General features: G+C 73.9%; 102 protein-coding genes (2 of these 102 running past the window's edge). 24 read left to right on the top strand and 78 right to left on the bottom strand.

The window, feature by feature from the left end:
- The 5 genes in view from JOE63_RS20820 to JOE63_RS03205 are tightly spaced (at most 4 nt apart) and all read right to left on the bottom strand, a layout consistent with a single transcriptional unit that may run on beyond the window.
- Positions 1-268, bottom strand: the beginning of a protein-coding gene (locus tag JOE63_RS20820) for an ATP-binding protein (protein ID WP_239576603.1). 2,369 nt of this gene lie to the left of the window's left edge; 268 of the gene's 2,637 nt are visible here — the first part of the coding sequence; it begins with the start codon at positions 266-268; the stop codon falls past the left edge of the window.
- 4 nt (positions 269-272) lie between these two features.
- On the bottom strand, positions 273-1,937 hold the full coding sequence (locus JOE63_RS03220; protein WP_204539072.1) for a carboxyl transferase domain-containing protein: 1,665 nt from the start codon (positions 1,935-1,937) through the stop codon (positions 273-275).
- Positions 1,934-3,691, bottom strand: coding sequence for a dihydrolipoamide acetyltransferase family protein (locus JOE63_RS03215; protein ID WP_374058987.1), 1,758 nt, complete (start codon positions 3,689-3,691; stop codon positions 1,934-1,936). The genes JOE63_RS03220 and JOE63_RS03215 overlap by 4 nt, the downstream gene beginning before the upstream one ends.
- Complete coding sequence (locus JOE63_RS03210; protein ID WP_204539070.1) at positions 3,688-4,764, bottom strand: alpha-ketoacid dehydrogenase subunit beta; 1,077 nt, start codon at positions 4,762-4,764, stop codon at positions 3,688-3,690. Before JOE63_RS03210 ends, JOE63_RS03215 begins: the two co-directional genes overlap by 4 nt.
- A complete protein-coding gene (locus JOE63_RS03205; protein ID WP_204543414.1) occupies positions 4,761-6,086 on the bottom strand; it encodes a thiamine pyrophosphate-dependent dehydrogenase E1 component subunit alpha in 1,326 nt (441 codons plus the stop codon). The genes JOE63_RS03210 and JOE63_RS03205 overlap by 4 nt, the downstream gene beginning before the upstream one ends.
- Positions 6,087-6,339: 253 nt before the next feature.
- Between JOE63_RS03205 and JOE63_RS03200 the strand changes: the two genes are divergently transcribed.
- A complete protein-coding gene (locus JOE63_RS03200; protein WP_087470707.1) occupies positions 6,340-6,816 on the top strand; it encodes an Lrp/AsnC family transcriptional regulator in 477 nt (158 codons plus the stop codon).
- Between the two features lie 39 nt (positions 6,817-6,855).
- Here JOE63_RS03200 and JOE63_RS03195 read toward each other — a convergent pair whose 3' ends face one another.
- The 13 genes from JOE63_RS03195 to rpmF all read right to left on the bottom strand — a co-directional run bounded on the left by JOE63_RS03195 (position 6,856) and on the right by rpmF (position 28,382).
- Positions 6,856-7,899, bottom strand: a complete 1,044-nt coding sequence (locus JOE63_RS03195) for a glycosyltransferase family 2 protein (protein ID WP_087470706.1) — start codon at positions 7,897-7,899, stop codon at positions 6,856-6,858.
- Entirely contained in the window at positions 7,896-8,534 is a 639-nt protein-coding gene (locus JOE63_RS03190) for a hypothetical protein (protein WP_087470705.1), read from the bottom strand. Before JOE63_RS03190 ends, JOE63_RS03195 begins: the two co-directional genes overlap by 4 nt.
- A gap of 20 nt (positions 8,535-8,554) precedes the next feature.
- Complete coding sequence (locus JOE63_RS03185) at positions 8,555-11,089, bottom strand: glycoside hydrolase family 3 C-terminal domain-containing protein (protein ID WP_204539067.1); 2,535 nt, start codon at positions 11,087-11,089, stop codon at positions 8,555-8,557.
- A gap of 243 nt (positions 11,090-11,332) precedes the next feature.
- Positions 11,333-14,326, bottom strand: coding sequence for a glycoside hydrolase family 3 protein (locus JOE63_RS03180; RefSeq protein ID WP_307839915.1), 2,994 nt, complete (start codon positions 14,324-14,326; stop codon positions 11,333-11,335).
- A 214-nt stretch (positions 14,327-14,540) separates the two neighbouring features.
- Entirely contained in the window at positions 14,541-14,954 is a 414-nt protein-coding gene (locus JOE63_RS03175) for a hypothetical protein (protein WP_204539066.1), read from the bottom strand.
- Between the two features lie 125 nt (positions 14,955-15,079).
- The gene (locus tag JOE63_RS03170; RefSeq protein ID WP_204539063.1) at positions 15,080-17,476 is read right to left on the bottom strand and encodes a glycoside hydrolase family 3 protein; all 2,397 of its coding nucleotides are present in this window, start codon (positions 17,474-17,476) and stop codon (positions 15,080-15,082) included.
- Between the two features lie 267 nt (positions 17,477-17,743).
- Positions 17,744-19,129, bottom strand: a complete 1,386-nt coding sequence (locus JOE63_RS03165) for an ATP-binding protein (protein WP_087470700.1) — start codon at positions 19,127-19,129, stop codon at positions 17,744-17,746.
- Positions 19,126-19,839, bottom strand: coding sequence for a LytR/AlgR family response regulator transcription factor (locus tag JOE63_RS03160; RefSeq protein WP_087470699.1), 714 nt, complete (start codon positions 19,837-19,839; stop codon positions 19,126-19,128). Before JOE63_RS03160 ends, JOE63_RS03165 begins: the two co-directional genes overlap by 4 nt.
- A gap of 176 nt (positions 19,840-20,015) precedes the next feature.
- A complete protein-coding gene (locus tag JOE63_RS03155; protein WP_204539060.1) occupies positions 20,016-24,245 on the bottom strand; it encodes an SCO7613 C-terminal domain-containing membrane protein in 4,230 nt (1,409 codons plus the stop codon).
- A gap of 107 nt (positions 24,246-24,352) precedes the next feature.
- Positions 24,353-25,219 (bottom strand): ketopantoate reductase family protein, encoded by an 867-nt coding sequence (locus JOE63_RS03150; RefSeq protein WP_204539057.1) that lies wholly within the window; start codon positions 25,217-25,219, stop codon positions 24,353-24,355.
- 107 nt (positions 25,220-25,326) lie between these two features.
- Positions 25,327-26,616: a YibE/F family protein gene (locus tag JOE63_RS03145; protein WP_307839914.1), complete on the bottom strand. Its 1,290-nt coding sequence runs from the start codon at positions 26,614-26,616 to the stop codon at positions 25,327-25,329.
- 55 nt (positions 26,617-26,671) lie between these two features.
- Positions 26,672-27,982, bottom strand: a complete 1,311-nt coding sequence (gene aspS / locus JOE63_RS03140; protein ID WP_204539054.1) for an aspartate--tRNA(Asn) ligase — start codon at positions 27,980-27,982, stop codon at positions 26,672-26,674.
- Positions 27,983-28,211: 229 nt separating this feature from the next.
- Positions 28,212-28,382 carry a 50S ribosomal protein L32 gene (gene rpmF / locus JOE63_RS03135; protein WP_087470695.1) on the bottom strand — a complete coding sequence of 57 codons (171 nt, stop codon included), beginning with the start codon at positions 28,380-28,382 and terminating at the stop codon, positions 28,212-28,214.
- Positions 28,383-28,560: 178 nt separating this feature from the next.
- Here rpmF and JOE63_RS03130 point away from each other — a divergent pair, with 178 nt between their 5' ends.
- Positions 28,561-28,932, top strand: coding sequence for a hypothetical protein (locus JOE63_RS03130; protein ID WP_087470694.1), 372 nt, complete (start codon positions 28,561-28,563; stop codon positions 28,930-28,932).
- Positions 28,933-29,125: 193 nt separating this feature from the next.
- On the opposite strand, the gene JOE63_RS03125 is transcribed toward JOE63_RS03130, so the two are convergent.
- From JOE63_RS03125 to rpmB, 7 genes are all read right to left on the bottom strand, one after another.
- Entirely contained in the window at positions 29,126-29,407 is a 282-nt protein-coding gene (locus tag JOE63_RS03125) for an HU family DNA-binding protein (protein WP_087470693.1), read from the bottom strand.
- A gap of 155 nt (positions 29,408-29,562) precedes the next feature.
- Entirely contained in the window at positions 29,563-31,014 is a 1,452-nt protein-coding gene (gene aztD, locus JOE63_RS03120) for a zinc metallochaperone AztD (protein WP_239576599.1), read from the bottom strand.
- Between the two features lie 62 nt (positions 31,015-31,076).
- A complete protein-coding gene (gene ykgO / locus JOE63_RS03115) occupies positions 31,077-31,199 on the bottom strand; it encodes a type B 50S ribosomal protein L36 (protein ID WP_047231790.1) in 123 nt (40 codons plus the stop codon).
- Positions 31,196-31,495: a type B 50S ribosomal protein L31 gene (locus JOE63_RS03110; RefSeq protein ID WP_021483270.1), complete on the bottom strand. Its 300-nt coding sequence runs from the start codon at positions 31,493-31,495 to the stop codon at positions 31,196-31,198. Before JOE63_RS03110 ends, ykgO begins: the two co-directional genes overlap by 4 nt.
- A gap of 61 nt (positions 31,496-31,556) precedes the next feature.
- A complete protein-coding gene (gene rpsN, locus JOE63_RS03105; RefSeq protein WP_087470692.1) occupies positions 31,557-31,862 on the bottom strand; it encodes a 30S ribosomal protein S14 in 306 nt (101 codons plus the stop codon).
- Entirely contained in the window at positions 31,862-32,029 is a 168-nt protein-coding gene (rpmG, locus tag JOE63_RS03100) for a 50S ribosomal protein L33 (RefSeq protein WP_021483268.1), read from the bottom strand. Before rpmG ends, rpsN begins: the two co-directional genes overlap by 1 nt.
- A complete protein-coding gene (gene rpmB, locus JOE63_RS03095) occupies positions 32,029-32,265 on the bottom strand; it encodes a 50S ribosomal protein L28 (RefSeq protein WP_021483267.1) in 237 nt (78 codons plus the stop codon). The genes rpmG and rpmB overlap by 1 nt, the downstream gene beginning before the upstream one ends.
- Positions 32,266-32,440: 175 nt before the next feature.
- Here rpmB and JOE63_RS03090 point away from each other — a divergent pair, with 175 nt between their 5' ends.
- The gene (locus JOE63_RS03090) at positions 32,441-33,703 is read left to right on the top strand and encodes a CobW family GTP-binding protein (RefSeq protein ID WP_087470691.1); all 1,263 of its coding nucleotides are present in this window, start codon (positions 32,441-32,443) and stop codon (positions 33,701-33,703) included.
- A gap of 67 nt (positions 33,704-33,770) precedes the next feature.
- Here JOE63_RS03090 and JOE63_RS03085 read toward each other — a convergent pair whose 3' ends face one another.
- Both JOE63_RS03085 and JOE63_RS03080 read right to left on the bottom strand, forming a co-directional pair.
- Positions 33,771-34,517, bottom strand: a complete 747-nt coding sequence (locus JOE63_RS03085; protein ID WP_087470690.1) for an SDR family oxidoreductase — start codon at positions 34,515-34,517, stop codon at positions 33,771-33,773.
- A gap of 56 nt (positions 34,518-34,573) precedes the next feature.
- A complete protein-coding gene (locus tag JOE63_RS03080) occupies positions 34,574-35,167 on the bottom strand; it encodes a TetR/AcrR family transcriptional regulator (RefSeq protein ID WP_087470689.1) in 594 nt (197 codons plus the stop codon).
- 79 nt (positions 35,168-35,246) lie between these two features.
- Here JOE63_RS03080 and JOE63_RS03075 point away from each other — a divergent pair, with 79 nt between their 5' ends.
- Positions 35,247-35,687 carry a DUF1772 domain-containing protein gene (locus JOE63_RS03075; RefSeq protein ID WP_087470688.1) on the top strand — a complete coding sequence of 147 codons (441 nt, stop codon included), beginning with the start codon at positions 35,247-35,249 and terminating at the stop codon, positions 35,685-35,687.
- A 308-nt stretch (positions 35,688-35,995) separates the two neighbouring features.
- Here the strand turns inward: JOE63_RS03075 and JOE63_RS03070 are convergent, their stop codons facing one another.
- From JOE63_RS03070 to JOE63_RS03025, 10 genes are all read right to left on the bottom strand, one after another.
- Positions 35,996-36,784 (bottom strand): peptidase M56 family protein, encoded by a 789-nt coding sequence (locus JOE63_RS03070; protein WP_204539051.1) that lies wholly within the window; start codon positions 36,782-36,784, stop codon positions 35,996-35,998.
- The gene (locus JOE63_RS03065) at positions 36,781-37,422 is read right to left on the bottom strand and encodes an RNA polymerase sigma factor (protein WP_204539048.1); all 642 of its coding nucleotides are present in this window, start codon (positions 37,420-37,422) and stop codon (positions 36,781-36,783) included. The genes JOE63_RS03070 and JOE63_RS03065 overlap by 4 nt, the downstream gene beginning before the upstream one ends.
- 232 nt (positions 37,423-37,654) lie before the next feature.
- Positions 37,655-38,275 carry a DUF1775 domain-containing protein gene (locus tag JOE63_RS03060; RefSeq protein WP_087470685.1) on the bottom strand — a complete coding sequence of 207 codons (621 nt, stop codon included), beginning with the start codon at positions 38,273-38,275 and terminating at the stop codon, positions 37,655-37,657.
- Positions 38,272-39,981, bottom strand: a complete 1,710-nt coding sequence (locus JOE63_RS03055) for a copper resistance CopC/CopD family protein (protein WP_204539044.1) — start codon at positions 39,979-39,981, stop codon at positions 38,272-38,274. Before JOE63_RS03055 ends, JOE63_RS03060 begins: the two co-directional genes overlap by 4 nt.
- A 2-nt stretch (positions 39,982-39,983) precedes the next feature.
- A complete protein-coding gene (locus tag JOE63_RS03050) occupies positions 39,984-40,700 on the bottom strand; it encodes a YcnI family copper-binding membrane protein (protein WP_204539040.1) in 717 nt (238 codons plus the stop codon).
- 169 nt (positions 40,701-40,869) lie between these two features.
- Positions 40,870-41,406, bottom strand: coding sequence for a hypothetical protein (locus JOE63_RS03045; protein ID WP_157759545.1), 537 nt, complete (start codon positions 41,404-41,406; stop codon positions 40,870-40,872).
- Between the two features lie 88 nt (positions 41,407-41,494).
- Positions 41,495-42,190, bottom strand: a complete 696-nt coding sequence (locus tag JOE63_RS03040; protein ID WP_204539037.1) for a copper resistance CopC family protein — start codon at positions 42,188-42,190, stop codon at positions 41,495-41,497.
- An 89-nt stretch (positions 42,191-42,279) separates the two neighbouring features.
- Complete coding sequence (locus tag JOE63_RS03035; protein WP_204539034.1) at positions 42,280-42,975, bottom strand: hypothetical protein; 696 nt, start codon at positions 42,973-42,975, stop codon at positions 42,280-42,282.
- A 10-nt stretch (positions 42,976-42,985) separates the two neighbouring features.
- Entirely contained in the window at positions 42,986-43,681 is a 696-nt protein-coding gene (locus JOE63_RS03030; RefSeq protein WP_204539030.1) for a Pr6Pr family membrane protein, read from the bottom strand.
- A 211-nt stretch (positions 43,682-43,892) separates the two neighbouring features.
- The gene (locus JOE63_RS03025; protein WP_087472681.1) at positions 43,893-44,096 is read right to left on the bottom strand and encodes a cold-shock protein; all 204 of its coding nucleotides are present in this window, start codon (positions 44,094-44,096) and stop codon (positions 43,893-43,895) included.
- A gap of 557 nt (positions 44,097-44,653) precedes the next feature.
- On the opposite strand from JOE63_RS03025, the gene JOE63_RS03020 reads away from it, so the two are divergent.
- From JOE63_RS03020 to JOE63_RS03010, 3 genes are all read left to right on the top strand, one after another.
- Positions 44,654-45,940 (top strand): amidohydrolase, encoded by a 1,287-nt coding sequence (locus JOE63_RS03020; RefSeq protein ID WP_087470679.1) that lies wholly within the window; start codon positions 44,654-44,656, stop codon positions 45,938-45,940.
- A 153-nt stretch (positions 45,941-46,093) separates the two neighbouring features.
- Positions 46,094-47,629, top strand: a complete 1,536-nt coding sequence (gene gadC / locus JOE63_RS03015) for a putative glutamine/gamma-aminobutyrate antiporter GadC (RefSeq protein WP_087470678.1) — start codon at positions 46,094-46,096, stop codon at positions 47,627-47,629.
- Positions 47,630-47,678: 49 nt separating this feature from the next.
- Entirely contained in the window at positions 47,679-48,101 is a 423-nt protein-coding gene (locus JOE63_RS03010; protein WP_157759543.1) for a hypothetical protein, read from the top strand.
- A gap of 25 nt (positions 48,102-48,126) precedes the next feature.
- Here the strand turns inward: JOE63_RS03010 and JOE63_RS20815 are convergent, their stop codons facing one another.
- The 3 genes from JOE63_RS20815 to JOE63_RS02995 all read right to left on the bottom strand — a co-directional run bounded on the left by JOE63_RS20815 (position 48,127) and on the right by JOE63_RS02995 (position 53,256).
- Positions 48,127-49,323: an alpha/beta hydrolase gene (locus tag JOE63_RS20815; protein ID WP_087470676.1), complete on the bottom strand. Its 1,197-nt coding sequence runs from the start codon at positions 49,321-49,323 to the stop codon at positions 48,127-48,129.
- 2 nt (positions 49,324-49,325) lie between these two features.
- Positions 49,326-52,601 carry a bifunctional lysylphosphatidylglycerol synthetase/lysine--tRNA ligase LysX gene (gene lysX / locus JOE63_RS03000; protein ID WP_307839913.1) on the bottom strand — a complete coding sequence of 1,092 codons (3,276 nt, stop codon included), beginning with the start codon at positions 52,599-52,601 and terminating at the stop codon, positions 49,326-49,328.
- Positions 52,602-52,878: 277 nt separating this feature from the next.
- Positions 52,879-53,256: a TraR/DksA family transcriptional regulator gene (locus JOE63_RS02995; protein ID WP_087470674.1), complete on the bottom strand. Its 378-nt coding sequence runs from the start codon at positions 53,254-53,256 to the stop codon at positions 52,879-52,881.
- Between the two features lie 188 nt (positions 53,257-53,444).
- On the opposite strand from JOE63_RS02995, the gene JOE63_RS02990 reads away from it, so the two are divergent.
- From JOE63_RS02990 to JOE63_RS02980, 3 genes are all read left to right on the top strand, one after another.
- The gene (locus tag JOE63_RS02990; RefSeq protein WP_204539022.1) at positions 53,445-54,374 is read left to right on the top strand and encodes a quinone oxidoreductase family protein; all 930 of its coding nucleotides are present in this window, start codon (positions 53,445-53,447) and stop codon (positions 54,372-54,374) included.
- Between the two features lie 135 nt (positions 54,375-54,509).
- Entirely contained in the window at positions 54,510-54,971 is a 462-nt protein-coding gene (locus tag JOE63_RS02985) for a hypothetical protein (protein WP_087470672.1), read from the top strand.
- Positions 54,972-55,067: 96 nt separating this feature from the next.
- Complete coding sequence (locus tag JOE63_RS02980; RefSeq protein ID WP_204539019.1) at positions 55,068-55,550, top strand: SRPBCC family protein; 483 nt, start codon at positions 55,068-55,070, stop codon at positions 55,548-55,550.
- A gap of 55 nt (positions 55,551-55,605) precedes the next feature.
- On the opposite strand, the gene JOE63_RS02975 is transcribed toward JOE63_RS02980, so the two are convergent.
- Complete coding sequence (locus JOE63_RS02975; RefSeq protein ID WP_204539016.1) at positions 55,606-56,202, bottom strand: VanZ family protein; 597 nt, start codon at positions 56,200-56,202, stop codon at positions 55,606-55,608.
- A gap of 20 nt (positions 56,203-56,222) precedes the next feature.
- Positions 56,223-56,588, bottom strand: coding sequence for a hypothetical protein (locus JOE63_RS02970; RefSeq protein ID WP_087470669.1), 366 nt, complete (start codon positions 56,586-56,588; stop codon positions 56,223-56,225).
- A gap of 235 nt (positions 56,589-56,823) precedes the next feature.
- Here JOE63_RS02970 and JOE63_RS02965 point away from each other — a divergent pair, with 235 nt between their 5' ends.
- The 3 genes from JOE63_RS02965 (at position 56,824) to JOE63_RS02955 (ending at position 59,265) form a co-directional block, all read left to right on the top strand.
- Positions 56,824-58,161 (top strand): sensor histidine kinase, encoded by a 1,338-nt coding sequence (locus JOE63_RS02965; RefSeq protein WP_204539012.1) that lies wholly within the window; start codon positions 56,824-56,826, stop codon positions 58,159-58,161.
- Positions 58,158-58,823: a response regulator gene (locus tag JOE63_RS02960; RefSeq protein ID WP_087470667.1), complete on the top strand. Its 666-nt coding sequence runs from the start codon at positions 58,158-58,160 to the stop codon at positions 58,821-58,823. Before JOE63_RS02965 ends, JOE63_RS02960 begins: the two co-directional genes overlap by 4 nt.
- A gap of 133 nt (positions 58,824-58,956) precedes the next feature.
- A complete protein-coding gene (locus JOE63_RS02955) occupies positions 58,957-59,265 on the top strand; it encodes an SHOCT domain-containing protein (RefSeq protein WP_204539008.1) in 309 nt (102 codons plus the stop codon).
- Between the two features lie 83 nt (positions 59,266-59,348).
- Here JOE63_RS02955 and JOE63_RS02950 read toward each other — a convergent pair whose 3' ends face one another.
- The 5 genes from JOE63_RS02950 to JOE63_RS02935 all read right to left on the bottom strand — a co-directional run bounded on the left by JOE63_RS02950 (position 59,349) and on the right by JOE63_RS02935 (position 65,671).
- Positions 59,349-60,839, bottom strand: coding sequence for a dicarboxylate/amino acid:cation symporter (locus tag JOE63_RS02950; protein WP_374058986.1), 1,491 nt, complete (start codon positions 60,837-60,839; stop codon positions 59,349-59,351).
- 235 nt (positions 60,840-61,074) lie between these two features.
- The gene (locus tag JOE63_RS21770; protein ID WP_353707135.1) at positions 61,075-61,227 is read right to left on the bottom strand and encodes a putative leader peptide; all 153 of its coding nucleotides are present in this window, start codon (positions 61,225-61,227) and stop codon (positions 61,075-61,077) included.
- A 133-nt stretch (positions 61,228-61,360) separates the two neighbouring features.
- Entirely contained in the window at positions 61,361-63,352 is a 1,992-nt protein-coding gene (locus JOE63_RS02945; protein WP_307839912.1) for a penicillin-binding transpeptidase domain-containing protein, read from the bottom strand.
- 145 nt (positions 63,353-63,497) lie between these two features.
- A complete protein-coding gene (locus JOE63_RS02940; RefSeq protein ID WP_204539004.1) occupies positions 63,498-64,175 on the bottom strand; it encodes a hypothetical protein in 678 nt (225 codons plus the stop codon).
- Positions 64,172-65,671, bottom strand: coding sequence for a WXG100 family type VII secretion target (locus tag JOE63_RS02935; RefSeq protein ID WP_204539001.1), 1,500 nt, complete (start codon positions 65,669-65,671; stop codon positions 64,172-64,174). Before JOE63_RS02935 ends, JOE63_RS02940 begins: the two co-directional genes overlap by 4 nt.
- A gap of 314 nt (positions 65,672-65,985) precedes the next feature.
- Between JOE63_RS02935 and JOE63_RS02930 the strand changes: the two genes are divergently transcribed.
- From JOE63_RS02930 to JOE63_RS02920, 3 genes are all read left to right on the top strand, one after another.
- Positions 65,986-69,756 (top strand): glycosyl hydrolase family 95 catalytic domain-containing protein, encoded by a 3,771-nt coding sequence (locus JOE63_RS02930; protein ID WP_204538998.1) that lies wholly within the window; start codon positions 65,986-65,988, stop codon positions 69,754-69,756.
- Between the two features lie 243 nt (positions 69,757-69,999).
- On the top strand, positions 70,000-71,391 hold the full coding sequence (locus tag JOE63_RS02925) for an enolase C-terminal domain-like protein (RefSeq protein ID WP_204538995.1): 1,392 nt from the start codon (positions 70,000-70,002) through the stop codon (positions 71,389-71,391).
- Positions 71,392-71,405: 14 nt separating this feature from the next.
- The gene (locus JOE63_RS02920; protein ID WP_204538992.1) at positions 71,406-72,116 is read left to right on the top strand and encodes a FadR/GntR family transcriptional regulator; all 711 of its coding nucleotides are present in this window, start codon (positions 71,406-71,408) and stop codon (positions 72,114-72,116) included.
- A gap of 700 nt (positions 72,117-72,816) precedes the next feature.
- On the opposite strand, the gene JOE63_RS02915 is transcribed toward JOE63_RS02920, so the two are convergent.
- The 21 genes from JOE63_RS02915 to JOE63_RS02815 all read right to left on the bottom strand — a co-directional run bounded on the left by JOE63_RS02915 (position 72,817) and on the right by JOE63_RS02815 (position 98,464).
- Positions 72,817-73,821, bottom strand: coding sequence for an ABC transporter substrate-binding protein (locus tag JOE63_RS02915; protein WP_204538989.1), 1,005 nt, complete (start codon positions 73,819-73,821; stop codon positions 72,817-72,819).
- Between the two features lie 78 nt (positions 73,822-73,899).
- Positions 73,900-74,904, bottom strand: a complete 1,005-nt coding sequence (locus JOE63_RS02910; protein ID WP_087470658.1) for an ABC transporter permease — start codon at positions 74,902-74,904, stop codon at positions 73,900-73,902.
- The gene (locus JOE63_RS02905; protein ID WP_204538986.1) at positions 74,901-76,478 is read right to left on the bottom strand and encodes a sugar ABC transporter ATP-binding protein; all 1,578 of its coding nucleotides are present in this window, start codon (positions 76,476-76,478) and stop codon (positions 74,901-74,903) included. Before JOE63_RS02905 ends, JOE63_RS02910 begins: the two co-directional genes overlap by 4 nt.
- A gap of 165 nt (positions 76,479-76,643) precedes the next feature.
- Positions 76,644-77,096: an RbsD/FucU family protein gene (locus JOE63_RS02900; RefSeq protein ID WP_204538983.1), complete on the bottom strand. Its 453-nt coding sequence runs from the start codon at positions 77,094-77,096 to the stop codon at positions 76,644-76,646.
- 7 nt (positions 77,097-77,103) lie between these two features.
- Positions 77,104-78,006 carry a fumarylacetoacetate hydrolase family protein gene (locus JOE63_RS02895; protein ID WP_204538980.1) on the bottom strand — a complete coding sequence of 301 codons (903 nt, stop codon included), beginning with the start codon at positions 78,004-78,006 and terminating at the stop codon, positions 77,104-77,106.
- A gap of 24 nt (positions 78,007-78,030) precedes the next feature.
- Complete coding sequence (locus tag JOE63_RS02890; RefSeq protein ID WP_204538977.1) at positions 78,031-79,074, bottom strand: aldo/keto reductase; 1,044 nt, start codon at positions 79,072-79,074, stop codon at positions 78,031-78,033.
- Positions 79,071-79,850, bottom strand: a complete 780-nt coding sequence (locus tag JOE63_RS02885) for an SDR family NAD(P)-dependent oxidoreductase (RefSeq protein ID WP_087470654.1) — start codon at positions 79,848-79,850, stop codon at positions 79,071-79,073. Before JOE63_RS02885 ends, JOE63_RS02890 begins: the two co-directional genes overlap by 4 nt.
- Positions 79,847-80,806: an amidohydrolase family protein gene (locus JOE63_RS02880; RefSeq protein WP_204538974.1), complete on the bottom strand. Its 960-nt coding sequence runs from the start codon at positions 80,804-80,806 to the stop codon at positions 79,847-79,849. The genes JOE63_RS02885 and JOE63_RS02880 overlap by 4 nt, the downstream gene beginning before the upstream one ends.
- 139 nt (positions 80,807-80,945) lie before the next feature.
- A complete protein-coding gene (locus JOE63_RS02875) occupies positions 80,946-81,236 on the bottom strand; it encodes a DUF1905 domain-containing protein (RefSeq protein ID WP_204538971.1) in 291 nt (96 codons plus the stop codon).
- A gap of 99 nt (positions 81,237-81,335) precedes the next feature.
- Positions 81,336-82,565 (bottom strand): MalY/PatB family protein, encoded by a 1,230-nt coding sequence (locus tag JOE63_RS02870; protein ID WP_204538967.1) that lies wholly within the window; start codon positions 82,563-82,565, stop codon positions 81,336-81,338.
- Between the two features lie 95 nt (positions 82,566-82,660).
- The gene (locus JOE63_RS02865; protein ID WP_204538963.1) at positions 82,661-83,494 is read right to left on the bottom strand and encodes a hypothetical protein; all 834 of its coding nucleotides are present in this window, start codon (positions 83,492-83,494) and stop codon (positions 82,661-82,663) included.
- A complete protein-coding gene (locus JOE63_RS21605) occupies positions 83,491-85,302 on the bottom strand; it encodes a bifunctional lysylphosphatidylglycerol flippase/synthetase MprF (protein WP_204538960.1) in 1,812 nt (603 codons plus the stop codon). Before JOE63_RS21605 ends, JOE63_RS02865 begins: the two co-directional genes overlap by 4 nt.
- A 114-nt stretch (positions 85,303-85,416) precedes the next feature.
- Positions 85,417-86,151, bottom strand: a complete 735-nt coding sequence (locus tag JOE63_RS02855; protein ID WP_087470648.1) for a DedA family protein — start codon at positions 86,149-86,151, stop codon at positions 85,417-85,419.
- A 108-nt stretch (positions 86,152-86,259) separates the two neighbouring features.
- Complete coding sequence (locus JOE63_RS02850) at positions 86,260-87,411, bottom strand: DeoR/GlpR family DNA-binding transcription regulator (RefSeq protein WP_204538958.1); 1,152 nt, start codon at positions 87,409-87,411, stop codon at positions 86,260-86,262.
- A gap of 100 nt (positions 87,412-87,511) precedes the next feature.
- Positions 87,512-90,415 carry a hypothetical protein gene (locus tag JOE63_RS02845; RefSeq protein WP_157759542.1) on the bottom strand — a complete coding sequence of 968 codons (2,904 nt, stop codon included), beginning with the start codon at positions 90,413-90,415 and terminating at the stop codon, positions 87,512-87,514.
- A 107-nt stretch (positions 90,416-90,522) separates the two neighbouring features.
- Positions 90,523-91,863, bottom strand: coding sequence for an ABC transporter substrate-binding protein (locus tag JOE63_RS02840; RefSeq protein WP_087470645.1), 1,341 nt, complete (start codon positions 91,861-91,863; stop codon positions 90,523-90,525).
- Positions 91,864-91,957: 94 nt separating this feature from the next.
- Entirely contained in the window at positions 91,958-92,908 is a 951-nt protein-coding gene (locus JOE63_RS02835) for a carbohydrate ABC transporter permease (RefSeq protein ID WP_087470644.1), read from the bottom strand.
- A 7-nt stretch (positions 92,909-92,915) separates the two neighbouring features.
- Complete coding sequence (locus JOE63_RS02830) at positions 92,916-93,848, bottom strand: carbohydrate ABC transporter permease (RefSeq protein ID WP_087470643.1); 933 nt, start codon at positions 93,846-93,848, stop codon at positions 92,916-92,918.
- On the bottom strand, positions 93,845-95,968 hold the full coding sequence (locus JOE63_RS02825; protein ID WP_307839909.1) for an alpha-galactosidase: 2,124 nt from the start codon (positions 95,966-95,968) through the stop codon (positions 93,845-93,847). Before JOE63_RS02825 ends, JOE63_RS02830 begins: the two co-directional genes overlap by 4 nt.
- Before the next feature lie 245 nt (positions 95,969-96,213).
- Positions 96,214-97,230 carry a LacI family DNA-binding transcriptional regulator gene (locus tag JOE63_RS02820; protein ID WP_087470642.1) on the bottom strand — a complete coding sequence of 339 codons (1,017 nt, stop codon included), beginning with the start codon at positions 97,228-97,230 and terminating at the stop codon, positions 96,214-96,216.
- Positions 97,231-97,300: 70 nt separating this feature from the next.
- Positions 97,301-98,464: a serine hydrolase domain-containing protein gene (locus JOE63_RS02815; protein ID WP_087470641.1), complete on the bottom strand. Its 1,164-nt coding sequence runs from the start codon at positions 98,462-98,464 to the stop codon at positions 97,301-97,303.
- Between the two features lie 100 nt (positions 98,465-98,564).
- Here JOE63_RS02815 and JOE63_RS02810 point away from each other — a divergent pair, with 100 nt between their 5' ends.
- Entirely contained in the window at positions 98,565-99,581 is a 1,017-nt protein-coding gene (locus tag JOE63_RS02810) for an LLM class flavin-dependent oxidoreductase (protein ID WP_204538955.1), read from the top strand.
- On the opposite strand, the gene JOE63_RS02805 is transcribed toward JOE63_RS02810, so the two are convergent.
- From JOE63_RS02805 to JOE63_RS21335, 4 genes are all read right to left on the bottom strand, one after another.
- Entirely contained in the window at positions 99,575-101,221 is a 1,647-nt protein-coding gene (locus JOE63_RS02805; RefSeq protein ID WP_307839908.1) for a polyamine aminopropyltransferase, read from the bottom strand. The two genes, JOE63_RS02810 and JOE63_RS02805, sit on opposite strands and share 7 nt — an antisense overlap.
- A 2-nt stretch (positions 101,222-101,223) precedes the next feature.
- On the bottom strand, positions 101,224-101,454 hold the full coding sequence (locus JOE63_RS02800; protein ID WP_087470639.1) for a DUF350 domain-containing protein: 231 nt from the start codon (positions 101,452-101,454) through the stop codon (positions 101,224-101,226).
- A gap of 76 nt (positions 101,455-101,530) precedes the next feature.
- Positions 101,531-102,286 carry a DUF4178 domain-containing protein gene (locus JOE63_RS02795; RefSeq protein WP_204538952.1) on the bottom strand — a complete coding sequence of 252 codons (756 nt, stop codon included), beginning with the start codon at positions 102,284-102,286 and terminating at the stop codon, positions 101,531-101,533.
- On the bottom strand, positions 102,283-102,624 hold the full coding sequence (locus JOE63_RS21335; protein WP_087470637.1) for an S-adenosylmethionine decarboxylase family protein: 342 nt from the start codon (positions 102,622-102,624) through the stop codon (positions 102,283-102,285). The genes JOE63_RS02795 and JOE63_RS21335 overlap by 4 nt, the downstream gene beginning before the upstream one ends.
- Before the next feature lie 220 nt (positions 102,625-102,844).
- On the opposite strand from JOE63_RS21335, the gene JOE63_RS02785 reads away from it, so the two are divergent.
- A complete protein-coding gene (locus tag JOE63_RS02785; RefSeq protein ID WP_087470636.1) occupies positions 102,845-103,264 on the top strand; it encodes a VOC family protein in 420 nt (139 codons plus the stop codon).
- A 47-nt stretch (positions 103,265-103,311) separates the two neighbouring features.
- Here JOE63_RS02785 and JOE63_RS02780 read toward each other — a convergent pair whose 3' ends face one another.
- Positions 103,312-103,527, bottom strand: a complete 216-nt coding sequence (locus JOE63_RS02780; protein ID WP_204538949.1) for a hypothetical protein — start codon at positions 103,525-103,527, stop codon at positions 103,312-103,314.
- Between the two features lie 184 nt (positions 103,528-103,711).
- On the bottom strand, positions 103,712-104,017 hold the full coding sequence (locus tag JOE63_RS02775) for a DUF6221 family protein (protein ID WP_053369165.1): 306 nt from the start codon (positions 104,015-104,017) through the stop codon (positions 103,712-103,714).
- Between the two features lie 316 nt (positions 104,018-104,333).
- Between JOE63_RS02775 and JOE63_RS02770 the strand changes: the two genes are divergently transcribed.
- The 4 genes from JOE63_RS02770 (at position 104,334) to JOE63_RS02755 (ending at position 106,570) form a co-directional block, all read left to right on the top strand.
- A complete protein-coding gene (locus JOE63_RS02770) occupies positions 104,334-104,786 on the top strand; it encodes a hypothetical protein (protein WP_204538946.1) in 453 nt (150 codons plus the stop codon).
- Between the two features lie 70 nt (positions 104,787-104,856).
- Positions 104,857-105,867: a fatty acid desaturase family protein gene (locus tag JOE63_RS02765; protein WP_244286341.1), complete on the top strand. Its 1,011-nt coding sequence runs from the start codon at positions 104,857-104,859 to the stop codon at positions 105,865-105,867.
- Between the two features lie 127 nt (positions 105,868-105,994).
- Positions 105,995-106,345: a LapA family protein gene (locus JOE63_RS02760; protein ID WP_087470633.1), complete on the top strand. Its 351-nt coding sequence runs from the start codon at positions 105,995-105,997 to the stop codon at positions 106,343-106,345.
- 18 nt (positions 106,346-106,363) lie between these two features.
- The gene (locus JOE63_RS02755) at positions 106,364-106,570 is read left to right on the top strand and encodes a hypothetical protein (RefSeq protein WP_087470632.1); all 207 of its coding nucleotides are present in this window, start codon (positions 106,364-106,366) and stop codon (positions 106,568-106,570) included.
- Between the two features lie 67 nt (positions 106,571-106,637).
- Here JOE63_RS02755 and JOE63_RS02750 read toward each other — a convergent pair whose 3' ends face one another.
- The 4 genes from JOE63_RS02750 to JOE63_RS02735 form a co-directional block, all read right to left on the bottom strand.
- Entirely contained in the window at positions 106,638-110,252 is a 3,615-nt protein-coding gene (locus JOE63_RS02750; protein WP_204538944.1) for a LamG-like jellyroll fold domain-containing protein, read from the bottom strand.
- A 268-nt stretch (positions 110,253-110,520) separates the two neighbouring features.
- Complete coding sequence (locus tag JOE63_RS02745) at positions 110,521-110,910, bottom strand: UBP-type zinc finger domain-containing protein (protein WP_167551028.1); 390 nt, start codon at positions 110,908-110,910, stop codon at positions 110,521-110,523.
- 7 nt (positions 110,911-110,917) lie between these two features.
- Positions 110,918-111,610: a hypothetical protein gene (locus JOE63_RS02740; protein WP_244286340.1), complete on the bottom strand. Its 693-nt coding sequence runs from the start codon at positions 111,608-111,610 to the stop codon at positions 110,918-110,920.
- A gap of 312 nt (positions 111,611-111,922) precedes the next feature.
- On the bottom strand, positions 111,923-113,512 hold the full coding sequence (locus JOE63_RS02735) for a hypothetical protein (protein WP_204538941.1): 1,590 nt from the start codon (positions 113,510-113,512) through the stop codon (positions 111,923-111,925).
- A 607-nt stretch (positions 113,513-114,119) separates the two neighbouring features.
- On the opposite strand from JOE63_RS02735, the gene JOE63_RS02730 reads away from it, so the two are divergent.
- Positions 114,120-114,263: a hypothetical protein gene (locus JOE63_RS02730; RefSeq protein ID WP_157759540.1), complete on the top strand. Its 144-nt coding sequence runs from the start codon at positions 114,120-114,122 to the stop codon at positions 114,261-114,263.
- A gap of 119 nt (positions 114,264-114,382) precedes the next feature.
- Positions 114,383-115,098, top strand: partial view of a helix-turn-helix transcriptional regulator gene (locus JOE63_RS21330; protein WP_307839906.1) — the 5' portion only. It continues 2,221 nt past the right edge of the window; only the first 716 of its 2,937 coding nucleotides appear in the window; the start codon lies at positions 114,383-114,385; its stop codon lies beyond the right edge, outside the window.

The following is a 115,098-nucleotide window of genomic DNA, read 5'->3' as shown; positions in this document are numbered from 1 at the left end:
TGGCGGGCGCGGGACCGATCCGGACGGCGACGTCGGCCTCGCGCACGTGGCGAGCGTCGGCGTCAGCGTCGGAGAAGACGGCGACCGAGCGCACGCCGAGGCGCCGGAGCGTGCCGATCACGCGGCACGCGATCTCGCCGCGGTTGGCGACGAGGACCGTGCGGAACCCGGGATCGCCGCCAGGTGGGGCAGCCGGCCGGTCCGCCGGGCGCGCGGACGGCCGGTCCGCCGGCCGGGCCGTCGCCTCGTGGGGGGTGTCGGAGGTCATCGGCTCACATCCGGAAGAGGCCGAACCGGTCACCGGTCCAGGTCTCGGCGAGGGGCGTGCGCGCGCACACGCCGAGGGCGAGGCCGAGCACGCGGCGCGTGTCGGCGGGGTCGATCACGCCGTCGTCCCACAGGCGCGCGGTCGCGTAGTAGGGGCTGCCGTGCTCGTCGTAGTCGGCGCGGATGCCGGCGGAGAACGCGGCCTCCTCGTCGGGGTCCCAGGTCTCGCCGCGCGCGGCGAGCTGGTCGCGCTTGACAGTCGACAGCACGGACGCGGCCTGCGGACCGCCCATGACGGAGATGCGGCTCGCAGGCCACGACCACAGGAACCGCGGCGAGTACGCGCGCCCGCACATCGAGTAGTTGCCGGCGCCGAACGACCCGCCGACGATCACGGTGAGCTTGGGGACGCGCGTCGTCGCGACGGCCGTGACCATCTTGGCGCCGTCCTTGGCGATGCCACCCGCCTCGGCGTCGGTGCCGACCATGAACCCGGAGATGTTCTGCAGGAACAGCAGCGGGATGCCGCGCTGGTCGCACAGCTCGATGAAGTGCGCCCCCTTGAGCGCCGACGCTCCGAAGAGCACGCCCTGGTTCGCGAGGATGCCCACCGGGTGGCCGTGGACGCGCGCGAACCCGGTGACGAGCGTGTCGCCGTACTCGCGCTTGAACTCGTCGAACCGGCTGCCGTCGACGAGTCGCGCAATGATCTCGCGCGGGTCGTACGGTGCTTGTACATCGGTCGGGACGGCACTGTACAGACCTTCGCCGGACCGGCTCGTCGTCCCCGGTCCGGACGCCCAGGCGTCATCGTGGCCGACGGCGGGGGGCAGGCTCGCTGCGACGGCCCACGCAGGTGCGGGGTCGGGCGGGAGCGTCGCGACGATGCGGCGCACGGTGTCGAGCGCGTCCTCGTCGTCGTCGGCGAGGTGGTCGACGACGCCGCTCCGCCGCGCGTGCAGCTCGCCGCCCCCGAGCTCCTCGGCCGTGACGACCTCGCCGATGGCCGCCTTCACGAGCGGCGGCCCGCCGAGGAAGATCGTGCCCTGGTCGCGCACGATCACCGTCTCGTCGCTCATGGCCGGCACGTACGCACCGCCCGCCGTGCACGACCCGAGGACCGCGGAGATCTGCGGTATCCCCGCCGCCGAGAGCCGGGCCTGGTGGTAGAAGATCCGGCCGAAGTGGTCGCGGTCCGGGAACACCTCGGCCTGCCGGGGCAGGAACGCCCCGCCCGAGTCGACGAGGTAGACGCACGGCAGCCGGTTCTCGAGCGCGATCTCCTGCGCGCGCAGGTGCTTCTTCACCGTGAGCGGGTGGTACGTCCCGCCCTTCACGGTCGCGTCGTTGCACACGACCATGACCTGCCGCCCGCTCACCACACCGATCCCGGCGACGACCCCAGCGGCCGGCCACGCGCCGTCGTCCACGCCGTACCCGGCGAGCGGCGCGATCTCCAGGAACGGGCTGCCCTCGTCGAGCAGCCGGTCGACGCGGTCGCGCGGCAGCAGCTTGCCGCGCGCGACGTGCCGGTCACGCGCCGACGCCGGCCCCCCGCGCGCGACGGTCGACGTGCGGTCCCGGAGCTCGCCGGCGAGCGCCCGCTGCGCGGCGTCGTTCGCCCGAGCCGTCTCCGACCCGGGGTCGACGGCGCTCGTCAGCACGGTCATCCGGTCACCCCTCCCTGCCGAACCCGGGGCTGTGGGTCACCGACGGCGCTCGATGGCGTAGAACCCCGGGTTCGGCCGAGTGTCACGCCACCGCCAGGGGGCGGACCGCTCGCCAGGAGGGCCAGGGCAGGGTCCTCGAGCAGCGCGCCGAGGTCGGCGAGGAAGCGCGCGCCCTGCTCGCCGTCGACCACGCGGTGGTCGAACGACAGGCTCAGCGTGACGACGTCGCGCAGCGCGACCTCGCCGTCGTGCTCCCACGGCCGACGCCGCACCGCGCCCAGGCCGAGGATCGCCGCCTCGCCGGGCACGAGGATGGGCGTCCCCGCGTCGACGCCGAACACCCCGACGTTGGTGATCGAGATCGTCCCGCCGGTGAGGCGCTCGGGCGTCGTCCGGCCGTCGCGCGCCGTGACCGTGAGGTCGGTGAGCTCGGCGGCGAGGTCGGGCAGGTCGAGGTCCTGCGCGTCGGGCACGTGCGGCACGACCAGCCCCCGGTCCGTCGCGACCGCGATCCCCAGGTGAACGCGGCGGTGCCGCACGATCTCCGCGGAACCGTCCGGGAGGTCGTGCCACGCGCTGTTGAGCGCGGGGTGGCGCGGCAGCGCGAGGCACAGCGCGCGGGCCGCGAGCGCCAGCACGGTGATCCGCGCGCCCCGCGCGAGGCGGTGGGTCCGCAGGCGCTCCAGGAGCTCGACGCTGCGCGTCACGTCGACCGTGAGGAACACCGTCGCGTGCGGCGCCGTGAACGCGCTCGCCACCATCGCCGCCGCGGTGTGCTTGCGCACCCCGCGCACCGGCACGACCTCGGGCTCGAGCCCGGCCCCCGCGTCGGCACCGGCGTCCGCCGAGACGGGAGACGTTGCCCCTCGCCCGGGCTCTCGCGGGGCCATTACTCCCCTCTCGTCCGCGGGCGCCGTCGGAGCGTCGGTCGACGCGGTCGACGCGGTCGAGGCGGTCGAGGCGGTCGAGGCGGCGAGCGTGCCGTGGGCGTCGCGCGGCGGCCGCACGGCGTCGCGGTGGCAGCTCACCGCCGCGAGGACGTCGTCGCGCGTGATGAGCCCGTCCGGACCCGTGCCGTCCACGCGGTCGATGCGCACGCCGAGCTTCTTCGCGAGCGCCCGCACCGGCGGCGTCGACCGCGGCCGCTCCACCGCCCGGCCACGGTCACCGGGCGCGGTCGCGCCGCCGAGCCCGGGGTTGCGGGTCGTCACGGTGCTGTCGTGGCGCGAAACCCCGGGTTCGGCACCGCCGGTGGGCCGGCGAGGTCGGCGCGTCGGGCGACCGACGCGGTCCGGGCGAGCGCCGTACCCGACGAGGTTCGGCTCGGGCCCGTCGTCGGACACCGCCGCGGCGGACGCCGTCGAGACGGGCGGCGCCAGGCCGGGACCGCCCGCGACCCCGGGCTTGCCGGGGATCGGTTCGCCGCCGAGCCCGGGGTTCGACGCGACCGTGGGGTCCGGCTGCCCCCCAACCCCGGGTTCGGCGGCCTGCGGGGTGGCGGGGGTACCGTCGTCGATCTCGAACGTCACCAAGGGGGCGCCGACCGTGACGGTCTGGCCCTCCTCCGCGTGCAGCGACGCGACGACGCCCGCGTACGGGGACGGGAGGTCGACGAGGGCCTTGGCCGTCTCGACCTCGGCGATGACCTGGTTGAGCTCGACGTGGTCGCCCGCGTGGACGTGCCAGCTGACGATGTCGGACTCGGTGAGGCCCTCCCCGAGGTCGGGGAGGCGGAACTCGCGCATCGTCATCATCGGGCCACCGCCTCGACGGTGCGGGTCGCGCCGCGCGACCCGGGAGCCCCGACCGGCGCCGCGGCGTCGGGCACGGACGACGGCACGAACGGCTCGACCCGCCCCAGGACGCGGTCGACGCCGTCGAGGATGCGGTCGAGGTCGGGCAGGTAGTGGCCCTCGAGCTTGGCGGGCGGGTACGGCATGCCGTGGCCGGTGACGCGGACGGGCGCGGCCTCGAGGTACTCGAAGCAGCGGTCGGTCACGGTCGCGGCGATCTCCGCGCCGAGCCCGGCCTGCCGCGGCGCCTCGTGCGTCACGACGACGCGACCCGTCTTGCGGACGGACGCCGCGACGGTGTCGTGGTCGATCGGCGAGAGCGAGCGCAGGTCGACCACCTCGACGGACACGCCGTCGTCGGACGCGGCGACGGCGGCGTCGAGCGCGGTCCCGACGAGGCCGCCCCACGTGACGAGGGTGACGTCGTGGCCCTCCCGCACGACGCGCGCCCGGTCCATGGGCAGCGGGTCGACGGGGTCGAGGTCGACCTCGCCCTTGAGGTGGTACCGCCGCTTGGGCTCGAAGAAGATCACCGGGTCGTCGCACGCGACGGCCTGGCGGAGCACGGTGTACGCGTCCTGCGGGTTCGCGACGGACACCACGCGCAGGCCCGCGACGTGCGCGAACAGCGCCTCGGGCGACTCGGAGTGGTGCTCGGCCGCGCCGATCCCGCCGCCGACGGGGATGCGGATCGTGATCGGCAGGCGCACCTTCCCGCCCGTCCGTGCGTGCATCTTGGCGAGCTGGGACAGGATCTGGTCGAACGCGACGAACACGAAGCCGTCGAACTGGATCTCGCACACCGGCCGGTAGCCGCGGTACGCGAGCCCGACGGCCGTCCCGATGATCCCCGACTCCGCGAGCGGCGTGTCGAGCACGCGGCGCGGCCCGAACTCCGCCTGGAGCCCGTCGGTCACGCGATAGACGCCGCCGAGCCGGCCGACGTCCTCGCCCATGACGACCACACGGTCGTCGTCGGTCATCGCGCGGCGCAGCCCCGCGCCGAGCGCCTTCGCGACGGTGAGGGTGCTCATCGCGCCACCCCCGTCACGGTCGCCCCGGTGCTCGACGCCGCCCGGTCGCCCGCGGCGCCCGGCCCGCCCGCGCCGTCGTCCCCGTCCCCGAACGACGCCAGGTAGTGCGCGTACTCGGCGCGCTCGCGCTCCAGCGCGTGGTGCGGCTCGGCGTAGACGTGGTCGAAGAGGGACAGCGGCGGCGGGTCGGTGAGTGCGACGCACCCGGCGCGCAGCTCGGCGGCCGCCGCGTCGGCGACGCCCTGCACGCGCGCCGCCTGGGCGTCGTCGAGCACACCGACGGAGCGCAGGTACGCCTCGAACCGCGCGATCGGGTCGCGCCCGGTCCACTCCTCGACCTCGGCCGCGTCGCGGTACCGCTTCGGGTCGTCGGCCGTGGTGTGCGGGCCCATCCGGTACGTGACGGCCTCGATCAGCGTCGGGCCGTCGTCGTGGCGGGCGCGGTCGAGCGCCGCGCGCGTCACGGCGAGCACGGCGAGCACGTCGTTGCCGTCCACGCGCACGCCCGGCATGCCGAACCCGCGGGCGCGGTCGGCGAGCGGGACGCGCGACTGGAGCGCGACCGGCTCGGAGATCGCCCACTGGTTGTTCTGGCAGAAGAAGAGGACCGGCGAGCGGTACGTGGACGCGAAGACGAACGCCTCGTTCACGTCGCCCTGGCTCATCGCGCCGTCGCCGAGGTACGCGACTCCCACGGGGAGCCCGGCGGCCGCGTCGACCCGGCCGGCGTCGACGTCGTTCTGGACGCCCATCGCCCAGCCCGTCGCGTGGAGCGTCTGCGCACCGATGATGACCTGCGGCGACGCCATCCCGATCGCGTACGGGTCCCAGCCGGAGACCGCGACGCCGCGCCACACGCGCACCAGGTCGACGAGCTCGGCGCCGCGCACCCGCGCGACCGCGTGCTCGCGGTAGGAGGAGAAGACGAAGTCGTCGTCGCGCAGCGCGCGCGCCGAGCCGACCTGCGCCGCCTCCTGGCCCAGCAGCGGGGGCCACAGCGCGAGCTCGCCCTGGCGCTGGAGGGCCGTCGCCTCGGCGTCGATCCGCCGCGCGACGACCATGTCCTCGTAGAGCCGCAGGAGGGTCGTCCGGGCGGCCTCGCGCGCGTCGTCGTCGGGTGCCGCGGGGTCGAGGTCCGCGAGCCACCGGTCGAGCTCGGGGTCCGGGAGCCGCGTGCCGTCCTCGGTCAGCAGGCGCAGGGTCGGGGTCGTGCCCGACGGCGTGCCCCCGGCGTCCCGGGGAGCGTCACCGGCGCGCGGCTGCCTGCCCGGGGCGCCCGCGCGCCGGGCGGCGGGCGTGTCCGGGCGCACGTCGTGCGCCATGGTCTTCCGGTCTGCTCGTGCGTCGCGCGGGGTTGCCGCCCGGTGACCGTTCTGCGCCTTCGGCGGGGTCGCCGCCGTCGGTCCGGTCCGCACCGCAGGTTCGCTGGGCATCGTCGCCACCTCACCTCGGGGAGCCGGTCCTCTCCGTCGAGGACCGAGGTAGGGCGAACGTAACCCCTGGCGCGCACATGGCTCCACCGACCTCCGACGCGCTGCGCAGTGTGACCGCGGTCACTCGGCTAGGGTGAGCAGCATGCACAGCGCCGACGCTGTCGACCTCGACCTCCTGCTCGCCCTCGCCGACGACCCGCGGGCGACGATCGTCGCGCTCGCCGACCGCCTGCGGATCTCTCGCAACACCGTCGCCGCGCGCCTCGCGCGGCTGGAGGCCGAGGGCGCGTTCCTCGCGCTCGACCGGCGGATCGACCCGCACGTGCTCGGGCACCCGCTCACGGCGTTCGTCGAGGTCCAGGTGCGCCAGAAGGAGCTCGCTCGGATCGTCGACGACGTCGCGCGCATCCCCGAGGTCGTGCAGGCGTTCGGGCGCAGCGGGACGGCCGACCTGCGCGTCACCGTCGCGTGCCGCGACACCGACCACCTGTTCCGCATCGACGCCGCGATCCTCGCGATCGACGGCGTCGAGCGCACGGAGACCTCGCTGTCGATGGGCGAGCTCATCCCCTACCGCCTGCGCCCCCTCATCGAGCAGCAGCGCCGCGGCGAGCGGTGACGCGGATCGCGACGCGGCCGCCCGCCGTCGGGCACGCGGTCAGCTGAAGCCGATGGCGCGCTGCGCGACGCGGTAGGCGAGGACCGTCACGCGCCGGCCCGCCGGGCCGGGGAGGTTGGCGATCTGCCCGAGGCCCGACCAGCGGACCTGGTGGTAGAGCTCGGGGTCCTGGGCGCGCAGGCGCGACCAGAGCCGCTCCTTCTCCACGAGGCACGCGGGCGTCCCGGCGCGGACCAGCAGGATCGACGACACCGCGCAGATGATCTCCACGTAGTGGAGCAGGTAGCGGCGCAGGCGCCGGTCGGTGACCGGGGTCCGGGAGACGTGCTCGAGCATGAGCCAGTTGACGCGGAGCTGCTGGTCGAGCCGCTTGAGCATGACCGCCTCGTGCACGGACTGGTCCTCGCGGCCGATGAAGTACCGGTAGAGGTCGACGTCGAGGTAGTACAGCGTGCGCACGTGCGCGAGCGGCACGAGAGCGTACAGGTTGTCCACGTAGAACGTGTGCTCGGGCAGCCGCAGGCCCGCGTCGCGCAGCACCTGGGTCCGGTACATCAGCGCGTGCATCATCATGTACTGGCGCTTGGCGAACCGCCGGGTCTGCGACCACGTGAGCACGCGGCCGCGCGGCAGCGCCCCGCGGTACCGGACGGCCGTCTTGACGCGCTTGCCGACCTTCTCGTAGACGAAGTTGCTCACCAACAGGTCGACCGGCGCTCCACCGGGGCCGTCGGGGTCCACGAACCGGCGCACGAACCCGCGCAGCGTCGCGAGCACCTGCGCGAGGGCGGCGCGGTCCACCCAGTCGTCGGCGTCCACGACCTTGAGGTACTCCCCCCGGGCGTGGTCGAGGCCGGTGTTGATCGCCGAGCCGTGCCCGCCGTTGGCCTTGCGGAGCACGTGCACCTCGCCCGGGTGCCGCTCGGCGTAGCCCTGCGCGAGCGCCGCCGTGCCGTCGGTCGAGCCGTCGTCGACGACGAGGACCTCCACCTCGGGCCCGAACCCCACGAGCGAGTCGAGGGCGCGCGCCAGGTAGGGCTCGGCGTTGTACGCCGGGACCACGACGGTCAGGAGCGGGGTCACGACGCACGCACCTCTCCGGCGTGCTCCGCCTCCGGCGTGGCCGGCACCTCGGGCACCTGCTTGAAGATGACCTTGAAGATCGGGAAGAACACCCAGAACGAGATCGCCGCGTTGATGATCATCGTCGTGAAGTCCGCGAGGGTCTCGCCCGCGGCGCCCAGGCCCCACGTGTCGATGAACAGCTCGTAGATCGGCGTCTTGTACAGGCCCTGCGCGGCGGCGGCGGCGATGGAGATGACGACGTACGCGATGGTGTACCAGAGCGCGGCCTTCGCGACCGACGAGTTGGACTTGAACGTGATGTTGCGCTGAGCGAAGAAGTTGATCACCTGCGCCACCAGCAAGGTGATCTGCACGGCGAGGAAGTATGCCAGCCCACCGCCGCCGCCCGGGAGCGGGCCGGCGGCGTAGTCGAAGACGTAGTACGTCGACCCGTCCGGGTTCGTCCCGATCGGCCAGACCTGGAAGGCCACGTCCACCAGGGCGGTCATGCCGAAGACCCACTTGATGAGGGGCATGAGCGCGAGCTGCAGCACGGTGATGCCGTTGCTCAGCACGAAGAAGACGACGAACTGCGCGGTCCCCGGTCGCTTCTCGGAGAACCGGCGCCAGGCGTCGCGGAGGCGGGTGAACATGGGTCTTCCCTTCGAGCGGGTCAGGCGTCGCCGCGGAGGGTCCGCGCGGTTCGACGGTCGGCACGGCGGTTGCGGACGAAGCCGCGCAGGACGGCGCCGGTGCCGCGGAAGAAGTGGCCGTTGACGATGCGGACGATGCCGTCGACCATCGCGGCGTCGACCAGGCCGCCGGTCATCTTCCCGATGGCCCGGAACGGCATGTTGAGCAGGAACAGGATGTTGAGGTCCGGCGTCCCCTTGCGGTCCGCGGCGTCGCGCCGCCAGGACAGGATCCGGAACGCGAGGCGGGCGAGCGGCGAGCGCGCGTCCGCGAGGCGCGAGAGCGGGTCGTTCACGCCCAGGGGACCGGACCAGGCCGCCGTCGGGACGGGGCGGCCCAGGAGCGCCGCGAACTGGGCGTCCGACACGTCGTGGACCCGCCCGGTGCGGTACGGCTCCGGCAGGTCGTCCTCGGTGCGGGGCGGCACCGTGCCGGCGAGCTCGACCGTCGCCCCGAGCGGCAGGTCGTCCACGTGCGAGCCGACCAGCACCGACCACGCGCCCTGCTCGACCTGCCACGCGCCCGTCTCGACGTCCCAGTGCCGGAACGCCGCGTCCCCGAGGGGCACGGTGACCGTGCGCGACTCGCCGGGCGCGAGCTCGACGCGCGCGAAGCCCGCGAGCGTGCGGACCGGGCGGTGGACCCCCGGCGTCTCGCGGCGCACGTAGACCTGCACGACGTCGGCCCCGGCGACCGTCCCGGTGTTCGTCACCGTCACGGTCGCGGTGACCGTCGCAGCATCCGTCGCGGTACCCGTCGCAGTACCCGTCGCAGGGCTGCTGTCGACCACGAGGCCCGAGTGCGCGAACGTCGTGTACGACAGACCGAACCCGAACGGGAACGCCACGGGGACGTCGGCGCTCGTGTAGTACCGGTAGCCGACGTACAGACCCTCGCGGTAGACCGCGGTGCGCCCGGTCGCGGGGAACGACCCGGCGGTCGGGGTGTCCGCGAGCCGCACCGGCAGCGTCTCCGCGAGCCGCCCGGAGGGGTTGACGACGCCCGTGAGCACGTCGAGGATCCCTCCGGCCCCGGCCTGCCCGGAGAGGTAGCCGTGCACGAGCGCGCGGGCCGAGCCGAGCCACGGGGTGGAGATCGCCCCGCCGCCGGCCAGCACCACGACCGTGGCGGGGTTCGCCGCGGCGACCGCCTGGAGCACCTCGACCTGCGCCCGGTGCAGCGCGAGCGTCGAGCGGTCCAGGCCCTCCGACTCCGCGATCTCGTCCAGGCCGAGGAAGAGGAGCACGACGTCGGCGCCGCGCGCGGCCTCGACGGCCTCGTCGCGCAGCGCGGCGTCGGGCGTGCCGTCGCGGTGGAAGCCGGGGGCGAACGACGTCAGGTCGAGGCCCGAGCCCCCGATCACGTCGAGCACGCTGTCGAGGCGGGTCGGGTTCACCGCGGAGGAGCCGGAGCCCTGGTAGCGCGGGGTGCGCGCGAAGTCGCCGACGACCGCGACCCGGGTCCCCGCGGCGAGCGGCAGGATCGCGTCCTCGTTCTTGAGCAGCACCGCCGAGCGCGCCGCGACCTCGCGGGCGAGCGCGTGGTGCGCGTCGACGCCCACGGCAGGGGCGGTGCCGGGCTCGCGGGCCGCGGCGACGAGGCGCAGCACCTCGTCGGCGCGCGCGTCGAGGTCGGCCTCGTCGAGGCGTCCGGACCGCACCGCGTCCACGAGCTGGCGCGCCGAGCCGAGCCCGGCCGCGGGCATCTCGAGCGTCCCGCCCGCCGCGGCGGCGGCGACGACGTCGTTCGACCCGCCCCAGTCGGAGACGACGGCGCCGTCGAAGCCCCACTCGCGGCGCAGCACCTGCGTGAGGAGAAACGGGTCCTCGTGGGCGTACACGCCGTTGACGAGGTTGTATGAGGACATGACCGTCCGGGGGCTGGCCTCCGCGACCACGATCCCGAACGCCGTGAGGTAGACCTCCCGCAGCGTGCGCTCGTCGACCACGGAGTCCGAGACCATGCGGCGCAGCTCCTGGGAGTTCACCGCGAAGTGCTTGGGGCACGCGGCGACGCCGCGGGACTGGATCCCGCGCACGTACCCGGCGGCCATCCGGCCCGCGAGCAGCGGGTCCTCGGAGAAGTACTCGAAGTTGCGCCCGCCGAGCGGCGACCGCTTGATGTTGAGGCCCGGCCCGAGCAGCACGTCCACGTCCTGCGCCGCGGCCTCGCCGCCGAGCGCGGCGCCCACGCGCTCGGCCAGGTCGACGTCCCACGTGTTCGCCACGGCGGCGGCCGTCGGGAAGCACGTGGCCTCCTGCGAGGCCGCGATGCCGAGGTGGTCGGCGGCGCCGAGCTGCTTGCGCACGCCGTGCGGACCGTCGGCCAGCCAGAGCGAGCGGACGCCGAGCCGCGGGACGTCGTGCGTCTCCCACACGGACTTCCCCGTCAGGAGCGCGGCCTTCTCCAGGAGGGTCAGGCTCGCGGTCGGGACGACGCCGGTCGTCGCGGTCGTCGTGCTCGGTGCCGAGGCCGTCTCGCCGGCCGCGGCGGTGGTCTCGCCGTGGAGCTGCACGGTGCTCTCCTTGCGTGGTCGTGGGGTCGTGCGGGTCTGTCCGAGCGGTCTGCGGGCAGGGCGGGGCCGGCCGTCGGCGGTGCGTCGGCGACGGCGCCGCTCGGGACGTGCGGGGCGGGGACCCGGTGCCGGACGGCGGTCCGGGGCCCCGGCGTCGGGCCGGCGGTGGTGGGCGCCACCGGCCCGACGGCGCCGGGTGCCGTGGCCCCGGGCGGTCGCCCGCCCGGGGGTCACGGTCACCGGCTACCGGGCGGCGGGGACCGCCGGCTCGGAGGTGGGGGCCGGGGCCGCCTCGCTCGCCGCCCGGTGGCGGCGGACCCGGCGGGTCACGAGGAACGCGCCGGCCAGGACGAGCAGCCCGAGGAGGACCGACACGCCGATCTGGACGTAGACCCACGTGGGCGGCGTGTAGGTGACCGTCGCGCCGGGGGCGAGCCCGTTCATGGCGTTCGAGTTGGCCACGGTGAACAGGATGTTGTGGGTCGCGTTCCGGATGTCCGTGACCGCCTTCGCGGACGTCGTGTCACCGAACGACTTCGACGGCTGGAAGGTGAGCGTCAGGTCCGTGCCCCCGTCGAGGCCCTCGTTGGGGTTCATGTACGGGTACAGGTTGAAGTCCGTGATCGCGAAGCCCTCGAAGCCCCACTCGCCGCGCAGGACGTCCGTCATGAGCGGCTTCGAGCCACCCGTCCACGTGGCGCCGATCCGGTTGAACGAGCTCATGATGCCGAGCGCCCCGACCGTCGTCTCCTCGATCGTGCCCTCGTCGTCCGCGACGTACCGGACGTCCAGGGTGACGTCCTTGATCGCGAGCTCGAACGGCTTGAGGTAGAGCTCGCGGATCGTCTGCTCGGTCGCCCAGGTCGCGGGGCCGTTGTCGACGCGGTTCGTCTCCTGCTCGTTGAGCGCGAAGTGCTTGAGCATCGTGTAGACGCCCTTGCTCGCGGCGCCGTTCGACACGGCGGCGGCCATCTGGCCCGAGAGGAGCGGGTCCTCCGAGTAGTACTCGAAGTTGCGGCCGCCGAACGGCGAGCGGTGCAGGTTCACCGCCGGCGCGTACCAGCCGTTGAGGCCCTTCTGGAGCGCCTCCTCGCCGATCATCGTGCCCATCGCGGTGCCGAGGTCGACGTCCCACGTCTGCGCGATGAGGACCTCGGACGGGTACGCGACGCCGTTGATCGACGAGTTGATGAAGGACGAGAAGCCCGCCGGGCCGTCCGGCTCGACCGTCTGCGGCTTGGCGATCGAGGCGATCGCGGCCGTCTGGTAGGCGCCGTTCAGCAGCATGTCCGTCATGTCGCCGACCGTCAGGGAGTCGAGCAGCTCGTCCCACTGCGGGTCGTCCTTGGGCAGCCCGCGCAGGTCGACGAGCGTCAGGTCGGAGCGCTCGCCCGTCGTCGGCATCTCGCCGTCGAACGCGGCGGCCTCGGCGTCGTAGTCCCAGGCGGCGAAGCCGTCCTGCGTGGCCTCGTCCGCGACCGACTGCTCGGCCGTCGGGGCCTGCGGGAACGTGCCCGCGAAGTCGGCGCGGGACATCGGCACGACGGTGCCGGCGCCGCCCTCGGCGCTGAAGCGCGCCGAGACGTCGTCGAACCGGTTGGTCACCTCGGCGCGGTCCGTCGCGCGGTGGTCCTCGCCCGCGTACACGACGTCGGACGCGACCGGGTAGGTGATCGGCGCGGTGCCCGCCGCGACGGTGTGGGAGTCGGTGCGCAGGCTGATCGTGTAGTCGCCCGCCTCCAGCACGTACGCCTTCTCGCCCAGGTGGTCGTAGGACGCCATGTCCTCGACGGCGATCTCCAGGGTCACGGTCTCGCTCGCGCCCGGCTCGATCACGCCCGTCTTGGCGAAGTCGCCCAGGACGACCTCGGACTTCTCGATGCCGCCCGGCGTGTACGGCGCGGTGTAGTAGAGCTCGACCACGTCGCGGCCCGCGACGGCGCCGGTGTTCGTGACCTCGACCGTGACCGCCACGGTCCCGTCGACGTCGCCCGCCTCCGTGCCCGTGACGGCCCAGGCGAAGTCGGTGTAGCTGAGGCCGTACCCGAACGGGTAGACCACGGCGTCGTCGTAGTCGACGAAGCCCTCGGCCGCCGCGGTCTCGTAGTACCGGTACCCGACGTAGATGCCCTCGGTGTAGTCGACGAAGGGCGCGTTGCTCGTGACGGTCGCGTTGGACGTCGCCTTCTCGACCGTCGAGACCGGGTAGGACGCGTCGATGTTCGAGTAGAAGAAGCTGCCGAAGTTCGCGAACGTCGGGTCGGCGGTGAAGTCCGCGGCCCAGACGTCGGTCGTGCGGCCGGACGGGTTGACCTCGCCCGTGAGGATCGTGCCCAGGGAGTTGAAGCCGGTGGCGCCGGGCGAGCCCGCGAGCAGGATCGCGTCGACCGCGGGGTCGGCCTGCAGCTCGCCGAGCTCGAGGGTCGTGGACGCGTTGACGACCACGACGACCGTGTCGAAGCTCGCCGTCGCGAGCGCGATGAGGTCCTTCTCGTCCTTGTTGAGCTCGAGCTGGTGCTGGCCGGGCTCAGCGTTGTCGTCCCAACCCGTCATGTCGCGCGTGAGGTCGCCGCCCTCGCCGCCGGGGCGGCCGATCGTGACGATCGCGGCGTCGCCGAACTCGGCGAACGTCCCGGACTGCGCCTCGTAGTCGCCGACGGGCAGCTCGCCGATCGTGTAGCTCGACGCGTCGGGGTTGTCCATCTCGATGTGGCCGCGCGGGTTCTCCGCCGCGAACGCCTCGATCGTGGCGTAGACGTCGCCGTTGACCGTGAGGCCCGCGTTCTCGAGGCCGCCCCGGACGGTCACCGCGGAGTTGGTGTCGACCGATCCGGAGCCCGAGCCGCCGAACACCGGGTCCGCGGACGCGCGACCCAGCATGGTCACGCGGGCGTCCGCGGCGAGGGGCAGCGCGCCGGCCTCGTTCTTCGCGAGGACGATGCCGCCGGCGGCGATCTCCTCGACGAGCGCCTTCGCGGCCTCGTCCACGGACTCCTGGCTGTCGTGCTCGGCCGTGTAGTACTCGGTGTCCCAGCCCGAGGACTCCTCGGAGTTGGTGAACGTGTAGGTACCGGACCCGAGCTGGGACGCGACCCAGCCGCCCGCGACGTTGAGCGCGACGTTCGCGACGACGACGAGCACGGTCACCGTCGCGAGCACGGGTACCCAGATCCACAGGAACTTCTTGTTCGACATCGGCGTCCTGCCACCGTCGGCGTTCTTCGCCCTGGCGTTCACTGCATTCCTCCTCGAGTGCGGGCCCGTTCCTCAGGCTAGGAGCGGGGTTCGGCGCCGCCCGCCGCGGCTGCACGATCGGTCGTTTCTGCGGCACGGACAGTCGTCGTCGTGCCCGACCCGTGTCGTTTCGTGCCCTGGGTGGTGCCTCGTCCGTCCGACGATCCGCCCGGCGATCCGCCCGAGCGGCCCGCCGGAGGGACGAGGCACGGGTGGGCTACTTCCCGGCCGGGGTGATGGTGCCGTCCTGGTCGATCTGCCAGGTCTCGCCGGTCGCGGCGGAGTCGGCCTCGATCGTGTACTCGCCGTCCTTGATGTCGATCGTGCCCTGGACGCGCGAGGCGGCGTCCGAGGGAACGAAGGGCACCACGAGGAGGCCGTACTTCACGGTCGGCTCCTTGACGTCGCTGGCGAGCATGATCTGCGCCCAGCTGTCGTCCTCGGCCAGCGCGTCGGCGACCGCCGTGCGCGCGTTCTCGAGGTCGGTCGCCACGTCGACGTCGGCCGACTCGCTCTCCGACGAGGACCCGCCGGCGGAGTCGTCCCCGCTCCCGCACGCCGTCAGCCCGAAGGCCCCCGTGACGGCGACGAGCAGCCCGATCCCCGTGGTCAACGCCTTGTTCCGCTTCACTTCCTGCTCCTTGGTTCGTTCGCGCCGCGGGCCCACCCCGCGGCCTGGTCGGGCGGACGGCGCCGTGCGGGCGCCGCCTGCCCGGGCGGGCGGCCGCTCGTGCGACCGCCCGCCCGTGCGGTCCGTCAGTCCGTGATCGGCCCGCTGAAGTTCAGGCCGAAGCCGAACGCGTACGCGTTGCCCGCCGCGTCGGTGTAGGGCTCCGCGTCCTCGCCGACGTCCTCGAGCTGCTTCTCGACCGCGTCCATCGACGCGGGGAAGCCGATCGGCAGCCGGCCCTGCGTCTCGTGCAGGCCGAGGGCCGACTCGATGAGCGCCTGGTCGCTGACCCCGAAGCCGACGAGGATCGCGTCGGACCGCGACTCGAACTCGGCCGGGATCGTCGGGTTCGTCGCCTTGAGGACGGTGATCACCGGGATGTCCTTGCCCGACGCCTCGACGGCCGCGAGCGCCCGGTCGAACGCGTCGAGGTCCGACTCGTTCGCGATCCGCGAGGTCTTGCCGTAGTAGGACCGGTTCTCCTGCGTCCCGTCCGGGAGCAGGTCGCCGGAGATCGACGTCTGACGCACGTTCGCGCCGTCCGCGGTGTACGGGCGGTACTGCAGCGACAGCGGGTACCACTCGCCGGTCTCGCTGTCGTGGCCGGCCTGCGAGAACGGGTTGCCGTTGTTGGGGCTCTTCATGCCCACGAGCACGAGGTCGACGTCGGACAGGTCCGGCGCGGTGTAGCTCGTGACCTTGCCGTCGGCGTCGGTCACGGCCTCGTCGGTGACGACCTTCCCGAAGTACTCCTCGGCGGTCTCCTGCGTGATGCCGGGCCCCTCGGTGTACTCGCCCGGGCCGAACACGCCCGCGAAGCCGGTGTCGTAGGAGCGCGGGACGTAGACCGTCTTGTCCTTCCACGCCTCGGCGTCCGAGGCCGCGACGGTCCCGTCGTTCTTCAGCATGACGACGGAGTCGAGCTGCGCCTCGTAGCCGGCGTCGACCTTGTCCTCGCTGCCGACCGTCGCCGTGGAGGCGTCGAGGTCGAGGTACGCGTCCTCGTACAGGCCCGGCTGGAACAGCATGGTGAGGATGCGCGCGCCGGACTCGCGGAAGCGGGTGTCGGCGTCGACGTCGTTCGTGCCCGCCTCGAAGTCCTGCTGCCACAGGTCGTGGGCCGCCAGGACGGGCTCGACGGCGTTGTTGCCGCCGAACATGTCCACGCCGTTCTTGAGGATCGCGTAGTGGCGCTCCTCGACCGTGAGGTCCTCGACGCCCCACGACGTCCCGATCATCGCGTCGGGGTCCGTGGTGCCGCCGGCGGTGACGCCCCAGTCCGTGACGACGACGCCGCCGTAGCCGTTGTCGTCGCGCAGGATGCTCAGGCGCTTCGAGTCGTAGGCCGAGCCGACGCGCTCGCCGAACAGCGGCTGCCCCTCGCCGTCCAGCGCGATCGAGTAGGCGGACATGACCGCCGCCGCGTCGAGCGCGCCGACGAACGGCTCGGTGTGCTGGTCGAAGTTGCCGCCCGGGTACACGCCGTACTTGCCCGCGGTCGTGTGGGACTCGCGGCCGCCCTCGCCGGGCCCGTCGCCGGCCCAGTGCTTGATCATCGCGTTGACCGACTCGGTCCCCCAGCCCTCCTGGCCCGGGGTGCCCTGGAAGCCGCTCACGTAGGCCTGGGCCATCTCGGTGCTGAGGGCGACGTCCTCGCCGAACGTGCCGTCCACGCGCAGCCAGCGCGGCTCGGTCGCGAGGTCGATCTGCGGGCTGAGCGCCGTGGCGATGCCCAGCGCGCGGTACTCGGCCGACGCCGCCTCACCGAACTTCTGCGTCTGCTCCGCGTCGAACGTCGCCGCGAGGCCGAGGTTGGACGGCCACCGGGAGATGTCGCCCGAGGCGTTGTAGTCCGACGCGCCGGCCGTCGAGCGCGGGTCGGAGCTGAAGTTCACCGGCACGTAGGGCTCGTCCGCGGTCGCGAGCGACTCGGCGAAGGCCTGCATCTGGTTGGACCAGGTGACGTTGGCCTCGACGTCGTTGGGGCCGGCGTTGAGCACGTTGCGCAGGTGGGAGTCGGTCAGGTACTCCTTCTGCGCGTCGGTCAGCCCGTCCGCGGGCGACCGCTCGTGCGAGCTGAACAGCATGAGGCCGGCGATCTGCTCGATCGTCAGCTCCTCGGACAGCGCCGCGGCGCGGTCCTGCGCGCTCTCGCGCCAGTCCTCCCAGGTGTCGAGCGTCCCGTTCGCGTTCATGTCCTTGAACGCGAGCTTCTGGCCGTCGACCTCCTCGGTCAGCAGCTCGACGGCGCTGTCCGCACCGTACGAGAGCGTGGGGCCGTCACCCGGGTTGTCGACGACCACGAAGGCCGTGGTCCCGTCGGTGACCTCCCGCGTGGTGAACGCGTCCGACGCGCTCTCCTTGTCCGGGGTGCCGGCCGTGCACCCTGCGGTGGCCACGAGGGCCAGGCCCGCGAGCGCCGCCGCTCCCCGGACGCGTGCCGCCCTGCCGTCGAGCTTTCCCGCCGTTGTCGTTGTCTTCATCGACCTTCCCTTGTCGTCTCCGCGCTCGTCGGCCACCGCGCCGTCCCCGCCGCCCCACCCGGGGCACGTGCGTGGCTGACGAGCTCTGCGAACCCGTCGAGGCCCGGGACGTCGTGGTCCTGAGCCGCGCCGCCACGCTATGGACGGCGCGGGCGGCCCGGGCGGCCCGGTGCACGAACCGTCGCTTTGCGTGCACGATCGGTCGGCGAGGTCACGACGGGGTCACGGCGCGGGGGTCGGAAGTCCCGTCGGGTCGGCCCGGAAGGTCTACGCGGTGGTGGCCCCCGACGTGACCGACCGGCGTGCGGCGGCGGTGGGCGGACGGTCCTGCGGCAGGGGGAGCAGCACGCGGAGCAGGAACCATCGGTCCTCGGTGTTGACCGTCATGGAGCCGCCGTACTTCTCCGCGGTGTACCGGATGGACTTGAGCCCGTACCCGTGCCGGGTCCTGTCGGCACGCCGCGTGACGATGTCGCCGCCCTCGGTGTGGAGCTCGCCGGAGAAGTAGTTCTCCACCGTCAGCAGCACGAACCGGTCGCGCGCGTAGACGGCGACCTTGATGATCCGCTGCTCCGGGTCGGGCACCGCCATGACGCCGTCGATCGCGTTGTCCAGCGCGTTGCCGAACACGGCGGCGACGTCCATCGCGGACATGAAGTCGAGCAGCGCGCCGTCGACCACGCACGTGAGGTCGATGTCGCGCTCGGCGCACTCCTGGCTCTTCGTCGTGAGGATGACGTCGAGCACCCCGTTCCCGGTGTCCGCCTGCCGGGCGTGGCCGGAGATGCTGGCCTCCAGGTCGTCCAGGTAGGACGCCCGCCGGCGCGGGTCCACCTCGGCCCGGATCACGCCGATCTGGTGCTTGAGGTCGTGGTACTTGCGGTGGACGATCTTCATGTTCCGCTTGGACTGGAGGTACTGCTCGTGCTGGCGGCGGAGCATCTCGTCGATCGCCCGCACCTCGGACCGCGCCTGGTGCTGGAGCCGCTGTCCCTGCTGCGCGTACAGCGCCACGAACCCGCACAGGTCCACGAGCGTGCGGATGTAGAAGATCTCCAGCCCGAGGCGCCCGCTGAACGGGGTGTTGGCGTTGAGGAAGCTGATGTTGCTCATGAAGAACGTCACGAGCGCGATCGCGACGGCCGACGCGAGCTCGCCGACCGTGACGTCGAGCTCCTGGTCGGGGCGGAAGTGCCGGGACTCGACGACGTACGCGACCCCGTACCCGACCGCGTAGACGAGGACGAAGAACGCGACCTGCCACGCCGTCCCCGGCCGGCCCTCGGGCAGGAAGAAGAAGCAGTGGACCTGCCAGTGCAGGGCCGCCACGAGCTCGGCGAGCACGAGCGCGCGGGCCGCGAAGTACCCCGCGTCCCGCGCCGAGACACGCGCCGCCGCGACGATGAACCCGTACATGCACGCGACCGCGGCCGCCATGCCCACGGTCCAGAGCTGCCGCGGGAGCAGGTCGGCGAGGGCCTGCACGCCGACCTGCGCGCCGAGCGCTGCGGCGGCGAGCAGGACGAGCCGCGGGCGAGGCAGCCGCGGTCGCCGCAGGAGCACGTAGACGAGGCACGCGAGCCACTCGGCCAGCCCGGTCAGCGCACGCGGGATGTCCGGCAGGGTCTCCAGGATCGAGGCCGCCTGGGTCATGCGCGCCGCTCCCCGAGGTAGTCGGTCAGCGCCGCGAGGAACGCCTTCTTGCGGGCACGGCTGATGAGCAGGTCGTGCCCGCCGACCAGGAGCACGCTGCTGCCCTGGATGGCCAGCACGTGCCGCAGGTTCACGAGGTAGCCGCTGTTGCTCCGGAAGAAGTCCTTGCCCTCGAGCTGCGCCTCGAGCGCCTTGAGCGGCCCGACCACGGAGTGCCGTCCGTCGACGGTGTGCACGGTCGTGCGGTGCTTGGCGCTCTCGAGGAAGACGATGTCGTCGGTCGCGACGCGCGCGAGCCCGCCGTCGACCGCGAGCAGCAGGTAGTCGGCCGACCGCCGTCGGATCCGCGCGACCGAGCGCTTGAGCTCCTGCGAGAACGCGAAGTACCGCAGCGGCTTGAGCATGTAGCTCAGCGCGTCGACCTCGTAGCCCTTGATCGCGTGCTGCGTCATGTTGGTGATGAAGATCAGCACGACGTCGGCGTCGACCTGCCGGATGCGGTGGGCGGCGCTGAACCCGTCCAGGTGCGGCATCTCGACGTCGAGCAGCAGGATGTCGAAGTCCGGCCGGTACCCGGCGACGACCTGCGCGCCGTCCGTGAACATCGCGACGGCGAACTGTTCGTCGTGCTCGCTCTCGTACCGTCGCAGGTACTCCACGAGCAGCGCGCTGCTCGCGGGGTCGTCCTCCACGATGCCGATCCTGATCACGATGCCGTTCTCCAGGGACTACGCCCCCCGGGCGTGCCCGCGCCGACCGGACACTGCCGTGTGCCGTCGCGACCCGCCCTGCTCTTCCGTTGCCGATTCGCCCGCCGACACGCGGCGGGCCCCGATCATTATGGGCCACGCGGCGCAAAAACGGGCCAGGCGGTAGGGATTGATCGTCAGCGGAGGTCGCGCACGTACGCCGCAGCGCCGTCGTACGCGGCGATCCGGCGCTCGTAGTACGTCGCGATGATGAGCAGCAGGCCACCGGCCGCGGCGAGCGTGAGCATCCACGGACCGGCGGAGATGCGCGTGCCGAGCTGGGACACGAACACGACGAGGATCTCGACCGGCAGCACCGCGACGCCCAGCAGGAACGGCGCGGCGAGGTGCTTGCGCGTCCCGACGAGCACCGCCGCCAGCGCGAGCACGACGACGAGCACGGCCCGCCACGTGCGCGCGTCGGTGTACGTCGCGAGGACCGACGGCCCGAGGAGCGCGAGGAGGCCCGGGGCGAGCGTCCGCCACGAACCGACGAACCCGACGGGCCACCCGGCGAGGATCGGCGTCGCGCGCGCCGGAGCTCCGCCGGGGGCCGGGTCGGCGTGGCTGCTCCCCGGGCTGCCCGGACCGGCCAGAGCACCGGGATCGCCGCCCGCCGTGCCGCGCACCGCCGTCGTGCCGGCCGCGAGCGCGAGGTACCCCGCGACGAGCAGGCCCGCGCCGAGCGGGAGCGAGAAGACCTCGACGCGGAGCTCGCGCGGCCACCACGCGCCGATCGCGGCGACGAGCGCGAGCGACCACGTGAACCAGGCGGGCGGGAGGTCGAGCCGACCGCGGACCGCGCGCCGCACCCCGACCACGAGGAGCGCGAGCAGGGCCACCTCGACGAGCCAGACCGTCGCGATGACGCCCCACACCGGCCGGACGTTCGCGACGGTCCCCACCACCACGAGGGTCGCGGCGGGCGCCACGGCCCAGCGGCGCGCGACGGCGGCACCCCGGCCCCGGCCCCGCGGAGCCACCCGGGCGGCGACGAGGCCCGCCCCGAGCGCGACCCCGCCCGCGGCGAGCGCCCAGGCGAACCCGAGCACGAACACCGCGCCGCCGCCTGGCGCGTGCGCAACGTGGAGCGACTCGACGGTCCCGCCGGTCGCCGCCAGCACCCCCGCGCCGGCGAGCCGCAGGGCCGCGGCGCGTCGCCACCCGCCCTCGCCCGCGCCGGTCCCGCGGCCCAGCAGCACCGCGGCGAGGACGCACCCGGCCCCGGCCACGACGAGGAGCGGCGCCCGGACGTCGCCCGCGCCCGGTGCCGCGCCCAGGGCGAGCACGGACGGCACGACGAGCAGCACCAGGCCCGCGCTCGCGAGCTCCCACCAGCGGCGCGACCGCCGGGCGAGCAGCGCCCCCGTCACGAGGGCCGCGAGCGCCGGCGGCGCCGTGTATGCCTCGACGAGGCCGACGTCCGCGGCGGCGAGCGCGGTCCACAGCGCGGCGGTCCCCAGGGCGGCGGCGAGCCACCACTCCGCGCGCCGGTCCCGGTCGCGCGCGGCGAGCCCCGCGCCCACGGCGAGCAGGAGCAGCACCGCGACCGCGACCGTGGGCCCGGCGGCGGGGCGCCCGAACGCGAGCCCGACGGCGATCGCCCCCGTGAGCGCGGCGCTCGCCTCGACGGCGACGCGCCCGGCGGCCAGGTGGATCCGGGCCGTGACCGGGCGGGCCGCGGCGAGCGCCGTCGCCACGAGCAGCGCGACGACCGGCAGCACGACGGGCGACCCGCTGCCCGGCAGGAGGAGGGCGCCCGCGCTGACGACGGCGACGGCCGCCGTCGGCAGGACGAGCGCCGCGGCGAGCACGCGCAGCGCGGTGACCGACCCGGGCCGCCGCGAGCCGACGAGCACGACCTCGAGCGCGAGCATCGCGGCGCACGCGGCGACGGACCACCAGCTGCGCTCGTCGACGACGGTGAGGACGCCGAGGCCGAAGGGCACCGCGGTCACGCCGAGCACGGCCCACCACGACTCCCGGTCGACTCGCGGGACGAGCGTCACCGCGAGCGCAGCGAGCGAGGCGACGCCGGAGACCGCGCACAGGACCGCGACCGTCCCGGCGCCGCTCCACGCGAGCGTCACGCCGAGCACGAGCAGCGCGTAGCCGTAGGCGGTGCCGACGAGCGGGGCGTGCAGACCGCGCGGCGCGGCCGCCCGGGCCGCGAGCAAGAGCACGCCGACGACCACGGCGCCGGCCGTCGCGGTCGGGCGCGCGACCCACGAGCCGGCCACGAGGAGCAGGACGGAGGCGATCGTGCCCGCGACGGCGGCCGCGCGCCAGACCCGTGCCTCGGCCCGACCGACCGGGACGACACCGTGCCGCAGGACGGCGCGCGGGGCGGGGAGCACCCCGGCGACCGGGCGCAGGGCACGACCGAGCCCTCGTCGGACGGCGCGGACGATCACGCCCGGCGCGGCGCCACCGGCGCCGACCCCCGGGTCGCCGGCCCCGGCCGTCAGGCCCGTGCGGTGCCCGTCGGGCAGAGCGGTCGTGACGGGCCGGGCGGTCACGACGACGAGCAGGGCCGCGAGCAGCGCGAGCAGCAGGAGCGAGGTGACGCCCGCGAGGCGGGGGTCCAGCACGAGCGCGACGACGAGGGCGAGCAGCACCCACGGCCCGAGCGCGCGCCCGGTCCGCACGACCGGGGCGGCGCCGAGCCGCCGCGCACCTGCCAGGCGCGGGAAGCGCACGGGGGACGGCGTGCGCAGCGGGAGCCGGGAGGCGACGAGCAGGACGACGAGCGCGGACAGCAGGCCGACGAGCGTCCCGTCGAGCAGCGCGGCGCCGGCCGTGCCGCCCCGGACGCCCTCGCCCCACAGGCCGGCGGAGAAGACGCCGACGCCGAGCGGCGCGTCGTCCAGGGCCGCGGCGGTCCCGGCGGTGCCGGTCACGAGGACCTCGGCCGCGCGCACCCCCGCGACGGCCAGCGCGGGCCCCGCCCCGACGAGGGCGACGAGCGCGCCGCCGAGGAGGGCGTCCGACCGTCCGACCGCCGGGACCGGGGAGCCGAGCACCCCGGACACCACGCGCGGCGAGGTGAGCACCAGGACGAGGAGCCACGTGACGGCGGCGAGCACGGGGACCAGGCCCAGCCAGGCGACGTCGCCCCCGGTGCCGAGCAGCGCCCCCGCGAGGACGGCCGACGCACCGCCGACCGCGTACCAGCGCCGCTCGCGCGTCGCGACGCGCAGGAGCGTGGCCGCGAGCGCCGCGCCGAAGGCGACCAGGGCGGCCCCCGCGCCGGTCGGGAGCCCCGGCGGGGCGGCGACCGTGAGCCCGACGACCACCGCGAGGGGCACCGCGACCGTGCGCACGACGCCGAGCAGCGCCCGCTCGCCCCGCAGGGCGCTGCCGACCCGCGCGCCGGAGCGCGCCGCGACGGGCGCGGCGAGCGCCGTGAGGCACGCCGTCGCGAGGAGGGCGACCGCCCAGCCCCAGGGCGCCCCCGCGGCGGGCGCCGCGGCGAGCGGGACGAGCGGCCCGAGCACGACGGCGCTCGTCACCCACGCTCGGACGCGCGCCCGGTCCCCGACGACACCGAGGCCCGCGACAACTGCGGCGAGCAGCGACGCGCGCGCCACCGCGGTGCCGACGGCGCCGAGCCCCCACGCGCTCAGCGCGAGCTCGACGTCCACGACCGCGAGCACGACGGCGAGCGCCGCGACGGCCTCGGCGGACGAGCGCAGGCCGCGCGACCGCAGGAGCACCGCGGCCCCGACCGTGAGCACGGTGACGACCCCGGTCACCAGGGCGCGCAGGGCGAGGTCGTCGGCGAAGGTGAAGAACACGAAGACGACCGTCGCGACGGCGAGGAGACCCGCCCCCGCCCCGGCGAGCACCGGCTGGAGTCCCACCGAGCGCGACGGCGCCGCGCCCGGGACGACGACGGCACGCGACCCCGCGGGTGCGGGCGAGACCGGCCCGGCCGTCGCGGGCGACCCGGGCGCCGAGGGACGGACGGGCACCGGACGCCGGGGGCCGGCCGCGGTCCCGGCCACCGGCGCGACGACCGGCGGGCGCGGGCCCGCCTGGCCGCGGCCGCTCGGGTCGAGCGGGCGCATCGCGCGCGGCGGACCGGCGGGGACCGCGCGCGCACCGGGCGGCGCCGTGACGGCCGCGCGGGCCGCCCACGCGGCGGCCTCGGGCTGGGCCGCGCGCAGGGCGTCGAGGGCGACCTGGCGGCGCGAGAGCGCGTCGGCCGCCTCGCTCGACGCCGCGGCGACCTCGAACGCGAGCGGGCCGGTGAGGTCGAGCAGGCACCGTTCGCAGCGGGACGACCGCAGCGTCGCGGCGCACGCGGGGCAGGAACGCGTCTCGGGCAGCCGCGCCAGCGCGACGTCGACCCACGGCTCTCTCATGACGGACATCCTGGCGAACCTGTGAGGCTCCTGGGGACGCGTCCACAGGGGGTCGCGTGGCGGTCCGGTGAAGGCTCCCGGCCTGCGTCGTCCCGGGCGTCCGCCCGTCAGCCGCCGAGGCCGGTGACGAGCGCGCGCGTGAGCGGCGCGTCCACGCCCGCGCGGTCGGCGGCCCGGACGATCGCGCCGCCGATGGCGTCCACCTCGAGCGGGCGCCCGGCCTCGGCGTCCCGCAGCATCGACGACTTGGCCTCGGGCGCGAACCGGTCGTAGAACGCGAGCGTGCGCGCGGGGTCCGACCGCGCCCCGCTCGCTGCGGCGACCGCCGCGACCTCGCGCACGAGCGCCTCGAGCTCGGCGCGGTGCACGGTCCGCACCTCGCCGATCGGGGCGCGGTGCGTCGTCGTGAGCAGGGCGAACGGGGCGAGGAAGCCGAGCTTGGCCCACATGAGCGCCGTCTCGTCGGGGTGGACGGTGGTCGAGATGCCGGCCCGGTCCAGGAGCGTGCGCACGGCCTCCACCCGCTCGGGCGGGACGCCGCCGGGCGCGAGGTCGACGTCGGTGAACGCGCTCGTGTGCTCGATCTCGCCGGGAGCGACGCGCGTCGACTCGACGCGGATCGTCGCGGGGAGCACGCGCTCGGCCCCGTACCGCGCGCGCAGCACGTCGAGGTGGTCGAGCCCGTTGAGGAACGGGACGACGACGCCGTCGCCGAGCACCTCGGGCGGCACGCGGTCGAGCGCGTCGGCGAGCGCGGTCTGCTTGACCGCCACGAGGACGACGTCGACCGGCTCGTCGAGCCGCGTGGCCGCCCGCGCGGGGACACGGACGTCGCCCACCTGGCGGCTGCGCACGTGCACGCCGTGCTCGGTCAGAGCCGCCGCCGTGGCCTCCCCTGCGAGGAACGTCACGTCGGCCCCGGACCGTGCGAGCAGCGCGCCGACCAGCCCGCCGACCCCGCCCGGTCCCAGCACCGCTGCGTCTCGGCTGCCCCGACCGCCCCGGCCGCTCGTCGTCTCCGTCACCGTCGTCCTCCGGTCGTCCAGGTCGTCCCGTCCGGACGGGCGGGGACGCCCCGTCGTCATGCCGCGGGGACCTCGACCCTACCCACGGGGACGGACGCCACCGACGCGGTGCCGGGCACGGCGAGCGCCGCGATGGCCGTCGTGATGGGGATCGCGAGGACGAGGCCGATCGAGCCGACGAGCGTGCGCACGACCTCCTCCGCGATCTCGCCCGAGGTGAGGCTCGTGGCGAGGTTCTGGTCGGACAGGTAGACCGCCATGAGCAGCGGCAGGGCCGCGCCGACGTAGGCGAACGCGATCGTGTAGACGGTCGAGGCGATGTGGTCGCGCCCGATGCGCATCGCGCGCGCGAACAGCTCGCGCCGGGTCGCGAGCGGCGCGACCGCCCGCAGCTCCCACACCGCCGACGCCTGGGTGATGGTCACGTCGTTGAGCACGCCCATGCCCGCGAGCACGATGCCGCACAGCACGACGCCCTGGATGTCGAGCGAGGGCGCGTACTGCGGGATCCACAGGGACTCCTCCGAGGTGAGCCCCGTGATGTTCGACGCGCCCGAGCCCCACCACCCGAGCACCGCCGTGATGGCCAGCCCGACGAGCGTGCCCAGCAGCGCCGTCGACGTGCGCGCGGTGAAGCCGTGGGCGACGTACAGCACGACGAACATGACGAGCGACGACGTCACGAGCGCGACGCCCAGCGCGTTCTGCCCCGTGAGCAGCGCGGGCAGCGTGAACCACGTGATGACGACGAACGCGCCCGCGAGCCCCGCCAGCGCGGCGAGGCCCCGCCACCGCGCGACGGCCAGCACCACGACGGCGTACGCGATCGCGAGGACCCCGATGGGCAGCCCGCGCTCGAAGTCCATGAACACGTACGGGCTCACGCCCGCCCCGACGGCCTCGGCGATGTAGAGGACGCGGAGCCGGTCGCCCTCGTCGAACCCGTAGGCGACGTACTCGGGCGGCGCGCCGACCGTGATCGCGTCGCCGCCGACGTCCTCGCCGCCCGCACGGGAACCGGCGTCGAGGCGGGCCGGCACCTCGCCCGTCTCCGCGTCGATCGGCCCGGTGACGGTGGCACGCAGCACCGTGCTGCCCTCCGCGGCGACGGGGATGCGGTCCGGCACGTCGGCCGACGCGGGCCACAGCGCGACCAGCCCGGCCAGCGTGACGAGCAGGGCGGGGACGAGGAGCGCCGCGAGCGTGAGGCGCACGCGCCGCGTCGCGGGAGCCGCAGGCCCGTGCGCGTGGCCCTGCGGTTCGGCGCGCGGCCGCCCGGGCTGCTCGCGGCGCTCCCGGCGCCCCGGGACGGGGCCGGACGTCAGGTCGGGGCTCGGCTCGCTCACCCGAGGATGCTGCCACGGCGGGCCGACGGCGCGTGGTGGCACGCGCCGTCGGGCACTACGGGGCGAGCCGGTGCAGGTCCCGGGGGAAGAGCGCGACCTCCCGGACGTTGGGCGCCTCCACGAGGCGGGCGACCCAGCGCTCGAGGCCGATGGCGAAGCCTCCGTGCGGGGGCATCCCGTGGGCGAACGCCTCGAGGTAGGCCTCGTACGGCTCTGTCGTCTCGCCCCGCGCCGCCAGCGCGGCGACGTAGTCCTCGTAGCGGTGCAGCCGCTGCCCGCCCGTCACCAGCTCCAGGCCGCGGAAGAGCAGGTCGAAGCTGTTGCTCCAGCGGGGGTCGTCGGGTTGCGGGTGCGTGTAGAAGGGCCGCTTCCGCATCGGGTAGCCCTCGACCGCGAGGAAGTCGGAGCCGTGGGTCGACCTCGCCCACGCGCCGAGGGCCCGCTCGTGCTCGGGGGCGAGGTCCGGCTCGTCGTCGGCCGCCCCCACGAGGGCGAGCGCGTCACGGAAGTGGATCACCGGGATCTCGGACGGCACGACCGGCAGCGCCGGCCCGAGCCGCTCGACGGCGTCGCCCGCCCCGTCCCGGAGCGCCCCGACCATGCCCGCGAGCACGTCGCGCAGCACGGCCAGGACGTCCCGGTGGTCGCGCACGAAGCCGAGCTCGACGTCCAGGGAGACGTACTCCGCGAGGTGCCGGGCCGTGTCGTGGGGCTCCGCCCGGAAGACCGGCCCGACCTCGTACACGCGCTCGAACACGCCGACCAGCTGCTGCTTGAAGAGCTGCGGGCTCTGGGCGAGGTAGGCGGTGCGACCGAAGTAGTCGACGGGGAAGACGCTCGCGCCGGACTCCGTGGCGGACGCGACGAGCTTGGGGGTCTGGATCTCGGTGAAGCCCGCCACGTCGAGCGTGGCGCGGAACCCGCGCAGGCTCGCGGCAGCGAGCTCCCAGAGGGCCCGCCGGGCCGGGTGCCGCCACGTCACGGCGGCGTGGTCCAGGAGGGTCGGCAGCGCGACGTCGAGGTCGGGGCGCCACAGCTCGACCGGCGGGCGGGTCGCGGGCGCGCCGAGCAGCGTGATCGTCGGCGCGGTGATCTCGACGCCGCCCGGTGCCTGCGCGTTCGCCGTGGCCGTCCCCGTGACCTGGACGGCGGTCTCCTCCGGCGGCAGCCCCTCCGCGGGCACCTCGTGCGGGCGCAGGACGACCTGGGCGAGTCCCGTGCGGTCGCGCAGGACGAGGAAGGACACCGTCGCGAGCTCGCGGCGGCGGTGCACGTGCCCGCTCAGGGTCACCACGCGTCCGGGTGGAGCGGCGGCGACGTCGGCGGCCAGGGTGCGAGCGGGGGCGGGCGGGGCGGGTGGTCTCATGACTCCTCCAGGGAAGGGCAGGCCCTGGAGGTGCGGGCGGGGGCTAGGTCGCGGTGCCACCACACCTTCGTCGACGTCTCGTCGACCTCTCGTCGGTACGCCGTCACGCGCGGGGTGCCGCCGCCGGTGTCGCCACCGGCCGAGGGTCGTCACGCCTCGCGGCCTCCGCGAGCGACGATACCGACCGACCCGCGCACCGACCACCGCATTGCGGTGGTCGGCGAGCGGGTCAGTCGGGCAGCGTCACGTAGCCGCGGCGCACGCCCGCGACGAGGCGGCGCGGGAGGGTGACCTCTCGCCCGTCGACGGAGACGGTCACGAGCTCCGGCACCTGCGCCTTCCACTGCGAGCGGCGGGCGCGGGTGTGGGAGCGGGAGAGCTTGCGCTTGGGCACGGCCATGAGAGGTCCTTCCGGTGGGTGGAGCGCCCAGCCTAGCGCTCTATGAGAATGGTTCTCAAGACGGGTCGAGGGTGGGCCCTCGGACGGCGGTAGCATCCCGAGGGCTGTCCGCCCGTGTGGCGGCACTGCCGCCGTCACACCCGCCACAGCCAGCCACAGAACACCACGAGGAGCCACCATGGCCACGGTCGACTACTTCCTGTCCGGCGACCCCGAGGTCGCCAAGCAGCACCTGCACGCCGCGCTCCAGGAGCAGGGCTTCACCGTCACCACCCGCCCGACGGGCCAGTGGGCCGCCGAGCGCGGGAGCAAGCAGAAGACGTTCTGGCTCGGCGCGTTCGCCGGCAAGGCCCAGCACCTCGTGTTCACGGTCGACTTCATGCTCCACGGCGACCAGCTCGTCGCGCGCATCGACCGCCCGACCGGGCACGGCGCCATGGCCGGCGCGGTCGGCGTGGCCCGCTCGAACAAGGCGTTCTCCGAGGTCGATCAGGCCATCGGCACGCGCCTGACGAACCACGGCATCCTCGCGAACGTCGTCCACGCCTGAGACCGCGGCCGACACAGGTCGCCGAGCACGGGCTTCCTCGCGTTCGAGCACGTCGTTGGTGTCGTTATCGCGCGGATAGCGACATCAACCCCGTGTTCGGCGCGGGGGTGGCACGACGAAGGCCCGGAGCCCCTCGCGGGGTTCCGGGCCTTCGTGCTGCTGACCGGACCGGCAGCGGCCGGTCAGCGAGACGTCACTTGGCGACGGCCTTCTTGAGCAGGCTGCCGGCGCTGATCTTCACGCCGAAGCCGGCCGGGATCGAGATCTCCTCGCCCGTTCGGGGGTTGCGGCCCGTGCGGGCGGCACGCTCGACGCGCTCGACGGACAGGAGGCCCGTGACCTTGACGGCCTCGCCCTTGCCCAGCGACTCGATGAGCACCTCCTGGAAGGCGTTGAGAGCCTTCTCGGCGTCCGCCTTCGACAGGTCGGCCTTGCTGGCGATGGCCGAGACGAGCTCGGACTTGTTGAGCGACATGCGAATCCCTTCTTCGGTTCACGACGCGCGGTGGTCACCACCCGTCGTCACGGTCTCAGTGTGCCAGCCGCGAGGCCGTGCACCGGGGACAACACTAGGGAACACGCGGAGTTTCGCGCGACTTCTCGCGGCCTCCGAGCGTCGCGTGTCTGCGCTCAGCCCTCCTCGTGCTCGTGGTCGTGGTCCTCGTGACCCTCCTCCGCGGGCTCGTCGTGACCGTGCTCGCCCTCCTCGTGGGCGTCGTCGTGCGCGCCCGCCGCGGCCGGCTTCCCGGTGACACCGGCGAGCTCGTTCGGGACGACGTCGAGCTCCGCGGTCTTCCACACCTCGCCGCCGACGTAGTCGACCGCGTGGATCGCGCGGCCGGCCGGGTCGGTGACGTACGCGATGCCGTCCTGGACGAGCAGCGCGGGCCGCGGCTCCTGCCACTCCTCGGGCTCCTCCCAGGCGTCGACGACCGGGATGGAGCGCACGACCGTGCCCGCCTCCGGGTCGATGACGTGCAGCGACCCGTCCGTGCCGAGCACGAGCGCCTCGCCCGCGTCGCCCCGGCCGAGCGAGCGGAAGGTGTAGCTCGCGGGCAGGTCGACGAGGCGGAGGCTCGCGTCGCGCGTGTCGATGAGCGACACGCGGGTCGGCCGCTCCAGCTCGGCGTCGGGGTCGGACTTGTAGTCGCCGAGCACGAACGGCGACGCCTCGCTGCCCGCCTGGTTGCCGATGCGCCCGTAGGCGTCCGGGGCCGCGACCTTGCTGATCGCGCCGCCCGCGACGACGACCGCCCCGTCCTCGCACCCGATCACGACGGCCTCGTCCGCGGCGACGGCCTCGCCGTGCACGCCGGGGCACTGGTCGTTCGCCGCGACCTCGGCGCCCGCGGCGTCGAGGAGGCGGACGCCGGTGCGCGCGTCCTCGGTGCCCTCGGAGACGACGAGCGAGCCGTCGGACAGCTCGACCGCGACGCCGTGGTGTGCCGCGGGGGTCGTCAGGGTGCGCGCGTCGTCGATGCCGTGCGGGTCGGCCACCGCGGCGGAGTCGAGCACGGTGATCTCGCCCGTGCCGTCGTCGAACAGCGCCGTGCGGCCCTCGTGCACGACGACGTGGCCAGGCTTCTCGGCCAAGTACGTCACGTCCGTGAGGACGGGGTCCGCGGTGTAGTAGTGGTCGTGGTCGCCGTGCGGCTCGGCCCAGGTGCCGGCGTCGAGCACCTGGAAGCCGCCCGACGTCGAGACGAGCAGGTGGCGCCCGTCGCCCGCGGGGTTGAGTCGGTTGAAGCCGGGGAGCTCGAGGTCGTCGACGACCTCGAGCGTCGTCGCGTCGAGGACCTGGACGCCGCCGTCGTACGTGATCGCGAGGCGCGGCGTGAGCGCGGCCGCCTCGCTCACGTCGGAGGTGGCCGACGGCGCGGGCTCGGCCGCGTCGCCCTGCTCGCCCTCGGAGCCCGCCCCCTGCGCGCACGCCGCGACGAGCGTGAGCGGGAGGGCGAGGCCGAGCGCGAGGGCGAGCGGGCGCCGTCGGGCCCGTGCCCCGGGAGGGGCGTCACCGGAGGGGGGACTCGCCCCGGCGGGATCGGCGTGGGCGTCGGTCGGGTCGGGTGCGGTGTGGTGCATGCGTGGTCGGCCGCCCGGGGACCCGGTCGGCCGCTCCTCTCCGGTGGTGGTGGGTGCGCGGGTCAGCCCTGACGGGCCTTCCAGCGCGGGTTGGCCTTGTTGATGACGAAGGTCTTGCCGTGGCGGCGCACGACCTTCGCCCCGGGCTTGTCCTTGAGCGAGCGGAGCGAGGCGCGGACCTTCATCGCGCACCCCCGCCCTGCGCGCCGCCGCGGGCGCCGTAGCGCTGGCGGAACTTCTCGACGCGGCCGGCGGTGTCCACGACGCGCTGCGTGCCCGTGTAGAACGGGTGGCTCGCGCTCGAGATCTCGACGTCGACGACGGGGTAGGTGTTCCCGTCCGTCCAGGTCACTGTCTCGCGCGGGACGCCCGGGCCCTGCGGGTGGTCGCCCGCGAGGGTCGAGCGGGTCAGGAACGAGAAGTCGGCGGACTTGTCGCGGTAGACGACGGGCCCGTAGACGGGGTGGATGTCCTTCTTCATGGTGGTCTCCTTGCTGGGCCAGTGACAGGCCGGTGACGACCGCCGCTCGGGGCGGCGGCGGTCACCAGCTCGACTTCGTGACTCCGGGCAGCTCGCCGCGGTGCGCCTGCGAGCGCAGGCGGACGCGGGAGAGCCCGAACTTCCTCAGGTAGCCGCGCGGGCGGCCGTCGACGACGTCGCGGTTGCGCACGCGCGTCGCGCTCGCGTCGCGAGGCTGGCGCTGGAGCTCGCGCAGCGCGGACGCCTTCTCCTCGGGCGAGGAGGACGGCGACGCGACGACCCGCTTGAGCTCCGCACGGCGCTCGGCGTAGCGGGCGACGACCTCGACGCGCCGGTCGTTGCGCGCGACCTTGGACCGCTTCGCCATCAGCGCTCCTCGCGGAAGTCGACGTGGCGGCGGACGACGGGGTCGAACTTGCGCAGGACCATGCGGTCGGGGTCGTTGCGGCGGTTCTTGCGGGTCACGTAGGTGAACCCGGTGCCGGCGGTGGACCGGAGCTTGATCACGGGACGGAGGTCGGTGCGGGTAGCCATCAGAGCTTCTCCCCTCGGGCGAGGATCCGCGCCACGACGGCGTCGATCCCCTGTCGGTCGATGGTCTTGATGCCCCGGGCGCTGACGCGCAGGGTCACGTGGCGACCCAGCGACGGCACCCAGTAGCGCTTCTTCTGGATGTTCGGGTCGAAGCGACGCTTGGTCCGCACGTGGGAGTGCGAGATCGCGTGGCCGAACCCGGGAGCGGTGCCGAGCACCTGGCAGACGGCGGACATGGCAGTTCCTCTCGGGGTCGGGTGAGGCGACGGGAGACGACACTAGATAGTGAGAATCATTCCCGTCAAGACGCTATGCTGACCCGCTGTCGAGAACAGTTCTCAGGAGCGGGTTGTTCCCGGGCCGGCCGCGAGGCCGCACGGGGACGCCCCAGACCATGGATCGGAGCGCTTCATGCCCTTCTCGTCATCCCGCTCGTCGGGCCCCTGGCCGGACGACGCGCACGACCTCCCGGAGGCCGCGCCCGGCGCCCCTGCCGAGCCGCCCGCTGACGCCGGGGACACGCGGGCCGCCCTGAGCGTCCTCGCGACGATCGACCCCGTGCTGCGCGACAGCGCGGTGTTCGGGCTCGTCGTCGGGGCGCCGCGCGTCGTCGCGCTGCGGCACGACATCCGGGCGGCCGAGGGCGCGCTGCGCCGGGTCGTCGTCGACGCGACCGGCGTGATCGAGGACGAGGTCGTGCCGCTCGAGCACGCGTGCCTCTCGTGCGCGGTGCGCGAGGACGCCGTCCCCACGCTGCGCCGGCTCGCCGACGACGGCCGGTGGGACCACGTCGTGCTCGCGCTGCCCGTCGCCGCCGAGTCGCTGCCCGTCGTCCGGGCGCTCGCCGCGCAGGCCACGCCCGGCAACGAGCTCGAACGCCTCCGCCTCGCGACCGTGCTCGCCGTCGCCGACGTCGACACGCTCGAGCACGACCTGCTCGACGACGACCTCGTCTCCGAGCGCGGCGTCGGGCTGACGGAGGACGACCAGCGCGCCGTCGGCGAGGTGCTGGCGGCCCAGCTCGAGCACGCCGACCTCGTCGTGACGACCGGCGACCTCGCGGCCGCGGCGACCGGGTCCGGGCTCGTCGACCGGCTCCGCGGCGTCGGCACCCGGCGGATCGACGGGCTCCACGCGGTCGCCGCCGACGACCTCGCCCGGCGCACGCACGACCCCGCCGCCGGCGAGCGCCGTGCCCACCCCCTCGGCGTGCGGGGCCCGCTCCCCCGGCGCGTGACGCCCGACGGCGACCGGAGCTGGACGATCGACCTGTGGTCCGCCCGGCCGTTCGACCCCGAGCGCCTGCTGCGCCGCATCGAGGACCTCGGCACCGGACGGGTCCGGTCCCGCGGGGTGTTCCACGTCGCCAACCGCCCCGACTCGCTGTGCGCGTGGGACGGCGCGGGAGGTCAGCTCTGCATCGGCACGCTCGGCACGTGGGACGACGCGACGACCGCCGAGGGTCGGCCCGTCGAGCCGCACACGCGGGTCGTCATCGTCGGGGCCACGCCCGAGGGCGAGGGTGACGGCGGCGACGACGAACGCAGCCGCCTCCTCGACGCGTTCCGCGACGTGCTCGCGACGCCGGACGAGCTCGCCGACGGCGGCCTGCGCTGGCTCGGCCGCACCGACGTCCTCGCACCGTGGCTCGGCGCGCGCAGCGACGCGGTGTGACGACGGGCCCCCTCGGGCCCGCGGCCGCGGACGAGAGACCGTCGGCGGGACCGCTTCCCCGCTCGACTCAGCGGCCACCTGCCACGCGCAGCGTCTCTCCGGTGACGTACGACGCGTCGTCCGAGAGCAGGAAGGCCACGGCGGCGGCGACCTCCTCGGGTGATCCCACGCGCCCCCACGGGTGCGCCGCCGCGGCACGCCGTGACCGGTCGCCGTCGCCGGCGTCGGCGTGGATACCTGTCTCGATCAGGCCGGGCGCCACCCCCACGACCCGGACCCCCTCCCCGAGGACCTCGTGCGCGAGACCCTTCGTCAAGGCGTCGACGCCGGCCTTCGCCGCCGCGTAGTGCACGTACTCGCCGGGCGATCCGAGCGTCGCCGCCGCGGACGAGACGTTGAGGAGCACGCCGCCTTGCCCGCCCCGCACCGTGCTCATCGCCCGCACCGCCGCGCGCGCCACGAGGACGGCGGCGGTGAGGTTGAGGTCGACGACCCGGCGCACGACGTCGGCCGGCGTGTCCGCGAGCGCGCCGATGTGGAGCGTCGCGCCGGCGTTGTTGACGACTCCCGTGAGGGTGCCGAGCCCAGCGGCCGCGGCGAAGGTCTCCTCGACGCCGCGCTCGGTGGTGAGGTCGGCGCGGACCACGGCGCACCGCACCCCGCGCGCGGCCACCATGGCGCGCGTCTCCGCGGCCGCGGCGTCGTCCCGGGCGTAGCCGAGCAGGAGGTCGTGCCCGGCCGCGGCGAGCCGGAGGGCCACGGCCGCCCCGATGCCACGGGTCCCGCCCGTGACGAGCGTCAGTCGAGAGATCATGGCGTCACGCTACGACGCAGGAGGATCGCCGTTCGACGAGCGAGTCGCCCGGACCCTCACCCGACGACACGGCGGACGAGCTCGTCGACGCGACGCTCGTAGTTCTCGGCGGAGAACCGGCCCGCGCGCTGCAGCGTCGCGACGCCGTGCACCGCCCCCCACACGACCTCGGCGGCCGTCCCCACGTCCGACGGCGGACGGTCGAGCGCGAGGAGCGCGTCGACGATCGCGTCGAACCCCTCGCGCATCGCGCGCGGCGTCTCGTCCGAGGCGAACGCGGCGCCGATCGGCAGGTGGAACATCGCCTCGTACGTCGCCGGGTGGCCCGCGGCGAAGTCGAGGTAGGCCACGACCAGCGCGCGGACCCGGTCCTCGCCGCTCGCACCCTCGCTGGGCTGCGGACGGGCCGCGGTGAGCGCTGCGGCGAGCTCCTCGAAGCCGACGAGCGCGACGGCGGTGACGATCTGGGACCGGCCCTCCGGGAAGTGCCCGTAGAGCACGGGCTGGCTGTATCCGATCGCCTCGGCGAGGCGACGCGTGGTGACGGCCTCCCACCCCTGCTCCTCGGCGAGCACGCGCGCCGCCGCGACGATCTGCGCCTCTCGCTCCTCGAGAAGCCGTGCCTTGCGCGCTGCTGCCGGTGTGCTCATAGATGAAGTCTAGCGCCGCTAGGTTGTCTGTGCTAGTTTTCCTAGCGTTGCTAGATTCCACACATCGAAGGAGCCGGACATGCAGTGGTTGCCGATCGTCGCAGTGGTGGTCGTGGGTCTGATGGTGGGGGTCGAGATGTCGGTCTCGTTCGTCATCAACCCGATCGTCGACCGGTTGCCGGAGAACGCCGGCCTGCTCGCCCGCGCAGACGGCGGGCGGATGCTCGGCCGGGCGATGCCGTTCTGGTACTTCGGGTCGCTCCTGCTCACCGCGGGCGCCGCGCTCGTGCTGCCCGTCGGGGCCTGGGCGGCGTGGACCGCCGCGGCGGTCCTCGCGCTGAGCATCATCCTGACGGTCACCGTGCTCGTGCCCATCAACAACCGCGGGAAGACGTGGACCCCCGAGACGGCGCCGGCCGACTGGCGCGAGCAGATGGCCCGCTGGGACCGGTACCACCTCGTCCGCATCGTCCTGCTCGTCGTCGCGTTCACGCTGCTGGCCGTCGCGGTCGCCGCCTGACCTCGCTGCCGCCCCGGCCCCACGCACGGGGAAGCACAGGGGAAGACGCAGAGGAACCGGTGGCGATCCGCCGCGAGAGCTCCCCCCAGCGAAGCTCTCGTCGCGGACCGCCACCGGTCCAGGTGTCGCCGCGTGACCCGTCGCGGCGACGTCCCCCACCAGTGCAAGAGGCGGTGGGCGCATGTTCGGGACGTTCACGAACAGTGATCTGGATCACAGTACGTCGGGCGTCGCCCCGACGCCCGTCGACCAGGCCGGGCGTCGTCCCGCCGCGGCTCGGCGAGTCGGCCGGGCTCCCGACGTCCGCCTCATCCGCCGAGGACGAACTCTCCGATGACCGTCTCCCCGTCCGACTCGTACACCGGGACGCTGACGGTCGTGCCCTCGCGCTCCTCCTGCCACGCCGCGGCCTCCTCGGGGCTCGACGGCGTGCCGCCCTGCGCCTCCTCCAGATCCCGTGCGTACGCGTAGCCGACCCGCCCGTTCGTCGCGTAGACCGAGACGAGGTCGGGCCAGCCCGTGTCGTTCGCGACCCCGTACGTGTCGCCGTTCGCGTTGGTCGCCCAGGCGGTGACCGTCTCGTCGACGTAGGTGGCGACGAGGTGCCAGCGCGCCCCCGGCTCGGCCTCCACGCGCACCGACTCGTCGCCCGGCACCGCGACGACGCTCCAGCCCATGCCGACGCCCTCCCCCGCCGCGAGCCGCCGCGCCTCGTCCTGCGCGTCCTCGGCCGAGCAGGTCATGTTCGCGCCGTTCTCGAGCACGAACCGCCCCGCGTCGAGGCACACGAGCGACAGCTCGACGTGCGTCGCGCCGTCCGGCCTGGGCCCGAGCTCGACGGTCGAGGTGCCCGCGCGCGTGACCTCGACCGGCTCCGCCAGCCGGGTCACGACCGTGCCCCCGGGCTCGACGAGCGCCGTCACGGCGTACGCCGTCCCGCCGGCGACCGCGAGCGCGCCGAGCGCCCCGACGCCCGCCCACCACCGCCGTCGTGCCGGGCGGCGAGAGGCCGCCGCCGACGCCTGGGCCACGAGCGCGGCACGCAGCCCGCCGGCGAACACGGGATCGAGGACCGGCATGCGGTTCTCGCTGTTCATGAGCGCCCTCCTTCGACGAACGCACCACTCGGGCGCGTCCTCGCCCGTCCTGGTTCCACCTCTCCGACCGCGGTGCGGAGCCGGACGCGTGCCCGGTGCAGCCGAGACTTGGCCGCCGACGGCGTCAGGCCCAGCACCCCGGCGGCGTCGGAGAGCGACCAGCCCTCCAGCGCGACGAGGGTGAGGAGCCGCAGGTCGGCGGCCGGCAGCGCGCGCAGCGCCGCGCCGAGCGCCGGGTCGACGACCTCGGCCGGGTCGTCGCCGAACGCGGAGTCCTCGGCAGCGGGTACGTCGCCGCCCCGGGGCAGGGCGTCGAGCAGCCGGCGGTGGCGTCCGGTCCCCCGGCGGACGTTCCGCGCGACGTTCGACGCCGTGACGAGGAGCCACGGCAGGGGCGAGCCCTCGACGAGCCGCACCGACGTGCGGCGGCGCCACAGCTCGAGGAACGCCGCCGCCAGCACGTCCTCCGCCTGGTGCCGGTCGACCACGAGCCGGTACGCGTGCCGGAACACGCGGTCGCGGTGCCGGTCGAAGAGCACGCCGAACGCCGCACCGTCACCGCCGAGCGCGGCGGTCCACAGCGCGGCGTCGCTCTCTGCGCCACCCTGCTCGTCGGCAGGGTCCGGATCGCCGTCCATGCCCCGTAGTGTCCGGGAGTGCCTCTGCGGTTTCACGGCGACTGCGCCAAGCTCCGCCACGTCTCGCCCCGGTTTGGCGAAGGCGCTCTGAGCCCGCCATCAGGAGGACCACCTCCACGTTCCGCCACGTCGCGCCAGAACGTGGCGGAAGCCCGGAGAGAGCGTCGGGCACCCACCTCCGGCGCTGGACGAGCGAAGGCCGGAGGTGGGTGCGACCAGGTCGGCCTCGCCCTCAGGTCTGGCGCGCGAGGCGGCGTGCCGACAGCCCACCGACGACCCCGACGACCGCGGCCCCCAGGACGACGGCCGCGACGAGGGGCGCCGTCGGCGTCGGGGCCGCTCCCGCCGCGACGGGCGCGGGGGCGAGCGACGCCGCCGTCGCGACGAACGTCGGCGCGGGGCGGGCCCCCGACGGGTCGGTGTCCGTCCACGCGTACGACGCCCCCGACGGGCACTCCTGGACGGCGGGGAAGACGAACGCCTGCCCGACGTCGCCCGTGACGCGGACGTCGAGCGTGAAGGCCGCGCGCTCGCCGTCGGGCACGGGCGCGCCGGACCACGCGACGGCGTCGGCACCGACGTCGGAGCTCCACCCGTCCGGCTGGCCCGCCGCGAGCGCCTCGACGCCCTCGGGGAGCGTGACGCGCAGCGCGTCGGTGGGCTCGCCGTCGCACCCGTGGTCGAACGTGAACGTGAGCGTCGACGTGCCGTCGCCGTGGGGTTCCACGGTCTCGATGAGCACGTGCGCGCCCGCCGGGCCCGCGGTCAGCACGGCGAGCGTGCCGGCGCCGACCGCGGCGAGGACGACGCGCGACCCGCGCCGCCCGGGGAGCGACCGCTGGGGACCGGTCATGAGGACACCTCCACGGGGATCTCGACGATCGGGTTCTCGTACTTGGACGTCCGGACGCTCACGTGGAGGGTCCAGTCGCCCGCCATCGGCAGGTCGAGCGTCGCCTCGTACGCGCCGGTCCCCGTCTGCGTGAGGGGACGGGTGAACGGGCCGAGCGCGGGGTCGGCGAGCGTCGTCGACAGCTCGGGCACGGCGACGGGCTCCAGGGGCTTCCCGTCAGCGTCGAGCAGCTCGATCTCGAGCGCGTTGACGCCCACCCGCCCCGGGGTGATCCGCGCGTGCAGGGTCCCGTCGCCGAGCTCCTCGACCACCTCGACCGCCGGGGTCGTGGCCTCCTCGACGGCCGGGTCCGCCGCGACGGGGCTCCGCGAGACGAGCACGCCCGTCACCGCGAGCACGAGCGCGAGCAGCACCGCCTCCGCCGTCACCGTCCGGCCGAGCCGACGGCGCGCGGTCGCCCCGGCCGCACCGGCACCGTGCCCGCCCGGACCGTCGTCGCCGAGCGCGGGGACGAGCCGGTACCGGTTCCAGGCCGCGATGCCGACGAGGCACAGCGCGACGCCGACCTTGACGAGCAGGGTCTGGCCGTACGTCGTCGACACGAGGGCGTCGAGCGTGCCGAGGATGCGCCACCCCAGGACGGTCCCGGTGACGGCGAGCGCGAGGACGACCCACGCGCCGAGCGCCGAGAACCGCGCGACGGTGACCGCCGACCGCCGCGCGTCGACGCGCGCGGACGGTGCGAGCACGAGCGCGAGGCCGACGACCCCGCCGAGCCACACGGCCCCGGCCACGACGTGGAGCGCGTCCGCCGTGACGACCAGCCAGGGCGGGCCGAACGTGCGGGTGTGCCCCACGAGCACGAGCGAGCCCAGCGCCAGGGCCGCCGCGCCGAGCACGACCCCGGCGGGCCACGCCGCCCGGGTCTCCCGTGCCGCGCGGGGCGCCAGCAGCGTCGTGACGACGAGGCCGGCGAGGCCGAGCGCGCCCGCGAGCGTGGAGTCGGTCGTGACTCCCGCCGCCCACGTCGCGGGGTCGACGAGAGCGCCCAGCCCGCCCCCGGCCTGCCAGGCCGGGGTGAGCGGGACCGCGAGCACGATGCCGGCGCCCGCGGCGACGAGCGCCCACCGTCGGACGCGCTGCAGGCGGCGGCGCAGGACCGGCGCGGCCCCGGGCGACGCGTGCAGCACGAGAAGCTCGAACCCGACGAGTCCCGCGACGAGGAACGTTCCCGCGTAGACCGCGGCCTGGTCGAGCGCGCGCACGGCGACGAGCGCCGCCGTCGGCTCGGCCACCCGGGCCTCGACGGACGTCGCGCTGGGCGCCCCCACGGAGAACGTGAAGGCCCCGGCGACGGGGTGCGTGTCGAGGGACACGACGCGCCAGCTCACGACGTACGTGCCGTCGTCGAGCGTCGTGGCCGGGGTGACGACGAGCGCGTCGTCGACCGCGGCGACGTCCACGTCGACGGGCGAGCCGTCGGCGGCGAGGACCGTCGTCCCGCCGGTCACGACCTGGACGGGCTCGTTGAAGGTGATGGTCAGCGCGTCGGGCGGCGCGTCGAGGACGGTGCCGTCCCGCGGGTCCGTGCCCACGAGGACGGCGTGGGCCGCGGCCGGGCCGCTCGCGAGGATCGCGAGCAGGACCGCGGCCGCGGCACCGACGACGACGGCCACCACCCGGCGCAGCACCGAGGGGCGGCCCACGGTCAGGCCTTCGGACGCGAGCGCACGAACCCGAGCGCCCCGAGCACGAGGCCCGCCGCCGCGAGGACGAGCGCCGTCCAGGTGAGCGCGGCGGGCGCGCCGTCGGAACCGTCCGCCGGCTCCGCGGACGCCGCGGCGTCGGCGTCGTCCGCGACGGTCTCGGCCGCGGCGTCGTGCCCGTCGCCCTCGGCGGCCGTCAGCTCGACCAGCGGCGCGGGCGCCTCGAGGTCGTGCCCGTCCTCGCCCTCGGCCGCGACCTGGACCCAGGCGGTCTCGCCATCGACGCACTCCTGGACCGTCGGGAAGACGAGCGTGTCCCCCGCCGCGTCGGGGAGCTTGAGCGAGAGCACGAGGGCGTCTCGGTAGCCGTCGGGCAGCGGGGCCTTGGCGGTGTAGACGACCTCGGCGACGCGCTCGGTGTACTGGCCGCCGTGCCCGTCGTCGACCGGCTCGTCGAGGGCCGCCATGACCTTCTCGACGTCCCAGCCGGGGTTGACGGTGGGCGTCACGGTGACGATCTGCTCGGGGACCTGGACGGAGACCTTCGTGGTCGGCGAGTCGCCGCAGCCGTGCGGGACGCCGAACGTGAGCAGCGCGTACGCGCCCGCGTCGGTCGTGTCGGGGGTGACGGTGACGTGGGCGGCCGCGGCGCCCGCGCCGACGACGACGATCCCGGTGGTGAGGGCGGCGGCGCCGACGGCGCGCAGGGTCTTTCGCATGGTGGTGCCTTTCGGGGAGACGAGGAAGCGGGAGGGCTCCGGCGCTCGACGGCACGTCAGGGCACGCCCCGGGGCGGCCGGGCGGAGCCGGCCGGGCGGGGTGGGCACGGGACGCGCAGGCGCGCGGGAGCGGGACGCCGCGGAGAGTCCGCGGAGCGTCCGGGAGAGGTCAGGCGACGGCGGGCGGACCGCGCCCGGGCGCGGCGCCGCGCGCGAGCAGGTCGCGGACCGTCGGCAGCGCGCCGACGGCGGGAGGCGCCGCGAGGACGACGACGGCGCGCGGGCGGCCGGGGACCCGGCGTCCGGCGAGCCACGTCCACAGGCGCCACAGGACGGCGTCGCCGTAGCGCAGGACGAGCGCGACGGCGAGCGTCGCGACGGCGTGGGCCCCGAGCATCGTCAGCGGCGAGGCGGCGTGCGCGTGCGCGGACGCGTCGGCCGGGGACAGCGCGGCGCAGCGGTCGAAGACGACGTGCAGCACGAGCTGGCCCGCGCCGAGCAGGCCGAGCAGCCGCGGCAGCCCGACCTGGCGGCGCGTGAGGGGTCGCACCGCGACGGCGGTGAGGACGGCGAGCACGCCGAGCGGGACGGCACCGGGGTCGGTGCCGCCGGCGAGCGCGTGCGCGACGACGGACAGCCCGAGGACCGCGGCGGCGAGCAGCAGCACCCGCACGCCGCGGAGCACCCCTGCTCCGGGCGACGTCACGGACGCACCCTAGCGGCAGGAGGGGTGCGCGCGGCAGGGTCGTCTGCCGTCCTCCCCGGGCAGGGGAGGACGGCGTGCGCCGGCACGGTCAGTCCTCGGGGTCGTGCGGCGCGTCGTCGCCCGTCGCCGCGCCGCGGCGACGGACGACGATCACGACGACGACCGCGGCGGCGACCACGAGCGCGCCGAGCCCCACGAGCACGGGGACGACCGACGAGCCGCCGTCCTCCGCGTCCGTCGCCACCGGCGTCGCGGGCTCCGGCGACGTCTCCTCGGCCGCGTCGGTGGTGGCCTCCTCGGACGCGGGCTCCTCCGGAGTCGCCTCGTCCGTCGTGGGCTCCTCGGCGACCGGCGCCTCGGGCTGGGCCGCGACGGTGAACGCGAACGTGCCCTCGATGGGGTGGCCGTCGGACGAGACGACGCGCCACGCGACGGTGTACGTGTCGCCGCCGAGCGCGACGGCGGGGTCGAGCGCGAACGTCGCGGTGCTGCCGTCGATCGCGGGCGCGCCCTGCGTGACGACCGTGCCGGCGGAGTCCGAGACCACGACCTGCGGCTCGACGGGGAGCGGCTCCGTGTTGAAGGTCAGCGTGATCGCGGTCGGGGGCGTCGCGAGCTGCGCGCCGTCGGCCGGGTCCGAGCTGAGGATGCGGTCGTGCGCCGAGGCCGGAGCGGCGGTGAGCGTCGCGAGCGCGGCGGTGAGGCCGAGGGCCAGCGCCGCGGCGGCGACGAGCGCGAGGAGGGCGGGGACGGCCGACAGGGGTCGGCGCAGGGAGAGGGTCATGAGGGTTCTTCCGTCCGAGGCGCGGCGGTCGCCGCACGGTGGTGCCCCGTGGCCCGGTCGTCACCGGGTCGGCCTCGTCGGGGGCCGCGTCAGGACGCGGCGAGGGGGCGCAGCAGTGCTCCCGACGGGCCGGCCGGCCGGGGCGGACCGCGGGTCGGAGCGCGGCGCGAGCGCCACCGCGACGCGACGCGCACCGGACCGGTCGACGGCACGACGGGGCGTGCGACCGGCGCCACGGGCGCGAGGGCGGGGAGGGCGCCACGCGGAGTCACCCACGCGAGGAACCGCTCGAGCGCACGCTCGCCGCGCGCGAGGACGAGCGCGAGCACGACGGTCGCGACCGCGTGCGCGACGACCATCCACAGCCCCGCGGTGCCCGACGTCGCGAGGTGCTCCGGGTGCACGAGGATCGCCCCGCTGTCGGCCGGTACCGATGCGCCGAGGGGCGCCGCGCACACGACGTCGCCGACCGAGGCGACGTGCCCGCCGTGCCCGGACGTGACCCCGACCGGGACGCACGACCCGACGGGCGCGAGCACGACGAGCGCCTGGTGCAGCGCGAGCTGGGTCCCGCCGAGGAGCACGACGAGCCGGGCAGGGGTGAAGCGCAGCCGCGCGGCCGCCGTCGTGCCGGCGAGCGTGAAGGCGGCGAGCGCGGCGAGGACCAGAGGGTCGGGGAGGGCTCCCCCGGCGACGCGGTGGGCGAAGGCCGTCAGCGCGAGCACGAGGGTCACCACGAGCGCGGCGCGGGCGACGCGCAGCGGACCGACGACCGGGGAGGGCACGACGGCCACCCTAGCGTGACGCGGACGCGTCGTCCGGGCTGCCCGCCGCTCCCGCCGGCTCCGGGGACTCCAGGTCGGGCGAGCGGTCGGCGTACCGACCGATCGCCGGCCCGGTGGGCAGGAGCCGGTCGATCCCGACGATGACGAGGCCGAGCACGAAGAAGCCCGCCCCGTAGAGCACGACGTTGACGAGCAGCCCGGTCCACCCGAGGGCGTCGAGGTCGACGAACCCGTACGGGTACTCGCTGCCGGGGCTCACGAACCCGCGGATCGTCGTGAACGCGAAGTACGCCAGCGGGTACAGGAGCCAGCGCGCGGCGTCGAGGCCGCGCAGGCGCCGGTGCGCGTCGAGCAGGAGGAAGTCGACGAACACCGCCAGCGGGAGGAGCTCGTGCTCGATCTGGCCGTCGGTCAGGCCGAGGAACACGGCCGGGGCGCCGGGGTCCTCGGGCGCGAGCACGAGGTTGGCGACGAGGCCGGTGATGGCGGCGAACAGGGTCACGCCGCCCTTGAGCCAACCCGGGGGCTGCCGGCGGCGCAGGATCGACGCGACCCCGGCCCACGTGAACACGACGGCGATGAGGAAACCCGTCTGGTTCGTGAAGTAGATCAGTCCCTCGACGTCGCCGTCGCGCCAGATGGCGCGCGTCCCGACGAGGGCGAGGACGACGAGGAACAGCCGGAACAGTCCGACGACGACGTGCATGCGGGCTCCTTCGCGCGCGGTGCGGTGGTGCGTTCAGGAGCCTAGTGCGCCCCGCCCACCCCGGTGCACCCGCGGGCGCCCTCGACCGGGCCCGGAGTCGCGCGAAGCCGGCCGTGCGTTCCGTCCGGGAATGCCGAAGGGGCCGCGCGGTGGCGCGGCCCCTTCGGGACGTCGTCGCCCGCCCGGCGCTGCACGCCGGGCGGGAGCGAGGTCAGAGAGCCTGGATGTTCGTCGCCTGCGGGCCCTTGGGGCCCTGGGTGACGTCGAACGAGACGCTCTGGTTCTCCTCGAGCGAGCGGTAGCCGCTCGAGTTGATCTCGCTGTAGTGGGCGAACACGTCGGCGGTGCCGTCGGAGGGGGCGATGAAGCCGAACCCCTTCTCCGCGTTGAACCACTTCACGGTGCCTGTAGCCATGGTGTCTTCCTTCGTTGGTGCGACCGGCCCACGAGCGCGGGTCCGGTTGTCGCGCCCCGCGGGGCGCCGACGGTCGTGGGGGCGGGTCCCGCGAGGGCCCGCCGGGCGTTCACGTCGAGCGACGAGGTGCCGCTTCGCGTGGTGGAGGTCGACGACGACGCCCAGCGGCCGCGTGAAGCGGTCGTGGACGTGGAAGCCGTCGGGGAGTCGGGTGACCAGGCCGGCGTACTCGCCGTCCGCCGTCGCGACCCACAGGTCGTCGTCGGCGCGGCGCAGCACGAGGTCTGGTCCGGGCGTGCCCGTGACCGTCGATGCGGTCTCAGGGCGGTCAGAAAGGGAAGAAAGGATGTTCTCTGCTCTCGCTCCGCGCTCGGTGGGCGGAGATCTCGACGGCAGCGTCTGCTGCCGGGCGCGCACGGTCTTGCTTCGATGCTGAGGACCGAAGAACGCCGCGGTCTGCTCGACCGGCGACATGAGCGCGACCTTCAGGGTACACGAGTCCTTCCCGATCCCGGGGAAGGGCTCGCACGTGCTTGCCCGGGGCGATGATGGGGACCATGACGACCTCATCCAGCCCCGCCCGCAGCTCATCCCGTCCGGTCCCGCGCACCGCGCGCCGGAGCGTCGCCGTCGTGAACGGCTACGTCGTGCCCGTCGCCGCTGACCCGATCGAGAACGGGACCGTCCTGATCGAGGGCGGGATCATCACCGCGGTCGGCGCGGACGTCGTCGTGCCCGACGGCGTCCCGACCCTCGACGCGCACGGCCGGTGGGTGCTGCCCGGCTTCGTCGAGGCGCACGCCCACATGGGCGTCATGGAGGAGGCCGAGGGCTGGGCCGGCAACGACACGAACGAGATGACCGACCCGAACGGCGCGGCGCTGCGCGCGATCGACGCGATCAACGTCGAGGACGAGGGCTTCCGCGACGCGCTCGTGGGCGGCGTGACGAGCGCCGTCGTGAAGCCGGGCTCGGGCAACCCCATCGGCGGCCAGACGGTCGCGATCAAGACGTGGGGCGGGCGCACGGTCGACGAGCAGGTGATCCGCGAGGCCGTGTCCGTGAAGTCGGCGCTCGGCGAGAACCCCAAGCGCGTCTACGGGGACCAGAAGAAGACGCCCTCCACGCGGCTCGGTGTCGCGAAGGTCATCCGCGCGGCGTTCGTCGACGCGCAGAACTACGCCGCCAAGCGCGACGCCGCCGAGGCGAAGGGCGAGCCGTTCGACCGCGACCTCGCCAAGGAGACCCTCGCGCGCGTCCTCGCGGGCGAGCTCTACTGGGACCAGCACACGCACCGCGCCGACGACATCGCGACGGCCCTGCGCCTCGCGGACGAGTTCGGCTACAAGCTGGTCGTCAACCACGGGACCGACGGCGCGGCCGTCGCCGACGTGCTCGCCGAGCGCGACGTCCCGGTCATCTTCGGCCCCCTGTTCACGTCGCGCTCCAAGATCGAGCTGCGCAACCGTGACATCGCGAACCTCGGGGCGCTGGCGCGCGCGGGCGTGCGCGTCGCGATCACGACCGACCACCCGGTCGTGCCGATCAACTTCCTCGTGCACCAGGCGTCGCTCGCGGTGAAGGAGGGCCTCGACCGCGACACCGCGCTGCGGGCGCTCACCGTCAACCCGGCGGCGTTCCTCGGCCTCGACGACCGGGTCGGCGCGCTCGCTCCGGGCCTCGACGGGGACGTCGTCGTGTGGTCGGGCGACCCGCTGGACGTGACGTCGCGCGCCGAGCACGTGCTGGTCACCGGCACCGAGGTCTACACGTGGGACGTCGAGGCGAACGACGGCCGCGGCGCGGGCCACGTCGTCGAGCGCGGCGAGCGCTTCCGCGCCTGACCCGAGATCGACCCTGCGGCCCGAGACCGACCCCCTGAAGGTCGATCTCGGCCGTACGGGTCGATCGCGCGCGAGCCGGCACCGCTCGCCTGTCCGGGCCGACGTCGCTAGCGTTCCCTCGAGGGCCGGCGCGCCCGCCGAGGGGGGAGAACCATGGCTCGGACCGACACCCCGCAGCGCCCCGCCCGGCCCGCGGCGGCGACCATCACCGCGACCTCGCTGGTCATGCTCAACGTCGCGGCGGTCGTCAGCCTGCGCGGCCTGCCGGCCGAGGCGGAGTACGGGCTCTCGTCGGCGTTCTACTACCTCCTCGCCGCCGTGTGCTTCCTCGCCCCGGTCGCGATCGTCGCGGCGGAGCTCGCCTCGACGTGGCCGGCCGAGGGCGGGATGTTCCGCTGGGTCGGCGAGGCGTTCGGGAGCCGGTGGGGATTCCTCGCGATCGCCATGGTGTTCGTCGAAGGCTGCATCTGGTTCCCCACGGTCCTGACCTTCGCCGCCGTGACCCTCGCGTACACCGGATCTGACGCCCGCCTCGACGAGCAGGTCGCCGACGACCGCGTCTTCGTGCTGGCGATCGTCCTCGTCGTGTTCTGGGCGGCGACGCTCATCGCGCTCCGTGGCGCCTCCGCGTTCGCGCGGACCGCTCGCTGGGGCGGGATCATCGGGACGCTCGTGCCGGCGGCGCTGCTCGTCGGGCTCGGCGCGGCCTACCTCCTCAGCGGCGAACCCTCCCGGACGACGCTGTCCTGGGGCGCGTTCGTCCCGGACCTGACCCGGTTCGACAACGTCGTGCTCGCGGCAGGGATCTTCCTCTTCTACGCGGGCATCGAGGTGAACGCCGTGCACGTCGGGTCGATCCGGCGTCCCGAGCGGACGTACCCCGTCGCGATCCTCGTCGCGGCCCTCGTCGCCGTCGTCGTCCTCACCCTCGGGACGCTGACCATCGCCGTCGTCGTGCCGCAGGACGACATCAGCCTCACCACGAGCCTGCTGCAGGCGTTCGACCACCTGCTCGCCTGGGCCGGGATCCCCTGGGCGGGGCCGGTCGTCGCGGCGATGCTCGCCGTCGGCGTGCTGGCGGGCGTCACGACGTGGGTCGCCGGTCCGGCGACCGGTCTCCACGCGGTCGCGCGCGCCGGGTTCCTCCCCCGGTGGTTCCACCGGACGAACCGCCGCGGGATGGCCACGAACATCCTGCTCGTCCAGGCGCTCGTCGTCACCGTCCTGTCGGTGATGTTCGTCGTCATGCCCTCGGTGCAGTCGGCCTACCAGCTCCTCAGCCAGCTCACCGTGATCCTGTACCTCGTCGCCTACCTGCTCATGTTCGCCGCGGTCGTCGCGCTGCGCCGCAGCCAGCCCGAGCGTCCGCGACCGTACCGCGTCCCCGGTGGTCGCCCCGGAGTGTGGGTCGTCGGCGGCGTCGGCTTCGTCGCCTCGCTCCTCGCGCTGGTCACGAGCTTCGCGCCCCCCGGCCAGGTCGCGGTGGGCAGCCCGGTCACGTACGTCGTCCTGCTCGTCGTCCTGTCGGTCGTCTTCGTCGTGCTCCCGCTGCTCGTCTACCGGGCACGCACGCCCGGGTGGCGGGACGCCGAGTCGTCGTTCGAGCCGTTCACGTGGCAGTCGAGCGGCGCCCCGGACGACCCTCCGCGACGTCGTGCCGCACCCGACCGCACGGCCGACGACCGCTGACCGGCACTCTCCCGTGGCGCGATCCCGGGCGACGGCGGACCATCGAGGCATGCGCACCCGACCCGGATCCTCGTCCCGTCGACCCGCACGAGCACTCCTCACCGGCGTCGTCGTGCTCGCCGGGCTCCTCGCCGCGTGCTCCGGCCCGGGCCCCGGCGAGAAGGACGTGGAGTACGACTCGCTCGACGCGCTCCACGAGGCCGCGACCACGGCCGGGCTCACGTGCCTGTCGTTCACGCCCGAGGACTCCGGTTCACCCGACGTCGAGCTCGGCGAGTGCGACGACACCACGCTCCTCGCCGTCTTCGCGGACGGCGTCGACGAGGACGAGTTCCTCGGCCTCCTGCCGGTCGAGCCGGCCGTGGAGGGCCAGGCGGCGCTGGCAGGCCCGAACTGGGTGGTCCTCGGCGACACCGGCGACCTCCTGGAGACCCAGGCGGGGATCGGCGGCGACTTCCTCTCCGACCTCTGACGGGTGGACGACCCGGCGGACGCGATCAGCCGCCGGTCGACGCCATCTGCTCGTGCGCGAAGACGAGCCCGTACGGGAGCGCGATCGCGGCCATCGACCACGTGTGCGCCTGACCGGGCTCCTCGCGGAGCTCGACGGTCTGCCCCTGGGCCTCGAGGTCGGCGGCGATCTGCCGGACCGTCGTGAGCGCGTCCTGGGGGGCGTCCTCCCCCGAGTCGAGGAAGACGGGCAGGGGGTGCGTGAACGTCATCGTGGGCAGGTAGGTGGTCGGCGTGTTGGCGTCGATCTCCGCCTGCGTCGAGAGCATCGCCCTCTCCGGTCCCGGCCCCGGGTTCCCGTACGGCTCGATCCCGAGGACCGTCCCGTACAGGTCGAGGTGGCGCAGGCCGACGTTGAGCGCGCAGAACCCGCCCGACGACATGCCGCCGATGATCCGGTGCTCCCGGTCCGTGAGCGTGGGGTACGTCGTGTCGATCGCCTCGACGACGGTCGTCGTGAGATAGGTCTCGACCTGCTCCCCGCCCTTGGTCGAGTCCAGGCACTCGGTGTCCAGCCCGCCCGGGCCCGTCCCGTTGACGGTGGGCGCGACGACGATCATCGGGTCGACCAGCCCCTCCCGGATCAGCACGTCCATCGTGCGCGGCACGCGGCCGGCGGCGAACCAGCTGCTCGGCTCGTCGGGCGACCCGTGGATCAGGTAGACGACGGGGTAGCGCGCCGACCCGCCCGGGTCGAACCCTGGGGGCAGGTAGACCCAGGCGTCCTGGTCCTCGATCTGCTCGGCCGCCGTGCCCGGGATCGCCAGGGTGCGCACCTGGCCGCGGTGCGCGCCGCCCGGCGAGCGCGGCGAGAGGTCGGTCAGCCCGAGCCCGACGAGCTGGACGCGGGCGGCGTCCCACGTCGGCACGTAGCCGACGTACGCGTTGACTCCGATCGCGAGCCCCAGCACGAGGGACAGCGTGCCGACGACGGCGAGGCCCGCCGTCGCCCACCGGGAGCGGAGCGGCCGGCGCGCGTCGTCGCCCCGTGCCCGTCGCTCCTGGCGACGCCGCCGGGCGCGTCGCGCCCGCACGACCGCCCACACGATGCCCGCCACCCCGACCACGGCGAGGCCGACCGCGACCGGGTAGCTCGTGAGGTACGTGCCCGTGGGCTGGAGCTGGTGCAGGACGTCCGCGGGGAGCGCGGGGTCCGTGTCCGGGGTCGGCAGGTCGGCGCCCACGGTCAGGACCGCCGCTGGGGCTTCACGAACGGGAACGCGAGCGTCTCGCGGATCGACGCGCCGATGATCGTCATGTAGATCCGGTCGACACCGAGGCCGAGGCCCCCGGTCGGCGGCATGGCGAACTCGAGCGCGGAGAGGAAGCCCTCGTCGATCTCCATCGCCTCGGGGTCGCCCGCCGCCGCGAGGAGCGACTGCTGCGTGAACCGCTCGCGCTGGTCGATCGGGTCGATGAGCTCGGAGTACGCCGTGCCCAGCTCGGCCCCGAAGCCGACGAGGTCCCAGCGCTCGGCGAGCCGCGGGTCGCGGCGGTGGACGCGCGTGAGCGGCGACGTCTCGACGGGGAAGTCGGTGTAGAACGTGGGCTCGACGGTCTGCCCCTCGACGAGGCGGTCGTACATCTCGTTGACGACGGCGCCGTGCGTCTCGTCCTCGCCGACCTCGATGCCGAACCGCGCGCACAGGGCGTGCAGCTCGTGCTCGGGAGTGTCGGGCGTGACCTCGGCCCCGACGGCGCGCGAGACGGCGTCGTGCACGGTGACGACCGGCCACTCACCGTCGAGCCGGACCTCGCTCCCGTCGGGACGGCGCGAGACGGCGTCGCCGTGCACCGCGACGGCGGCCGCGACGACGAGCTCGCGCGTGAGGTGGCGCATCGTCGTGTAGTCGCCGAACGCCTGGTACGCCTCGAGCGACGTGAACTCGGGGTTGTGCGTCGCGTCCGCCCCCTCGTTGCGGAAGTTGCGGCCGAGCTCGAAGACACGCTCGATGCCGCCGATCGCGAGCTGCTTGAGGAACAGCTCGGGCGCGATGCGCAGGTACAGGTCCATGTCGTACGCGTTGATGTGGGTGCGGAACGGGCGCGCGTTCGCGCCGCCGTGGACGCGCTGCAGGATCGGGGTCTCCACCTCGATGAACCCCCGCTCGACGAGCGACGTCCGCAGCGCGTGGACCGCCGCGGAACGACCCCGGAGCGTCACCGACGCCTTGGTGTCGAGAGCGAGGTCGACGTGCCGCAGGCGCATGCGCGTCTCGGGGTCCGCGAGCCCGCGGAACTTGTCCGGCGGGGCCTTGAGCGACTTGGACGCCATGACCCACGAGTCCGCGTGCACGGAGAGCTCGCCCGTGCGGCTCCGCACGACCGTCCCCGTGACGCTCACCTGGTCCGCCAGGTCGACCGCGCGCCGCCAGAGCGCGACGTCCGCGGTCCCGTCGGCCGTGAGCAGCACCTGGCGCTCGTGGTTCTCCTCGCGCAGGACGGCGAAGCACACCCCGCCCAGGTCGCGCAGCCGCACGACCCGCCCCGACACCGACACCCCGTGGCCGAGGAGCAGCTCGTCGACGTCCGCGAGGCGGTGCGTGCGCGGCACGCCGACGGGGTAGGCCGGCATGCCCGCGGCCGCGAGCACGTCGAGCTTGGCGCGGCGGGCCCGTTCCTGGTCGGTGAGCCGCTGCGTCGGGACGTCGAGCGCGAGGAGCGCGTCCTCCTGCTCCCGCACGGCCGTGCCGAGCGCGGCGTCGGCGGACGACCCGGCCCCCGCACGGGCGCTCCGAGGGGTCGGCCAGAGCGGGACGAACCCCTCCGCCTGCCCGGCCGCGACCGTCACGGAGGTGAGCTGCGCGGACGCCGCGTAGCAGAGGTAGCGCGTGCGCCACCGGGGTTCGTACTTCTGGTTGGACCGGTAGAGCTGGTCGAGCTGCCACCACCGCGACGCGGCGAGCACGAGCCGGCGGAGGAACCGTTGCCACGGGTTCGCCGCGACCGACTCACCCTGCTCGATGAGCCCGCGGAACATCGCGAAGTTGAGGGAGACCCGGTCTATCGCCATCCCGGCGCCCTCGCTCGCGAGCGTCGAGATCATGAGCTCCGTGACCCCCGGGGCCGCGTCCGGGGACCGGCGCATGTAGTCGAGCGAGACGCCCTTGCGCCCCCACGGGACGAAGGTGAGCAGGCCGCGCGGCTCCCCGTCGCGGTCGTGCGCGGTGACCACGAGGACGCGCGGGTCCCGGGGGCTGCCGAGCCGTTCGAGCGCCATCGAGAAGCCGCGTTCGTCCTCTCCGTGCCGCCATTCGTCAGCGGCACGCGCGAGCGCCGCGAGCTCGTCGGCCGGGATCTCGCGCTGGCGGCGCAGGCGTACCGAGTACCCCTCGCGCTGGGGTCGGGCGACCGCGTGACGCACGGGCCGCATCGACGGTGCCGCGAGGTCGAACTCACGGGTCTCGACGATCGCCTCGTCGCCCATGGTGATCACGGCGAGCCCCGCGTCGCGGTAGGCGCGGGCGCCCTTCTCGCTCGCGGACAGCACGCCGGGCGCCCAACCGTGCCCGCGCGCGAAGGCCAGGGTCCGGTCGATGGCGTCCGGCCACGAGGCGGGGTCCCCGAGCGGGTCGCCGGCGGCGAGGACGACCCCGCTCACGACGCGGTAGGAGACGGCGGCTCGCCCGTCGGCGGAGAAGATGGCGTCGCGGTCGTCGCGCGTCGCGAAGTACTCGAGCGAGTCGTCGCTCGGGTGCTCCAGGAGCAGACGACGCAGGGCGAGCTCCTCGTCGGGCCGGCGGGCCGCGTCCCGCGGACCGGTGCGCAGGAACACGACGACGGCGAGCAGGAGCGCCGCCCCGGCGACGAGGCCGCCCACGAGCGCGAGCCAGCCCGGCGCGCTGCCGTCGATGGCGAACGGTTCCTCGTGCGGCGACAGGCCGACGGACACGCTCGCCGCCCAGCCGATCCGCTCCGCCGGGGTGTCGAGGCTCGACGGGACCACCCACAGGAGCGCGGTGACGATCGCCGCGGCGAGCGCGAGGCCGATCAGGAGCACGAGGCCCGCCGCCCACCACGCGCCGCGGGCGATGCGAGCCGGGAAGGCGCGTCGGGCCGCGATCAGCACGACCGTCAGCACGAGCCCGACGACGCCGCCCGCGTAGGCCGTCCAGTGCACGTCGTCGAGGACGCCGGCAGTCGGGTCGACGCGGTCGAGCACGAGCGCGAGGAGCATGACGAGCGCGGACGGGAGCTGCCAGACGAGGATGACGAACCAGAGCGCGACGCGCCGTCGGCGGAGGAAGCCGCTCGCGACGAGGCCGACCACGACCGCCGTGAAGAGCGACGGGTACGAGGGCACGTTGGTGATCGACAGCACCTCGGCGACCGGCCGCTCGGCGTGGCGCGCGACCGGCCGGAAGAGCAGGGCGAGCAGGAGCCAGACCGCGTAGACCTGCAGGACACGCCCGCCCCACCGCGCCACGGCCTCGGCCCATGGAGACGCCCCGGGCGCGCTCACGGTGCGGGTGCGCGCCCCGGCGCTCTCCGCAGCCCGTGGCCCGGGGTCGTCGTCCCCGTCGCCTGCCCGTCGACGCGCGGTACCTCGTGTGCTCGTGACCATTCTCGGCCCCTCGGTCGGGATCTCCCACCACCACAGAGTGCTGGTCCGACGGTACGACGGTCGACGCGCGGGTGCCCGCGGTCGCAGCGTCGCGGCGCCACCCTGGTCGTCAGCGTCCGGCGCCGACCTGCGACGAGCCTCCCGCTGCCACCGTCGGCACGGACGAGGTGCCGCCTCAGCGGGTCGTCGCGCACGCGACGCACGTCCGCGCCGTGGGTCGCGCCTCCAGGCGCCCTGCGGCGATCGGCTGCCCGCACGCCTCGCAGACGCCGTAGGTGCCCGCGTCGAGCCGCGCGAGGGCGACGTCGACCTCCTCCACCCGCGCCGCCGCGTCGCGCGCGAGCGCGTCCACCTGGGCGCGCTCGAACGCGATGGTCGCGCCGTCCGGGTCGTGCTCGTCGTCCGCGTTCGAGTCGCGCGAGGCCTCCACGATGCCGACGACCTCGGCGCGCAGCGCGCGCATCCGCGCGACGGCGTCGTCCCGTACGGCGAGCAGGCGCTCGCGCGCGGCGTCCTCGGGGCCGGGTGCTCGGCCGGTGCGTGGTGTCGTCATCTCGCCCTCTCAACGTCGGGGAGGGGGTGAAACCGTCCCGGACGGGGAGTCCTCACCGTGCTGGGCGCATGACAGCGGCGGTCGGCGGATGGAAGAGTGGAACCGCCCGGCTCCCCCCGGGCCCGCCGCGTCGTCTCGCCCCCGCGGCGCGCTACCGACGTCCGACGGCGAGACCACAGGGGGTCTGCATGAGCACGGTCGTCGTCTTCGAGGCCTTCGGCGGGCCGGAGACGCTGCGGGTCGACGACGAGCACGTCGGCGAGCCCGGACCCGGCCAGGTGCGCGTCGCGAACCGGGTCGTCGGCGTCAACCCCGCGGACCTCAAGCGGCTCGCGGGCGCGTTCGGGGGTCGCGTGCCCGGCGTGCTGGGGTTCGAGGCCGCGGGCGTGGTCGACGCCGTCGGCCCGGACGTGCCCGACCTCGCGCCCGGCGACGAGGTCGTGTGGCACGGGACGGGCGCGCAGCGCGAGCTGTCGCTCGTGCGCGCCGACCACGTCCGGCGCAAGCCCGCGTCCGTGCCCTTCGAGCAGGCGGCGGTGCTGCCCGTCGCCGCGGCGACAGCGTTCTCCGCGCTCGTCCAGGCCGACGTCGGCGAGGGCGACGTGGTGCTGGTGCACGGCGCGAGCGGCGGCGTCGGGTCGGCGGCGGTGCAGATCGCGACCGCGCTCGGGGCACGCGTCGTCGGGACGGCGTCGCCCGCGAACCACGACTACCTGCGCGGGCTGGGCGCGACGCCGGTCGCGTACGGGCCGGGACTCGTCGACGCGGTGCGCGCGCTGCCGGACGGCCTGGACGAGGTGAGCGTCGTCGTCGACCTCGTCGGCTCCGCGGACACGGTCGCCGCGACCGTCGCCCTGCTGGGCGAGGACCTGGCCCCCGCGACCTCGGACGACCCGCCGAGCGCGGTGACGATCGTCGGGTCCGACGCGTCGCGTGCGGCGGGCGTCGTCGACAAGGTCGACGCGAAGGGTGCCCTGGACGAGGTGCTCGCGCTCGCGGAGGACGGGAGGCTCCGGGCGGAGGTCTCGGCCCGGTTCCCGCTGGCGGAGGCGACGGAGGCCTTGCGGCTCGTCGCCGACGGGCACGTCCGCGGCAAGGTCGTCCTCGACGTGCCCTGACCGGGACCTCGGTCCCGGAAGGTTGTGACGCTGGGCACAAGGTTGCCCCGGGAACCGCAGGATTCCGCCGTTCCTGCGCGTACCACACGCGAATCTTGTTGCGCCCCGCGTGCGCGAGAGTGTGAAATCGTTAGCATGCGTAAGTTTCTTGCCGCTACCGCGGCGCTCTCCTGTGCCCTCCTGCTGGCGTCCTGCGCCTCGCCGACCGACCCGGCGAGCGACGACGCGGCGACCCCCGAGACCACGACCACGACCGAGGCGGCCCCCGAGGTGACGCCCGCCGTCGTCGCTGTGACCACCACGTGCAACATGTACTACGGCGGCGAGTACTCCGCCGAGCGCCTCGTCACCGAGTCGACGCCGCTGCTCGAGACGCCCGAGGACGAGGCCGCCGCCGCCGCGATCTACACCACGCGCGAGCGCCTCGTCGCGGTCCAGAACTTCGCGGACCCCGAGCTCCAGCAGAACCTCAACGGGATCAAGGCCCCGTTCGAGGCCGCGGTGCAGGGCGAGACGATCGACACGTCGAACCTGCAGGAGTCCCTCGACGCCTTCCGCGCGCAGTGCACCGAGGCCGGGTACGCCTTCGCGTCCTGACCCCTCGCCGACACCCGCGCCGCGGTCCGGGCGGCCCGCCCCTCACCCAGGGGCGGGCCGTTCGTGCGTCCGGGCCCGCCGTGGGACCATCCGAGGATGCCCGTCGTCGAGTCCTCGCTCGTGGTCCCCGTCGACCCCGCGACCGCGTTCGCCGTCTCTCAGACGACCGGCGCGGTCCGTCTGCGCTGGGACCCGTTCATCCGGCGCCAGCACTTCCTCGACGGCGCCACGGCGCCCGCGAAGGGCGTGCGCACCTTCACCCGGCACCGCAGCGGCCTGTCCATGGTGAGCGAGTACGTCTCGTACAACCCGCCGACGAACGTCGGGATGCGTATGGTTCGCGGGTCGTGGTTCTTCGAGAACCTCGCGGGCGGGTGGCGGTTCGCCCCCGACCCGTCCGGCGGCACGCGCGCGACGTGGCGCTACTCCTTCCGGTGCCGCCCCCGCTGGCTGGCCCCGCTCGCGGAGCGCGTCGGCTCGTGGGTGCTCGGGCGCGACGTCGACCACCGGATCACGGGATTCGCGCGCGGCTGCGCCGACCCCGTCGTGCTCGCCGCGGTGCGCGAGCCGACCGGATAGACGCCGGCGCCTCGGCCGCGCGCCCCGGCCGCCGGCCGGCCGTTCCGCGGCGGCGCTACAGCCGGAACCGGACGCCAGTCACCTGGAGCCAGGCGAAGAGCCCCGCGGCCAGCGCGACGAGGACGACGACGAGGGCGACGAGGAGCGGCCGCTGGGCGCGGTCGCCGAACAGGCGCAGGGCGAGCCAGGCGACGCCCAGGCCGACCAGGCCTCCGGCGGTGTTGGTGAGGACGTCGGTGACGTCGCTGGCTCCGATGCCGGCGACGTACTGGACGATCTCGAAGGCCACGGACAGCCCGACGACGACAAGGAGCATCCTGGCGAGGCGCCGCTGCCGGGCCGCCAGATAGACGAGGACGCCGAGCGGGACGAACGCGAGGACGTTGACGGCAAGCTCTCGGGAACCGAGCCCGCCGGAGGCCGTGCCGCCCAGCGGGACGAGGTTGACCGACCGGCGGCCGACGAGGTCGCCGAAGTCGCCGGTGTGGATCTTGAGCAGCACGACCCACACGAGCACCAGGACGTAGAGCCCGAGGACGACGCGCTCCGTGGTCCTGCCCGAGCGGGCCGGGGCGGGCGCGCCGCCGTCGGCCGCGCGGTCCTCGTGCTCCTCGACGAGCCGGGGGTCGACGTGCGGGTCGTGCGTTGCCATGGGGCGCAGGCTACCGGCGCTCAGAGCGCGAGCAGCAGGATCGCGTAGGCGAGGATCGCCACCGTCCCGATCGCCGCGACGGTGCGCATCGTGCGCCGCGGCCGCGCGGTGAGGACTCCGAGGAGCGGAGGCAGCGCGAGCAGGGTCACCAGGACGGCGAACGCTCTCGGGGCGTTCTTGCACGCGGGCGCGTCGAAGGTCGGCGGATCGACGCACTGGTCGCTGCTCGCGTCCAGTCCGAGCAGGAGCGCCACCGCGGCGGGCAGGGCGACGAGGACGAGCGCGACCAAGCCGACGACCCAGCCCGCGATCACGCGGCGACGGTGCGCTCGGAACTCGTCGGCCGTGCGAGGAGCGATCGGGCCCTGGTCGGTGTCCACGGTCATGGATCCTGACGCATCCTCCTGCACGTCCGGTGCGCCCTGCGCGCGGGAACCGTGCAGGTCCGGGCCGTTCCGAGGGTCTCCCTCGACCGTCACCGGCGGGGGCTTCGCCTGCGCCACCTCGGGAGGACCGGACCGCTCGAGGGTGCGGGTTCGCCGGCGCACGGCACCCGGGGACGACGGCGCCCGGCACCCCGGGCGGACGCGGTCCTGTCGCGCGCGGCGTAGCGTGCGACGCATGGGCCCGCTCGACCGTCGCCGCCCCCGGGCGTTCCTCGCCGTGGTGCTCGCGGTGGTCTCGGTCCTCGGGTCGGCGGGCGCGACGCACGGTCAGCCCGGCGCGCGACCGCTCGACCTCACCGCCGTCGCCCTGCTCCTCGTGTCGCCGCTCGCGCTCGTGCTCCTCGTGCCGCGCCCTGTCGTCGCCGTCACGGTGTCGGTCGCGGCCGCCGGGACCTTCCTCGTCGCCGGGTACGCGTGGGGACCGGTGCTCGCGGGGCCCGTCGGTGTGCTCGTGGGGGTGCTCCTCAGCGGTCCCGCGGAGCGCGGGCGCCGCGTGGCGTGGGGCGGTGCCGTGCTGCTCGCGGGGGCCGTCGTGGGGGCCGCCGCGCTGCGTCCCGACGCCCCGCCGCGGGCGACGCTCCTCGGCGGGGCGGCCTGGACCGTCGTCGTGCTGCTCGTCGCGGGCGGGATCCGCGACCGGGCCGCCCGCATCGCCGCCGCGCGCGGGGCCGAGCAGGTGGCGCGCGCCGAGCGGGAGCGCACGGCCGTCGCGGACGAGAGGCTGCGCATCGCGCGCGAGGTCCACGACGTCCTCGCGCACTCTCTCTCCGCGATCACCGTGCAGGCGGGCGTCGGGCTGCACCTGCTCGACCGCGACCCGGACCAGGCCCGCAGCGCCCTCACCGCGATCCGCGCGACGAGCACGGAGGCCCTCGACGAGGTCCGCGCGGTGCTCGGCGTCGTCCGGGGGGAGTCGCGCGGGGGCGCGGTCGTGGCGCACGACATGGTCGTCGCCGGCGCCCCGCTCGCCCCGACGTGGGACCTCGCCGCGCTCCCCCGGCTCGTGCGGCAGGCGGAGGGAGGCGGGCTCGCGGTCGCGCTCGCCGTGGACCCCGCCACCGCCGGACTGCCCGACCGCCTCGCCGGGGTCGTCTACCGCGTGGTGCAGGAGGCCCTGACGAACGTGCGGCGGCACGCGCTCGGCGCGACGCACGTCGACGTCCGCGTCGTCGTCGACGCAGGCAGCGGGTCCGGGTCCGACGCCCGCGCCGCCGGGGTGGACGAGAACCGTGCCGCGCGCCACGTGACGGTGACGGTCACCGACGACGGCCCGGGCACGCCGTCGGACCCCGAGCCCGGCTACGGCCTGCGCGGCATGCGCGAGCGCGTGGAGAGCGTCGGCGGGACGCTCACGACGGGGTCGGCGGCCAGGCCGACCCACGGACCGGAGAAGGACACCGCTGGACGCGGCTTCCGGGTGCGGGCAGTCTTTCCCTGGCCGGGCACCACGCCCCGGCCGAGCACCACCGGACGGTCCGACGAGGAACCGCCGCGGCACGAGGAGGCACCATGATCGACGTCGTGCTGGCCGACGACCAGGCGCTCGTGCGCGGCGGGTTCCGCGCGCTCATCGACTCCGAGGACGACATGCGCGTCGTCGCCGAGGCCGCGACCGGGGACGACGCCGTCCGGCTCGCGCTGGAGCACCTGCCCGACGTCGTGCTCATGGACATCCGGATGCCCGGGCTCGACGGGCTCGAGGCGACCCGGCGGATCGTCGCCGACCGCGCGGCGGCGCACGTGCACGTCGTGGTGGTCACCACGTTCGAGCTCGACGAGTACGTGACGGACGCGATCCGCGGCGGCGCGAGCGGGTTCCTCGTCAAGGACACCGAGCCCGTCGACCTCGTCCGGGCGGTGCGGGTCGCGGCGCGCGGCGACGCCCTGCTCTCGCCCACGGTGACCCGGCGCCTGCTGTCCCGGGTCGCGGACGCGACGCGCGCCGTCGGGCCGGTCCCCGGTCTCACGGAGCTCACGCCGCGCGAGCGCGAGGTGCTCGTCGAGGTCGCGGGCGGGCTCTCGAACGACGAGATCGCGGGGACGCTCTACCTGTCGGAGTCGACGGTGAAGACGCACGTGTCGCGCGTCATGGCCAAGGTGGGCGCGCGCGACCGCGCGCAGCTCGTCGTCGCGGCCTACGAGTCCGGGCTCGTGCGCCCGGGCTGGGCGGGCTGACCGGCACCACGGGACGAGCGAGGTCGGCACGCACGGGGGACGACGCGGCGTCGGGCACCGGGAAGCCTGGAGGTGCGGCCGGATCGTGGCCGCCCCCGCCGACCGGCGGGGCGCACCGACACCGGAGGTCGTCATGCTCACCGCACTCACCGGGGCCGTGGTCCCCACGGAGGCCGTCGCGTCCGTGGCGCACGCCGGCTGGGGGCCCGGACCGTGGTGGTTCGTCTTCCCCCTGCTGTGGTTCCTGCTGTTCGCGTCCGTGATCTTCCTCGTCGCCCGCCGCGCGCGCCGCGGCTGGGGCCCGGGCGGTCCCGGCGGCTGGCGCGCCACCGGCCCGGACCCGGTCGCGATCCTCGGCGAGCGGTACGCGCGCGGCGAGATCGACGAGCGGGAGTACCGCTCGCGCCTCGCGGTCCTGCGCGAGGGTCGCCCCCAGCCCTGACGCCGAAAACGACGTTGCTGCCGTTATCCCGCGGATAACGGCAGCAACGTCGTGCTCGACGGCGAGGAATCGCCTGGTCGGCGTCAGGCGGAGGCGCCCACGGGCTCCTTGGTGCCCGACGGCGTGGCCTCCGCGGTCTCGGCCGGCGCCTCGGGCGCGTCGTCCTCGTCCACGAAGGGGTCCTCGGCCGTGGCGGCCTCGTACTGCTCGAGGTCGAGGATGCCCTCGCGCTTGGCGACGATCGTCGGGACGAGCGCCTGGCCCGCGACGTTGACCGCGGTGCGGCCCATGTCGAGGATCGGGTCGATCGCCAGCAGCAGACCCACGCCCGCGAGCGGCAGGCCCACGGTCGAGAGCGTGAGGGTCAGCATGACGATCGCGCCGGTGAGGCCCGCGGTCGCGGCGGAGCCGACGACGGACACGAACGCGATGAGCAGGTAGTCGGTGATCGACAGGTCGATGCCGAAGATCTGCGCGACGAAGATCGCCGAGATGGCCGGGTAGATCGAGGCGCAACCGTCCATCTTGGTGGTCGCGGCCAGCGGCACGGCGAACGACGCGTACTCGCTCGGGACGCCGAGGTTGCGCTCGGTGACGCGCTGCGTCACGGGCAGCGTGCCGATCGAGGAGCGCGAGACGAACGCGAGCTGGATCGCGGGCCAGGCGCCCTTGAAATAGCTCGAGATCTTCAGGCCGTTGGTGCGCAGCAGGATCGGGTAGACGACGAACAGCACGACCGCGAGGCCGACGTAGATCGCGACGGCGAACCACGCGAGCGACGCGAGCGACGTCCAGCCGTACGCCGCGATGGCGTAGCCGATGAGGCCGGCGGTACCGATCGGCGCGAGGCGGATGATCCACCACAGCACCTTCTGCACGATCGCGAGCGCGGAGCGGTTGAACGCGAGGAACGGGTCCGCCTTCTTGCCCGACTTGAGCGCCGCGATGCCGATGACGAGCGCGACGACGAGGATCTGCAGGACGTTGAAGTTCACCGACGTGCTGGCGCTCGCGCCGCCGTCGGTCACCTCGACCTGCGTGCTGGCGCCGAGGCCCAGGACGTTGCCCGGGATGAGGCCGTTGAGGAAGTCGAGCCACGTGCCGGTGCGTCCCGGCTCGGACGCGGCGTCGAGCGAGACCGACGCGCGGTTGCCCGGCTGGAACAGCAGGCCCAGGCCGATGCCGACGGCCACGGAGATCGCCGCGGTGATCGCGAACCACAGGAGCGTCTGGCCCGCGAGGCGCGCGGCGTTGGTGACGGTGCGCAGGTTTGCGATCGACGCGACGATCGCGGTGAAGATGAGCGGCGGCACGACGGCCTTGAGCAGCGTGACGAACGACGAGCCGATGGTGTCGAGCGTCGTGGTCAGGCCGTTGGGGACCTCGCCGGCCGCGTCCTGCGGGCCCATGGCGAGGGCGAGGGCACCGAGGCCGACGCCGACCGCGAGGCCCAGCAGGATCTGGACGCTGAACGAGGGGAACCGGCGCTTCTTCTTCGCGGGCGCCGAGGCCGGGGCCTGGCTCGCCTGCTGCGGGTCGGCCTTCGAGACGGCCGACGAGGGGGTCGAGGACACAGGGGACCTTTCGGGGTGACGCGGGCGCACGAGCGCCCGCTCTCGGGAGAGGGGCTCGGGACGTCGTCGCGGGGCGCCGGCAGCAGCGCGACCCGGGGCAGGACGCCAGGTCGTCGGGCGACCTGGAGCTCTGACGGTGCGGGACGCGCCACGCACGTCAGCGACTCAGGTCGCGAGGCGACCCGGGGTCCTGACGGGTGTGCGGAGGCGGAGGGGCGTCAGCGGCGACGGGGGGTCAGCGACACAGCGCGCTGGCGACTCGACGGAGGTCGACGTCGCGGCGCTGGGTGAGCTGCCAGGCAGGCACGCTGACGAACACGAAGGTTCTCCCGGAACGGTGGGTTCTCGCTGGAAAGCGGGCAGACGGACGCCCGCGGCAACCGATCATACCTGCTAGTACGCAACGACCCGACCGCGGACCCTATTCCCCGTGCCTCGCGAGATGGCGATCCGCCGCCGAGACAATGACGCCCGGCACCGATCTTCCGGGGTCCGGGGCCGGGCGTCGCTCTCTCGCGAGATCAGGCGTTGGGCGCGTCCAGGAACGCGTGCAGGAGCGGACCTGCGGTGACGGCGCCACCGTCGCCCGTCTCGACGAACACGGCGACCGCGAGGTCGCCCTGGGTCGCGATCATCCAGGCGTGCGACTGGCTGCCGTCGCCGTACTGCGCGGTGCCCGTCTTGGCGCCCGGCTCGCCCGGGAGGTCCTGGAGGATGGACGCGGAGCCCTCGGTGACGACGGCGCGCATGAGGCCGCGCAGCGTCGTCGCCTCCTCCTCGGTGAGGGTACCCGCCGGCTCCTCGTCGGCGACGGTCTGCACGGCCGGGTGGACCAGGACGGGCGACACGGTGTGCCCGGCGGCGACGCTCGCCGCGACCGTCGCCATCGCGAGCGGCGACGCCTGGACCTTGCCCTGCCCGATCATCGACGCCGCGTGCTCGGTGCCCTGCGAGTCGGTCGGGACGTCGCCGAAGAACGCGGGCGTGCCCAGCTCGGACTCGACGCCGAGCCCGAGCGACGCCGCGGCGTCGTGCAGCGCCTGCTGCGTCACCGTGTCCCGCTGCCCGATCATCGCGGTGTTGCACGAGTTGGCGAACGCGGTGCGCAGCGGCACGTCGCCCAGGGCCGCCGTCGGGTAGCCCGGGACGTTCTGGAACTCGCGACCGTCCACGGAGATCGTGGGCGGGCACGCGACGGTCGTGTCGGGCGTGAGCCCCGCGCGCAGCATCGCGAGCGTCGTCGCGACCTTGAACGTCGAGCCCGGCGCGTACTGTCCGGTCGTCGCGGTCGAGAGCCCCTCGCCTGCCGTCGAGCTCGCCGCGGCCAGCACCGCACCCGTCGAGGGCTGGATCGCGACGATCGCGCTCGGCCCCTGCCCGGCCAGCACCGCCTCGGCCGCGACCTGCATGTCCGGCCGGAGGGTCGTGCTCAGCGGGGTACCGTCCACCGGGTCGACGGAGAAGACCTCGGTCGTCTCCCCCTCCGCGTCGCCCTCGCCCGGCACGACCTCGATCGACAGGCCCGGGACGCCCCGGAGCTGCTCGTCGTACTGGCGCTGGAGGCCGGAGAGACCGACCTGGTCGCCCGCGGCGATCGCCCCCTCGGACTCGTCGACGATCTCCGCCGTCGCGTCCCCCACGCGCCCGAGGATCGGGCGCGCGAACTCGCGCGTCGGCGCGAGCGGCAGCTCGTCGTCGACCACGCGGACCCCGTCGACGCCGCGCGCCGCGTCGACGTCCACGCCCGCGGTGTCCTCCGTACGCACCGTGATCGCCTCGACGAACGCCTTCTCCCCCGCGCCCGCGACGCGCTGCGCGTACTCCTCGGGGTCGAGCCCGACGACCGCGGCGAGCTCGCGCGCGGCGCGGTCCCACGCGCCGGAGGCGACGAGGGTCTTGTCGACGCCGATCCGGTAGACCGGCCGGTCCTGGACGATCGGGACGTCGTCGGCGCCGAGGATGCCCGCGCGCACGGCGGGCACGCGGTTCACCGCGATCCGGTCGCCCTGGCCGAGCTCGGGCACGAGCACGTCCGGCTCCCACACGACGTCCCACGCCCCGGGCCCGTCCTCGCCGTCGGCCGCCTCCGCGAACGACAGCTCCGCCGTCGTCGTGTACTCCCAGGCCTGCTCCCCGGCGACCTCCCAGCGGTAGGCGAGCGTCGCCGTCGCGCGGTCGCCCGCGTCGTCGCCCTCCTCGACGACGTCCACCGCCGAGACCTCGACCGTGCGCTCGTACGGCGCGAGCGGCTCGAGCACCGCCTCGAGGTGGGCCTGGACGTCCTTCGCGGCGCCGTTGCGGAACTCCAGCGCGCTCACATCACCCGCCTGGATCGCCTGCGCGAGCGCGTCCGCCGCGTCCTGCGCCTCCGGGCGGTCGGGCGTGCAGGCCGCGAGTGGCAGCGCGAGGACCGGGGCGAGCGCGGCGGCCGAGACCCAGCGCACGACCCGGTGCCGGACGCGCGGCCCGACCTGCGTGCTCGTTCGACCGTGGACGTGCGCGACGCTGCTCACCGGCTGCTCCCCTGGGTTTCCGGGCGGTTCGGGACGGGAGGGACGCTACCCCACGCCTCGGACGACCCGGACGTCCGGAACGAACCGGCCCGGTTCGTCCTCCGCTTCTTCACGCCGGGCGCGCGACGGTGGAGCCGCCGGGCCGTCAGTCCGGGGTGACCGGGCTGATCGCGTACCAGAGGCGGACGCTCTCGTCGCCTCCCGGCCCGGGCTCGTGGCTGATCTGCACGGACGTGACGACGTCGCCGTTGGAACCGTTGATGCCGGTGCGCTCGCGCGTCCCGCCCGCGCGCGACGCGTCGAGCGACGCGGGCAGCTCGTCGAGCCAGCGGTCCACCTGGGAGCGGGGGAGGCCGAGGACCTCGGCGTCGGCGACGAGCTGGTCGTGGACCGCCTGCCCGCCGGACAGGGTGCGGAACACGTTGATCGTGCTCACGTAGCCGCGGCGGGGCTGGATCGTCAGCTCCTCGGCCGTCGTCGACCACGTCCCGTCGGGGAGGGTCAGCTCGACCTGCGCCGCGCCGTCGGGCACCCGCACGACGGCCTGCGACTCGCCCAGCCCCACGGACTCCGCGGTGATCGGCCTGCTCACGTCCCAGCGCATGGGCTCGCCCCTCTCGATGTCCTCGATCGTCGTCGTCCCGGCCTCGTCGCCCGACGACGTCCCGCCGGTCGCCGTGCTCGTCCCGCCCGGGCTCGTGGTCGCGTCGTCCGGGCCGCCGAACGTCACCGTGCACGCCGCCAGGACGAGCGACCCGGCGAGCATGACGATCGCAGCCCGCGCCGCCGCCCGTTGCCGCCCGCCCGGGTCGAGCCGGCTCACTGGTCCACGTCCACGTCCCACTCGGTCAGTCTGTCAAGGATGCGGCCGACGCGGGCGGGGTTGGTGAGCCGGTAGTCGTCGATGCGGTCGGACACGTCGGTGCCGATGATCTGCGCGGCCTGGTCCGGGTGCTGGGTGACGAGCTGCTGGTACGCGGGCAACGTGTCGTTCGAGATGTACTCCCAGCGCGTCGCCTGGTCGGCAATGTTGCCGCCCGGGAGCGGCGTCTCCACCGTCACCGTGCCCTGCACGGGGTTGTCGAACGAGATGCCCGTGAACGGGATGCCGATGTTCTCCGGGCCGGGCGTCTCGACGCTCACCGTGAAGGGGTCGTACTGCGCGTACGTGCCCGCGCCCGGGATGGACGGCTCCCCGACGAGCGTCATGAGATAGGTGAACGCCTCGCCCGTGACGGGGTGGCCGCGCATGGTCTGCCAGTCGTCGGCGATGATCTGGTTCTGCTCGCGCCACAGCAGCGCGGTGTTGCCGTCCGCGAGCGCCTGCGCGTCGCCGCCGCGTCCGGCCTCGATGTCCGACCAGGCCTGGTACGCGGCGTCGTCGATGACGCCGGCCTCGAGCAGCCGCTCCATCTCCTCCATGCCGCCGTTGAGGTACGCCTCGTGCATGACGGCCTGGTCGACGAAGATCTCGCGCTGCATCGAGAGGAACTGGTTCTCGTAGAACCCGAGCTCGGCGTCGGACATGGTCGCGATCGCCTCGAGGGCCGCGCGGTCGACGCCGGGCGGGAGCGCCTGGGCGCCGGTCGCGACGCCCTGCGCGAGCTGTCGCATCATGTCGAGGTCGAAGAACCCGGCGGCGAAGGACGGCCCGATCATCGCGGCCATGCCCGCCCACTGCATCCACGGGTTGTCGAGGTACAGCTCGCCGTAATAGGTGTAGACGCCCTCGATGATCTCGCGGTTCGCGGACGCCCCGGCGGACGGGTCCCATTCGGCGAAGTCGAAGCCCGCCTCACCGGCGGCGACGCGGGTCCAGTGCGCGACGGCGAGGTCGGAGAACCCCGGGGAGTCGGGGTCGACGCCGAGCCGCACCATCTGGGCGTAGAGCGCGGCGACCTGGGCGTCCGTCGCGTTCTCCAGCCACTCGGCGCGCTCGCTCGCGTCCATCGCGGCGTACTCGCCCGGGGTGGGCGTGGGGACGGTCTGCTGGGGGCCGCCGAGGCCCGACGTCGGACCACCGCCCGGGCCGCCTGGGGTGCCGCCCCCGTCGCTGCTCGCGGACTCCTGCTGGTCGGCGTCGGCGGCGAGCTGGTCGGCCGCGGCGTCGAGGAGGGTCGCGGTGGTCGCCAGCGAGGGACCGAGGCTCGCGGCCCAGTCGTTGCGGAACTCCGCGGCGTCGGGGCCCTCCCACCGGGTCGCGGCGTCGACGACGGACGCCACCTGCGCCCGGTGGGTCCGCAGCGCGTCCGCACCCCCGCGCAGGGTCGACGCGAGCGCGCGCAGCGCCCGGACGTCCGCGCCCCACAAGCCGCTCATGCCGTCTCCTCCCCGCACCTGCGCGTGTCCTCTCACGCGCACGTGTCGACAGCCTCGTCTCGACGGTCGCACGCCGACGCTACGCGGCGCGGGCGCCTGTCGCGATGGGGAGCACTGCCCATCCTGACCGCCAGGAGGAACGGAGCGCAATGATTGGATGAAGACCGGGAGATTTCCCCCATCTCCTTGACCCCGAGGCGCACTTCCGCCACATTGGTCGGTGACACATCGGATGATTCCTGGGCCCTGGCGTAGTCCGAGCGCCGAACCCGACCGACCGCGGCGCACCGACGCGCCGCCCTTGGAGGCCACTGATGTCCCGAGTCCGACCCTTCGCGCGACCCGCCGGCGCCCGCCGGCTCGTCGCCGCGACCGCAGCCGGGGCGCTGGCGGTGCCGCTCGCGCTCCTGGCGGCGCCCGCGTCCGGGGCGAGCGCCCCGACGTCGGGCACGCTAGGTGCCGTGACCGCACCCGGCGCGACGATCCCCGGCGACCCCGACACCATCTGGTTCGACGAGCCCCTGAACACGGCGGCGTCGAACCTCCAGCAGGAGTGGGAGCAGCGCGCGCTGCCCATCGGCAACGGCGCGATGGGCGCCACCGTCTTCGGCGGCGTCGCGCGCGAGCAGCTCCAGCTCAACGAGAAGACCCTGTGGACCGGTGGCCCCGGAGCCTCCGGCTACAACTTCGGGAACTGGACCACCCCGCGGCCGGACGCGATCCAGCAGGTCCGCGACCGGATCGACGCCGAGGGGAGCGTCAGCCCCGAGGAGGTCGCCTCCGTGCTCGGCCAGCCGAAGACGAACTTCGGCTCCTACCAGACGTACGGCGACCTGGTGCTGGAGATGGCGGGCCAGAACGGCACCGCCACCGACTACCGCCGGGCGCTCGACATCGGCGACGCCGTCGTCACGACGACCTACGACCTCGACGGGACGACGTACACGCGCGAGTACTTCGCGAGCGCGGCCGACGACGTCGTCGTCGTGCGGCTCACGGCCGACGAGCCGGGCGCGATCGGCTTCGAGGCGCGGCTCGACCTGCCGTCGGGCCGGTCGAACGTCGCGCAGACCGCTGCGGGCGGCCGGATCACGACGTCCGGGACCCTCACCAACAACGGCCTGCGGTTCGCGTCGCAGGCGCAGGTACTCACCGACGGCGGCACCCGGACCGACGGCGCGAACGGCCGCGTCACGGTCGCGGGCGCCGACTCCGCGACGATCGTCTTCTCCGCCGCGACCGACTACGAGGGCGAGTACCCGGCGTACCGCAGCGGCGTCGCGCCGCTGGACGTCGTGACGCCCCGCGTCGACGCCGCCGCCGGGAAGGGCGTCGACGCGCTCCGCAAGGCGCACCTCGCCGACTACCGCGAGCTCTACGAGCGCGTGCGGCTCGACCTCGGCGCCGAGCTGCCCGACGTCCCGACCGACGAGCTCCTCGCCGCCTACCGGGCGGGAACGACGCCCGAGAACCAGCGCGCGCTCGAGGCGCTGTACTTCCAGTTCGGGCGCTACCTGCTCGTCTCCTCGTCGCGCGACGGGTCGCTGCCCGCGAACCTGCAGGGTGTGTGGAACCGCGTCAACAACCCGCCGTGGGACGCCGACTACCACGTGAACATCAACCTGCAGATGAACTACTGGCCGGCCGAGACGACGAACCTCTCCGAGACGACCGCCCCGCTGTTCGACTACGTGGACTCGATGGTCGCGCCCGGCGAGGTGACCGCGAGCACGATGTACGGCGCGGACGGCTGGGTCGTCGGCAACGAGACGAACCCGTACGGGTTCACGGGCCTGCACCAGTACCCGCAGTCCTTCTGGCAGCCCGACGCCGCGGCGTGGCTCGCGCAGCACTACTGGGAGCACTACCTGTTCACGGGCGACGAGGAGTTCCTCGCGGAGCGTGCCTACCCCATGCTGAGGTCGGTGTCGGAGTTCTGGTTCGACTTCCTCGTCGTCGACCCGCGCGACGGCTCGCTCGTCGTGACCCCGAGCTACTCGCCCGAGCAGGGCGACTTCACCGCGGGCGCGGCGATCTCGCAGCAGATCGTCACGCAGCACCTCGCCAACACCGCCGCGGCGGCCGAGGCGCTCGGCGAGACCGACACCGCGTTCCTCGACGAGCTCGCCGCGACGCGCGCCGACCTCGACCCCGGCCTGCGCGTCGGGTCGTGGGGCCAGCTCCAGGAGTGGAAGGAGGACCTCGACGAGCCCAACAACACCCACCGGCACGTGAGCCACCTCTGGGCCCTGTTCCCGGGCGGGGCCGTCTCGCCGTCGTCGTCCCCGGACCTCGCGGCAGCAGCACGCGTGTCGCTCGACGGCCGCGGCGACGGTGGCACCGGCTGGAGCAAGGCCTGGAAGGTCAACTTCTGGGCGCGCCTCCTCGACGGCGACCGCGCGCACAAGCTCCTGCGCGAGCAGCTCACCGGCAGCACGCTCGACAACCTGTGGGACAACCACCCGCCGTTCCAGATCGACGGCAACTTCGGCGGCACCTCCGGCGTGGCCGAGATGCTGCTCCAGAGCCAGGACGGCGTCGTCGACGTGCTCCCGGCGCTGCCCTCGGCCTGGGCGGAGGGGTCGTACACCGGGCTCGTCGCCCGTGGTGGTACCGAGGTCGACGCCGCCTGGACCGGGGGCGCGGCGCGTGAGGTCACGCTCCACCCGTCGCGCGACGGCGACCTGACCGTCCGCAGCCCGCTCTTCGCCTCGGGCGCGTACACGCTGGTCGACGGCGACGGGTCGCCCGTCGAGCACGCGCGCGACGGCGCGGAAGTGACGTTCGCGGCGTCCGCGGGGGCGACCTACACGGCGTCCGCGCTCGCGACCGTGGGCGTCACGGCCCCCGGGAGCGCGACGACGGGCGACGTCGTGGACGTGGTGGCGACGGTGTCCGCCGTGGGCGACGCGGCGATCGAGGGTGGCGAGCTCGCGCTCGTGCTCCCTGCGGTCGAGGACGGCCAGGCGGCCTGGTCCGCCGAGCCGGCGGGCGTCGACCTCGAGACCGTCCCGGCGGGCGGGTCGCGCGACGTCTCCTTCCGCGTCACCGTCGGCGCGGGCGGTGCGTCCGGGACGTCCGCCGTCGTCGCCCGCCTCGCCGCGGGCGGGGGGACGGTCGAGGGCCGGGCCGCGATCGCGGTCCGGCCGCCGTCGCCGTGCCCCGCACCGCCCACGGGCGACACGCTGCTCGCGTGGGACCTCGGCGCGGACCCGCTCACGGACGCGTCCGGCCACGGGCGCACCCCGCGCGTCGTCGGGACGGGTGCCGTGCTCGCCGAGGGGCCGACGGGCTCGGCCCAGACGCTCGGGCCGAACACCTACGCCGCGAGCGAGCCGTTCCAGCTCGGGTACCTCTACCAGGCGTCGTTCGCGGGGGAGTTCCGCATCGACGCCGGGCAGTCGTCGTACCGGCGCCTGTTCGACGCGCAGCCGGTCGGGCAGGACGCCGACGGCATCCTCGTCGACCTCACGCCGTCGAACAACGTCCGGGTCATCACGGCCGGGACCGGCACCACGACCCCGGTCACGGTGCCCACGGGCCGCTGGTTCGACCTCGTCGTGACCATCGGCGAGAACGGCGCGATCACGGTGTACGTGGACGGCGTCGCCCGCCCGGGCGGCACGGTCGGTGGGTACGACGCGATCAACGGGTGCCAGACGCGCCCGTTCCACGTCGGCGCCAACCAGGGCGGCGGCGAGGTCCAGCGCGGCGCCGTGGACCGCGTCGCGGTCTTCGCCCGCGCGCTCACCGCGGACGAGGTCGCGACGTGGCAGGAGCTCGCGTTCGACGCCGAGGACCCGGGGCCGGACGTCAGCGTCGAGGTGCAGACGCGCTGCCTCGCCGGCCGTGCGTACGTCGCGGTCCGCGCGACCAACGACGACGACGTCCCGCTCGACGTGACCCTCGAGACGCCGTACGGCACGCGCACGGTGGCGGACGTCGCACCGGGCGCGAACGCGTACCAGTCGTTCTCGGTCCGGTCGGCCGCGGTCGGGGCGGGTACCGCCACGGTGACCGCGCGGGTGCCGGCCGACGGCCCGGTGACGACGCACGACGTCGCCTTCGAGGGCCGCGACTGCTGACGTCGCGGACCAGCTCGACGACGCACGGGCCCCGGGTCTCCCACGACCGGGGCCCGTGCGTCGCGCGGGACCGTCGGACATCCGCAGCGCGGCGCACTGACAGGCTCCGTGTGAGCGTCACTCATTCGATGTCTCGACGCAGATTGGTCGGACGATCCTTGACCTTCCGGCAAGAACTGCCTAGATTGAGACCAGTCATCAGATGTATTCCGCGGTCTCCCGCGGGGACGGCGAGGGGTACGCATGGCGAGGATCACGCGGGTCGAGATCGAGGACGTCCGCTTCCCGACGTCGCTCACGGCCGACGGCTCGGACGCGATGAACAAGGACGCGGACTACTCCGCCGCCTACGTCGTGCTCCGCACCGACGCGACCGACGGGTCCGGGGAACCGCTCGCAGGCCACGGCCTGACGTTCACCATCGGCCGCGGCAACGACATCGTCGCCGAGGCCGCGCGTCAGCAGGCGAGCGCGCTCGTCGGCCGCGACGTCGACGAGCTCGCCGCGGACATGGGAGGCGTGTACCGCACCCTGACCTCCGACTCGCAGCTGCGCTGGCTCGGCCCGGAGAAGGGCGTCGTGCACCTCTCCGTGGCGGCGGTGCTCAACGCGACGTGGGACCTCGTCGCCCGCCGCGCCGGCAAGCCGCTCTGGCGCCTGCTCGCCGACCTGACGCCCCGAGAGCTCGTCGCCGTCGCCGACCTGCGCTACCTCTCCGACGCGCTCACCGCGGACGAGGCCGTCGCCCTGCTCGAGGCCAAGGCCGCGACGAAGGCCGAGCGGATCGCCCACCTCGAGCGCACCGGCTACCCCGTCTACACGACGTCGGCCGGCTGGCTCGGGTACGACGACGAGAAGCTGCGGCGCCTGTGCCAGGAGGCCGTCGACGCCGGGTACGGACACATCAAGCTCAAGGTGGGCGCCGACCTCGCGGACGACGTGCGCCGCCTGACGATCGCTCGCGAGGTGATCGGCCCCGACCGCACGCTCATGGTCGACGCGAACCAGGTGTGGGACGTGCCGCAGGCGATCGAGTGGATGGCCGCGCTCGCGCCGTTCGACCCCCTGTGGATCGAGGAGCCCACCTCCCCCGACGACGTGCTCGGGCACGCCGCGATCCGGCGCGCCGTCGCGCCGATCGGCGTCGCGACCGGCGAGCACTGCCACAACCGGGTCATGTTCAAGCAGTTCTTCCAGGCGGAGGCGATCGACTTCTGCCAGCTCGACACCGGCCGCCTCGCGAGCGTCAACGAGATCGTCGCCGTCCTGCTCCTCGCCGCGAAGTTCGGCGTGCCCGTGTGCCCGCACGCGGGCGGCGTGGGGCTGTGCGAGATGGTGCAGCACGTGTCCGTGCTCGACTACGTCGCGGTCGCCGGCGACCTGACCGGCCGCGTGACCGAGTTCGTGGACCACCTCCACGAGCACTTCACCGACCCGTGCGTCGTCGCGGACACCGGAGCCGGCAGCGGCTACGTCCTCCCGTCACGACCCGGGTACTCGACGCAGATGCACGCCGCGTCCGTCGCCCAGTACCGGTTCCCCGGCGGCACGTACTGGACGGGACGACGCGCGGGCGCGGCACCCGACCACGGCGTGCAGTCATCGGAGGAATCTGTCGCCCCCGTGCTGCGATAGGCGATACTGCACCCATGTCCCGCACGGATGAGGTCGTCGACGGCATCAGGCGCATGATCCTCGACGGACAGCTCGGTCCCGGCGACCGGCTGCCCGTCGAGAAGGACCTCGCCGAGGCGCTCGGCGTCTCGCGCGGCTCCCTCCGCGAGGGCGTCCGCGCCCTCTCCATCCTCGGCATCGTCGACACCCGCCAGGGCGACGGCACGTACGTCACGAGCCTCGACCCCCGGCGGCTCCTGTCGCCCATGGGCTTCGTCGTCGACCTGCAGGGCGACGGCAGCGCGCTCCCCTTCCACCACGTGCGCCGCATCCTCGAGACCGAGGCCGCCGGGCTCGCCGCGACCCACATTACGGACGAGGCCCTCGCCGAGGCCCGCGGCGTCCTCGACCAGGTCGAGGAGATCCTGCGCGAGCCCGCCGTCGACCACGAGCGCTTCATCGAGACCGACATCGCGTTCCACCGCATCATCGCCGTGCACTCCGGGAACCCCGTCCTCGCCGCGCTCGTCGAGTCGCTCGCCAGCCGGACCGTGCGCGAGCGCCTCTGGCGCGGCCTCCACGAGGAGGGCGCCGAGGAGCGGACGCACGGCGAGCACGAGGCCATCTGGCGCGCGCTCGCCGCGCACGACCCCGAGCGCGCACGCCTGCGCATGGCGAACCACCTCCTCGGCGTCGAGGAGTCCCTCCCCCGCGTCCCGGACGACCTCCCCGACGACGACGCCTGACCTCCGCCAGGGCCTCCCCCGAGGTAGAGCCCTGGTCGGCCGAGGTAGACCCCCGGTCTGCCGAGGTAGAGCCGTGGACGGGCTTTCAGGCGCGGGGTCGGGTCCGCGGCGCGGGTGGCCTCGGAGCTCGGGGCTGCGGCGCCGTCACCCCGACCCGTCGGCCGTCGGCTTGTGGAGCGCCGCTCTGACGCCCCTTCGCTTCCGAGCCCACCCCCACCGCTCGGCCGTCGGCCCACCATGGCCCGACGAAGCGACAGCGACAGACGGCAAGCGGATGCGCTCGTGGGAAGGGGCAGACGAGACCGACACCGCGGGCAGTCGCCCGGGTGCGCGACGACCAGGGCGAGACGACACCGGTCGGGGTGGGTGGTGGTGCCGCGTCGTGGCGGGCCTGGCGGGAGCCGCGAGGAACGAGCGGCGGATGGTAGACGCGGCACCACCACCCACCCCGACCACCCAGGGCGACCACACGCCGTCGGACACAAGAACCACAGTTCTACCTCGACCGACCAGGGCTCTACATCGGCTGACCAGGGCTCTACATCGCGCGACCACGGCTCTACCTCGGCCTACCGGGGCTCTACCTCGCGGGGGAGCGGTCGCCGCACGGCACACGAGATCGACCCGTGCGTCCTGAGATCGACCCTCGGGAGGCCGATCTCAGGACGCACGGGTCGATCTCAGCAGGTGCCCCGCCGGGTCACTCGTAGAGGACCGCGGCGATCTCCTCGTCGTCGATGTTCGTCGCGTCGTACCAGTAGAAGCCGGAGTCGATCACGGGCTCGACGTCCTCGCCGTTGATCGCGGCGACGGCGGCCTTGACGGTCTCGTAGCCGATGCCGACGGGGTTCTGCGTGATCGCGCCGGCCATGAGGCCGTCGCGGATCGCGTCCGTCTGCGCCTTGCCGGAGTCGAAGCCGATGACCGTGAGCGTGCCCGCGGCGCCGAGCTCCTGCACGGCCTTGACGACGCCGGTCGCGGCGCCCTCGTTGGTGCCGTAGATGCCCTTGAGGTCGGGGTTCGCCTGGAGGATCGACTTCGCGGCGTCGGCCGACTTGAGCTGGTCGCCGCCCGCGTACTGCACGTCGACGATCTCGACGTCGGGCGCGTTCTCCTCGATGTAGTCGACGAACCCGGAGACGCGCTGCTGGCCCGTCTGCGACGTCTGGTCGTGGCCGAGCACGGCGATCTTGCCGCTCCCGCCGATGAGCTCGACCATGTGCTTCGCGGCCTCGGCCGCGGCGGCCTCGTTGTCGGTGGAGACCGTGGTGATCGGCACGTCGGACTCCACGCCGGAGTCGAACGCCACGACGGGGATGCCGCGCGACTGCGCGTCCGACATGAGCGGGATCGACGCCTCGGAGTCGAGCGCGGCGAACCCGATCGCGTCGGGGTTCTTGTCGAGCGCGGTCTGGAGCATGGAGAGCTGCTTGTCGACCTCGGTCTCCGTCTCCGGCCCTTCGAAGGTGACCTCGACGCCGAGCTCCTCCGCGGCGTCGTCGGCCCCCTGCTTCACGGCCTGCCAGAACTGGTGCTGGAAGCCCTTGGAGACGAGCGCGACGTACGGCGTGTCGCCGTCGCCGTCGCCGCCGCCGGAACCGGACCCGCCGTCGTCGGCGGAGCTGCACGCGCCCAGCGCGAGCAGGAGGGCTGCGGCGCTCGCGGCGCCGACGTACTTGAGGCGGGCGACCCGGGTGGTCTTCATGAGGTGCTCCTTCGGGGATGACGTCGTCGTCAGGGGAGACGAGGGAGGTGGCGGTGCTGCGGGGTGGGAGCGCGGGGGTCAGGCGTCCTTCCCGCGCCGGAGGATGTCGGTGTAGACGGCGAGGAGGATGACGACGCCGACGGCGACCTTCTGCCACTCCTGCGGGATGGACATGATCCGCAGGCCGTTGGTGAGCGTGGCCATGATGAGCGCGCCGATCACGGTGCCGAGGATCGTCGCCTTGCCGCCGCGCAGGGACGTGCCGCCGATGACGACGGCAGCGATCGCCTCGAGCTCGTACCCGAGCCCGAGGCCGGGCTGGGCGGAGTTGAGCCGGGACGCCATGACGACGCCCGCGAGCCCGGTGAAGACGCCGGCCACGGTGTAGACGACGACCTTCCAGCGCCGGACGTCGATGCCGGAGATCGCGGTCGCCTCCTCGTTGGAGCCGATCGACAGGGCGTACCGGCCGATGAGCGACTTGCTGAGGAGGACCCCCGCGACGGCGGCGGCGGCGAAGAAGATGAGGACGGCGTTCGGCAGGCCGGGGATCAGCTCGCCGAGCGCGATCTGGCCGAAGCCCGCGACGTCGGAGAAGTAGATCGGCTTGGTGCCCGAGATGACGAGCGACAGGCCCTGCGCGACCATCATCGTCGCGAGCGTCGCGATGAACGGCGGGATGCCGAGGAACGACACGTTGAGGCCGTTGACGAGCCCGAGGAGCGCGCCGGCCGCGATGCCGCCGAGCACGCCGACCACGAGCGGCAGGCCCAGGTTGGTGAGGAACACGCCGGTCATGACCGCGCAGAGCGTCATGCCCGTCCCGACGGACAGGTCGATCCCGCCGGTCGCGATGACGAACGTCGCGCCGAGGGCCATGATCCCCGTGACGGCGGTGGCGAGCAGGATGCCCTTGATGTTCGCCCAGTCCAGGAAGTAGGGGCTCGCGATCGAGAAGAAGGCGAAGATCACCACGAGCCCGGCGAACGCGAGGATCTGCTGGAGCTGCTGGCGGTAGCGCGGGCCGCGCGACGCCACGACGGCGTCGGGCAGGGCGTCGGTGACGGTGGTGGTCGAGGTCATCGGGCGTCTCCGGTCGTGGCGAGGAGGTGCTCGGCGCCGCCGAACTGCGTCGCGAGCTCCATGACGTTGTGCTGCGTGGCGTCGGCGTTGTCGAGGACGCCGGTGACCCGGCCCTCGCACATGACGACGATCCGCTCGGACAGGCGCAGGACCTCCGGCAGCTCGGACGAGATCATGACGATCGACTTGCCCTGGTCGGCGAGCGCGCGCAGGAGCTCGTAGATCTCCTCCTTGGCGCCGACGTCGATGCCGCGCGTCGGCTCGTCGACGATCAGCACGTCGCAGTCGCGCACGAGCCACTTGGCGAGCACGACCTTCTGCTGGTTGCCGCCCGAGAGGTTCTTGGTGCGCTGGCGCACCGACGGCGTCTTGATCGCGAGCCGGCGGACCATGTCGGTCGCGACGCGACGTGCGTCCCCGTCGCGGACGAAGCCGGCACGGGTCTCGCGGTCGAGCGAGGAGAGCATGACGTTCGCGGTGACGTCCTGGTCGAGAAGCAGCCCGTACCGCTTGCGGTCCTCGGACAGGTAGCCGATGCCCTGGCGCACGGCGTCGGCGGGGTTGCGCACGTGGATCGCGCGGCCCCGGACCTCGACGTGGCCCGTGCTGCGGTCCGCGCCGACGAGCGCCCGCGCGACCTCCGTGCGGCCCGCGCCCATGAGCCCGGCGAAGCCGAGGATCTCCCCCTCGTGGAGGTCGAAGGAGACGTCCTTGAGCAGCTTCCTGGTGCTGAGCCCCCGGACGGACAGGACCACGGGGCGGCCCTCGGGGGCGGGCGCGGGCCGCACGTCGGTCCGGATCTCGCGCCCCACCATGCGCGCGATCACGTCCCGGACGTCGGTCCCGGGCGTGTCGAGCGTGTCGATGTAGCGGCCGTCCCTCAGGACGGTGATCCGGTCCGAGATCTCCTTGATCTCGTCCATGCGGTGCGAGATGTAGATGACGCCGGTGCTCGGGGTCACGAACCCGCGGATGAGCCGGAAGAGCGTGCGCACCTCGACGTCGTTCAGGGCGGCGGTCGGCTCGTCCATGATGAGGACCTTCGCGTCGAACGACAGCGCCTTGGCGATCTCGACCATCTGCTGCCCGGCGACGCTGAGCTGCGCGACGGGCTGGCGGGGGTCGAGCGGGATCTCGAGGCGACGGAAGAGCTCGGTGGCCCGGCGGACGAGCGCGCGGTCGTCGATGAGCCCGGCGCGCCGGGGCTCGCGCCCGGCGAAGATGTTCTGCGCGACCGAGAGGTCGGGCATGAGGTGGAACTCCTGGTGGATGATGCTGATCCCGCGCTCGTTCGCCTGGCGCGGGGAGCGCACGTCGAGCGGCTCGCCGTCGAGCTCCATGGTCCCGGCGTCGGGCTGGTGGATGCCGGAGAGCAGCTTCATGAGCGTCGACTTGCCGGCGCCGTTCTCGCCGACGAGGGCGAGCACCTCGCCGTGCCGCAGGTCGAGGCGGACGTCGTCGAGCGCCGTGACCCCGGGGAACGCCTTGGTGATGCCCGCGACGCGCAGGAGCGGGGTCCCTGCCGTCGCGGGCGGGTCGCCCGCACGTGCCGTGGGAGTCGGGTCCGTGCTCACGTGAAGCCCCTTTGCTTGGATGTGACCGAGGTCAGTTCTACCGCAGACATCCGATGCATTTCAAGAGTCTGGAGCAGGATTCGCGGATTGTGGCGGGCGTTCCCGGGACCGATCCGCACAAAACGTGCTCAACATCGGATGATTCATCGAACCATCGCGCAGCGGTCAGCCCTGCCGCACGCCCACCGTGAGCATGAGGTTCGCGTACGCCCGCTCGTCCCCGGTCGCGACGAGGAGCGCGACGTCGTCACCCCGCGCGGCGTCGTAGAACGCGAACCGGTCGAGCCCCTGCCAGGCGGCCGACGGCGCCGCCGCGGCCAGCGCGGCGCGGTACCCCGCGTGCGCGGGGACGTCCGCGCCGCGCGCCAGCACGTCGCCCTCGGCCCCCGACGGGACCATCACGGCCGCGGACTCGACAGGGACCGCGTCGAGCAGGACCTCGAGCACCTGGTCGACCGTCACCAGCCCGGGCCGCAGGTTCAGGTGGACGCGGTGCGCCCCCGGACGCACGCCCGTCGAGTGCGGGTAGTTGGCGTCCGCGAGCAGGACGCGGGAGCCGTGCCCCGCGCCCGCGAGCGCGCCGATCTGGCCCGGGTGCAGCAGCGGGTAGCGCAGCACGGGTCCGTCACCGCGCGACCGGGGCGCGGTCGAGCGTCCCCACCGCCGGAGCGGCCGGCACGACGGCGTCCGCGACCACGTGCCGCTGCCGTCCGACACCGGCGATCTCGACCTCCACGACGTCGCCGTCGCGCAGGTACGGGAACCGGCCCGAGAGCGCGACGCCCTGCGGCGTCCCCGTGCAGATCAGGTCTCCGGGCTCGAGGGTCATGTACTGCGACAGGTGCCACACGAGGTACGCGACGTCGAAGATCATGTCCGCCGTCGTGGAGTCCTGGCGCGGCTCGCCGTTGACCCACGAGCGCAGCCGCAGGTCCCCGGCGTCGAGCTCGTCGGCGGGCACGAGCGCCGGGCCCGTGGGCGCGAACCCCGGCCCGCACTTGCCCTTGGACCACTGGCCGAGCGACTCGTCGAGCTGCCAGGCGCGCTCGCTCACGTCGTCGACGGCGGTGTACCCGGCGACGTGCGCGAGCGCCTCCTCGGGCGACGCGAGGTAGCTCGCCGCCCGGCCGATCACGACCCCCAGCTCGACCTCCCAGTCGAGCCTCTCGGCACCCGGCGGGACGGGCAGCGTGTCGTCCGGACCGACGACCGTGTTCGGGTGCTTGAGGAACACGATCGGGGTCGACGGCGGCTCCGCGCCCGACTCCGCGGCGTGCGCGGCGTAGTTCTGCCCGATGCAGATCACGGCCGCGGGCCGGGCCACCGGCGCCCCGCGGCGCAGCCGCTCCGGATCCTGGAGGACGGGCAGCGTCCCCGCGGCGAGCGCGTCGCGCACGCGCGCGACGCCGTCGGCGGCGAGGAACGCGCCGTCGACGTCGGCGGTCAGGGAGCGCAGGTCGTAGGTGGCGCCGGCCTCGGCGACGGCGGGGATCTCGTGGCCGAGGGGCCCCAGGCGGAGCAGGTGCATCAGGTCCTCTTTCTCGGGGAGGGGTCAGGGACGCGCAAAGGCCGTGGGCGAGGCGCCCTCGGCCAGGAGCCCGGCGCGCACGAGCGCGTCCCAGAGCGCGTCGGGGACGCTGGCCGTGTGCCGCTCGTACGCCTGGCGCACCTGGTCGGGCGACCGGAGCCCGACGACGGTGCTCGCCACGGCGGGGTGGAGGCGGACGTAGGAGAGCGCTGCCTCGGGGAGCGTGACGCCGTGGTCGGCGCACACGGCCGCGGTCCGCCGGGTGCGGTCGAGCAGCGCGGCGGGTGCCTGCGCGTAGTCGTACGTGGCGTCGTCGGGCGGGACGTCGCGCGCGAGCAGGCCCGAGTTGTAGACGCCCGCGACGACGACGGCGACGTCCCGCTCCAGGGCGGCGGGCAGCAGGTCGGCGAGCGCGGGCTGCTCGAGCAGCGTGAACCGCCCGGCGCACATGACGACGTCGACGTCGGTCTCGCGCACGAACCGCGCGAGCATCGCGGACTGGTTCATCCCGGCGCCGACGGCCCCGACGACGCCCTGGTCGCGCAGCTCGACGAGCGCGGGGACGGCCTCGCGGGAGGCCGCGTCCCAGTGCTCGTCCGGGTCGTGGAGGTAGACGACGTCGACCCGGTCCAGGCCCGTGCGCGCGAGGGTCGCGTCGAGCGACCGGAGCACGCCGTCGCGCGTGAAGTCCCACACGCGGCGCTGGTCGGCGGGCACGTCGAACAGGTCCGGGTCCTTCTGGTGCGCCGTCTCCGGCGACGGGACGAGGAGCCGCCCGACCTTGCTGGACACGACCCGCTCGGCTCGCGGGCGGTCGCGCAGCGCGGCGCCGAGCCGCCGTTCGGAGAGCCCGAGACCGTAGTGCGGCGCGGTGTCGAAGTAGCGCACGCCCAGGTCCCACGCCGCGTCGACCGCGGCGGCCGTCTCGGCGTCGGAGGTGGGCCGGTAGAGGTTGCCTGCCTGCGCCGCGCCGTACCCGAGCGACGTCAGCCGCACGGCGGTGTCGCGGACCCGTCGGGCGGACAGGCTCGTCACCGGCGCGGTCGTGCCGACCTGCTCCCCTGTCATGACGCCGCGGGCGGGCGGACCCGGAGGTTGTGCATGCCGCCGTCGACCGCGAGCGCCTCGCCCGTCGTCGCCGCGGCGAGCGGGCTCGCGAGGTAGCAGACGGCGTGCGCGACCGCCTCGGGGCTGACGAGCCGGCCCGTGGGCTGGCGGGCCGCGAGCGCGGCGCGCTCGGCGGCCGGGTCGTCCGCGGCGTCGAGCAGGCGCCCGACCCACGGGGTGTCGACCGTCCCGGGGTTCACGCAGTTCACGCGGATGCCCTCGCGCACGTGGTCGGCGGCCATCGCGAGCGTGAGGGCCTGGACCGCGCCCTTGGACGCGGAGTACAGCGCCCGGGCGGGGAGCCCCGTCCACGCGGCGATCGAGCACGTGTTGACGACGGCGGCGCGGTCCGACGCCCGCAGGTGCGGGAGCGCCGCGCGCGTGACGCGCACGATCCCCAGCACGTTGACGTCGAGGACGCGCAGCCACTCGGCGTCGTCGTTGTCGGCGACCGTCCCCTGGGCGCCGATGCCGGCGTTGTTCACGACGACGTCGATGCCCCCCATCGCCGCGGCGGCGGCGTCGACGGCGGCGCGGACGGCGGCGTCGTCGGTGACGTCGGCGACCTCGGCGTGGGCACCGTCGGGCACGCCGTCGGTCGTGCGGTCGACCGACGTGACGCGCGCGCCCCGGGCGAGCATCGCCGTCACGATCGCGGCGCCGATGCCGGACGCGCCGCCGGTGACGACGGCGCGCACGCCGTCGAGCTCGGGCGGCGGGCTGGTCGGTGGTGTCACGGGGAAGCCTCTCCTCGGTCTGGGGTGCGTGCTGGTGGTCGGGCGTCGGCCGGGGCACCGGCAGTGGCGGCGGCCGGGAGCCCGTACACGCGGCGCGCGGTGGTGCCCCACACCGCGTCGCGCTCGCCGGGGGCGAGGTCGGCGAGCAGCCCGCGCACGGTCTCCAGCCACCGGCCGTAGTCGCTCGCGAGCAGGCACACGGGCCAGTCGGAGCCGAACATCAGGCGCGCGGGACCGAAGACGTCGAGCGCGTGGTCGACGGCGGGCCGCAGGTCGGTCGGGGTCCACGCGTCCCAGCGGGCCTCGGTGACGAGGCCGGACAGCTTCGCCGCGACGTTCGGTCGGCTGGCGAGCGCCGCGACGTCGTGGCACCAGGTGGCGAGCCGGTCCCCGTCGGCCCCCGCCGCGCCACCGGCGTCCAGCCGCGGCTTGCCGAGGTGGTCGAGCACGAACGGGACGTCGGGGAGCGCGGCGGCGAGCCGTGCCGCCGCGGGGAGCTGGTGGTCGCGCAGGACGAGGTCGAACGCGAGCCCGGCGGCGCCCACGGCGGCGACGCCGCGGCGCACGTCGGCGCGGTCGAGGTACGCGGGGTCGGGCTCGGCCTGGAGCATGGTGCGCACACCCACGAGGTACCGACCGCCGGGGCCCGCGCGCAGCGCGTCGAGGCGCTCGGCCAGGTCCGGGGCCGTGAGGTCGGCCCAGACGACGGCGCCCGCCAACCGGGCCACGCGCCCCTGCGGCGAGGCGCACGTGGCGAGCAGCTCCGCGGACTCGGCCCACCGGCTCGCCGACTGGACGACGACGGCCGCGCTCACCCCGTGCACGGCGGCGGGCAGGTCCGCGGGGACGAAGTCGCGGTCGATCGCCGCCATCGTGAGCGGGTCGATCCAGTCCTGAGGGGTCCGCGACCGGACCCAGAGGTGGTGGTGGGCGTCGACGACGTCGTGACCGGGCACGGGGCCTCCCTCCTCGTTGACGGACCGCCGTGGACCAGATTCATCGAATGTATCTTAGGTACCCGTTCGGCGTTCGCGCAACGATGTCCGGAACTCAGCCCCGAACCATCGTGCGGTCATCAGATCACTGTCAGGGTCCTCAGCTCAGCCGTCGTTCGAGGTGCACCGTGACGGTGTCGCCCACGTCCTTGCCCAGGCGCTTGCGCACCGCCGCGTTCAGCGACAGCATCAGGCCGCCCGCACCGGTCGGCATCAGCCCGACGTTCCGCAGCGGCACGTCGTCGACGGTCGCGTCGACCCGGACCGACCGCAGGGTCCCGAAGAGCTCGCGGGCCTCCGGCACCTCGACGCAGGGCCAGGTGTCGCCCTTGACGTCGACGCCGACGGGCGCGGTGAACGTGCGGTCGAGAGGGACGGGGTCGAACGGCACGGGGGCCTCCGGAGGGTGGTGGTCGTCGGTCGGTGTGCCGACCGGTCGGGCGGCGCGGAGTCATCGGGTGCTTGCGTATCGGCGGCGGGCACGTCGCGCTCAGACCGCCGCGCGCACCGACTCCCCCATGCGCTCGACCGCCTCCGCGAGCACGTCGACGCCGGTCGCGAGGTTGAGCCGAACGTGACCCTCTCCGCCGGGGCCGAACCGGCGCCCGTCCTCCAGCGCGACCCGCGCCCGGTCGAGGAACCAGGCGCGCGGGTCGTGCGCAGGCGCCGGGACGCCGTCGGAGGACGGACCGCCGGCGATCCCTCGACAGTCGAGCCACGCGAGGTACGTCGCCTCGCCGGGGCGGTAGCCGACCTCCGGCAGGTGCGCCGCGAGGAGGTCGGCGAGGAGCCACGCGTTGCGCTCGACGCCCGCGAGGACGGCGTCGAGCCACGCCTCCCCGTGGTCGAGCGCGGCGACGTGCGCGAGCACCGACACGTGCTGCACGCCGTGGCTCGCCTCCTCGGGGATCCGGCGCAGGTCGGCGGCGGCGTCAGGCCCGGCGACGGCCGCCGCGGCCTTGATCCCCGGCAGGTTCCAGGCCTTGGACGCGGAGACGATCGCCAGGGCACGCTCGGAGCCCGGGACGGCGAGGAGCGGGGTGTGGGTCGTCGCCGGGCGGCCGTCGAGGCCCGGTCGGGTGAGCGGCGCGTGGATCTCGTCCGCGACGACGCGCACCCCGTACCGGGCGGCGAGCGCGAGGCCGGCCTCGAGCTCGGCGGGGGTGTGCACCGTCCCGGTGGGGTTCTGCGGGTTGCACACGAGCCAGACGGCGCGGCGCCCGCTCCCGGGGCCGCGCCCGTTCGCGGCGACGCCCGTCGCGTCGGCGAACGCGAGCTCGAGCGCGTCGAGGTCGAGCCGCCCGTCCGGGCCGAGCGGGGCGTCGACGACCCGCCGCCCCTCGTTCGCCGTGAAGCCGTAGAACGGCGGGTACACCGGCGGGTTCACGACGACCGCGTCGCCCGGGGCCGTGAGGACGCGCAGCACCTCGACGATCGCGAGCATCACGTCGGGCAGGGTGCGCGACGTCGACGCGTCGAACGACCAGCCCCACCGGCGCGCCGCGAACCGCGCGTACGCCTCGCCGTAGGCGGTGCCGACGTCGTACCCGGTGTCGCCCGCGCGCAGGGCCGCGGTCACGGCGTCGACCACGGCCTCGCACGGCGCGACGTCCATCTCCGCGACGAACAGCGGCAGCACGTCGGGGTCGAACGCGCGCCACTTCACCGACGTCCGACGGCGCAGCTCGTCGAGCGTGAGGACGTCCAGGGGCGTGCGCATCGTTCTCCTCCCTCGGTGCCGAACCCGGGACGTCTCCTCACGAAGCCGTGCGCGTGGGGAGCGACCCCGGGTTCGACGGGTCGACCCGGACCACCCTAGGTCGTTCCCGGCGCCGCGGGGGTGGGGGCCGGTTCCTCCGCCGCGGCGTTCGCCGGGCTCGTCGCGAGGACGACGCAGCCGCCCACCGCCGCGAGCGTCGCGACCACCGCGGGGACGGCCCAGCCCGACCGCACGACGTCGCCGAGCACGGCGAGACCGACGATCCCGGGGACGAGCACCTCGAGGACGGACACGGTCGCGGCGACCGTGCCCACCGCGCCGCGTTCGAGCGCGCGCAGGTACGCGAGCGCGCCCGCGACACCGCCGAGCACGATCGCGACGGCGAGCGGCTGGAAGACGGTGTCGAGCAGGTCGCCCGACGCGTGGGCGCCGCGCGCGGCGACGGCGGCGACGGAGTAGCCCAGGCCGCCGAGCACAGCGAGGAGCACGGGGTGCCCGCGCCGGTAGGCGGCGGCCGTGCCCACCGCGACGGCGGCCCCGGCGACGTTGACCCACGTCACGAAGCCCGCCGGCGGGTGCGTCGCGGGCTGCTCCCCCGCGGCGAGCGCGAGCACGACGAGGCCGGCCACGACGACGCCCATCGCCACGAGGTCCGTGCGGCGCAGCGTCGCGCCGAGCACGAGCCGCGCGAGCAGCACGACGACCACGAGCGACGCCGCGACGACGGCCTGCACGACGAACAGCGGCAGGTGGTCGAGGGCGAGCAACGAGAGGAGCCACGCGACGCCGTCGACCACGAGCCCGCCGATGACGAGCGGCTGCGCGACGGCCGCGAGGCCGTGCGCCCGCCGCGTCGCGATCGCCTGCATGATCGTGCTCACCGCGTACAGGACGCTCGCGGCGACGGCGGCGAGGAGAGACAGGATCACGAGGTCTCGCCCCCCGCTGCAGGTCCGGACGTCGCCACGGCGGGAGCGGCCTCTGCCGGGGCGGCGCCGACCCCGCGCAGGAACCGGCCGATCACCGGGATCTCCGTGACTCCTTCGGCGCCGGCCATGACGAGCGCCTGCGCGGCCGCCTGCTCCGCCGAGTCGAGCACCACATAGCGGCGGGTCCAGCCGGGGTCGAACTTGTCGTTGAACGTCGCGAGCGTCTCCACCTGCGTCCCCTCGGAGAACCGCTTGACCACCGGCCGCACGAGCTGGTCGAGCCGCGAGTCGCGCTCGCCGTCCATGAGCTCACGCAGGACGGCGAAGTTGAGACCGAGACCGCGCTGGCCGCGCGCGACGAGCTCCGCGATCGTCGCGACGATCGTCGCGTCCACGAGGCCGTTCGGCAGGTCCGGCACGTCGAGGCGGCGACGCATGACGTCGAGGGACCAGCCGTCGATGTCGCTCGCGGGCACCCACTGGCAGAACGCGTCCACGCGCCCCTCGGCGGACCGGGTGACGGAGAGCATGAGCCCGGTGTCGTGGGGGTCGAACAGGCGCGAGAGCGTCATGGAGAACCCGCGCTCGTCCTCGCCGCGCCGGGACTCGTCGCTCATCGCGGCGATCTCGTCGCGCAGCGCGGGGTCGAGCGCCGTGGGGTCGTGGAAGGTCGTCGTGTACCCGGTGCGCGCGACGCGGTTCACGGCCTGGCGCAGCGACTTGTGCGCCTTGCCCTCCAGCGTGAACGACGGGCAGTCCACGGTCGCCTCGTCGCCGAGGTACGCAGGCAGCAGGCCTGATGCCTCGTAGACCGGGAGCCACGGCTCGCCCGCCGCCACGACCGCGACCTTCCAGCCGTTGCGCGCGACGTGGTCGAGGAACTCGGCCCAGACGAGCTCGCGCTCGGCGGGCGGGCAGATCGGGTCGGGCGAGACGAGGCACACGCCGTTGCGGACCGAGTGCGCGACGACGCCGTGGCCGACGAAGAACCAGTCCTTGTCGTCGCGCAGGGCGAAGTAGTCGAGCGTGCCGCCCCCGTGCGCGGCCACGACCGTGCGCGCCTTCTCCCGCTCGGCGAGGTGCTCCGCCGTCGTCGCGGGCTTGGGCGACCGCGGCGAGAGCAGCCACCAGAGCACGAGCACCACGAGCACGAGGTTGAGCACCGTCGCGACGACGGCGATCACGCGGGCCGCGCTCTCGAGCTCGGCGTCGCCCGCGTCGCGCGCGGCGAGCACCACGGCGACCGCGACCACGACGAGGACCAGCGCGACCCCGATCGCGACGAGGAGCAGCACGGCCCGGCGCACCGCGCGCCGCGTGGGCAGGACGGGGAACGCGCGCCACTGCGTGAGGAGCCACCCGACCGCGAGCAGCACGACGACGGCCGGCAGCGCGTGCCGGTGGTGCACCAGGTGCGCGACGGCCGTCAGGCCCAGCACCGCGCACGTCACGACCCACGACAGCCGGTGGCCGTTGCGCAGGCCGCGCGCCGTGAGGAGCAGGACGACGGCCGCGAGCAGGATGCTCGACGCGCGGCTGCTCGCCTCGACGCCCGGGAGGAAGTCCTGGAAGACCGTCAGGTGGACCCAGAGCCGGCGCGCCACGAGACCCACGAGCGAGAGGACCGCGAGGACCACGACGACGGTCGCGGCGACCCGGCGCACGCGGACGCGGTGCCGCTGGGCCGCGAGCGGGGAGTGCCGCCCCGTCGCGACGAGCGCGGCGTCAGGCGCTGCCCGGGACACGCCGGACGACGCGCTCGGGGACTGGCTCGGCGGCGCGCTCGGGCGGGGGTTCTCGTCGGGCACGCTCCGATCATCCGCCAGGCTCGCCCCGACCGCGCGGGCGACCGGCCGCGGGACGCTGCCGCGCCGCCAGCGCCGGGACGCTCCAGGTGGGGGACCGTCCGGCGTCGGACGCGGTCAGGCGTCGTCGCGGGCAGGCGACGACGACCGCCCGCCGCGCGCGTGGGCGGGGCGCTCGTCGTCGTTCACCCAGCGCCAGACGCGCGTCACGACGAACCACACGACCGCGGCCGCGACGACCACGATCACGACCTTCTGGAGCACACCCGCGTACTCCTCCACGACGTGCCACTGCTCGCCGAGGGCGTAGCCGGCGTAGACGAAGATCGTGTTCCACACGAGGCTGCCCGCCGCGGACAGGCCGAGGAACTTCCACAGCGGCATGCGCTCGACCCCGGCCGGGATGGAGATGAGGCTGCGGAAGATCGGGATGAAGCGACCGAAGAAGACGGTCGCGCCGCCGTGCTTGAGGAAGAACTGCTCGGTGCGGTCGACGTCCGCGACCTTGACGAGCGGCAGGCGCTCCGCGACCCAGCGCGTGCGCTCGCGCCCGACGAGCGCCCCCACGAGGTAGAGCGCGAGCGCCCCGACGACCGACCCGGCCGTCGTCCACAGGATCGCCTCGACGAGGCCGAAGCTCCCCTGGCTCGCCGTGAAGCCCGCGAGCGGCAGGATGATCTCGCTCGGCAGGGGCGGGAACAGGTTCTCGAGCGCGATCGCGATCGCCGCGCCGACCGGCCCCAGCGTCTCCATGAGGTTCACGGCCCAGCCCGCGACGCCGTCGAGCGCGGGCTCCGCCGTCGACGCGGCGGGCAGGGCGGCCGAGAGGGCGGCGGAAAGTCCGGAGGGCATGGCTCCCGAGCCTAGGCGAGCGTCGGGACCCCGCGCGGCCGATGCGGGCCAGACCGTGTGGAGGTCTCGTGCGGAGGCGCGCGGAGTCTCGTGGCGTACGGGGCCACCTCAACCGCGTACGAGACGCCGACGTGCCGGGAGCGCGGCCCCGGCAGGTGCGAGCAACAGCCGCCCGACGGCGGACCCGGCCCGTTCACGCTCGCGGGCAGGCGCCGCGTCGTCGGTGACGAGGACGTCGACCTCGTCCAGCGAGGCGATCGGGTGCCGCCCGCCGGGCCGCCAGGCCGATCTGCTCGCGAGGACCACGACCCGGTCGGCGTTCTCCACCATCGCCCGGCTGACGCCGGCCTCCTCGTGTCCCGGGCCGGCCACCCCGGTCTCGGACGTGATCCGGTAGGCGTCGACGAAGGCGAGCGTGCTGGGAATCTCGCCGAACGCGCGTCGCGCCAGCGGGCCCACGAGAGTCCCCGACGCGGTGCGCGTGCCACCGGTGAGGATCGCCGTCAGCAGGCCGTCTCCTGCGGAGTCCACGACTCGCGCGACGACCGTCGAGCTCGTCAGGACCGTGAGCGGCCGGAGCCGTGGATCACCCACGATCCGTTCTGCAAGGAGGGGCATGGTGGTCCCCGACCCCAGGGCGACGACGCCCCCGGGCTCGATCAACCGCACGGCGACCTCCGCGCGCGCGTCGTCACCCGCGCGAGGGGGTCCCGGCCGCGGGACGTGCACCGATCCCTGACCTCGGGCCGACGTCGCGCCACCGTGCACCCGGTGGAGCAGACCGCGCTCCGCGAGGGCGGCGAGATCGCGACGAACGGTCATCTCGGACACCCCGAGGTCGCGGACGAGGTCGGCGACCGTGACGACGCCACGGACGCGCACGGCGGCGGCGATGCGCTCCCTGCGCACCGTACCGAGCAGCCGGTCGCTGCTCTGCTCCCCCCGCGTCGGGGTGGGTCGCCGATCAGTCGTCATCGCGGTCTCCTTGACGTCGCCGTCGTGCATCGTGCCGGGGTCGACGTCGCCTGGACTTGCCAGTCCGCGGCGCGGGAGGGGGATCCGACGGGCCCCGCCAGGCCCCGACCTGACGTCGACGAAGCCGGGATGGATCCAGGCCTGGATGACTCCGGCTCGCGCGAGCGCGACGTACCCGCGCGACCGGGGCATCCAGACGTCGTCGAACGAGACGTCCGCGACGACGTCCCGGACCGCTGTGGTCCTCCCGGCGTCGCAGGCGCCGGACGCCTGGAGCGCGAGCACCAGGTCCGTGTAGTGCGTACGACCTGGAGCCCGTCGCTCGGGCCTCGCGTCGTTCATACCGTGCGAGGCCCGAGCGACGTGGCGGACGACCGTCAGCGGGTCAGCCGCAGTCGAGCGCGTCGTACGCGACGTCGTACCGACCCTCACGCCCGTCCGTCGCGCCCGTCACCGTGACGCTGCCCGCCTCGAGCCGGGCCGCACGCGTGGCGAAGGACTGGTAGCCGGATCGCTCGGGGCCGACCGCGGCAAACTCGCGGGCGCCGAACGCCGTGGCGACCGAGATGTCGACGGCGGACTGCTCCTGGTTCGTCGCGCGCACCGCGAGGTAGGCCTTGCCGGCCAGGCAGCGCGGCTGGACCTGAACGTCCAGCGCGACGCCCGCGGAGGAACCGGAGTTGGTCACGTCCAGCACCAGCGGCGCCAGGGCGAGGGTGTCCAGGTTCGGGGCCCAGCCCGTGGCGTTGCCCAGCGTCAGGGCGCCGTCGTCCGTGGTGAGGTCCAGAGCGACCGTGTGGGTCCAGAAGCCCTTCCACGAGTAGTTGTGCCGGAAGGCGCCGCGCGTGGTGCCGCCGCCGGCCTCGCTCACGTCGAGGAAGCGCGTGATGACGTCGGTGTTGTACGCGTGCCCGGTGTTCTTCTCCGCGTTCGCGTACCGCACCACGAGGTCGTACTGACCCGCGCCCACACCCTCGGCGCGCGGCCACACGGCGACGCTCTGCGGGCTGCCGCCCAGCCAGGAGACCTGCCGGCCCGACACGTCGGTCGGCTGCGCCACCGACTCGAGGCGTGCACCACCCGAGAGCTGGAGCACGTCCTCGGCCTCGACCGTCGTGACCGTCGCGTCGGACTCGGCGGCCCGCGTGGTGGTCAGCGACCCGAGCGCGATGCCCTTGGGCGAGGTGACCGTGAGCTCCGTGATGCCCTTCGCGAGGTGGACACGCGCCGCCGAGATGCGCTCGCCCGCGGCGTCCGCCTCGAGGCCGGCCACCTCCCGGCCGTTGAGCCGCAGCCCCACGGTCGTCGCCGCGTCCGCCGAGTAGTCCAGCGTCACGTCGTAGTACCCCGTCTCGCGAGCGGCCACGTAGAACGTCGCCGAGCCCTCGTCAGCGACCTCCACGCGCCCGGCCGTGCCGGTGTCGTAGGAGACCGTCGCACCGGACAGGCGGGCGAGGTTCGCCGGGTAGGTCGAGGTGTCCGGACCGTCGACGCGCTCGAGGTCGAACCGGTCGAGGGTCACGTTCGCGCCCGGCAGGACCGTGGACCCGTCGGCGCTGGCGCGCACCGACAGCTCGCGCGCGCCCGCCTGGAGATCCACCAGGACCTCGGCCTTGCCGCGGTAGGAGTCCGAGAACCCGGCCTCGTAGCGGATCGTGCCCGCCTGGGCTCCGTCGACGAACAGCGCGTGCGAGCCGGGCCCCACGTTCGGCCCGTTCACTCCCGCGATGACACCCAGGCGGTACGTGCCCGTCGTCGGGACGTCGACCGTCCACGACGCCGTCGCCCCCGCCGACGTGAACCCGCGCACGTCCTTGGCACCCGAGGCCGCGAACGTCCACGCGTCACCGGCGGGGCGGTCCACCACCGTCAGCCCGGACAGCTGCGCCGACTCCGCCTCCAGGCGGTGCGTCCACGTCGTGTCCACCACCGGCGCATCGTCAAGCGTCGGCGTCACCACGACCTGGTAGGCCGAGTGACGGTCGCTGTTCGGGACCACGACCTGCACGGCACCATCGACCACCGCGGCACGCTCGGCCACCACGACCGGCGGCGCCAGCGCCTCGCCCTCCTGCCCGGTGAACTCGGCACGACGCACCTGGACGTCGACCTCGTCGCCGAACACCTCGGCGTTGATGCCCGACACGTCGACGCGTACGTCCTTCGAGCCGCCACCGAACAGGACCGTCGCCTGGCGCTTCTCCTCGTCGAGGGCTGCGAGCCCCTGCAGCGTGTCGACCTTGTTCAGCGTCGGCGGGGTCAGCTCCACGGTCTCCCCCGTGAGGTCGCCGTACCACTTCAGCAGCCACCACGCGCCGTTCGCGGCGTTGTTCTTGGCCATGTTGTCGTTGAGGTTGCCCGCGAACGTCCAGTACGCCGTCTGCGCGTCGACCTTCTCGTCCTCGAACATCGAGATCCACTGGACCAGCTGACCCGGGACGCCCATGTCGCGGCGCATCGCGTACTCGGTGATGTTCACCGGGAGCGGGCCGACCCCGACTTCCCGCTCGATCTGACGGAACTCCGCGAGGTGCGACCGGAACGTGGCGAGGTTCTCGACACCGAGCTCGTGCCAGGTCCACATGTCCGGCAGGACGTCGTTCGCCTTGGCGTAGGTGAGGATCTGGCGGGTGCTGGTCCCGTGCCACCACGCGTCACCGGGGCCGGCGATCTTCGCCTCCGGGTAGATCTCCTTGATGGTCTCGTACGCGGCCTTCCAGTCGGCGAGGAAGGTGTCCCGCATGACGTTCCAGTCGCCGTACCAGTTGATGCCGTCGGGCTCGTTGAACGGCGTGAAGACGTACCGCTCGGGGTAGTCCGACTCCTCGACGATGCTCGTCACGACCGTGCGGACGATGTCGAGGTAGGTGTCGAAGTCCTCGGGGCGCTTGCCACCGTTGTAGGCCCAGTCGGGGTAGTAGTCCTGGATGTTCACCATCAGGTACTCGCCCCCGTTCTCGAAGAGCGAGCGCTCGACGTCGAGCGGGTCCCCGTTGGGGTGCTGGGCTCCGTGGGGCGCCTTCTGGGTGACGTTCGTCGGGTGCGCCCCGGCGATGATCGCGTCGGTGGGCACGCCGTCGTCGCCCAGACCGTAGAGCATGCCCGAGGCTCCGCCTTGCACCGCACCTGTCGAGGCCGACAGGTCGACCGCGAGGACCTCGACGTCCTCGGCAGCCGCTGCACCGGGCAGCACGGTCACCGCTCCGGTAGCGGCGACCAGGGACGCAGTCAGTCCTGCCGTGAGCCGGCGGAGGACCGTGCGCCCGCCGTCCGTTCTCTTGCCTTGCATCTGTCCACACTCCTTCGTGCTGTCGAAACCGGGGGACGGCCGGTGCGACCGCCCCGAGCGGACGGTTGGGCGCGGCACGGGCCGCGCCCAACCGTCCGTGCTGGTGCTCAGTCCGCCAGGACCGCGTTGATCTGCTCGTTCGCCTCCGTCAGGGATGACGCGTCCTTGTTGCCGAGCGCGATGTCCTCGAACGCGACCGACGCGATGGCGTTCACCTCACCTGCGCGGACCGTGATCGGAGGAAGGAACGTGCGACCCTCCTCGCGGTAGCTGAAGAACGCCGAGACGTCCCAGCCCTTCGCTTCGAACGCGGCCAGCGCCTTGTCCGCGGACTCGGGGATCGCGGGGAAGACGACGGCGTGCTCGGCGACGATGTCCTGGCACGCGCTGGAGCCGAGGTACTGGACCCACTCCCAGGCCGCGTCCTGCTTCTTCGACGACGCGCTGATCGAGTCGGCGACCCCGTTGAACACGGACGCGCGTTCACCCGTCGGACCGACCGGCCCGGGCGCGATACCGACCTCGACGCCCTCGAGCGCCTTGAAGGTCCCGGTCGCCCAGGAGCCGTTGGTGCCCATGGCGACCTTGCCGGAACCGACCTGGGTGAGCGTCTCCTCGGAGAACACGCCCGCCGCAGGTGCGTAGCCCTTGTCCGCGAGGCCGTAGAACCAGTCGACCGCCTTCTGGAACTCCGGGTCGTCGAAGTTGTAGCGCGTGCCCCACGGGTTCTCGTCCAGGTAGTCCCAGTCCAGCGAGCCCGTGAAGTTGGCCCACTGCATCTGGCCCGTCTCCTCGAAGTTCGGGTTGATGCCCAGGCCGTAGACCGCGACGTTCGACTTGTCGAACCCGGCCTCGTCACCACGCACTCCGTTCGCGTCCACCGTCAGGTGCGCGACGATCTGCTCGAACGTGCCGCCGTCGTCCGGGTTCCAGTCGGCCGCCCACAGGTCGTCCGCCGTGTAGCCGGCGTCCGCGACGAGCGCCTCGTTGTAGAAGAAGGCGGTCGTGTCCCAGTCCTTCGGGAGGCCGTACAGCGAGCCGTCGGCGTAGCGCCACGGGTCGATGAGGCCCTCGGCGTAGACAGTGGTGTCCACCGAGTCCTTCTCCACCAGCTCGTCGAGCGCGACGATCTGCCCCTGCGCGGCGAACTCGCCGTACTTCGACAGGTGGTCGACGAAGACGTCCGGACCCGAGCCGCCGACGAACGAGGCCGTGAGCTTCGTCCAGTAGTCGTCCCAGGCGAACTGCTCGATCTTGACCGAGACGTCCGGGTTCTCCTCCGAGAACGCCGCGGCGCACGCCTGGTAGGCGGGCACCTGGTTCGAGTCCCAGAGCCAGTACGAGATCTTGTCGCCGGAGCCGCCCGAGCCCGAGCCGCCTCCCGAGGAGCAGGCGCCGAGGGCGAGGACCAGGGATCCTGCCACCGCGACGTGGACAGACTTGCGCATCGTTGTTCCCTTTCGCAGACATCCGCGTCGATGGTGCGGAATGGTTGTCGGGTCCGACGGCCGCCGTACCCGTGAGCCCCCTGGTGACGAGCGGCTACTTGATTCCCGTGAAGCCGATCGAGTTGACGATCCTCTTCGCGAACGCGAGGAAGAGCAGGAGCATCGGCAGCGCTGCGAGCAGCGTCGCCGCCATGAGGCCGGCCCAGTCCGGAGATGCCTGGGGGGACTGCGCCCGGAAGATCCCGAGCGCGAGGGTGAGCACTCGTGAGTCGTCGGACTGGCTCACGAGCAACGGCCACAGATAGTCGTTCCACGCCGTGATGTAGGTGAGGACCGCAAGGGTCACCACGGCGGGCGAGGCCATGGGCAGGACGATCGTGAAGAACGTCCTGAACCGCCCGGCTCCGTCGAGCTTCGCCGCCTCTTCGATCTCGAAGCTGATCCCGGCGAAGAACTGCCGGAGGAAGAACACCGCGAACGGGGTCATGAGCATCGTCGGGAGCGCGATCCCCGGCAGCGTGTCGAGCAGGCCGAGGTCGCGCACCAGGAGGAAGTTCGGCAGGAGCGTGAAGATGGTCGGGACCATCAGGCCGGTGAGGAAGACCGCGTAGACGGCGTCGCGACCCGGCCACCGCAGCCGCGCGAACGCATACGCGGCCATCGCGGAGAAGAACACCTGGCACACCGTGACTAGGGTCGCGACGACGACGGAGTTCAGCAGGTACCGCGGGAAGTCCATCGAGGCGCCGGACCCGCCGTCGGCGAGCGACTCCTGCGCCGTGGCGAGCCCGAGCGCGCGGCGGAAGCCCTCCCAGCTGAACCCGACGGGCAGCGGGTCCGCGGCGCCTCCGGGCAGTGCCGCGTTGGTGGACAGCGCCGTCCGCAACATCCAGTAGAACGGGAAGATCGTCACGATCATGAGGAGCACGAGCACGACCCAGCCGAGGACGCGGCCTGGGGTGATCCGGGGCCGACGACGGGTCGTCGCCTCGGTCGGGGCCTGCTCGGTCGGTGCCGCGACGGGTGCTGGAGCTGTGGTGGTCATCGGAACCTCACGCCATGTCGTTCTGGTTGGCCCGGGTGAGCCGGAACTGGACGACCGCGATCACGGCGAGCACCACGAGCAGGGCGACCGACATGGCCGACGCGTACCCGAAGTCGTACCCGCGGCTGAAGGCGACCTGGTAGATGTAGTACTGGATGACGTTCGAGGCGTTCGCCGGCCCGCCCTGGGTCGCGACCGACACCGTGTCGAAGACCTGGAACGAACCGATCATCGTGACGATGAGCACGAGGCCCAGGTAGGGGCGCAGGAGCGGCATCGTGATCGAGCGGAACATGCGCAGCTCGGACGCGCCGTCCACGCGGCCCGCCTCGTAGAGGTTCTCCGGGATCGTCTGCAGCCCGGCGAAGAGCAGCAGCGCCGTGTACCCGAGGTGGCGCCACACGTTCACCAGGGCGATCGTGGGGATCACGAGGGACTGGTCGCCGAAGAACATGATGCGGTCGCCGCCGAGCGTCTCGACCAGCTCGTTCACGAACCCGAGCTGGTAGTCGAGCAGCATCAGGAAGAGCATCGCCGCGACGACGTTGGACACGAGGTACGGGGTGAGGACGATGCCGCGGATCGCCATCGACTGCGTGAGCCGGTGCATGAGCACCGCGACCACCACGGCGAGCACCGTCTGGAGCCCGATGTTGAGCAGCACGTACCAGATGGTCACCTTGAAGGCGTTCCAGAAGACCGGGTCCGCGACCATCCGCTGGTAGTTCTCGAGCCCGACGAAGCCGCCGGCGTTGAACGCGGTGGAGTCGGTGAAGCTCAGCCAGATCCCCCGAAGCGTCGGCCACAGGAAGAACACGAGGAACCCGATGCCGGCGGGCAGCACGAACAGCAGTGCCGCGGGGAGGTTCCGCACCTCCTGCGACCGCCGCCGAGCCGCCCGGGCTGGGGCTGCCGGACGCGTACTCGTCTCCGCGCTCATCTCTCCACCTCCACGTGGATCAGCACCGCCTGGTCCGGGTCGAGCGCCGGGACGCTGATCCCGACGGAGCCGAGCGCCGCCCCGCTCAGCCGCAGTCCGTCCGCCCACCAGGTGGGGGCGGTGCGCGGGTCGTCGCCCCGGACGACGGCCGGGCCGGAGGGGCGGACGAGGTAGGTCGCGTCAGGGTCCAGGCCGGGCAGCCGTACCCGGCCCGCGGGCCAGGTGACGTGGCGTTCGCGGAGCGTGAGCCCGTACAGCGCCTCCGTGCGGTCCGGGCTCACCGCGCCGTGGAGCCACAGGTCACCACCCTCGAGCGACCGGCGCACCACACGACCCGTGTGCACGAGGTGCCGCGCCTGCTTGTAGTAGTCGACCCAGCCTGCGAGCTCCGCGCGCTCCCCCTCGCCGGCCTCCGAGAGGTCCCACTCGATGCCGAAGTGCCCGAAGACCGCGGTCGCGGCCCGGAACGAGAGGTCGAGCCGGCGGCCCGTCGTGTGCGCCCGGTCCGCCCCCACGTGGCTGCCGACCAGCTCGGGCGGCAGGAGCTGCGCGGTCCAGCGCTGGATCTGCTGCCGCTCGTGGGCGTCGATGCAGTCCGACGCCCATACCCGGTCGGTCCTCTCGAGGATCTCGAGGTCGACCCGTGCGCCGCCGGACGAGCAGGACTCGATCTCCAGGCCCGGGCACCGCGCGCGGATCTCGTCGATGAGGCGGTAGGCGGCGAGCGTCTGCTCGTGGACCCCGGCGCGGCCGGTGCGCGTCGACCCTGCGTCGACGAGGTCGCGGTTGTGGTCCCACTTGACGAAGTCGACCCCGTGCTCGCGGACGACGGCGACGACGCTGGAGAGCACGTGCTCGTACGCTCCCGGGTGCGAGAGGTCGAGCACCTGCTGGTGGCGTGCCTCGACAGGGAGCCTGCCCTCGACCTGGAGGATCCACTCCGGGTGCCGCCGGGCGAGGTCGGAGTCGGGGTTCACCATCTCGGGCTCGAACCAGAGCCCGAACTCCATCCCGAGCCCCTTGACGTGCCGGACGAGCTCGGTGAAGCGCCCGTCGCCCCAGACCTCCTCGGAGACCGCCCAGTCGCCGAGGCCGGTGGCGTCGTCACGACGCCCGCCGAACCACCCGTCGTCGAGCACGAACCGCTCGACCCCCACTTCCGCCGCAAGGTCGGCAAGCTCCTTGAGCCGGTCGAGGTCGTGGTGGAAGTAGACGGCCTCCCACACGTTCATGACGACCGGGCGGGGTGAGCGCGGGTGCCGGGGGCGCGCGCGCAGGTGGTCGTGGAACCGGGCGGCGAGCGCATCGAGCCCGTCCGCGTGGCTCGCATAGATCCAGGGGCCGGTGTATGACTCCTCCGGCGCCAGCTCGACCTCGCCGGGCAGCAGCAGCTCGCCGCCCAGGAGGAGCCGGCGACCGTCGAAGGTCCGCTCGGCGGACACGACGTGGTTGCCGCTGAAGGCGACGTGGACCCCCCACGTCTCCCCCGACTCGAAACCGAACCCGGGCTCGCCCGCGACGAGCACCGTCGCCGCGTCTGCACCGGTCCGACCGTGCCTGCCCTCGCGGACGTGGGAGCCGACGACGAACGGGGCCCGCTGCGGGACTCGCTCCTTGGCCCAGCGCCCGGCGAGGTCGAGGATCTCGTCCGCCTTCGTGGGGACCGGCAGGGCGAGGCGCAGGCCGTCGAGGGTGTACGGCCGGGCCCCGACGTTGGTCACCCGTCCACGCAGCCGGAGCAGACCCGAGGGGAGCAGCTCCAGCTCCAGCCCGAGGCGCAGGCCAGCAGCCGTGTCGTGCGCCTGGACGACGACCGATCCGCCCTGCTCGTGCTCGTCCACGTCGATCCGCGTCGGGCGGAACCGCGGCGACCAGCTCGCCCCGGCACGGTGACCGGAGAGCCCCGGCGTCCCGGTCCAGCCCGTCCAGGACTCCGGCAGGAGCGCGACGCGCACGCCGTGGTCGACGCCGTTCGTCGCGAGGACCGGCCGGGTCGCCCTCTCGAGGTCCTCGAGGTCCTCGGGGCTGTCCCCGATGTCGGCGCCCCAGTGCAGCACCTCGGGGAGACCGTCCTCCGGGAGCAGGAGGACGACGGCCGCGCCGGCCGCCGCCAGACGCACCACTCGAGGCCAAGCCTGGGTCCCGTCCGCGTCCCGGACGTCCTCGGCCACCGTTGTGCTCACCACGTACGCGCACTCCCTCGTCGCCCCGCACCTGTGCGGGTTCCTGCAAACGTTGGTCAGAAGTTAGCGCACACATCCCCTGCTCTGCAAACGTTGGTCAGACCGGGTGTGCCGGGTCACGGGGCGCGGGGCGACGCGCCGACCGCGACTTCCGGTGCGGCCGGAGGAGAAAGAAGGGGGTGTCAGTCCCGAGGTGGCGCAGCGCTCTCCCGGAGGACGAGCTCTGGCCTGGCAGCGCTGTCCTCCGGACGCTCGCCCGTCTCCACCCAGCGCGCGAGCATCCCGAACGTCCGGCGTCCGAGGTCGACGAAGTCCTGGGCGACCGTCGTGAGGGGCGGGCTCCACATGCGCGCGAACGGCTGGTCGTCGAAGCCGACCACGCTGACGTCCTCGGGCACTCGCCTGCCCTGCTCGGTGAGGGCGCGCATGACGCCGATGGCGAGCTCGTCGTTGCCGCACAACACGGCGGTGACGGCCGGGTCCGCCGCGAGCACCAGCCCGGCCTCGTACCCGGAGTCCGGGTCATAGCTCGCCTGGATCACGCCAGGCCGTTCGACGCCCGCGCTCTCGAGCGCACGACGCCAGCCCCAGGTTCGACCGCTGCGCGGACGTGTCGACGGGATCGCCACGTGGTGCACGGTGCGGTGCCCAAGCCCCAGGAGGTAGCTCGTCGCCTCCTCGCCCCCCGCCTGGTCGTCGAGGAACGCGTGCGGTCGCGGACCCGGCCGGCGCCGAGCACCGGCCGCCGCGACGACGGGCAGCGCGTCCGGCAACGACTCGAGCGTGCGCACGCCGAGCGAGTCGAACTCCACGACGATCGCTCCCGCCAGCGACTGCGACAGGACGAGGTCGACCGCGCGATCGAGGTCGCGCGGCGCCTCGGACTCCACGACGGCGATCGACACCACGTAGCCGGCGGCCCGCGCGGCCTCCTCGATGCCCTGGAGGGTGGCGGCGTAGCCGTACCGCAACGTGTTCCTCGCGAGGACCGCCACCGTCGAACGGCGCCCGCTGACGAGCGTCTGCGCCGCGGCGTTGGGCCGGTAGCCAAGCTCCGAGACCGCCGCCTGGACCTTGTCCCTGAGCCGAGGGCTCACCGGCGTACGCCCTGTGAGCACTCTCGACACCGTCGAGATGCTCACGCCGGCGAGCTCCGCCACGTCCGACAGCACCGGCGGCTGGTGTCCTCGACTCGTCACCCCGGCAGGTTACGCCGGATGGCGACCTACGTTTGCACGCGCCACGCCTCGTGTGGGGGCAGTTCCTCGCTCACTCCAGGAGGAGCGCGTCGATCCGCCGGACCGGCTCCCAGGCGCCGGCCTCCCCGTTGGACACGACGACGACCGTCACCCCGGGCACCCCGGCCGGCGGGAGACCGTCCGGGACGGATCCGCCCGCGTCCGGGTAGTGGCGCAGCATCGCGCTCGACCCGGTGTTGATCCCCTCCTTGTACGCGGAGCGCACGGAGCCGTCGGCGAGCAGCTCGAACTCGAGCCCGAACCCGTAGTGCACGCTCGCCGCGCGTTCCACGCCCTCGGCGTCCTTGTCGTCCGTCTCGTCCGTGTCGGCGTCGTCGTGCTTGACCTGCGGCGTGAGGAACGCGCGCGTGAGGTCGGGCGGCAGGAGCTCGCCGCCGCGGACCGCCGCCCAGAACCGGGCGAGGTCGCGCGCGGTGACGTGCGCGCCGCCGTCGGGCGAGCCGACGGGCGGGTAGGAGTAGATGTTCTGCCGCCACCCGGTGACGGGCCCCTCGCCCTCCGGGCCCTCGCGGACGGGCTCCCAGCCCTCCGCGACGTCGGGCTCGGCCTCGTCCATGCGGAAGAACCCGGAGCGGTCCATGCCTGCCCGCGCGAAGACGTGCTCGCGGACGTGCTCGCGGTAGGTGCTGCCGGTGACGGCCTCCAGCGCGAGCCCGGCGAGCACGAAGCCGACGTTGCAATAGCGGCAGCCCTCCCCCGGCGGGAAGTTGGGCTCCTTGTGGACGAACCCCGGGAGGAAGTCGGCCGTGCGCGTCACGGAGTAGCTCGGCCGGTCGACCCACAGCGCCTCGTACGACTCGCCCGCCTCCTCGTCGGCGTCGTCCGCGATGCCCGACGTGTGCGTGAGCAGGTGCCGGATCGTCACGTCGCGCGGGATCGTCGTGCCCGCCAGGTCCACGTGGTCGTGGATGCGGTCGTCGAGCCCGAGCCGCCCTTCCCCGACCTGCTGGAGCACCGCGACGGCGGTGAACAGCTTGGTCACGGACGCGACGTCGAACCGCGTGCTCGCGCGGACCGGGACGCCCCAGCGGCGCGACGCGACGCCGTACGCGCGCTCGAAGAGCGGGTCGCCGTCGCGCTCGATCCGGACGACGCCGGAGAACGCGTCGGCGTCGGCCGCCGCGCGCAGGTGGGTGTCGAGGGCGGCCAGGGCGTCGTCGTCGAGCGCGGTCATGCCTTGACGGTAGGCGCCGCGCTCCGGCTGCGGCCAGGGCTTTGCGGGCGGTCACCGGGGGCCCTCGCAGGTGGGAGCGCTGTCAGGGTACGGTCGCCGCATGGCGACCTCGACGACCCCCGCGCTCGGCGTGATCCTGCCGCGCGAGCTGCCCGCCGACCAGATCGTGCCGTTCGCACGCCGCGCCGAGGAGGTCGGGCTCGACGAGGTGTGGGTCGTCGAGGACCTGACGTTCCACGGCGGGATCGCGCAGGCTGCGACCGTCCTGGCCACGACGCAGCGGCTCACCGTCGGCATCGGGATCCTCCCCGCCGCGACGCGCGCGCCGTCGACCGCCGCGATGGAGGCCGCGACCCTCGCCGCGCTGCACCCCGGCCGTCTGCACCTGGGGCTCGGGCACGGCATGCCCGCGTGGATGCGGCAGATCGGCGTCTGGCCCGCGAGCCCGCTCGCGATGCTCGAGGAGACGACGTCGGCCGTGCGCGCGCTGCTGCACGGCGAGCGCGTCTCGGCGTCAGGCCGGTACGTCACGGTCGACGACGTCGCGCTGCACGCCCCGCCCGCCTCGCCGCCGCCCGTGCTCGCCGGGGTGCGCGGCCCGCGCTCGCTCGAGGTGTCCGGCCGCGTCGCCGACGGGACGATCCTCGACATGCCCGTGACCCCGGAGTACCTGGCCGTGGCGCGCGCCGCGATCGACGCCGGGCGCGCGAGCGCGGGCGACGCCGCCCCACCGGCCCACCGCGTGGTCGCGTTCTCCCTCGGGGCGGTGCACGACGACGTCGCGACCGCCCGCGCGATCGTCCGGCCGCACCTCGCCGTCCTGGGCGAGGCGGACTGGTCGGCGCAGATCGACCCGCTGCCGTTCGCCGACGACTTCCGCGCCCTGCGCGACGCGAGCGACACCCCCGAGGCCTTCGCCGCCGCGATGCCGGACGCGTGGGTCGACGCGCTCGCCGTCGTCGGGCCGCCCGACGCCTTCCGCGCCCGGCTCGCCGAGCTCGGCGCGGGCGGGGTGTCGAGCGTCGTGCTCGTCGCGACGAGCCCCGACCCGACCCGCCCGGACGACCCGTTCGCGGCGCTCGACGCGCTGGAGGCCGTGGCGCACACCGCTCAGTAGCGCCAGGCGCGCATGTCCTCCTGGTAGGTGCGCTGCACGGTCGGGGAGAGCAGGGTCGACGACGGCAGGTCGCGCGGCGGGTTGTCGGCGGGCAGGTGCGTGGTCGCAGCGAGCGATGCCGCGTCGTGGAACCGCAGGCCCTCGGGAAGCGGCGTGCGCGCGAAGAGCCCGGGGACGTCGTCGGGCTCTCCCGCCCTGGGTGCCACCTCGCCCCCGGGGAGCGAGAGCGCGTACCCCCACTCGCCGAACGACGGCACGTTGACGGTGAGCGGCACGACCGCCCGGTCGGGCGCCGCGGCGCGGACGGTGGACACGACCTGCCAGAACGCGTCCGGCGTGAAGTACGACGACGTCGCCTGGGTCGCGAACGCGCCGCCCGGCCGCAGGTGCGCGGCGACCATGCCGTAGAACTCCTGCGAGTAGAGCTTGGCGACGCGCTCCGTGGACGGGTCGACGAGGTCGACCAGCACGACGTCGAACGTCTGCGGGGTGTCCTCGACCCAGCGGAAGGCGTCGGCGTTGACGACCGTCACGCGCGGGTCGTCGAGCGCGTGCTCGTTGAGGTCGGTGAGGAGCCGGTTCTCGCGCGCGAGGTCGGTGACGGCGGGGTCGAGGTCGACGAGCGTGACCTCCTGCACGGAGTCGTACCGCAGCACCTCGCGCGCGAGGAGGCCGTCGCCGCCGCCGAGGATCGCGACGGACGCGGGCGCGGCGACGGACGTCATCGCCGCGTGCGCGAGGGTCTCGTGGTAGCGGGCCTCGTCGACGGAGGAGAACTGGAGCTGGTTGTCCAGGTAGAGCCGGGTGTCGCCGCGGTACTCGGTGACGACGACCTGCTGGTACGCGCTGCGCTCCTGCGCCACGACCGGGTCCTGGTACATCCCGGCGCTGATGCGCGTCTCGAGCCACGTGGACGCGGCGAACCCCGCGAGGAGGACGACGAGCGTCACGGCGGCGAGGGCGGTCCAGCGCGGCGGGTGGCCCATGCGCGCGAGCATGAACGCCGCGACCGCGACGTTGAGCACGGCGACCGCGAACGCGGTGCGGACGAGCCCGAGGTACGGCAGCAGGAGGAACGGGAACAGCAGCGACGCCGCGAGCGCCCCGAAGTAGTCGAGCGCGAGCACCTTCGACAGGAGCGAGACCGACCCCTCGCTCCCCCGTTCCTTGAGCACCGCGACGAGCAGCGGGATCTCGACGCCGATCGCCGTGCCGATCGCGAGCGACAGGATCACGAACACGACCCACGCGAGCTCGGTCGACGCGTACGCCCAGAACAGCGCGAGCACCGACGTCCCGCCGAGGAGCGAGAGCACGAGCTCGTTGCGGACGAAGCTCAGCCCCGCGGTGCGCTGGAGCCGCGGCGCGAGGAGCGAGCCGAGGCCCATGCCGAACAGCGTCAGCCCCGTCGCGACGGAGAACGCGACGACGGAGTCGCCGAACAGGTACGAGGCCGCCGTCCCGAGGATGAGCTCGTAGACGAGCCCGCCGACGGCGACGAGCAGCGCGGCGGCGAAGACCGTGGGCCGGTCCATCGGGCGCGCGCGGCCGGACCGCCCGGCCGGGGGCGCGGCCTCGCCCGGGTCGTCCGCGGCGGCCTCGGGCGGTCGCCCGGGCGGGAGCTCTTGCTGGTCGAGCACGGTCAGGAGCTGATCGTCCCCGCGATGATGAGGCCGATCGCGACGGCGAGGCCCGCGATCATCACGCCGAACGCGACGTTGTGCTCGTCGACGAGCTCGCGGTGCAGGTTGAGCCGGAACACCTTGTTGGCGACCACGAGCGTGACGAGCAGCAGGACGATGCCGAGCGCCGAGTAGAGGATGGTCGAGAAGAAGGACCAGAGGAACGCCAGCGGGGCGGCGGTTGCGATCACGGTGTCTCCCGGGGTCAGGTCGTGGGACGGGCTGTCGGGCGTACGGGTTCGACGAGGGGTCCGACGGTCGGGCGGGTCACTTGCCGAGCCCGCCGCCACCGCCGCCGTAGACGGAGCGGCGTACGCACGTGCCGCTCTGCGCGGTGCTGGTCACCTCGCCGGACGGTGCGACGGTCTCGACGGTGCGGGGCGTGCACGACCCGTCTCCCGTGGCGGCGCGCGCCGTGCACGAGGCCGCGAGCCCGACGAGCACGACCGCGGCGATCGCGAAGGCCACGAACCGGCCACCGGGGAGCGTGCGCGGCGCGACGCGGCGCCCGAAGAGGCGGCGTTGCTCCGCGGCGTCGATGCGACGACCGCGGTAGACCGCGGTCACGGGACCGAGCGGGCCGGCCGTGCGCTCGATCGAGACGATCGTCCCGTGGGCCGAGAGGTCGACGTACTCGACCTGCTGCCCGACGACGAACGGCTCCGCGAACTGCCCCTCGACGTGCTCGACCCGGCCCGTGCCGCGCTCGCGCACGACGAGCGAGTACTGCCGCCCGTCGAGGCGCAGGCCGAGCGTCCGCCCGGTGTGCAGCCCCGCGAGGTCGACGACGGGCGGCCACGCCTCGGTCGGGTGCAGGAGCGTGACGTCGCGCGTGTCGTGGTCGTACTCGACCCAGACGTCCGCGCCGTCGTGGGCGAGGAGCTGCCACTCCTCCCACGTGAAGGTGGTGCCGCCGTGCACGGTCGACAGGACGGCGACGGCGCGCGGCGTGGCGAGGTGGGGCGGCGTGCCGACGAGGTCCTCGCCGACGCGCAGCGCGAGCCGGGGGCGGGTCCGGCTCACACGAGGCTCCGCACGGCGACGTCGGCCGCGCCCAGCGCGTCGGCGAGCAGGGTGCGCACGTCCTCGGTGAACGTGGCCGACGCCGGGGCCCGGCAGGTCGTGAGCGTCACGTAGGCGGTGCCGTGCTCGGGCCACGTGTGCACGGCGAGGTGGGACTCGGCGAGCAGGATCACGACGCTCGTGCCCTGGGGTTCGAAGCGGTGGGACGCCTCGCCGAGCGGCGTCATGCCCGCGTGCCGGACGATCGCGTCGAGACAGCGGCGGACGGTCGGGTCGTCGTCGAGCAGCGCGGGATCGGCGCCCGACACGTCGAAGACGTGGACGAGGTTGCGCTGCACGCCCGGTCCCCCTGTCGCGCTCCTCGGTCCGTGGGCCGCACGCGGGTGAGCCGCCCGCGGTCCGGTGGCCGCGCCGTCGGGCCGCGCACACCCTAGCGGAAGGGCGCCGCCGGCGGGCCGACACCTCCGCGGCGCGAGACCCGACGAGGAGGGACCGCTCAGTCCGGCTGCGCCGGGCCGTCCACACGGGAGTCAGGTCCATCTCGAGGAGGAGGCCATCGTGGCCGTTCAGCTCAGCCCCTACCTGAACTTCGACGGAGACGCGCGTGCCGCCGTCGAGTTCTACGGCACCGTGTTCGGCGTCGCGCCGGACATCAGCACCTACGACTCGTTCGGCCCGGTGGACGACCCGGCGCAGGCGAAGAAGGTCATGCACGCCCAGCTCCCGATCGAGGGCGCCGGGACGCTCATGGCATCCGACGTCCCCCCGGGGACGACGCTCACGGACCACGCGTCGGTCGCGCTGTTCGGTGGCCCCGACGACCGCGAGCGCCTCCGCGCCTGGTTCGCCGCGCTGTCCGACGGAGCGCAGGACGTCATGGCGATGCAGACGGCGCCGTGGGGCGACGAGTTCGGGATGCTCACCGACCGGTTCGGCGTCGGGTGGCTGGTGAACGTCTCCGGCCCGACGACGACATGACCGGGCGGGCGCGTGCCGCCCGGGGCGCGCCGGGGCGATCCGGCGACCTAGGCGACGTGCGCCCGACACTCGGGGCAGACCAGCACGGCCGATACTGCCTCGTCACGAGTGACCGAGCAGTGGTACCGGCACAGGATGCTGACCCGGTGCGGGATCCGGGTTCCCGGGATCGAGCCCCAGGCGACGATGTGCAGGACGCGGGCACGAGCGGGACCGCCGCAGCCCGGACAGTCGACGGTGATCCACTTCTCGATGACGGTCATGGAGGACCACGCTCTCGGCTTGTCTCTCGACCCTTGACGGTCGCGGTACGTCGTCGGGTCGGGAGGTACACCGGTTGCGGGCCGCTTCACGACCGGCATTCCCCGCGGGTGGTGACGCTACCGACGATGCGCCGTGCGGGGCCCGCTCGCCACGCGAAGGAGGGCGGGGTAGGTGGGTGAGTCGTCAGGTGCGCCAGGCAGGGTCGAAGTCCGGGTGCTGGGCGTAGGGCGTGGCGAGTGCCCGCAGGATGCGGTCGCCGACGAAGGCGATGCCGCTCTCGGCACGGTCGTTGCTGTCCCGCTCGAGGTCGGCGGTCATGTCGTACCCGGTGGCCTCGTACGCGAGGGTGATGATGCGCCGTCTCACCGCGCACTCGGTCAGCAGCCGCGACCGTGACCACGGCGTCGGCGGTCCCGACTCGTCCTCGAGGCTCGCGCACGCTGCTTCGTCCTCGTCGATCCGGGCGAGCAGGAACTCGGTCAGCGCCATCTCCCCATCCTCCCACCTGTTGCTCTCGACGGCCCCTGGCGGACGCAGCGAGCAAGCCCTCCAGGTGTAGTGTCGAGGTGTGGTTGATCGCCGGATCGGCCCACGTGTCGCCGATCGAGTCGGCTCTCGGACGCAGTGCGAGACCGTCGCTCCGGACGAGGTCACCTCGGGTGCGCGCTGGGACGACGACGGCGGTCGTGGACCCGGCCTGGAGGACGAGTCACCGATCTCCTTGAGTGGGGCGCCTGGCGCCTCACCGACTGCTACGACGGCAGCGGACGCGAGCCGGCCTCGGCTCCGAGCATCGGACGACGCCATGAGCACCACCACACCCACACCTACCCCCTTCGGGCGGGTCCAGGACACTGCGCTGCAGCTGCGGGGGGTCCTGGACACCGCGCTGCCGCGCGAGCTGGGCACGGATGCCGAGCCCCAGCTGTACACCGTGACCGCCGTGTTCTCCCGCCGGGTGTCCGGTCCGGAGCAGGCGTTGCTCGAGCTCCCCGCGGTTACCGCGCTGCTCGCCGATCACGGGTATCCGGGGATCGTGCTCCGGGTCGAGGACCGGCGCCTGCTCGTCGAGAACACGAACCTCGCCATGCTCTCGGGCGGACTGGCCCACGAGATCGCGACGGTTCTCCGCGACGTCGAGGAGACGATCACGAACGAGCGGACGCGCAAGGCCGACGAGCTCGCCGAGTGGCGCGCGGCCGAGGTGCTGCGCACGGCGAGCGTGAAGGCCGAGGCCGATCGTGTCCGCTTCGAGTGAGACGCAGCAGCCCCTGGCGCTGACGGGCCGCGTCAGACCCGCGGCCCGCGCGACGGCTCGGGACTATTCGGTGCTCGCGAAGATGGTGCGCGAGTCCGGCCTGCTGCGCCGTCGGTACGGCTACTACTGGACCCGGCTCGTCCTGACGGTCGCCGCGCTCGGCGCCGTCTGGGCAGGGATCGTCCTCCTGGGCGACTCCTGGTGGCAGCTCCTGCTGGCCGTGGTGCTCGCGCTCGTGCTCGCCCAGCTCGCGTTCCTGGGTCACGACAGCTCCCACCGGCAGGTGTTCCGGTCCCGCGCGTGGAACGACTGGACCGCGCGCATCCTCGCGAACGCGCTCGTCGGGCTCAGCCACGCCTGGTGGACCGCGAAGCATGATGCCCACCACGCCGCCCCGAACCAGGAGGGCCAGGACCCCGACATCTCACCGGGCGTGATCGCGTTCACGCCCGCCGTCGTCGCGAGCCGCCACGGCTGGCGACGGTGGCTGGCCCACCGGCAGGGCTGGTACTTCTTCCCCCTGCTCGCGCTCGAGGGCCTCCACCTGCACGTCGCGAGCGTGCGCAGGGTGCTCGGGCGTCGGCCGGTGCCCCACCGGGGCGTGGAGGTCCCGGTCCTGCTCGCGCGGCTCGCCCTCTACCTGGTGGCGCTGGGCCTGCTGCTGCCTCCGACCGTCGCGGCGGCGTTCCTCGCGGTCCAGCTCGCGGCCTTCGGCATCCTGCTCGGGGGCGCGTTCGCACCGAACCACAAGGGCATGCCGATCGTCCCGGCGACGGCCGACGTCGACTTCCTGCGCCGCCAGGTGCTCATGTCCCGCAACATCCGCGGCGGCGCCGTCGTCGACTTCCTCATGGGCGGTCTCAACCGCCAGGTCGAGCACCACCTGTTCCCGAGCATGCCGCGCCCGAACCTCCGGCGCGTCCAGCCGCTCGTACGCGAGTACTGCTCCCAGCTCGGCGTGACGTACACAGAGGTCGGGTTCTTCGCCTCCTACCGGATCGTCGTCCAGTACCTCAACGACGTCCCTGGCCACGCCCGCGAACCGTTCTCCTGCCCCCTGGCCGCCAGCCTCGGCCGCTAGAGAGCCCCCACCCCCGCGCACAGCCGCTCCCAGGTTCGCTCCCAGGTTGACGGCGTAGGGTCGAAGGCATCCGCGGCGAACGTGCCCCGTCTGAGGTGCGCGGGCCCGGAACCGCAAGGAGGCCGCCATGGCCACCACCCCGCTCAGCTCCGCGACGAACGGGCAACCCACCGCTGCCGTGTCGGGCAGTCGTCCAGCACACGTGTCCCGCACGTCGGGCAACCCGACGCGGACTCCCCGGACCCGCACCGGAGCCACGTGGGTCGGCCTGTGCGTCGCCGCCCTCGTCCTGGTCGCGCTCATCGTGTTCATGCTCCAGAACACCCAGCTCGTGCTCGTCTCGTTCTTCGGCTGGCAAGGCTCCGTCCCCCTCGCCCTCGCCCTGCTCATCGCGGGGATCGGCGTCGGGATCGTCGCCCTCGTCGTCGGTACCCTGCGCATCCACCAGCTCCGCCGACGCCTCGCACACCGCCTCTAGCGCACGCAGCTCACACCCATGACCGCCGACCTCGAGACCCCACCACGACGCTCCATCGACCTGGTCGGCGAGATCGACGCCTCCCAGCGTGAGATGGAGGACGTCATCTCGGTCGTCGACCACGAAGCGGCGATCGATCTCATCCACTACGTCGCCGCCCGGGCACGTCTCGACAGCGCCATCGCCGCGTGGAACCACCGCGCCACGACCACCTGGGCCCCATGACGCCAGGCCCGCCCCGTCCGGAGAGCCGGACGAGGCGGGCCTGGCGTCTGCTGTCAGCGCTCGCGGCTCAGCCGCAGGTGGTCGCGTCGTACGGCGCGGCGACCTCCGTGCTGACCTGCTCGCCGTCGACGGTGGCCGACGCCGTGATGGTCGCCTCGCCCGCCTCGACGGACGCGCCACGTACCGCGAACGACTGGTACGCGTTCGCCCCCGGGGCCACGGCGGCGAACGCCTTGGTCCCGAACGGCGTGGCGAGGGTGACGTCCACGGGGACGTCCTCGCCGTTCGTCGCGCGCACCGCCACGTACACCTTGCCCGCGAGGCAGCGTGCGTCGGCGGTCACGGTCACGTCGAGCGTCGGCTCCTCGCCGTCGTCGCCGGCGTAGACCTGGGCGACCTCGGCGTCGGACAGCGCCCGGTCGAAGACGCGCACGTCGTCGATCGTGCCCGGCCAGTAGTCGACGGGGTTGCCGCTCCACTGCCCGCGCCCGATCGTCAGCGGGCCGGACGGCGTGGTGCCGCCGCACACGTCGGACTGGCCGACGAGCTCGCCGTTAACGTAGAGCTTGAGCTTCTGGTCGGCCGCGTCGCGGACCCCCACGACGTGGTACCAGTCGCCCAGGACGGGCTGCACGACGTACTCGGCGCGCGGCTCCCCCTCGTAGGAGAAGGCCCACCGGCCGCCGCCGCCGTACTGGAGGTAGAACGCGCTCGAGCCGAGCGACGAGTCCTGGCCGACGATCGTCGACCACGCACCGCCGGGCGTCTTGTCGAGCTGCGCCCACGCGGAGATCGTGTACGAGCCGGTCGTGTCGACGACAGGCCCCTCGGTCGTGAACGACTGGTTCGTGCCGTTGAGCCTGATCGCGGAACCGGTGTCGCCGTGACCGGCGACCCAGGTGCCCGTGCCCGACGCCGCGTGGTCGCCCACGCCGTCGGCCGCCGTCGTGCCCTGGCCCTCGTCGAACGACCAGCGGCCCGTGCCGGTGAGGCCCGGGGTGCCCGGGTCGACGGGCGCGGAGCCCTGCTTCGCCGCCGCGACGACGCGCTCGTTGACGTCCTTCACGCGCGCGGCGTCCATCTTGAGGACGCGGCGGTCGTAGGTGTAGAAGCCGTTGAGCTCGTTCTCGACGTCGGAGATCTCGGTGTACACCGAACCGGACAGGTAGCACTGCGCCGGCCGGACGAGCTTCTCGGTGTTCTGCACGTACGCGTCCGTGAGGGCCTCGCTGTTCGCGACGCCGCCGTACGGGTTGGCGGACACGCCCGGCCACATGTGGCCCGGGACGCTCATCGAGAAGCCGCCGTGCTCGCCGTCGATCGCGGCGCGCGTGGCGTCCGGCTTCGGCAGGGCCGGGCCGGTGTACTGGTGCCAGTCGATGATGTCGCCCGTCTTGGAGTCACCCTTGGACGCGCAGCAGTTGTAGCCCGAGTGCGTGTTGAGGATGCGGCTCGGGTCGTACTCGTCGATCGTGGTGCCGATCCGCGCCGTGTCGCCGAGGTTCCACTCGCCCCAGCCCTCGTTGAACGTGACCCACCCGACGATCGACGGCACCGAGCGGTGCTGGTCGATGATGTCCTTCATCTCCTGCTCCCAGAAGACGCGGGACGCCGGGTTCGTGTCGCCGTTGTTGAACCAGCCGCTCGGGATGTCCTGCCAGATCATCAGACCCAGCGTGTCGGCGTGGTAGTAGAAGCGCGCGGGCTCGACCTTGATGTGCTTGCGCAGCGTGTTGAAGCCCAGGTCCTTGTGGGCCTGGATGTCGAACACGTACGCCTCGTCGGACGCGGGCGTGTAGATGCCGTCCGGCCAGTAGCCCTGGTCGAGCGTCGACATGAGGAACGTCTTCTCGCCGTTGAGCAGGATGCGCTGCACACCGTCGACCTCGGAGACCTCGATCGAGCGCATGCCCGCGTAGGAGGCCACGGTGTCGGTCGCGCCGCCGTCGGTCAGGGTGACGTCGATGTCGTAGAGGTACGGGTCCTCCGGCGACCACAGGTGCGCGTCCGGGATCTCGACCGCGAGCAGCTCGTTCGCGGCGCCGGTGACGGTGCCGACCTCGGTGCCCTCGGCGTCCCGCACGACGGCGGTCACCTCGGCGTCGTCCGACGCGGAGGCCGACTGCGCGGTCACCGCGAGGACGCCGGCCTCGACGTCGGGCGTCGTGACGACGGCGTCGATCGCCGCCGCGGGGACCGGCTCCATCCACACCGTCTGCCAGATGCCCGACGTCGGGGTGTAGAAGATGCCGCCCGGGTTGAGCGTCTGCTTGCCGACGGCCTGGTTGCTGCCGTCCGTCGTGTCGACGGCGCGCACCACGATCTCCTGCTCGGTGCCCTCGACGAGCGCGTCCGTGACGTCCACGGAGAACGACTCGTACCCGCCGCGGTGGGTGCCGACCTCCGTGCCGTTGACGTACACGGTGGCGACGTAGTCGACCGCGCCGAAGTTGACGCGCAGCCGGTTGTCGCTCCCGACCGCCCAGTCCTGCGGCACCTCGAACGTCCGGCGGTAGAACATGTCGTCCTCACGCCGCTCGATGCCCGACAGCGCGGACTCGACCGCGTACGGGACGACGATCTCCTCGTCGAGGTCGCGGCCGCTCGGCACGGCGTCGTCGGACTCCGCCGCCTCGAACTGCCAGACGCCGTTGAGGTTCTGCCACGCGTCGCGCGTGAGCTGCGGGCGCGGGTACTCCGGCAGGGGGTTGGTGGGGTCGAAGTCGTCGGCCCACGGGGTCTGGATCCGGAAGTCGGACCCGTTGGTGACCGGCAGGTTGAGCGAGCCGACCTTCTCGCCGCCGACGGTGAGGTCACCCTCGCCGTCGTAGACCAGGCGGGCGGTCGACGCGCGGTCGACGGGCTCGGCGAGCGTGACGCCGAGGACGTCGCCCTGCGCCGCGACCTGCGCGACGGGCCATGCGAGCTGGTCCACCTGGACCTTGAGGTGGTCGACGAGGCTCTCGTCGACGCCGCCCGCGGCGCCCTGGAACGTCACGTTCAGGCTCGTGCCGTCGCTCTCGAGCGCGGCCTGCGCGGGGAAGACGACGAAGTCGTCGGGGTACGTGAAGGCGTCGGTCGGCACGATCTCACGTTGCTGCGAGGGGCTCTGCCACCGCAACCGGAGGTGCGCACCGCCGGTGTTCTGGAACACCTCCATGCGGAACGAGTACTCCTGGCCCGCCTGGAGCTGGACCGGGGCGGACGTCTGCTCGACGTCCCAGTCGTCGACCCAGTGGTCGATGACGAGCTGGTCGTCGATCCACAGCCGGAAGCCGTTGTCGCCGATCGCGGAGAACGTGTACGCCTCGCTGTAGTCAGGCGTGATCTGGCCCGTCCAGCGCGCGGAGGTGCGCTCGCCGCGGCCGGTGAGCTCCGCGAACGTGGGGACCAGGTTGGGGAACTCGATCCGCTGGTCGGGGATCGTGGCCTTGAGGTCGGTGAGCGGCCACGACGGGCCGCCGGACAGGAAGTACTCGCCCTTGAGGCCGTTGTCGAGCGCGAGGTCCTGGGCCGCGACGTCGGCCGCACCCGCCCCGTCCGTCGTCGTGGCCGACGGCGTCGCGGTCGCACCGACCGCCGTCGCCACGGCCAGGGGGACCGTCAGTGCGGCGGCCAGCGCCGCCGCGACGATCCTCGCGGGTCTGCCCCGTGGTGGTGCTACCGCTGTCATGGACTGCATCCGTGCTTCCTCCTCGTCGAGTGAATCCAGGGACTGCTCCGACGCGGCGGCATACCGGGCACCCGTGTCCGGCGGTCACCCTCCTTGGCGCACCGCACGACGTCTCCCCAGAATCAAACAACTTCCACCAGAAAAAGACAACAGGTAACAGCACACGACATCCCCAGCCGCGCCCCGCGGACTCCGAGAAACGCCGAACCCGGGGCCGCCCCTCACACGACGACTCAGGTGAGGAGCGACCCCGGGTTCGGCGACGGGGCGAGGTGCGTCAGCGGTGGATGAGGGACGTCCAGTCGGACGGCACGCGGTCGGCCGGCGCGGGCGAGCCCTGGTCCGGCGGGCGCGAGAGCGGCGCGGCGAGGTGCGGTCCGTCGAGCACCTGCGACGTCTCGTAGTCCCAGTACCAGTCCTCGCCGGGCTCGAACGAGCGCATGAGCCGGTGGCCGGTCTCCTGGAAGTGCGCCGTCGCGTGCTGGGCCGGCGACGTGTCGCAGCACCCGACGTGCCCGCACGTCGCGCAGCGGCGCAGGTGGACCCACCACCCGCCGCCCGCGTCGCACTCCGCGCAGCCCGTGCCGCTGGGCGGGACCGCCGGGTCGACGGCGGCCCAGAGCTGTGCGCCCAGGGCCTCGTCGAGCCCGTCCCCCGTGACGCTCACCGGCGGCTCACCGGGTCCCGACGGCGGAGGGCCGCACGACGGGCGCCCACGACTCGGGGTCGAGGGCCGGCGCAGGCTGCGCGTCGTCCCAGGCCCGGCAGTCGTCGATCGTCGCGGCGAGCAGCGCGCGCAGACGCTCGTCCGGGTCCGGCACGCACGCCTCGGCGATGCCCTGCACCGCCGCGGAGATGATGCTCGGCGCGGCGTCGCGCACGAACCGGCTCGGCCGCAGCCGCGCGCCCTCGCAGAACCGCTGCGCCCAGCGCGCCGTGCGCGGGCAGCTCGCGAGCGCGTCGGCCGACTCGGCGCTCAGCGTGCCCGCGGGCCGGTCGTCGAGGACGTCGAGCATCTTCTCCGCCCCGATGATCGCGACGGCGAGCGTCTGCTGCCGGTCCGCCGGGGCGATCGGCAGCGCCGCGACGGCGGCGCGCAGCGCGATGCGCACGTCCCAGTGCGGGTCGTCGCTCGTCAGCCCGATGACGGACGGGATGAGCGGCGCGAGCTTGGGGCGCTCCGGGTCGACCGTGAGGTCGTTCACGGCGCGCGCCAGCATCGCGAGCAGCGGGTGCGTGCACCGTGGATGGTCGCTCCACCGCTCCCCCGCGAGGTAGGACGCGAGCTCCATGAAGCACGCGCCCTTCTTCGGGTTGCGGTGCTTGCCACGGCCCAGCATCGGCAGCATGTCGTAGGTGTCGGTCACGAGGTCACCCCCACAGGCGGGTCCGGTCCTCCGTCCAGTCTGCGCCGGGCTCCGGTCGTTGGCAACGGGAGGAGTGACCCCGGTCACGCAACTGCTGGGCACGCATCTCCGTAGTTCGGTCGATAGGCCCGCGACGGCGGCTCAGAGGACCCGCGGAATGCGTGGTGGGCGAGTTGGTGACGCACAATTGGCGGGAGGACCCGTCTGCGACGGTCACCATCCACACCGTTCCTGTTGTGAGCGGGAGTGGGTCGGGTGACTCCTCCGGGATGCTCTGCCGTCCGAACGGTGTTGACGGCGCTGGCGTGTGTTCTAGGGATCCGGTGGGCCTGCGGCGTCGTGCGCCCTCGGCTGTGTGGTGACACGCGAGCGGGAAGTCTTCGGTGACCGTGTGGCTGGCCCGACTGGTTGGCCGCTACGCGTCCTCTGTCGCGTGGCGGGTCCGGCGGGCTTGCGCCGGGCACGGTGCCCGAGGCTTCTCCTGCCGATCACGACCGCGGCGGCGCGGTGGCCGTCGGTGGTCGGGTCGGAAGACCTGAGTGCGGGGAGCCAGTGCTGGCGTCCCCAGCGGGAGGTGTAGGCGGGGTCGACCGCGATCACCGAGAGCCCCGCGGCGGCGGCCATGGCGGCCAGTCGGGTGCGGAACCTCGCAGTCGGGATACCTGCGACGGTGCGCCGGAACCGCTTGCCGTGCCGGCCGCGCCCCATCGTCTCGCGGCCGGTGGCGAGGGCGTCGGCGAAGCCCAGGTTCTCGATGCTGATGGACGCGCACTGGTGCTTCTTCGCGAGGTGGACGAGCCGGGTGACCAGGTGACGGACCTGCGCGTCACGATGCTCAGTTGTCCCGTCGATGCGAAAGTCCAGGCGCACCGGCTGGCCGATGACGTTGCCGTGGGGGTCGATGACGGCGGCGTCTGCATGGCCGTCGTTGAGGTCGACCCCGAGCGTGGACTGTGCCTGCAACGAGGCGAGGGGGACGGTGGGGGCGTCACCGTAGCCCCAGGACGCATCGAGATACCAGCGGCCGCGTTGGTCGCGGTGCAGGTCGTAGCGGATGGCCTGGTTCCCCGCGATCCTGTCGGCCCATTCCTCGCCACGGTGGGTGGACAGCGAGACGGGGGCGGCGATCGACAACCGAGCTCCGAGGTCGGCGGAAAGCCCTCCGGGAACCTTGACCACGAGCACGGCGTGGTCGGTGACACGGATGGTCTCGTTCCCGAACCTTTTGCCGGACTCTCCGTCTGCGGTCAGGAACATGCGCTTACTCGTCCAGCGCTGATTCCACTGCTCACGTGTCATCTGAGACGTGTCGAGGCATGACCGCTGGCGCCATAGCCTGCCGCCACCAGCGACGATACGGGGCCGCCCCAGCTCACGACGCTCGCGCGCGTCGGCCAACCGGGCTTCTAGCTGGGCTTTGCGGCGAGACTTGGCGAAGCGTTCGGCCTCGCTCTTGTAGCCCTTGACCGGCCGCGCATCGGGCTTGTGCGGGTCACGAACCTCACCTCCCACGGGCGCGGCCATGCGCGCGCCGATCGTCTTCACCGCCGCCGTCAGCGAGTCGACGTGCGCTCCCAGACCGCGCATCCCCAGGTCGTAGGAGTCGATGACTGTACGGGTGATCGCACCAGCCCACCGCGACGACGTGGCAGCCGTCAGCGCCCGTTTGCGCTCAGCACGCCACCGCGCCTGCTCCTTCCCCGTGGTGAGACCGACAGCGATCCGGTCGGCGAGCGTCGCCAGGTAATGCCCACCCAGAAACGCTCCGATCCGCGTTACTGCCGCTTCCTCCTCCGACGTGAGGTGAACGCGAGTACGGGTTCGAACGCCCTTCGCAGGCGCGACGACAAACGGGCCCGCGATGGTCCGCAGCCCTGACTTCGTTCGCCCCCGGGTGGTCATGCGGTCTTGGCCGCCACCGGCGTCGCCGCACAGTCCAGCCCCGGGTGGTCCTTCACTGGCCGACGCCCGTAGAGCGGGGTGCAGAACGACGTCAGAACACCGGGCAGTTTCAGTCCGGCCTCAATCGCGTCGAGCACAACCGGACGTCGCCGCGACGTACCCCGGGCAGGCTCGACCAACTCGGCTCTCGCCCACCCCGACCAGTCCCGATGCGCCACGACCACGACCGTACCCGCGGGGTCCGACAGCAACCGGTGAGCCTCCACCCTCACCCCACTCTTCCCGACACACCGTGCGCCCGACCCGCGCCACGCGCTCAGTCGACCGGGGCCCCTGATGAGCCGGCCAACGAGGAGGCCAGGGCAAGCGTCGTGTCTTGGGAAGCCCGCAGCGGCCGATGGCGTCCACGGCATGTCGACCGGTCAGCGCGCGCCGAGGCCGGGTGCCTTAGGCGCGACGACCCACCTCAGACGCCTCAGGGTCGGGGGCGGGCACCGCCTAAGGCACCCTCCCCCGAACGGTGCGCGGTCGTCCGATGCGACGCCCGGGTGCTCAGGACGAACGTGAGTGTCGGACAGGCAGGGTGCCTGCAGAGACGGGGACGACCATGAGCGCACAGTTCGATCCGACCTTCGAGGCGGATCTCGCCTACCGCACGCAGCGGCTGCGGGAGGACTTCCGGCACGACGAGCCCTCGCTGCTGCACTGGTGGCGCGGGCGCCGTCAGCGCCACGACCACCCGGCGCGGTGACCGCGCCTCCCGACGCCGTCGACGAGAACCCTCTCGTCGACGGCGTCGTCGTGTCGGGCGCGGGCTCCGGTGGTCTATCCGCTGGTCACGTGTCGGTGCACGCTGCGAGGATGGGAGCCGTGCCACGCCCCTCCTCGCGCGCGCCCTTCGTGGCCCGCGCTGCCGAGCTCGACGCGCTCGCCGCGGCGGTCGAGCGCGCGCGCCGTGGCGAGCCGGGCGTCGTGCTCGTCGGCGCCGACGCCGGGGTCGGCAAGACGCGCCTCCTCACGCGCGCGGCGGAGCTCGCCGCCGGGAGCGGCGCGACCGTCGTCTGGAGCCACTGCGTCGACCTCGGCGAGGTCGGCCTCCCCTACCTCCCCTTCTCCGAGGCGCTGGCGACGCTGCGCACCCAGCACCCGGCGGTCGACGAGACCGTCGCGGCGCGTCCCGCGCTCGCACGCCTGCTCGACGCCGCCACGCCCGCGGACGACGAGCAGAGCCAGGGCGAGCGCCTCCAGCTCTTCGAGAGCGTCGCGGCGGCGCTCGCCGCGTCCGGGACGGCCGAGGCCCCGCTCGTGCTCGTCGTCGAGGACCTGCACTGGGCGGATCCGTCGAGCCGCGACGTCCTGCGCTTCGTCGTCGCGCGCCTGCGCGCCGAGCACGTGCTCGTCGTCGCGAGCTATCGCGCGGACGACCTGCACCGCCGCCACCCCCTGCGCCCCGTGCTCGCCGAGCTCCTGCGCCACCCGCGCGTCGAGCACGTGCAGCTCTCCCCCTTCACGGAGGGCGAGCTGCGCGAGTTCACCACCGCGCTCGCGGGCGCGCCCCTGCTGCCCGACGCGTTCGAGTCCGTCCG

Source organism: Cellulosimicrobium cellulans, from assembly GCF_016907755.1.
In the GTDB taxonomy this organism is placed as follows: domain Bacteria; phylum Actinomycetota; class Actinomycetes; order Actinomycetales; family Cellulomonadaceae; genus Cellulosimicrobium; species Cellulosimicrobium cellulans_D.
This window is presented reverse-complemented; position numbering and strand designations above follow the sequence as displayed.

Excerpts from the sequence above, each read along its gene's own strand:
- JOE63_RS03220 (WP_204539072.1), bottom strand. The coding sequence starts at position 1,937 with ATGACCGTGCTGACGAGCGCCGTCGACCCCGGGTCGGAGACGGCTCGG.
- JOE63_RS03215 (WP_374058987.1), bottom strand. The coding sequence starts at position 3,691 with ATGATGACGATGCGCGAGTTCCGCCTCCCCGACCTCGGGGAGGGCCTC.
- JOE63_RS03210 (WP_204539070.1), bottom strand. The coding sequence starts at position 4,764 with ATGAGCACCCTCACCGTCGCGAAGGCGCTCGGCGCGGGGCTGCGCCGC.
- JOE63_RS03205 (WP_204543414.1), bottom strand. The coding sequence starts at position 6,086 with ATGGCGCACGACGTGCGCCCGGACACGCCCGCCGCCCGGCGCGCGGGC.
- JOE63_RS03200 (WP_087470707.1), top strand. The coding sequence starts at position 6,340 with ATGCACAGCGCCGACGCTGTCGACCTCGACCTCCTGCTCGCCCTCGCC.
- JOE63_RS03190 (WP_087470705.1), bottom strand. The coding sequence starts at position 8,534 with ATGTTCACCCGCCTCCGCGACGCCTGGCGCCGGTTCTCCGAGAAGCGA.
- JOE63_RS03170 (WP_204539063.1), bottom strand. The coding sequence starts at position 17,476 with ATGAAGACAACGACAACGGCGGGAAAGCTCGACGGCAGGGCGGCACGC.
- JOE63_RS03165 (WP_087470700.1), bottom strand. The coding sequence starts at position 19,129 with ATGACCCAGGCGGCCTCGATCCTGGAGACCCTGCCGGACATCCCGCGT.
- JOE63_RS03155 (WP_204539060.1), bottom strand. The coding sequence starts at position 24,245 with ATGAGAGAGCCGTGGGTCGACGTCGCGCTGGCGCGGCTGCCCGAGACG.
- aspS (WP_204539054.1), bottom strand. The coding sequence starts at position 27,982 with ATGAGACCACCCGCCCCGCCCGCCCCCGCTCGCACCCTGGCCGCCGAC.
- rpmF (WP_087470695.1), bottom strand. The coding sequence starts at position 28,382 with ATGGCCGTGCCCAAGCGCAAGCTCTCCCGCTCCCACACCCGCGCCCGC.
- JOE63_RS03130 (WP_087470694.1), top strand. The coding sequence starts at position 28,561 with ATGGCCACGGTCGACTACTTCCTGTCCGGCGACCCCGAGGTCGCCAAG.
- JOE63_RS03125 (WP_087470693.1), bottom strand. The coding sequence starts at position 29,407 with ATGTCGCTCAACAAGTCCGAGCTCGTCTCGGCCATCGCCAGCAAGGCC.
- aztD (WP_239576599.1), bottom strand. The coding sequence starts at position 31,014 with ATGCACCACACCGCACCCGACCCGACCGACGCCCACGCCGATCCCGCC.
- ykgO (WP_047231790.1), bottom strand. The coding sequence starts at position 31,199 with ATGAAGGTCCGCGCCTCGCTCCGCTCGCTCAAGGACAAGCCCGGGGCG.
- JOE63_RS03110 (WP_021483270.1), bottom strand. The coding sequence starts at position 31,495 with ATGAAGAAGGACATCCACCCCGTCTACGGGCCCGTCGTCTACCGCGAC.
- rpsN (WP_087470692.1), bottom strand. The coding sequence starts at position 31,862 with ATGGCGAAGCGGTCCAAGGTCGCGCGCAACGACCGGCGCGTCGAGGTC.
- rpmG (WP_021483268.1), bottom strand. The coding sequence starts at position 32,029 with ATGGCTACCCGCACCGACCTCCGTCCCGTGATCAAGCTCCGGTCCACC.
- rpmB (WP_021483267.1), bottom strand. The coding sequence starts at position 32,265 with ATGTCCGCCGTCTGCCAGGTGCTCGGCACCGCTCCCGGGTTCGGCCAC.
- JOE63_RS03090 (WP_087470691.1), top strand. The coding sequence starts at position 32,441 with ATGCCCTTCTCGTCATCCCGCTCGTCGGGCCCCTGGCCGGACGACGCG.
- JOE63_RS03085 (WP_087470690.1), bottom strand. The coding sequence starts at position 34,517 with ATGATCTCTCGACTGACGCTCGTCACGGGCGGGACCCGTGGCATCGGG.
- JOE63_RS03080 (WP_087470689.1), bottom strand. The coding sequence starts at position 35,167 with ATGAGCACACCGGCAGCAGCGCGCAAGGCACGGCTTCTCGAGGAGCGA.
- JOE63_RS03075 (WP_087470688.1), top strand. The coding sequence starts at position 35,247 with ATGCAGTGGTTGCCGATCGTCGCAGTGGTGGTCGTGGGTCTGATGGTG.
- JOE63_RS03070 (WP_204539051.1), bottom strand. The coding sequence starts at position 36,784 with ATGAACAGCGAGAACCGCATGCCGGTCCTCGATCCCGTGTTCGCCGGC.
- JOE63_RS03065 (WP_204539048.1), bottom strand. The coding sequence starts at position 37,422 with ATGGACGGCGATCCGGACCCTGCCGACGAGCAGGGTGGCGCAGAGAGC.
- JOE63_RS03060 (WP_087470685.1), bottom strand. The coding sequence starts at position 38,275 with ATGACCGGTCCCCAGCGGTCGCTCCCCGGGCGGCGCGGGTCGCGCGTC.
- JOE63_RS03050 (WP_204539040.1), bottom strand. The coding sequence starts at position 40,700 with ATGCGAAAGACCCTGCGCGCCGTCGGCGCCGCCGCCCTCACCACCGGG.
- JOE63_RS03040 (WP_204539037.1), bottom strand. The coding sequence starts at position 42,190 with ATGACCCTCTCCCTGCGCCGACCCCTGTCGGCCGTCCCCGCCCTCCTC.
- JOE63_RS03030 (WP_204539030.1), bottom strand. The coding sequence starts at position 43,681 with ATGCACGTCGTCGTCGGACTGTTCCGGCTGTTCCTCGTCGTCCTCGCC.
- JOE63_RS03025 (WP_087472681.1), bottom strand. The coding sequence starts at position 44,096 with ATGGCTACAGGCACCGTGAAGTGGTTCAACGCGGAGAAGGGGTTCGGC.
- JOE63_RS03020 (WP_087470679.1), top strand. The coding sequence starts at position 44,654 with ATGACGACCTCATCCAGCCCCGCCCGCAGCTCATCCCGTCCGGTCCCG.
- gadC (WP_087470678.1), top strand. The coding sequence starts at position 46,094 with ATGGCTCGGACCGACACCCCGCAGCGCCCCGCCCGGCCCGCGGCGGCG.
- JOE63_RS03010 (WP_157759543.1), top strand. The coding sequence starts at position 47,679 with ATGCGCACCCGACCCGGATCCTCGTCCCGTCGACCCGCACGAGCACTC.
- JOE63_RS02995 (WP_087470674.1), bottom strand. The coding sequence starts at position 53,256 with ATGACGACACCACGCACCGGCCGAGCACCCGGCCCCGAGGACGCCGCG.
- JOE63_RS02990 (WP_204539022.1), top strand. The coding sequence starts at position 53,445 with ATGAGCACGGTCGTCGTCTTCGAGGCCTTCGGCGGGCCGGAGACGCTG.
- JOE63_RS02985 (WP_087470672.1), top strand. The coding sequence starts at position 54,510 with ATGCGTAAGTTTCTTGCCGCTACCGCGGCGCTCTCCTGTGCCCTCCTG.
- JOE63_RS02980 (WP_204539019.1), top strand. The coding sequence starts at position 55,068 with ATGCCCGTCGTCGAGTCCTCGCTCGTGGTCCCCGTCGACCCCGCGACC.
- JOE63_RS02975 (WP_204539016.1), bottom strand. The coding sequence starts at position 56,202 with ATGGCAACGCACGACCCGCACGTCGACCCCCGGCTCGTCGAGGAGCAC.
- JOE63_RS02970 (WP_087470669.1), bottom strand. The coding sequence starts at position 56,588 with ATGACCGTGGACACCGACCAGGGCCCGATCGCTCCTCGCACGGCCGAC.
- JOE63_RS02965 (WP_204539012.1), top strand. The coding sequence starts at position 56,824 with ATGGGCCCGCTCGACCGTCGCCGCCCCCGGGCGTTCCTCGCCGTGGTG.
- JOE63_RS02960 (WP_087470667.1), top strand. The coding sequence starts at position 58,158 with ATGATCGACGTCGTGCTGGCCGACGACCAGGCGCTCGTGCGCGGCGGG.
- JOE63_RS02955 (WP_204539008.1), top strand. The coding sequence starts at position 58,957 with ATGCTCACCGCACTCACCGGGGCCGTGGTCCCCACGGAGGCCGTCGCG.
- JOE63_RS21770 (WP_353707135.1), bottom strand. The coding sequence starts at position 61,227 with ATGATCGGTTGCCGCGGGCGTCCGTCTGCCCGCTTTCCAGCGAGAACC.
- JOE63_RS02935 (WP_204539001.1), bottom strand. The coding sequence starts at position 65,671 with ATGAGCGGCTTGTGGGGCGCGGACGTCCGGGCGCTGCGCGCGCTCGCG.
- JOE63_RS02930 (WP_204538998.1), top strand. The coding sequence starts at position 65,986 with ATGTCCCGAGTCCGACCCTTCGCGCGACCCGCCGGCGCCCGCCGGCTC.
- JOE63_RS02925 (WP_204538995.1), top strand. The coding sequence starts at position 70,000 with ATGGCGAGGATCACGCGGGTCGAGATCGAGGACGTCCGCTTCCCGACG.
- JOE63_RS02920 (WP_204538992.1), top strand. The coding sequence starts at position 71,406 with ATGTCCCGCACGGATGAGGTCGTCGACGGCATCAGGCGCATGATCCTC.
- JOE63_RS02915 (WP_204538989.1), bottom strand. The coding sequence starts at position 73,821 with ATGAAGACCACCCGGGTCGCCCGCCTCAAGTACGTCGGCGCCGCGAGC.
- JOE63_RS02910 (WP_087470658.1), bottom strand. The coding sequence starts at position 74,904 with ATGACCTCGACCACCACCGTCACCGACGCCCTGCCCGACGCCGTCGTG.
- JOE63_RS02895 (WP_204538980.1), bottom strand. The coding sequence starts at position 78,006 with ATGCACCTGCTCCGCCTGGGGCCCCTCGGCCACGAGATCCCCGCCGTC.
- JOE63_RS02890 (WP_204538977.1), bottom strand. The coding sequence starts at position 79,074 with ATGACAGGGGAGCAGGTCGGCACGACCGCGCCGGTGACGAGCCTGTCC.
- JOE63_RS02870 (WP_204538967.1), bottom strand. The coding sequence starts at position 82,565 with ATGCGCACGCCCCTGGACGTCCTCACGCTCGACGAGCTGCGCCGTCGG.
- JOE63_RS02855 (WP_087470648.1), bottom strand. The coding sequence starts at position 86,151 with ATGCCCTCCGGACTTTCCGCCGCCCTCTCGGCCGCCCTGCCCGCCGCG.
- JOE63_RS02845 (WP_157759542.1), bottom strand. The coding sequence starts at position 90,415 with ATGCAAGGCAAGAGAACGGACGGCGGGCGCACGGTCCTCCGCCGGCTC.
- JOE63_RS02840 (WP_087470645.1), bottom strand. The coding sequence starts at position 91,863 with ATGCGCAAGTCTGTCCACGTCGCGGTGGCAGGATCCCTGGTCCTCGCC.
- JOE63_RS02835 (WP_087470644.1), bottom strand. The coding sequence starts at position 92,908 with ATGACCACCACAGCTCCAGCACCCGTCGCGGCACCGACCGAGCAGGCC.
- JOE63_RS02830 (WP_087470643.1), bottom strand. The coding sequence starts at position 93,848 with ATGAGCGCGGAGACGAGTACGCGTCCGGCAGCCCCAGCCCGGGCGGCT.
- JOE63_RS02815 (WP_087470641.1), bottom strand. The coding sequence starts at position 98,464 with ATGACCGCGCTCGACGACGACGCCCTGGCCGCCCTCGACACCCACCTG.
- JOE63_RS02810 (WP_204538955.1), top strand. The coding sequence starts at position 98,565 with ATGGCGACCTCGACGACCCCCGCGCTCGGCGTGATCCTGCCGCGCGAG.
- JOE63_RS02780 (WP_204538949.1), bottom strand. The coding sequence starts at position 103,527 with ATGACCGTCATCGAGAAGTGGATCACCGTCGACTGTCCGGGCTGCGGC.
- JOE63_RS02775 (WP_053369165.1), bottom strand. The coding sequence starts at position 104,017 with ATGGCGCTGACCGAGTTCCTGCTCGCCCGGATCGACGAGGACGAAGCA.
- JOE63_RS02770 (WP_204538946.1), top strand. The coding sequence starts at position 104,334 with ATGAGCACCACCACACCCACACCTACCCCCTTCGGGCGGGTCCAGGAC.
- JOE63_RS02760 (WP_087470633.1), top strand. The coding sequence starts at position 105,995 with ATGGCCACCACCCCGCTCAGCTCCGCGACGAACGGGCAACCCACCGCT.
- JOE63_RS02755 (WP_087470632.1), top strand. The coding sequence starts at position 106,364 with ATGACCGCCGACCTCGAGACCCCACCACGACGCTCCATCGACCTGGTC.
- JOE63_RS02750 (WP_204538944.1), bottom strand. The coding sequence starts at position 110,252 with ATGCAGTCCATGACAGCGGTAGCACCACCACGGGGCAGACCCGCGAGG.
- JOE63_RS02735 (WP_204538941.1), bottom strand. The coding sequence starts at position 113,512 with ATGACCACCCGGGGGCGAACGAAGTCAGGGCTGCGGACCATCGCGGGC.
- JOE63_RS02730 (WP_157759540.1), top strand. The coding sequence starts at position 114,120 with ATGAGCGCACAGTTCGATCCGACCTTCGAGGCGGATCTCGCCTACCGC.